This window comes from Brevibacillus formosus (genome assembly GCF_003013405.1).
Lineage (GTDB): Bacteria > Bacillota > Bacilli > Brevibacillales > Brevibacillaceae > Brevibacillus > Brevibacillus formosus.
This window is the reverse complement of record NZ_PXZL01000018.1, coordinates 1-115,343: the sequence shown is the minus strand read 5'-3', so window position 1 is coordinate 115,343 and position 115,343 is coordinate 1. Positions and strand designations below refer to the sequence as shown.

Below are 115,343 nucleotides of genomic sequence, written 5' to 3'. Positions count from 1 at the left end.
TTGATTTTCTTATCCAATGCTTCCTGTAGACGCCCACGAACGAGCTGTGTCGCTTCCTGAATCAAGGATTCTGAACCGCGTACGTATACGAAGCCGCGGCTCACGATATCTGGGCCTGTCAAAATTTTGAAGTTCTTCATATCCAGGCTGACAACCACGACCATCAAGCCATCCTCAGCCAAATGCTTGCGGTCGCGCAGGACGATATTGCCCACATCGCCGATACCACTGCCATCAATGAGGACAATCCCTGCTTGCACTTTGCTGAGCCACGCTTTTTCGCGGTTGCAATTCAGCACTTCGCCGTTGTCCATAATAAAGATGTTGCTCTCCTCGATCCCAACCTGTTGGGCCAGCTTGGAGTGAGTCTTGAGCATCCGGTATTCCCCGTGGATCGGGATGAAATATTTCGGACGAATGAAGTTGAGCATGAGCTTCAGCTCTTCGCTGCTGCCATGACCCGATGCGTGAATATCAAATTCGTGACTCAATACTACGTTGGCACCAGCACGGTACAGCTTGTCTATCGTGCGGCTTACGTTGATCGTATTTCCTGGAATCGGGGATGCAGAAATGATCACCGTATCTTCTGGATAAATGGAAACGGTACGATGGGAACCGGATGCAATCCGGGTCAACGCTGCCATCGGCTCACCTTGACTGCCTGTGCAAATAATCAGCACTTGGTTGTCTGCGTAGTTATCGATGTGCTTAATATCAATCAGCATGCCCTCTGGCATCTGGATATAGCCCAGCTCTTGTCCAATCAAGAAAACCTTTTCCATACTGCGGCCAATAACCGCCACTTTGCGATTGCATTGCTCCGCAGCATCTACCACCTGTTGCAGGCGATGCACGTTGGAAGCGAAGGTAGCCAGAATGATGCGTCCACGAGCTTTGCGTACTACATCGAGAATCCCTTCCCCTACCGATCTCTCTGACATCGTAAACCCAGGACGCTCACTGTTCGTACTATCGGACAAAAGCGCCAAAACGTCCCCGCTCGCACCAATGCGTGCAATTTTTCCGTACTCCGTTGTTTGTCCGACTGGTGTCATGTCAAACTTGAAGTCACCCGTGTGAATGACCATTCCCTCTGGTGTATGAAGCACAATTCCCAGAGAATCAGGAATACTGTGGTTCGTCCGGAAGAATGTCGCCTTCAGCTTCGCAAAAGGAATTTCCGTATCTTCCGAAATCGGAATCAGCTTCACTTCATTTTGCAAACGGTGCTCTTCCAGCTTCGCCTTGACCAAGCCCAGGGTCAGACGACCACCGTAAATAGGCACCTTGATTTGCCGTAAAATATAAGGAATCGCACCAATGTGATCCTCATGTCCGTGCGTTAACAAAAGTGCTTTGATCTTGTGCTGGTTGTCCACTAAATAGGAAACATCCGGGATAACCAGATCAATACCGAACATTTCATTCTCGGGGAATTTCACCCCGCAGTCAATGATGATGATTTCGTCCTCATACTCGACGCAGTACATATTTTTTCCGATCTCGCCGAGGCCGCCCATCGCGAAAATCTTAACGTCGCTCAAACTCTTTCCTCCTAACATCGTCGTGCATGATTATGGGAATCCGAACCAAGCATGCCATTCTTATTATATCACAACGTAAGACGTTCGTTTCATCCAGTCTTGTCTATTCCACACATTCATCTTCGGTCAATAATCGAATACTGATACTCTAAATCAGCAACTCGTTCATCGGTAACGACACTAGCCCTCGTCCAGAAGTCGTGCTTCGCGTAAGAATCGCCCGTCCATACCTCCGTAATTTCTCCTGAAGAGAGTTTTAGTGGTACGGCCTCTACTTCTTTTAATACGGTCCCGCTTTTGTTTTTCAATCGCAGCTTCAAATCGATCTCCAACGGCTGGTCCGACTGATTTCGCACCAGGATGAGACTTGAATACGGATACCCGGCACAATTTTTTGTACACTCTTGTCTGCTGTATACGAGAGCGAGATCAATGGGCTTCTCGTTGTCCATCTTCGCCTCTTTCCACTGGTCTTTTGCTTTTTGTACGACGATGACGTATTCCGCTTTCTTCAAAAAAGGCCCCATCCCTAAAAAAGCAGCAGCAAAAAAGCTAAACAAACCAAAGGCTGTGCACAGAAAAACGAGGTTCATTTTCCAAAACTGTTTTCTCATCGTGATCAAAAAGCCAATATACAGGAGGATACAAACAAACACCAACAGGATACAAAAGTATAAAAAGACCTCCAAATCAGACTCCGTGGGTAACACCGGAATGCCGTACTTCACTTGCCAATATACATTCGCGGCGAAGCAGCCTCCGTAAATCAATACGGCTGAAGCAATCGTGAGCCCCCATTTTTTCCAGAAAGGAGGCTTTTGAAAAATCGCCGCAAGAACCCCCACCAAAACAGGAACGCCAAATAAGGGAATGAGCAAGTAATGCATCGAATACCTCCTGTACTTCATTGTCATTATTTTCTACGAATGATATTCCGAAAAGTCTTCAAAATACATGGCAAGCCATTTCGAAAAGGAGGCGGATAAGCAAGTGCAAACCGCTCGTCGCCTATTTCGCTATCGGAACATGATGCCCCTTCTCTCTATCGTGCTTTTCATGCTCATCTTTCAGCCGTTTCCTACCTATGCCCAGCCTCCCTATGCAAAATGGGGCAGACTCGCGATGCAGGAAACGATGAAGCGATATCCAAACGCTCAAATTGTGGACTACCTGCATGTCGGACGAAAACAAAAAACGCCCACCACGTCGGAAGAGACGTTTAAGCTCTTGCTTCAAGAAAGCAATCGCAGGTGGGCGTTACTCGTTCATATTGAATTCGTGAATCAGACAGAAGAAGTCGTAAACATCTCCTATGAGGAGACCCGCTAGTCAGCGAGCTGTACCATCTCTTTCATCATGACTTCCAGTTCCATGTTGGCTGCCATCCCGTACGCGCGGCGCATGTTTCCATCTCCATCCACCAGGAACATGCGAGCCGTATGGGAATAAGAACCATCTGGCTCCTTAATGACCATCAAACCAAAATCCTTCGTCACTTTCTCTACAGCCTGAGCGTCCCCACGCAGGAACTTCCAGCCACTCTGATCTGCCTTGAACTTGGCTGCATACTCCTGCAAGACTTGCGGCGTATCGTTATCAGGGTCAAAGGAAATGGAAATAAACTCCACCTTGTCTCCGAACAGTCCCTTTTCCTTCAACTGATCTTGCAGCTTGGCCATGTTGAACGTAGTCGCCGGACAAATATCCGGGCACTTGGTAAACATAAACTCTACCAGTCGTACCTTGCCAGCACTTTCATTAAATGTATAGGTTGTTCCGTCACTGTTGTCTAAGGTGAAGTCCGCGATCGGCTTCAACACCTCGATCTTCTCTTCTGTCATGTAATGATAACCGAATACTCCAACGATAGCCAAAATGATAATACCAGCTAGCACAGGAAACCAATGCTTCTTCATTGCAGATTCCTGCTGCAATTGTGTTCCTTCACTCACGGGTTGCTACCTCCCTGCTTGTCCCATGCGTGATGCCTCCTGTTTAAACACGGGAGGCATTCACACTGTTTCCATAACAACAACGTCTTACTGTTCCACTTCACCTGGCCATGCGAGCATGCCGCCAACCATATTCGCCACGTCATACCCTTGTGCACTCAAATACTCTGTAGCTGTATTGCTTCTGGCACCACTGCGGCAAACCATCACAATCGGAATGTTCTTATCCAGCTCATCGATACGATGCGGCAAAAAGCCGAGTGGGATCAGCTTTGCCTCTTTAATGTGACCCGCATTCCACTCATCGACTTCGCGTACATCAATGACTTGCAGTTCCTCTTTGGCTTCCAGCTTTTCCAACAGCTCTTGTGGTGTAATTTCCTTTACTCCATGGCTCATCGTTATTTATCCTCCTATATGTACGATCAGATCAGTTGTAACCACCTCCATGATATCACACGCTATTTTACTTTTCTAACGCGAAGAGCACTTGGCTTCACCATGCATCTATGCTCCCCATTTTCTACCATTATCTCCTATTTCGATGCGGCAATAGCCACACGGGATGTGAACAGGTTGAGACAAAACCGTTACAAATTAATGGCATGAGTGAACACCTTTCATCCATATATACATAAAAACCTCCCCGATAACTGTATATTCCTCATTGACAGCATGGTTTTATTTTCATACAATTACGACAACAATTATTTTCATCAAGAGCGGTGGAGGGACAGGCCCTACGAAACCCGGCAACCAGCAGACTAGCTGCATGGTGCCAATTCCTGCAGAATCCAGTGATTCTGAGAGATGAACAAAAGCTCGTGCATGTTCGGAGCCTTCTTCTTCTCAGGAGAATGCTCCGTTTTTTATTAGCCGATTCCCCATAGCAAAAGGAGAGATGGACATGTCCGATCAACAACAATGGAAGCCAGAAACACTTGCGGTACACGGTGGGCAGGAGGTTGACCCTGTAACAGGCTCACGTGCTGTTCCGATCTATCAGACGACCTCCTATGTTTTCCGCGATACGGAGCATGCAGCCAACCTGTTTGGCTTAAAAGAGTTTGGGAACATCTATACCCGCATCATGAATCCCACGCAGGATGTGTTTGAGAAGCGTGTAGCCCTGCTCGAAGGTGGTGTTGGTGCACTCGCGACCGCATCCGGGCAAGCTGCCATTACATTCGCCATCTTAAATATTGCGCATGCAGGAGACGAGATCGTCGCTTCCAGCAGCCTCTACGGCGGTACCTACAACCTGTTCGCCCACACTCTTCCCCGCCTCGGAATCAAGGTTCATTTTGCAGATCAATCCAATCCGGAAAATCTCCGCGCCTATATCAACGAAAGGACAAAAGCCGTGTTTTGCGAGACAATCGGCAACCCGCGTATTGATGTCGCTGATATCGAGGCGATCGCCCATATTGCCCACGAAAATGGCGTGCCTTTGATCGTGGATAACACCTTCGCAACTCCGATTTTGTGCCGTCCTTTTGAGCACGGGGCCGATATCGTCGTGCACTCCACCACCAAATTCATCGGCGGCCACGGAACAGCAATTGGCGGTATCATCGTAGACTCTGGAAAATTCGACTGGAACAACGGAAAATTTCCAGGTCTGACTACACCAGACCCAAGCTACCATGGCGTCGTCTATACAGAGGCAGTCGGTCCGCTGGCCTATATTATCAAGGCACGTGTTCAGCTCCAGCGCGATATCGGAGCAGCAGTCGCTCCAATCAATTCCTTCTTGTTCCTGCAAGGATTAGAAACTCTGCATCTGCGGATCGAGCGGCATAGCCAGAACGCCTTGGCAGTAGCCCAGTTCCTCGCCAATCACTCTGCGGTAGAGTGGGTGAGTTATCCGGGATTGGAGTCAGACTCCCAGCGTGAATTGGCCCAAAAATATTTGCCAAAAGGTGCTGGCGCGATCCTGACCTTTGGAATTCGCGGTGGCGTTGAGGCAGGAAAAACATTGATCGAGTCAGTGAAGCTGTTCTCCCATCTCGCAAATGTCGGGGACTCCAAGTCACTCATCATTCATCCAGCGAGCACAACACATCAGCAGATGACAGAAGAAGAGCAGGCAGCCGCCGGAGTGACCCCGGGACTTATTCGCCTCTCCGTCGGCACAGAATCAATCGACGATATCATCTCTGATTTGGAGCAAGCACTACAGCGTGCGTTGCAATTATCCACGGTCGGTTAACCATTCTTTTTCAGGAAGAAGAATCACGTCATCTCTTTGGATGTGATTCTTCTTTTCCTTTTCTATTTTCGTTCGAGAAATATTGAATTTTACATTCGTAATTTATAAAATACATAATCATGCACAAAATTTGGAAGGATGATCACATGAAGATTTTGAACATTGGCAGTGAACGAACGACCTATCGGGTTGAGCTCTCGTATTCTCCTTTATTCGAAGCTGCCTTGGGAATCGCTGCCGCTACCTACGATCAATTGCATCACACGATGGAACACCCTCCTGCCTACTGGCGTCAACTGTTGGACGAGCTATCACCTTCTGTACGCCAAGAGGTCGAATATGCGAAGGAGCACAACACGTGGAAGACGCTTTTGCAACTGCTCGATCTTTGCCCTTTCGCTGATCTGGATTCCTTTCTCTCATATGTCAGAGAGCTCTCAACCGAACAGCTCCGATACGAGGCCCTCCCTTATCTCGGTGAAAATATGCAGGAAGCACGGCGGAAGGCTGCACTAGGAAGCAAGGATGATTGCGCCGCTTTGCGGGAAGCGTGCCGCACGCACCTCTTTTTTGAAACGTACATCGGACATATTACTTCCGTTGATGCAGAAGAGCTGCGGGGCCATATTCTCCGATTGATGGAAGGCTGGTATACCACTCATATCAAGCCGCGGGAGCAAGAAATCGTTCGCATGCTAGAACGGGATTGGTCGCAAAAGCAAAACAAGCTAGGAAAGCTCCCCCCAGAAGCCTTGGTAGAGTATGCGACGGGATCGAGCTACCTCCCAGAGCCTGCCGTGACACGTGTACTGCTGATCCCGCAAGCGATCTATCGCCCGTGGACGGTACAGGCCGATGCTGTTGGGACGAAAATTTTTTATTACCCTGTGGCTGACGAAAATTTGCACGATGCTGTAGTTCCTAATCAGCCACCGCCTTCACTGGTACAGGCCTTGAAAGCACTCGGAGATGAGCACAGGCTGCGCATGGTCAAAATGCTGGCGGAAAAGGATCTGAGCCTGCAAGAGATAACAGATCAACTCTCCATGGCGAAATCGACAGTACATCATCATCTGTCCATGCTGCGGTCTGCCCATCTCGTTGAAACAGCAGGCTCCCGTTACAGACTCCGCCGTCATACGCTGGACAAGCTCCCCCTGTTATGGGATGAATTCCTGGACAGGAGCACCCCATGAACCAAACCGCTGTACAAGCCTCTGTCTGGCAGCAGCGTTCTTATCGTTGGATTCTTTTCGGTCAGCTCATTTCAGAACTCGGCGCCTCACTCGGTACCCTCGCCAATAGCTGGTTAATCTATCAGGCAACAGGCTCACAAGGTGCGGTCGGACAGATGTGGCTCTTGTATTTCTTGCCGTCGCTCGCTATTCAGCTGGTAGCCGGACCGTACATCGACCGATTCGATAAGAAGCGTGTCATGATTTTTTCTCAATGGATGCGAGCTGCTGCGTTTTGTTTGTCCTTTGCGGTCATTACTTCCGGGACTGAATCACTCTGGCCGCTGTATTTCACTGCCTTGATCAACGGTCTCGTTCAACCGCTGTATGTGCCAGCCAGTCAGTCGCTCCTCCCTGCTCTGGTCAAAAGAGAGCAGCTCCTCCAAGCCAATGCCTATTTGGATAGCGTCCTGCGAATTGCCTTGATTACAGGTCCGCCTTTGGCTGGGATTCTCGTGGCGAGTATCGGAGGAGAGTCCGTACTCGCATTGGTCGCGATCAGCTATGCGCTCAGCGGTTTCTTTCTGGTTCTTTGCCCAATCGCCTCAGCGGATACCGCCAACAAGAAGCAATCGTGGCTCGTCATGTTTAAGGCTGGTCTTGCGATTTTTTGGCAGAAACCCCTTCTGCTCTGGCTTGGCCTGTATTCAGCTCTCGTCCAATTTGCTGTCGGAGTCACACTCGTACTAAACCTGCCTTTTGTAGCAGGCGAGCTGCAAGGCACCTCGTTTCATGTAGGCTTGTTTTTGGCTGGCTACCCGTTGGGATATTTCTTCGGTTCCTTGCTCGTGCCTCGCTTCCGTAGCAGCTTCGGACAGCCCCTGATCATGTTGGGATCACTGGTACTAGGTGGCTTGAGCTTTGTTGCGATAGGCTTTACTCATGACATCTGGCTCGCCATCACCATCGAACTACTGGCTGGTCTGTTTGCTCCCTTTTTCCAGGTACACAGCACAAGCCTGTATCAGCTTCACGTTCCTTCCGAGCTAATGGGGCGTGTACTGTCTGTCCGCTTGCTCATCGTGCGCGCGACGATGCCCGTCGGTATTTGGCTTGGCGGACAGCTGAGCGATCAGGTAGGGATTCGCCCTCTTTACATCTCTGTAGGTGTCGTCATCGTTTTCGCCGCGCTGGCAGGAATATTATTTCGAAAATTTGTAACTAACAGGATATTCCATATATAATAAAAATCGTATGACTCCTAAATATTGAATGGGAAAAGGAGAATTTTCATGACTCATCCGACATTGGATAACCTTCAGCATGCTATCAGCAGCGTCATCGTGGGCAAGGAAAGTCAGATCCGCCTATTAGTAACAGCCTTGCTAGCCCGTGGTCACGTATTGCTGGAGGACTTGCCCGGAATGGGAAAAACTGTGCTTGCCAAAACATTGGCGCAAGCGATTGGCGGCTCTTACAACCGTCTGCAATTCACCGCGGATCTACTGCCATCTGATGTCGTCGGTCTACACGTGTTCAATCAACGAACAAGTGAATTCGAACTGCGAAAAGGACCTGTTTTTGCGGATGTCTTGCTCGCAGATGAAATAAACCGGGCCACTCCCAGGACTCAATCCGGCTTGCTGGAATGCATGGAGGAACGCCAGGTTACGATTGAAGGCGTCACGCTGCCACTCCCATCGACCATGCTGGTCATTGCTACCCAAAATCCGATTGAATCGGAAGGGACCTATCCGCTGCCGGAAGCGCAGTTGGACCGCTTCCTTTTCAAGCTGTCTCTTGGCTACGGTACGCGAGAGGATGCCAAAGAAATTTTGCGGAGGTTCCGCAACGGCTCCCCATTAGAGGCGGTCGAGCCGGTCATCACTGTCGAACAAATTGCGGCTCTGCAACGCGAGGTCACGACCGTTCACGTCAGCCAACCGGTGGAAGACTATATCATCGACCTGACGGAAGCGACTCGCCAGCATCGCTCGGTTGAGGTAGGCATCAGTCCGCGTGCCATGCTCGCCCTGTTGAGATCCGCCCAGGCTTACGCGTTCATTTCTGGACGTAGTTTTGTTTTGCCGGATGATGTAAAAGTGGTGTTTCCAAGCCTGGCAGCTCACCGCATTCGCCTATCCATGGAAGCAGAGCTGCATGTGACGGAGCAGGAAGTCGTGGAGCAAATATTGACCAGTGTCCCCGCTCCCGTCGAAGAAAGCGTGTAGCCCTATGATCACCAAGCAAACCTTTCACGTAATCGGTTTTGTCTTGCTGCTCTTCGCCGTTTTTTCTGGGCACTGGTTTTTCTTTCTGTTTGGGGGCTTTTTCTTTTTTCTCCCCGCTGCACAAGACTGGTGGGCCAAGTCCATGTCCAAATGGGTATCGCTCGAATGGTCCAGTGATCAAACGCGCGTCCTGTCAGGGACACCCGTGCACATTACAGTTCGCTTGCACAATCGTTCATGGCTGCCTTTGCCTGCTACCTGGCTTCGCTTCACACTGCCGGAGCATGTCGCGGTGGAAGGCGCAGACGAGGTGCGAATCCTCAATCATCGGACGAGCGTTCGCCTGCGATTTGATCTGCCGATGCGGCAAAGTGCCTCACGCACCTTGATTCTTATCCCAAACAAGCGAGGCACGGTCTGGCTGACGGATGTTCAATCCGAGACATTGCCATTATTGGGCGAGGAGCCTACTGCCATGACATTGTCGATTTCCTTTTCCTTGCTGGTCTATCCGTTGCCTCTTGCTCTTTCTCCCGTCGTGCTCGCTGAATCGGAACCGGACGGGAATCGGCTTTCTCGTCAACGCCAACAGGACGATCCCACTTTTCAGCGTGGCGTTCGGTCGTACATGCCGGGCGACCGTTTCAAGCATATCCATTGGAAGGCAACCGCCAAAACAGGCTCACTGGAGACTCGTCTTTTCGAGTATACAGCCCATCCGAACTGGCGAATCGTCGGACATATCCTGCCCTCCTATGAACCGTTGATGCAAAAGTATAACGATACCACCAATGAACGGACGATCTCCTGTCTTGCGGCTTTGGCTGGCCTGTGCAGGAGAAAATCGGTCGGATACGAGCTGTACCTTACCGTGAAGCAACGAGGACGTGAGCATTTTCATTTGCCTGCGGGAAGTGGCAAGGCACACCACCTGCACGTCATGACCCAGCTGGCCCAAATTCACCATTTTGTGACAACGCCACTGGCACCTGTTCTTCGCCGGTTAGAGGGAGCTCATGGGAAGGAAGCCATTCTCATTGTGACACCACGAATGGACCCATCCGTACAAGCCTCAGCGGAGCGCCTTATTCAATGCGGTCATCAGGTTGCGGTGCTGGATGTTTCTTCTGACCCTGTCACCATCCAGCGCTTTGATCATGCTCGCTTGAAAAAAAGGAGCGTGATGATGGGATGACACTCTCGTTGATGGGCCGCTGGACGCTCGCGTTTTGGCTGGAGGCCATGCTGACAGGCATTGCCCTGATCCTGTTTGGGTATATGACAGCAGGCTTTGGTCAACTGCTCGCGTTTTGCCTGGTCGCTGCGCCCCTGCTCATGGCTGGGAGCTGGTTGTACTATGGTGGTGGCGGTCGATTTACGCTCCATCTGTTGCTGTATCCCCTTGTGTTTTTCATAGGAATGGGCTGCTTCTATCTCTACGATTCGTGGCTCATCGCGCTTATACTGGCTGCTATTTATTTTTGGAGAGTGCAAAGCGCTGCATCGGAAGGTTATCGACATGACAGTCTGCAGCGCAGATTTGTTCTGGCGCTGATGGTGGGCCTGATACAGCTCGTGATAGCTGTACTTTACACCTCCATTGTTGACCCGGGTTCCTATTCGCTCGCAGCCTCTTTTTCCATGCTTGTCCTCATTACTCTCAGCTATATTTTGGTGGCGATTGTGGCGTTCGTACTGCGGGAAGGATCACTTTCTACGAGGCTGCCTGCACGCATTAGCTTGCTACTCGGCAGTCAAGTGCTTGGCACTCGTTTTCTTTTGATCGCGGGTTATTTGGCTGTCAGCTCTATCGTACTTGGTCTCATCTATTGGATCTGGAGCTGGATAAAAGGACCTGTCAGCGCTGGACTGTATACCCTCTTTGAGCCTGTGCTTATTTTCATTGTGGAATGGTTTGAACATTTGTATGAGAGGGCGAACCAAAAACAGGCAAACATGCAGATACTCATGGAAAGTACAGGGCAAAAAGCAGATCGTCCTGTGGAACAGATACAGCTCGGAGAATCACTCTTTTCTGTTCTGCAGCCATACTTAATCATTGCCTTCATCCTCGCCTGTGTGATTCTGCTCAGCCGATACATATGGAAAAAGCGCTTCAAGGGGACGATTTTGCTGGAAAAAGAAGTGGCGGCTGCACAAAACACCGTATTGACCACTGTTCCTCCCTCTTCCGGTGAAGAAAGCGCAGAAGATGGCTCTGCTAAATGGTTCAAACAGCCCGTTGGTTCAGAGGATGATCCCACCAGGTACGCCTACTATCAATTCCTCGTCCTCATGGAGAAGCAAGGAGTGCCAATCGAGCTGCATGAGACACCCCAAGAGTTTTTCAATCGTCTGCGCGAACTGCCCTTGCTAGATGCAGGTCAGCTGGATGCAGTCTCTCGCATCACACGTTACTATCAGCAATATCGCTATCAGGAAAAGCCTCTTCCCGAAGCGGATTTGACAGCAATGCAGCAGGCCGTGCAGACGCTCGGCTCTCGTTTCTCTGAGACGTAATACCGTTCACAACCACGTGCTATGCGTTAGCCGTGGTTGTTTTCTTTTTCTCTTGACATCGAGATGCCCCTCCGGCATAATTTCTTCAATTTTGCCCGCTCCCAAAATGAATTCACCAAATGGTTAATTGAATAAGAAAGGAGGATGCTCCGTGCAAGATTTGCCTGACTGGCTGCGTAAGCATCTTCATGTCGCGTACATACCCGGCTATGAGTTTTTCTTAAGTCTTCATGTGCTTGCAAAGCCGGAGCACCACACCTCCCGCTTGCATTGGGCGGAGGAGTTGCTCACTGCTTTACCTGCCCCGCTCTTGAAACAGCTTCACTATTTTAGTTCCATGTCTAATCAGTTTCTCGATGCCATGGATTTCCTGGCGCCTTGGGAGGAGTGCTTTGAGCATTCTGTTGAGGCCGCATTGGAGCGTGTACAGGCGATGGATGCTGGCGAGTTTGCCCAACTCATGATCGGTCCCGTCTATCATCCCAGACAACTTCAAGCTTGGATGCAAGGACGCACGGATGAGATTTTTGATGAGCTGAAACCGGAGCATCGGGAGCTTTTGCGCCATCCGCTCTCAACCAAGAGAAGCTTTCTGGAGTTTTGCTACGACTACCTGCCTTTTTTCCAGACAGAAGAACGGCGGATTGAACCGTGGCTCGTCCGCGCAGTACATGAAGCACAAGAGCAGATCAAGCTTGATCCGCTTCCGTTTTTGTCGCAGGTGCACCCTCGCTTGAAGGTGCACGAGGACTTCTTGCAATTTCATAAAGCAAAAACGTACACATTTGGCTATTCGGAGCTGGCGCGTATCCATTTGCGTGTCTCTACTTTTGTCTCGCCGCATTTGTTGCTCGGCATTTACAACGACCATATCTCCGTGTGCTTATCCGTTGAAGTTCCCGGCACCAGAGCCACCTCGGTGATTCCCACCGACTTCATCACCAAGATGAAGGTATTCAGTGATCCGACGCGGACAGCGATTCTCAAATCGTTATTGAATCATCCTTACTGCACGCAGCAGTTGGCTGACCTGCACAACATCAGTGAACCTGCCGTCAACAAGCACTTGAATCTGTTGGTAGACACAGGCTTTATCTGGAGTGAACGGCGGGGACGGTATGTGTTTTACCGCGCGATTGCATCACGGCTGGAACAGCTCGCCGTCGATCTGCATGAGTTCATCGATATGCCTGTTCCCGGACTTGTCTCCCCACCTGCTTCATCACATCCCCCAGAACGGAGGAAATAACGTGTTTCATGTCGCTAAAGCTACCTTTATCCGCAATACCCGCGTAATGATTCGTGCCTATCCGTGGTCGTTTGTCATCGGCCACATTTTTTCCGGGGTGTATACGGTGCTGTTCGCCTTTTTCGCCTATCACTATGTATTTGCCGGGCAGTTGGACGAGAATTTTGCACATCTCACCGGCTCGTCCGATTACTTGTCGTACGCCATCCTCGGCGGAGCTTTTTATGCGTTTGCCGTCTCGACCTTGATGAATGTCAGCCGCTCACTGATTACGGAACTACGGGAAGGAACCTTGGAGGCGGTTTTGCTTACCCCATCCTTGCGCAGGGGGTACTTTTTGGGGAATGTCGCTCAACAGCTCATGCGTACTTTGTTCGAATTTTCGGTGATTGTGCTTGTTGGGGCGGTTTTTGGACTCACGCTCTCTCATACAAACGTATGGAGCGCCGTCCTTGTCTGGATATTGTCTACAGGGGCTTTCTTTTGCCAGGCACTCGTTTTGGGTAGTCTCATGCTTTGGTTCCGCGATACGTACATCACACAAAACACGCTGTTTGCCGTGATGGCCTTTGTCAGTGGGGTGACGTTCCCGATTCCGTATTTGCCTGAATGGGTGCAACCACTTGGTCTCATCATGCCGCTCGCGCCTGCGTTGGATGCTTTTCGGCAATGCGTGATTCAAGGAGCGCCGCTGCACGCCGTTTCACCACAGCTGTTTCATATGGCAGCTCTGTCCCTCGTCTATCTCGTCATTGGCGTGTGGGGCATTCGTCGGATGGAAAAACGCGTCATGGAATCGATTTTTGGATAACGAACGAGGAGGTCAACTATTATGCTAATTGCAGAAAATGTACGGAAGGTATACCAGGTGAAGGAGAAAAAAGGATGGCTTCGCCAGCAATGGACAGAGGTCGAGGCAGTCGCTGATCTGTCCTTTCGCATGGTACCCGGCAAAATTATTGGATTGTTAGGCATTAATGGTGCAGGCAAAACAACAACGATCAAAATGTGCTCCACACTGCTTACCCCGACCAGCGGCACGATCACGGTAGACGGATATGACGCGGTAAAAGACGATCGGTTCGTCAAAGCTAAGGTCAACATGATCGCAGGGGGCGAGCGCATGCTGTACTGGCGGCTGACAGGGCGGGAAAACCTGCAATATTTCGGCAGTCTGTACGGTTTGCAAGGGCAGGCCTTGCGCAATCGAATCGATTCGTTGCTCTTGCAGGTTGGCCTGTATGAGGCTGCCAACACGCCTGTCGAGCGTTATTCCAAAGGCATGAAGCAACGACTGCAAATCGCCCGCGGCCTGATCAATGACCCGCGTTACCTGTTCCTTGACGAACCGACTCTCGGTTTGGACGCCCCTATCGCCCGGCAGCTTCGCAAGCATGTGAGTGAGCTCGCTTCTCAGCATGGAAAAGCCATTCTGTTGACCAGCCACTACATTCATGAGGTAGAAGAGCTTTGCGACGAGGTATACATCATCGATAAAGGAAGGCTCGTGGCGCATGATACACCGGAGCACCTGACCAAATCGCTCCACCTGGATACAGCCTTGCAGGTAGTGATCCCCTCTCTTTCCGACTCGCTCGATTACGATCTGCGCCAGCTGGCTCAAGATTACGGCGGCTCGCGTGAAATCGCAGAAACAGATGAGCAGACCTGGGAAGTGACATTACGGGGAAAAACGGATATGACGACTCCGCTGCTTTCCCTCTTGGCTGCTCACCAGTCCCCTGTCTTGCGTCTCTCTACCCAACAGCCATCACTGGAGGACGTCATCCTGCACATGGCAGATCGGAGGGGCGCATGAAGCAGCTAGGCAGCCTGCTTTGGGCGGAAATCATCAAGGAACATCGCCATTCGTTTCACAGCAAAATGATCTACTTCTCGCTCTTGGTCTGGCCCGTCATCAATTTCGTCACCGCGTATTATTCGTTTGCCCCGTTCCGGATGGGAGGTGATTCCCCTCTTGCCCGGTTCATCAGCTACGAGCAGCTGCCGCTGTACCTGTTGACTGGTTATTTAGGCTATATCTTTTATTGGTGCCTAGTGCAGTCATCCTGGCAAATGAGCTTTGAACGGCAAGCAGGAACCATGGAAATGATCTTCATCAGCCCGGTCAACCGGCTCGCTTTTCTGTATGGGCGTTCGCTTTCCTCGTTGATCGAGGGGGTCTGGCTGTTCTTTTGCTTTGTCCTGTTAGCCTTGTTTTTTGTGGATGGCATTCGGCTGAGCGGCTGGTGGGCGCCTCCACTTGCCTTCCTCATTTTGCTGGTATCGGCCATCGTCTGGGGCGGCTTTCTCTGTGTGCTCTTTCTGTTTTCACGCGACGCAAGCTTTCTGTACACCGTTTTGGATGAGCCGATGCTGATCTTTTCCGGTGTCCGTCTGCCCCCGATGGCCTTTCCGGTTTGGGCCAAGGTCATTTCCTTTTGCTTTCCCCTGACCTACGCGCTTCAGTTGATTCGCGAGCTGCTGATGGAGAGAGCGTCGTTGCAAACCATGCTGCCGAGTATGGGACTTCTCGCCGCTGTTCTGCTGGTGCTCGTGACAGCGACTGTCGTGTTGTTGAGGCAAGCGGAGAAGCATATGAAAAAGACCGGGAACATGGTGATGTATTAAGTACGGTTGAAATAGGAGAGAGTTCCTCGGGATGCGAAATCGGCAAAACATTTGACAAAGTCAGGGCCCCATTTCATTGGAGACCCAATGTGATATCAGAAAACCCACGTCCAGTCACATATGGGCCCTCGCCTCTTTGATGACTTCATAAAGCGTTTGCTGATGCAGCCGGTCACCGTGGACATCGACTAGAAACAGCTTTTGGAGTACCCAGCTCTCCACGGAGGCAAACAAATCATATAGCGCAGCTTTTACAGTCTCAAGTCGGCAGTAAACGAGTCTGGATATGCGTACCCACGTCATTTCGGCCATCGAATGAGAAAAAATCGTCGTACTCATCGCTTTCCCTCTCTTCTTATTCATCCTAGGAAGCATATTATATTGGGTTTAAGCGAAAAGAGTAGACTGTCATTTTTTACCTATCAGCGGTATAATAAAGGTAATCAAGCGACGAAATCCAAAAGCGCCCTTTCCTGACTGGAAAAGGCGTTTTCTCATACTTTTCGCGTAAGGAGTTGATCCCCATGACATCTAAGCGAAACCTTTTCCATATATTCCCGTCTTAAAAGTAAAATGATATATCGAATTGGTACGGGAATTTTAAATCCCCACTATAATACTGTTCAGTTGGAGGTCTTTATGAGACGACTATTTATTAGTGTTGTTTGTATTGGACTATTATCCGGATGCGGAGTTGCCACTCAAGGTCAAGAAATACACCAGCAAAACACCCCGATTGTTGATTCCGAGGCTCCAAAAAAACATCCAGAAGTAAGCAAAATCATCATCCAGAGAGGAAAGGAAATATTTGTATCGGACAGTTCCCTTATTTGCGATGGGCTTCTTGAAAACTCGATGGATTTGTACACCGTTGCTTATCGGAGGGATGGCAAGCTGATAGGCACGAAAGATGAGAAGGAGCTACCTTTTTTACAAGAGAGCCAACCTTATCTCCAAGGAAGTCAAGATGAGGGAGAAAGCACGCAAGACCATACGTATATTCGATTGGTCAGAGAGCCTTTTATTCCAGAAGTTGGGGTCAACGAATTCCCGAGAAAGGACATCGTGCTTTTCTTAGAACCTACCGTTCCTAATGATGCCTTTGTTGGCGTTCAAAACCCACAAAAACTAAAAGAATGGAAAATTTATCAAGTGGAGGATTATGGGATATGGTTAAAAAAGCAAATTGATTTAAAACTCAATTTAAGTAAAGGCCTTTGAACGCTCCCTCCACTTAGACTATCACCTTGAAGTGGGGGATTCTTGGGTAATCTCTCGCAACCGAGAGAGGTTTACCAAGCTATCCCCGTAGCCCCTACGGTTATGACAAAACGAGTACATTGGACTCTAGTCTCTGAACTACTGCTTGATTTTCACTTTTCAGTCAGAGAGGGCGAATATGCTTAAACATTTTACGTGACAGGGCTTTCCCCGCCACAATCCCATATGTTCAGTTTTCAATGAAAATCTGTACGTAAGTCAAGCTATGCGAGACTTAGAAATGGGAGTCTTCTCGGCTAAATACGGTAAAAACAAGAAGCACCCGTTTTGAGGTGCTTCTTGCTTTTGGATAACAGGTTAGAGGCGCTTACGAACGGATTCCAGATAATCAATAACTTCATCGTAGTATTTGTCATGATTGGTACCGCCGTAACCTGCATCAGCAATATAACGTGCACATTTTTCTGACTTAGGATTATTTGTGCCCTTCAAGTAATCGATTAATTTGGAGTAACGCTTTCCTTGTAAGAAGTCTGCAAACGCTTCTCCGTGAGTTGAGCGGCCAGGAAAAACTGCCCACCCGTTTATCCCTTCACCGATATTCCCTTCAGGGTAGGTCGAGTCTACATACATCATATTCGACCAGTTCTGGTTCTCAACTTGTATATCCTTTTTTGACCATCCCGATTCTCCCCCCCACATAGCAAGGATTAATTCAACGGGCAAACCGTAGCAAGCGTCACGGGTCCTTCTTGCTACCCCTTCAAACGCATCAATAAAAGCACGGATTTTATCATCCCCTCTACTATTGGGATTGTATCCAACATGGGTGTCTACAATGCCATCGATCTTCACTCTTTTTGTAGGAATTGGTTCATACTTTGCCATTCTTCATTTCTCCTTTTTGATAGTTGATCAACGACTTTTTGACCGGTCAATGTCGCTTCATCTATCTAGGAAAAAAACAGAGGCAAATAGAAACCGTTTTTTCAAAAAAAGTTAAAAAAGTTTTCTCTACAACAAAAAAGAGGCCACCTTAGAATAGGTGACCTCCGTTTTTCCGTTATACCTGAAACCCACCAGCGCTACCATCTGATTCGTTGAAATCAACCAGAATGGTGTTTCCGTTATCTAACTTCAAATCTTTGTCGATGGCATATTGATATAAGTCGCGGTATTTGTAATCCTTGCCTTTACTCCATGCCTTACATTGCCAAAAATAGCTTATTCCCGGTACTTCGTCGTCGATATGCTTCACTACATAGTAGCTGCCATAACACCCGACTTTAAAAGCATCGCCATTCATCCGTTCGTACTTTTCCATCGCGGATTTAACCCCTCTGAAGTAGTCCTTAACTGCTTCAAGCTCTGATTTGGAATCAGCTTCAAAATCAACAGCAAAATAAATAGGGGTGTTGTACGGTTGACCCACTGACTCTGCTTGCTCAATAGCACTCTCGCAAGCATGCTTACCGTTTGCATAGGTAAATTCACCTTTGTCTCTACCACCATTTTGATACACCGCGACGATGTACAATCCGGCTTTTGAAATCAATTTTGCTTCTTCCCGGGTGAGCTTCTTCCAATTCGATTCTCCGTAGTAGCGGCCAATGTACGAATACCCTGCCCGTTTGATCGCTTCTAGGTTGCTCTTCGTTGAATTATTTTTTCCTGCGTAATCAATTCCTTTTGCCATGCCTGTTCTTCCTCCTTAGATTTTCGAATGAGCGACTAGTTGTCGCCTTCACCTATCTAGGAAAAAAAACAGGAAAAATAGAAACCACTTTTTCACACTATTTTTTTAGAAGCTGGAGAGCAGAAGCAATCTGTTCGACTTCCTTTTCAAATTGGTTAGAGTCATTACTTACAGCTACATAGGTGCTATTCAATTGAAAATATAGTTCTGCGACGGCAGCCTCAACATTGTCCTTATGATTCGAGAAGGAAATCCACTTTGCAGGAGTATCGTTATCGAGTTTGGTTTCTTGCTGTTGTATAACGGCACCCCCAAGTAAAACCTCTTGAGGGGATAAACTAATTTCTAATGTTTGATCACCTTGCTCATTTTCGAATCGGAGAGAAATCTGTTTTGTTTGCTCGCTACCGGAAATCTCCTGTAATGTTAAACCCTCTCTAACAAATAGCGGGACATAAATATTCTGTATACCAAATTTCTCTGCATCAGCCATTATTTTTGTTTTATTTTCTTCCGTCAATGTCAACGGTACAAAGCCTTGAGGCACTTCTTGCTTAACCATTTGTTGCTGTTGGGAAGCAGGCTCCTGTGATAGTTGACTTGGCTGTGAACATCCTGCAACTAAACCCACGAAACAAACAATCGAAAACATCAAGTTGTTTTTCACATTTAATCCCTCCCTCTAACTTCATGACAGTCTCGAGTATAAAGAAAAATAGTAATTTTTTCAATTTATGGTTGCTTTTTGCGCCCATTATTTACCTATGTATATGAGGGTTGAGAAATTTCAGGGAGAATTTTAAGGCTGTTTCAATTGGAAGTACAAATACATTATGGCAGGTGATTTTAGTGGAAGATGAAATGCTGAAAGAACGTTGTAGAAGAGTCCTTAAACGGATTGCTTGGAGGATGCAATACGCTGCTAAAACTCGATTTAATCAGGAAACCGCTATCATTGAGGAGGTATTTGGCGAAAACTTAATAGATGCCCTAGACTCGAGCATATACGTGCAGGAGCTACTCATGCAAATTCCCGAAAAACCCCGATTCATCATTAAGAGTATTGTGATCGACGGACTTACGGAAGAAGAGGTGGCCAAGCAGCTAAATATGACTCGACAAGGGGTACACAAATGCAAAAAGAAATACTTGAATGTATTGGCGCAAAAAATCAGTCATTCTCCATCATTTTGAGACGTGCGCAGTCGTGATAAGCAAGCCTTACTCAGCATCCTCGATTTTCTCCTTCCAGTTATGGAGTATCTCGCTTCTTTTATCAAACTGCCACGTGAAGAAAGCATAGATAAATGAAAATAGCCATGCTGGAGGTCTATCCGTCATGGCAAGATGCAAGCATGATATCAACAGAACTTTTTTATCGAATCGAATGAAACCAATCTTAAAGTAAGTGTCTCAGCACAATGAGCGCTTTCCTTACTCCACCGTTAACAGCTTCTCCACAAATCCCCCAATTTCCCGTTCCCGATCAATAAAATGAACCTCCAAAATCCAATCACGCGGCTGACCGTGCTGATCCGGTTCCCTCATCGGCTTGTGGTTGTCTGGGTGAATGTAGTTATCGATGTCATCCCCTTGAATTTTTTCATGTGGGAATTCGCCGATGAGATGTCCTGCGTGTGGACCACCGTACTCCCAGCCGTATGCTTTGGCGAGCTCGCACATGTAGGCAAACAGCTCGCTGCTTGTAATATCCGGCTTGGACAAAAAGTAAGCCTTGCCCTCGTCCCATGCTTTTTCAATATCGTCGCGCAGCTTTTGTTTTACCGGATCATTTCCCAGCACATACGTCCGCCCGAGATCAGCTTCCCAGTCCTCAAAAATGGGCCCGAAATCGAGAAAGACAATATCTTCGGGAGCGACAGTCAAATTCGGTGGATTTTCTCGGTATGGATACAGCGTGTTTCTGCCCGCTCGCACAATTCGCTTATGCCAATATTTTTTGATCCCGAACAATTGAAAGGCCAGCTCGTAAATCTCCTTGTTGATCTCTTTTTCCGTCACACCGCTGCGAATGATGCCCTTCTCTTCGATGGTGGCAAATAAAAACTCGGCTTTGGTCTCTGCTTCACGCAGTGCCTGATGTCTCTTCTCCACTAATGGATTCATCATTTAATGGCCTCCTTTTCCGTTTACGGAAGAGCTAACTCATACTTCTCGCCCAACTCTCGCAATTTTACGATAATAGACTGCTCTACATGATCATCCACGGTGATTTTTTCCTTCGCTAATGCAAGCAGCGGTTCATACTCGCCAATCAATACAGAATGATGCGCTTTTTCAAACAGCGGCAAGTCATTCATGTCGTTGCCAAAGCAGATGAACGGCTCCCCTGCCACATCGAACCGATTCAGGGCAGTCCATTTATTCACCCCCCGATACGTGAGGTCGAGAATGCCTTCTGCGGAATGATAATGCAGCGTAACGTCGAGTTCCTTGATTCTCGCCATCAATTCTTCATAACGGTCACACGATAAAATCAGGATTTTCAGCACGGCATTCAGTTGATCCACGTCCACGCGGCTGGCTGTCCGATTGGGATCGATATAGCTCAAAAAAGGATGTGTCGATACACAATTATGGGCGTAATTCCACGAGTCATCAATGAAATACTGCGCGCGATAATCCTCGAGAATGCTAATGATCTCATGCGCCAAACGATCCGGGATCGGCACGCAGCCCTGCAAGCTCCCTTGGTGATGTGTCATCGCTCCATTCGCGCCAATGAGGAGATGGTTGGCAAACCGCTCATCGAGTACAGGCAGCATGTCCCGACATGGTCTTGCGGAGGCAAAACCTACGGTATGTCCCGCCTGTTCGAGTGCAAGCAGGCTATCCAAAATATTCGTTGAGATCGGTTGACCCTTGAAGCAGATCGTCCCATCCAGATCAAAAATGAATTTCATTTTCCCACCCTTTCCATTCGCTGTTCTGTCCATCGTAATGGATAGCCATTCGAGGCTAAAGGGACAGATCGTTCAAGATGAGTGGGACAGAAAGCTGATCTGTTACTCGAACCAGGCGCTAGCCAACAAGCGAATGCCCTCCTGAATATCGTCTGGAGTCAATGCTCCGTACCCTAGCAATACCATCGGATACTCTCTTGTATCATGGAGCCAGTATCGGGCAGTTCCATAGACTTTTACACCCTTTTGATAGGCACGCTCCATCAGTTCGGCTTCCGTATACTTACTTTTTACGGTCAAAAACACATGCAGTCCCGTATCCTTCCCTTCCATTTCCACACGTCCGTCCATGTAACGAGCGATTGCCTGAAGAAACACCTCTCGTTTTTCCACGTAGTTTTTTCGCATGTGCTGCAAGTGCCTATGCCAATAACCATCGGACAAATACGCCGCTAGTGTCAACTGATCCAAGCAGGAAACAGGTTGGTCGTATTCAGGCACGCGCTGGTGAAAACGCGATAACAGCTCGTAAGGAAGGACGACGTAGCTGACGTTTACGAGCGGCAGCAATGCTTTGGAGAGCCGCCCAATGTAGACAACCTTTTGGGGAGACAGACTCTGGATCGAAGGGATGTAGCTCTCTTGATATTTGAACTCCCATTCGTAGTCATCCTCTACCAGATAAGAATGCGATAAGGACTCCGACCACACGATCAATTGGTTTCGTTTCCCCAGAGGCATCGTCATTTTGTTGATGAATTGCTGGGAAGGACTCACGTACATGATACTTGCCCCGCTTTGTCTCAGCTCTTCGATGGATACACCGTCTGCCTCCAAGGAAATGCCGTGTACGCGGTAGCCACCGTTGAGAAACGTATTTCTCGCACCATCATAGCCCGGATTTTCTACGCCAATCACATGCTTCTCTCTGTCCAGAAGCTGGACGACAATCGACACTAACTGTTGCGGGGTGGCTCCAATAATAATCTGCTCCGGAGTGGCGAGGACTCCTCTCGTTTCATGCAGCAATTTCGAGAGTTCCTTTCGCAAGATGTATTCGCCTTGAGCCAGCCCCTCCACCATATACGTGCGCTGATGTTTGGAAATGAGCTTGTTGCGCAGCTTATTCCACGGATGAAAAGGGAATGCCCCCAGCTCGATGTTGCCGTAGCGAAAATCATAGCGAATCGGCGGTATACGAGAGTCTTCTCGTACCGCTGTGTGCTGCCCGGAAGGAGTCCCTGCCTTGTACGTCACCTGATACCCTTTTTTCGGAATGCTAGTGACGTACCCTTCGGATACTAGTAGTTGATAAGCGACTTCCACGGTGTTTTTGCTGACAGCAAGCGATTGAGCACAGCTTCTTATCGAGGGGAGAAATTCTTCATACGCAATTTGGTTACGCAATATTTCCGCTTTGATAAAATGATAGATTTGGATGAACAATGGCTCTCCCTCTGTAAAACGAATGGCAGATAGCTCTCGCAACGAACAGGAACCCCCTTCCTTTTTTGTTTTAGTCTACCACATATTGTATTAAGCCTGAGTGAACAACAAAAGATCAGCTATCCGCCAGAAGGCTTTGTCTCTTTGCCCTACCGAACTGAAAGTAGAAGAAGACCAAAAGACACACATGCATCAGGGCCATCATCAGATAAATATTGCTGTAAATGAAGCCGCTCGTATAAGGATTCACCGGGTTCCAATTGGTAGTCGCGCCAAGATCGATCACCTTGCTATATACCGCAGACGCGATCCCCATGGAAATGAAGCTCAGCATCGAAAAGATTCCCATGCCTACTCCCGCCTGCTCCTTCGTCAACGTCCTCGAGATCGAGTTCGCCATCGAGATTTGCATAAAAGACTGCCCCACGTTGCCCAGGATCAGGAAGAGTGCAATGCCTAAAACCGCAGCGCTTGTAAAAGTAGACAGCAACCCAAAGCAGCCAATCAGTAAGCTAGACGCAACGAAATACAGAAAAGCATTCCCCCGCCTGTCCGCTAGCCTTCCTCCCACACGACCAAGCAATGCCGAAGCGATCGCCGCTGGAACCATCACAAAGCCGATCCAGCTCGTCGATAGCTGCTGCACCTGAGCCAAGAGCAGCGGACTGAGATAATAAAGCGATATCCCCATTCCATTTATGAGAAATGCCATCAGAATCCCGATTGTATACTGCTTGTTGGCAAATACCTTCGGCTGGACAAACGGATCAGCTACCGAACGAATTCGTACGACGAAGAGGAGCAACGTAACCAAACTCGCCAATGCAAACCACCACGATCCATTCGTTACTCCCAAAAGCAGTGACGTCACGCTGATCGCAAGTAAGGAGCCACCCACCCAATCAAACTTCCCACCAGACCCGATCTCCTCATCCTCCAAATATTTGCGGTAGAACGGCAGCGTTAGCAAGATCAGGAGCGGTATGGAAAACAGCCAGCGCCAATGGGCAAAGCTGACGATTAACGCCGCGACCACAGGACCGAGTGCACCGCCAAGAGCCAACCCTACTGCCGTTCTTCCTAAAACTGAACCCCTGCGCTCAGGCGGGAAGTATCGCAAAGGAATGAGCATCGCAGTAGCCGGAATGACAGCCGCCCCTACTGCCTGCAAGCACCTTCCGAAAAGGGCCATCGAAAAGGAATCGGAGACCAACCCGAAAAACGAGCCAGCCGTAAACACCAAGAGTCCAAACGTCAGCAAATTCTTGAGCTTGTATCGATCCGCCAGCTTGCCATACGTCACGGTTCCGATCGCGTATAACAATCCATATGCGGTCGATAGCCAGCTCACCTGCGCTATGCTCAAACCAAACTCCTTGCTAATTTCGGGGAGTGCAATGTTAAACACCAAAGCACTCATGGAGGATATGACCAAGGTAAACATCAAGATTCGGATTAGTATTTCACTGTTTTGCTGCGTTTTTGTCGCTTCCATGCCGTATCTTCCCCTTCACTTTGTTATTCGTGTTTTGACTGTCAGTACTGACTGACATAGAAGTGATAAAAAAACTAGGGAGTCAAACCCCTAGCGAAAACCTCTACACTCTCTTTGATAAATGCATCTAGGGATATCCCTGAAAAATTGCTAGTGCCATCCAGATCGTTCAAAAACGCCCCGAAATTCATAACCATAAAGGCAGTCGCCTGTGCCTCCGGGTTTGTTTGGATCATCTTGCCCTTTTTGCCCATCTCTTTGAAGTAATCTGTAAAAAGTACCATCAACTGTCGCGGGTGCTTTTGTGTCCGCTCGCGGAATCCGGGTAAATGGGCCTCATCCTTAATGCTAATCAAAATCATTTTCCGATTGCGGTTCATCATTTCGTGATACGTTCGGCTGATTAAAAGCAAATCCTCGCGCAAATCCCACGTAAGCTTCTCCGCGAAAAGCTTTGTCAGTTCTTCCGTGTAATGAAAACGGTCAAAGGCGCTCTCCAGCAAATTCCGCTTGCTGCCGAAGTGACGAAACAACGTCTTCTCGCTCAATCCTGCCGCAGTGGCAATTTCTTGCGTGGTTACGCCGTTGTAGCCTCTTTCCGCGATGAGATCGATTGCGGCTATCATCAATTTTTCGCTGCTTGTAAGACTTTTGCTGCTGCTCATTGCTATCCTCATTCCCGGAAGTGATTGTCAGTACTGACTGACATTCATCTTAAACCGACTGTAAATAAGTGTCAAGGGCTCACCATAGAAAAGGGCTTTCCCCGACCCATTCAGTCGAAAGGAAAGCCCATCGCTCTTTTACCAGATTAAAACGCTCTTGAATATTGCTTCGGTGGCTGCAGCTCATCCGCCGACAGCTCATGAATTGCATGCAGTGCCCAATAAGGATCACGCAGCATACCACGCCCGACTGCTACCAAATCCGTATCACCATTGCCAATGGATGCTTCCGCCACTTTTGGATCATCGAGGTTGCCGACTGCAATAACCGGGACATCCAGTGCCTGCTTGATCGCTCGTGCCAATGGTACTTGATAGCCAGGATGAACACCTGGACGTCCTGCTGAACCAATCGGTCCTTCCCCGCCGCTGGAAATATGGAAAATATCCACACCTGCTTCCTTGTAACGGCGGCACAGCTCCGTGCTGTAATCCAGCCCATATCCACCATCCACGTACTCTACAGCTGAGACGCGCATGATCAGCGGCATGTCAGCTGGCATGACTTCTTTGATCGCCTGAATAATTTCCACGCCAAACAGCGCTTTATCCCGCCCGTACTCATCGTCTCGCTGATTCGTCAAAGGGGAGTGGAACTGGTGAATCAAGTATCCGTGTGCACCATGGATTTCAATGGTATCAAACCCTGCTTCCACCGCACGTCTCGCTGAGTCCTGGAACTTGACGACCATTTGCTTGACCTCTTCTGTCGTCAACGCCCGTGGCGTTTTGTATCGCGCCCCTGGGAAAGCAATCGCGGATGCGGATACAGGCACTTCTGCGTCTTCCGCTTTGCGGCCCGCATGAGCAATCTGTATGCCGATTTTGGCCCCATACTTATGAACCTCGGAGACGATCCGCGCATACGCCGGAATCTGTTCGTCAGACCACAAGCCCAAATCACCGTTGGAAATTCTGCCATCTGGCTCGACATCGGTCATTTCCACGATGATCAGACCGGTTCCGCCTACTGCACGAGAAACATAATGAACAAAATGCCAATCCGTTGGTGTTCCATCGTGTGCATCCACAGAGTACTGGCACATCGGCGGCATGACAATCCGATTTTTCAAGCTAAGTCCTTTAAACTGAAACGGGGTAGACAACAACGCCATTTGATCCACTCCTTACTTTTTTTTATTATCATGCCAAAAGTAAGCATCTTCTGCAATCCCAAGTTGCACTTTTGTCCAGCTGCTGTGGTGGGGAGGAAACAGGAGAAAACGCTCAGCTTCTTGTCCCACCCGCTGAGGGATTCACTGCCCGCCTCCATGCAAAAAGCGAAACCGCGTCCAAAGTAGTTCTTTCAGGATGTTTTTCAGAGGTGGACGCTTAAGTGCGTGTTTCGCTTTTTGCATTCCGTCTTGGTCGGTGTACCAAAGATCTTCGCTTTTTTCTCCTGTTTCCTCTACGAGCTTTCCGTGCTTAAACGGGTTTTTAAAGACTTAAAGATTGAAGAACATCATCAGTTACGCCAGAGAAGAATATTTCCAGACGTAGCGACTTGTGGAGTCCNNGGACAGTCTCAGCCCTCAGCGGGACGAAGCCTGGAGCCTAGACTGGAAATATTCTTCTCTTCACCACAGCGATATTCTATGTAAAAAAGCCATCCGCATAACGGATAGCTTTTATAATTTACGTCTTTATTATTCTGGCATCGTGCCAATGTAATTGGATTGCGGGCGAATAATGCGGTTTTTGCCTGCCTGCTCCAGAATGTGCGCACTCCAACCGACCACACGGCTCACGGCAAATGTCGGCGTAAACAAATTGTCGTCCAAACCAACTGCGCGCATGACAGCTGCTGCAAAAAACTCCACGTTTGTATTCAGCTTGCGGCCTGGTTTGTACTCTTCCAGCAGCTGCAAGCCTACTTTTTCTACATGTGTCGCCAGATCGAACCACGGATCGTTGGACGACAGCTCGGATGCAACGACGCGCAGAGCAGTTGCACGCGGATCAATCGTTTTATAGACACGGTGTCCGAAGCCCATCAAACGTCCGCCGCTCTCCAGCTTGTTGCGCAACCACGGCTCTGCATTTTCCTTCGTGCCGATCGCCTCGATCATCTCCGTCACTTCAGATGGTGCTCCACCATGCAATGGCCCTTTGAGGGTTCCGATTGCTGCCGTAATGGAAGAAATCAGATCGGATTCAGTTGAGCTGACGACACGACCGGAGAATGTGGATGCATTCATGCCATGCTCCTGCGTCAAAATCAGGTACGCATCCAGTGCACGTACGTGTGCCGCTTTCGGCTTTTCGCCCTTGAGCATATACAGATAGTTCGCTGTATGATCCAGCTCCGGATTTGGTGCCAGAGGCTCGCGGCCCTCCAGACAAGCGAAGCGATACGCAACGATTGTGGGCATCTTGGCAGCCAGCGCAATCACCTCATCGATGGTTGGCGGGAAGCCGTGCGAGGAACTGCCCAGCGCCGAAACACCTGTACGCAGGACACTCATCATATCTACATCTGCCGGGATCAGCTTCAGGATTCCTTTTACGTGCTCCGGCAGCTCACGGTTTGCTTTGAGCTTATCTTTTAAATCCGTCAACTCCTGCTCGCTTGGCAAATGTCCGAACCAGAGCAGGTGTGCCACTTCCTCAAATGTGTGGTGAATAGCCAAATCACGCGCCCAATGACCGCGGTACACCAGCAGTCCATTAATCCCATCCACCAAACTAAGGTCTGTTTCTGCTACGGCGATACCATCCAAGCCGATAGCCAAAGGATGTTGTTTTGTCATGAACACCACTCCATTTTCATCTCTTTTCTCTTCAGTATATCGATTCATAATCGTGAAGGGAAATAGAAGAAAAACGGGGTTTTGATCACATTTTACAATCAGTTAGCAGGAGCTGGAACTGCCTTCTTTTTACGTCCGTACGTCAGGAAGCGCCACAGCTTTTCCATCGGCCCTCGATTAAATCGCTTCAGCCACAGCCAGCTTGCGAGTAATTGAAACGCATAGATCGGCAGCGCGAGCAAAAACCAAGAAGAGAGCGGCATGGCTGTAATACTGAACAAAGGAATCAAAATGGTCATGATGACTGTCTGACCCAAATAAGTCGATAACCCCATTTGTCCCGTGTAGGCAAATGGCTGGAGAACTTTCCGTACAGGCTCACGATCCAGCAACAGAAACAAGCTGGCTATAAAGCACAGCGCCATAGGCAGCGTACTCAGATCAACCAGTATTTTATTCACCTGTTCAAGCTTTGAACCAAAGACGACACCGCTAGCCCACACAATCCCTGCTGCGATCGGAAGACTGATTGCCAAAGTAGTTACAGCGATTCGTTTCAACAATGATTTATGCTCGCGAATTTGAGCAATCAAACCGCGTTTTCCCGCATACAAACCAAACAGGAACATCACAAAGATCGGTATCAATGTCGTCTGGAGTGATGCTACAAATGGATAGACTTCTTGACCATTGAGCGTCTGTACAAGTGCCACGCCTTGAGTGAGCATGTACACTCCTCCCAGACTGGCTGCCCATGCTAGAATCGTAGAAGACTTTCTTCGATAAAATGGCATCAGTAAAAAGCCGAGAAGCGCGTACACTGTCAAAATATCGCCAAACCAAATAACAACGTGAATGACACCAATAGCAAACATCGCGAACAACCGTCTGCTGAAGAGGCGAAATACTTTTTGTCCACGCTGTTCAGCCCGTGACATAAAAATGTAAAAACCCAAGCCAAACAGAAACGAAAAGATCCCGAAAAATTTCGTCTGAATGAATAAATCATAGCTCAAGCGAATCCACGCATCGATCCCCGCCTCTATTGGCATAGGAACGTCTTCTGAATACATGATAAAGCCTGGCAAGTTCACCAGCAAAATCCCGAACAATGCCAATCCCCTTACAATATCAATAGAATAAATCCGATCCTTCTGTGTGATTGGTTCAGCCTGCATATTCGTCATTCCCTCCTGCTGTCTTTAAGCAGGGTTCAGTTTAGCATACATATACTCATCAAAACTATCGATTCACCTTACCTCTACCTTACAGGCTTGTTATTTTCTATGTCCGTCCCCCGGCAGAACAAGCGGCATCGGTGGATACAAGGAATGCAAGATTTCCATAAAATGCTGCGCTGGCTCGCTTATCCCTGCTTTGGGTACCAGCAAATAAGAAGCGACCTTCGGTAACACGAGGCCAGGTGTGGGCAGTTCAATAAAGCGGTTTTCAAACAAATCCCGATCGACAGCCGTCCGAGGCAAAAAAGAAACGCCCAACCCATCCTCGATGAATCGCTTTGTAATGTCTACCTGCGAAACAGCCATCGTACGCAAGGAAAGCCCCCTCTGACGCAAAAGCAACAGCAACTCATCCCAGTAGCCCGGGTGATTATGGGTCAGCAGACGATTCGATTGCACCTCTTGCTCCCAATCAGGCAAGGGCGCCTCCATATCTCCGCCGCTGTGAGGAACTGCAAAAACAATAGGATCTTCGTACAAAAGATAAGTAGACAACTGGAATTCTCCCGGCACCATCCGGGTTAAGCCCAGATCAGCCTGTCCATTTTGAACCAGCGGGCCAATTTCCACGGAGTCAACAATTTTAATCGAGATATCTACATCGGGATAGAGCTTGGTGTAACGGTGCAGCAAATGGGAAAAACGGGCACGGGCGATAATCGGGGAAACAGCCAGTTGAAGCTTTTCCCGATATCCTTGTCTCCAAGCCTGCAAGTCCTCCATACTGTTATGCCACTGTTGGAGGAGTCCTTTTGCATGTGGCAAGTAGCGTTTGCCCGCAGCCGTTAACCGAACGCGCTTGCCGACCCGTTCAAACAGCTTGATCCCCAATTCCTTTTCCAATTGTCGTATATGCTGGCTGACAGTAGGCTGCGCAATGAACAACGCTTCTGCTGTCTGGTGAAAATTTTCTGTCGTGGCCGCCACCATAAACGTTTGCAGCACGCGAAAATCCACATGATCTCCCCCCTGCTGTCGCTTTTTCTTTGTTCTATATGCATACAAAAGGAGGAAGAATGCAACTTTTTGGGTCTTTCTTCCTCATTTTTGAAGAAATTTACTGGAAACCGTTCCCCTTCTTACTCCTTATGGTACAATACAAAATCGAGTGCGCAAAATCATTGCGCACATTGGATTCAGCGAAGAGAGAGAGCAAAAGGGGAGAGAAAAGATGGAAACTGCAACAAACGTGAACCCACCGCGCAAGAGCAAGAAAAAAGCATGGCTGATCGCGGGGGCAGCGGCTGTCGTTGTGCTGGGTGGTTTAGGAACCGCTTATGCCAAGTACGATTTGTTTAAGAGTGCAAAAACGATTTACCTGCAAGCGGAAGCGGAGAGCATGATGAAGTTTTCCAGCGACGCATCCAAAGCTTACGGGGAATACCAAGACTACATGAAGCCGTACCTGGAAAAACCAGTTCACTCCACCACTGAGTTGAGTGAAATTGCCCTAGACGCAACTATCCCAGACCCGCAAGCACAAAAAATTCTCGACATGCTGGGCAAAGCGAAGTTCGTGATGCAAAGCAACATCGATGAACAGAAAAATCAACAATCGGGGAACCTGGAAGTTCACCTGCAAGATAAAAAGCTGGCAACTCTTGAGTACTTCATGAATGATTCTGTTATGGGCTTCAAGCTGCCAGAGTTTTACTCTAAATACGCTTATATGGACCTGAAAGATCGCGATGCACTTAAGGAAAAGCTGGGCGGCGAGGAACTGCCGAAGCGCTTCGTGAGCTATAGCGATTTAAATGAAGCGATCAATTTTAACCAAGATGAACTCAAAGCGGTCATGACTCCGTATGCCTTGCTGTATGCTGACAGCATCAAAGACAGCCAGGTAAGCATCAAAAAAGACGTTTCTTTCTCTGAAGAAGGACTCAAGGCTGATGCACGAGAGATCACCGTTACTTTCAGCGATCAAGAAGGCGCGGCTCTGGCGAAGCAAATTGCAGAAAAAGCAAAAGCAGACCAGAAGCTGTTTGACCTGATTTACAGCCGCTACCACAATGTAGCTACCCTGATGCTCGACAGCGGCTACAAAGTAGAAGAAATCAGCAAAGAAGAATTCAAGAAAAATTACGAGCAAGCCTTCGATGATATCATCAAGGATACAGAAGATACTGACGCCAAATCAACTGATCAATTGAGAATGGTCGTGCTCGTGGATGGCGATCATCAAATCTTGTCCCGCAAGCTCTTGCTCGATGAGAAAGAGCAAAAAGATCAACTGGTCTACAGCAGTGTTTCTTACGATAAAGGCGCTGAAACGTACTACCGTTACTCCCTGCACAACCTGTCTGATCAGCAAAGTGGCGAAATGTCCTTCACCTACAGAGCGACAGAAGAAAAAGACAAGACAAAGGGCAAGTTCAGCATCCTGATGAAAGAGACCGACCAGCCAATTCTGGACCTCTCGACTACTTTCGAGACAACCAAGCAAGACAAGAAAACAACCGGAAACTATGACTTTGCACTCGTAGTGGCAGACGAATTCTCCTCCGACCCTGTTGCTCTAACCGGTAATGTTACCGTAAACGAGACGAAGACGGACAATGGTGTAGATTCTGATGGCACGGTAAAAGTGAACTTCTCGAACCCTACTCCAGATATGCCAAAAGGCTTTAGCTTCAAGCTGAAGTCCAAAGCAGAATTCGGCAAAGCACTGGAAATTCCAGCTATGACTGCTGACAACTCCATCAATTTTGCTAAGGCAACTGACCAACAAATGATGGAAGCGCAACAAGAAGTCATGCAAAACGCAGACAAATTCATGAATGAAAACGCTGAGCTCGTGCAACAGTTCATGATGCCTTAATTGTTTCGCGATAAGAAAAATCTGCTTATAATAGCTACTAGCAAGCTGGCATCGCTCTAAACCGATGTCAGCTTTTTTATTAAATCACGATTTGCTCTAAATATTCCGATTATATTCAATAGAGAGACCTCCTGAGGGAGGTCCTTTCTCAATGTCCATTATTCTTACTGATAACCTTTGATCACAATATACACAATCGCTACATAAAATACGATTCGATCCACAGTCCGATACATCGACTTGGACACCGGAATGCCGAGCCAGCCCACTCGCAACGGCCACAATAACTGAATACGTCCCACCAGCATATCGCTGATCAGATGGGACAAAATTCCCCAAAGCCCTGCCATGGCAGCCAAAGAATCGCCGAACAGCAGGAACGGAAGGAATAAAATCACCCAGGAGTGTGTGACCGTACGATGGCCGAATCCTTTTTGCAGCATTTTGGACAAAGGTCCCATCAAGTTTCCGAGCTTGCTATTTGCTTGATCGATATCGGGTACAAGTGCCATCGTTGCACCAATGACACTGCCCTTCCACGAAGGATAGGCGCAGTAGCCTGCAATGGCACCGAGTACCATATGTGTTTTCCATGTCATTTGCCTTTCACACCGTCTTTCTTGTTAGTCTTGAGAGCTTATGAACGGTTGGTGGAATGGCAACCCAATGTCATCATACATACAGGCGTTACGTCTCCAACAAGGACATAAAGCTCTCCGGATCGAGTCCATCTCCTTCGATCACAATGGCTGTCATTCCAGTTTCACTGCCTGATTCGTGCCCTTCTCCTGTGATCCAGAATGCTGCCTGTCCACTCTGGATTGGGATGCGCTCTGTACCTTCACCGCGTACCCAGCCCTCACCGTTTACGACGAGAAAAAGCTGAGGGCAAGGCGCCGGATGATAACCGACAATCCCGCCAGCTTCCAAATGGATACATCCTATCGAAACGGAATCAGGTGTGCGGATAACACGAGAAATCGCCGCATGGACGGAATTATAGCGATCAATCGTTTTCCCTACTGGCTGATCAAATCGGAATCGTTTCATATTTTCCCCTCCGCCTTTTGACGTGCAAGCCTTATCATAGCGCAAGTAATAGCGCTGTGACAGACTCATCTTCTACGATTACTCCCGAGACCAAATATTTTGGTAGTCGACAACACCAAGCGCATTCACCGAAACACCGGTCAGAACCGAATGGTGCATCGGCGAGGTTTTGGAGGGAGGATTGAATGACGATGCTATCTACAGCATGCCGATTCCCCTCCCACAGGAAGAGTTTACCACAATCAGAACGTACGTTCTATAAAATATTGAGAAATTTAACAGCGGCAGTGGGGAATCTCGTAAAAACACCCCTCAGAATCATTTTGTCGATTCTAAGGGGTGTATCCTGTGGCGAAGCTTTATACCTTGAAATGGCCTATCAGTTTTTCCAAATCATCCGCGAGGCTCGCCAGCGAGGCAGCGGAGGAGTAAATTTCCTCCATCGAGGCAAGCTGTTCTTCTGTAGCAGACGAGACTCCCACCGACAGAGAAACAGCCGATTGCGCGACAGTGGCGATCATCTGCATCGATTGTCCGACCTTGCCTGTACTTTCCGTAAGGGTATGTGCAGCAGTCGATACTTCTTGAATCTCATTCGTCACGCCCACTACAGCATCGCGAATCTGAGAGAACGCTTCTCCTGCTCTTGCGACACCCCCCATCCCATCTGTTACTTCTTGAGAGCCTTTTTCCATCGTGAGGACCGCTTCGTTCGTCTCCATCTGGATTGATGCTACCAATTGGGAAATTTCTTGTGCCGATGCAGAAGCCTGCTCTGCCAGCTTTCGCACTTCATCCGCCACGACAGCAAAGCCTCTGCCATGCTCGCCCGCCCTCGCCGCTTCGATGGCGGCATTCAATGCCAAGAGATTCGTCTGACCTGAAATTTGCGTAATGACTTCGACGATTTGACCGATTTGCTCGGAGCGTTTTCCTAAACCACCTACCAGCGCAGTCAAATGCTCCATCGTTTCTCCGATCCCGTTCATCTGGGATACCGACTGCTGGATGGTTCGATCCCCCTCTGTCGCCAGCTCAGAGGTACTGGCAGCCGCAGCAGACACGCTTTGCGCACGTGCCGCAATTTTTTCAATGCCTGCGGATATTTCTTCGACCTCCTGCTGACTCTCCTCTACGTTTTGGGATTGCCTGTCCGTTCCTTCCGTCATTTCCTGGATCGTGATGGCGATCTGTTCCGTAGCTTGGCTCGTTTGCTTCGAGCTCGCTGTCAACTGTTCAGCCGCGGCTGCAACCTGCTGGGCATGCCCGCGAACCTGAGAAATCAGCTCTCGTAAATTGGCTAGCATCCGGTTGAATGAGCCTGCCAACTGTCCAATCTCGTCTTTGGAAAAGACGGTCAACTCTTGCGTCAAATCTCCTTTTCCGTCAGCGATATCATGAAGCTGTTTGTTCACTCGATGCAGGGGTACCACAATGGAGCGAATCAGAAGACCGCCAACCACAATCGCGACGAGAATCCCCACTACATTAAAAAGCAACTGGATCATGGCCGAAATTTCTTCGTTCTTCGCCATCTCCTGTTGATCTGCTTCGATTTCATTGCGCACCTCTTCGACCAATCGACTCACAACCGAATCCAGTTCTTTTCTCGATTGCCGTTCCTGGCCGAAATGCTGAGCGATGGCTTCTTCACGCAGTCCATTATCCTGTGCCTCTACCACTTTATGACTCGACTCCAGAAAGGACTTGTATAGTCTCTTTGCCTCCTCCATTTCTTCACGATGGTGAGAAGACTCAAGAGAACTGTTCATTTTGGCAAACAGGCTGTCCACCTTCGCTGCCTTTTCCTTCAATTCCATCCGAAATTCTTCATCGCCTGTTAACAAGTAGGCTCGTTCGTCATTATTTCGACCTGTCATGATAAATTGCATTTCGCGCAGGTCCGTCAATAATTTTTCCTCTTCGATAATTTCTTTGTAGGATGCCTTCATTGCTAGCATTTGCAGGTGCATATACGTACCTGAACCGAACATGACTGCCAATATGACACCAAAAGCCAGGATGATTTTTGTTCTGATTTTCACAAGATGTGCCTCCCGTCATCTGATACTCTTGTTCATACCCGGCTCCTCCTTCCTTCAAACAATTTGATGTGCAAACAAAAAACCGCCAGGAAAAATCCTGACGGTTCAAACATTCGGTACGCTAAACTCCGAGCTTTGCAGCCACTTTATCCTCTATGCTGTAGTCAATTCCTTGCAAAACGTTCTCAGGAGGATGATCAATCTCCCATGCAATCGTACGTAGCATAGACTCCTCTGTGGTTGTTTGTTCTGTATACCCCAGCTCTCGCCTGATTTTTGCAGTATCCAGTTGAACATGCTGCCTCGTTTCGATTTGTGGGACCCACTCATTTGGCAGCTCTGTTGAAGACGCTGTAATCACTTTGCCATTCCAACCATAAACGCTGCCGATTCGTTCAATCCACTCTCGCATCGACAAGCATTGCTCTTCCGCTACGTGGTAAATCTGATTTTTTGCTCGATCGTTGGTCGCCACCAAGCAAATGGCATGCGCGATGTCTTCTACGTAGCCGCGTGCCCAACGCCAAGAAGCAAAGCCTTCTTCGAGCAAAATAAACGGACGTCCGTCACGCATCTGCTGAAGGTACGGATAGACGCGATGCTGGTAATCATGTGGGCCATACACCATCGGCAGGCGCAATATCGTGCCTGGCAGACTCTGCTGCCCCATCACGACTCGCTCCACGAGTACCTTGTCATAAAATTCGCGGTCTGGTCTGGCCCCGCGGAACGGATAGCGCTTCTCGCAAAGTGGAGACTGCTCCGTAAGCGGCTCGGTCGTAATTGGACCGGATTCGATCTTGTTCACCCGGCCAAACGCCTGATACACGTCACAGCTGCTGATCGCTACGACACGGCCTGCTATATCCTGAAACGTTTCTATCAGCTGACGGGCATCTGCTTCTGAGTACGGAAACAGATCAATGACCGCATCGGGAGCAAAAGAACGAAAGGCCTCCCGGTATTCACCGAGCCGGGAACGATCTCCCGTGATAGAAACGACACTCTGTGGAAGAGAGGCTGCGCCGAGGGTAAGCCCCCTATTAAATACAGCAACCTCATGACCTGCTTCTGCCAAGCGCTTCACTGCATGTGGACCGATAAAACGCGTTCCCCCCAAAAATAGGATCTTCACCCCGGCACCCCCATCTTTACAATTTTTCGATCACTTTATCAATCAAGCCGTATTCAAGCGCCTCTGTGGCGGTAAGGAAATAGTCTCGGTCTGCATCTTTTTCAATTTGCTCGACTGTCTTTCCCGTACGCTCAGCGATGATCGTATACAGCATGTTGCGATGTCGCATTATACGGTCTGCTGCGATCTTGATATCGCTCGCCTGTCCTTGACTGCCTCCCCACGGCTGGTGGAGCATGACTTCTGCATTGGGCAGCGCGTACCTTTTGCCTGGCGCTCCTGCTACGAGAAGCATCGCGCCCATGGACGCTGCCATCCCTGTGCAGATCGTGGACACATCAGGCGCAATGAAACTCATTGTATCAATAATCGCCATCCCTGCTGTGACAGAGCCTCCGGGCGAATTGATATAAAGGTGAATGTCTTTTTTCGGGTCCTCTGCTGCCAAAAACAGCAACTGAGCTACAACTGCATTGGCTACCTGATCATCGATGGCACTCCCGAGAAAAATGATGCGATCCTTCAACAACCGGGAGTAAATGTCATAGGACCTCTCTCCATAACTCGTTTGCTCGACTACTACCGGAATGAGATTCATGAAAAACCCTCCTTCGCTTGTTTGCGCTCGATTTTTTATGCGGCCATCCGCATGCTGGTTGCTTGTGGCACTGCCACTGATTTTTTGTTAAATCCAGATGAAACCTGCGTCACGACTGCCGGATTACTCGCCGGGCCCACTAACCATGTCTGAACAGCTGCTTCTGTTTCAACAGCAACCCCATTTCCGTTTCTGGCAGGCATGGCAATGACCTGATCGGTTTGAGGCTGGACTCGACTTTCCCAAACAATTACGGGTTTGGACTTGGTTGACTCCATAGCTTGTGCCTTCATGCCTCGTCTCCTCCTTGTTTTGGATATACCGCGAGAACCACCTGATACGTCTCTTGTCCCTTTTCTTTTGGCTGATACTTCGCTACAAGCTGATTCACCAGTTGGACGTATTCCTCTACAAAAGCACTGCGCTGTTCCGCACTGGCTAGCTGAATACTCGCATTCAGTGAGGCGCTCGGAACCTCCACCTCTTGATCGGAGCGCTCCAGCAAGAGCATGGCATCCCGCTTGATTCGTTCTGCTGTCTGGACCAGATGAGACAGCGACCCTTGATCCTTCATTTGCTGAACGGTATCGTTGCCCCAGTTCAGTCCTTCCGAGAGCACATATGTCCGCGCAATCGCCAAATAAAGCACCTCGACGAGATTGCGCACCTGTCGACTCCCTACCCGCCTGACCAACCCGACTTTTTCCAAGGCCTTCAGGTGATAATTAACACGCTGCGGGATTTCATTGATACCACGTGCGACTTCTGCTGCCGAAGCAGGCTCTGCCAAACGGCTTAAAATTTCGGCACGGAGCGGGTTCAATAGCGCCATCGCCTGTTCCGGCTTCTCGACTACATATGTTTCCAGTTGTTCGTGCGCCACAACAACACCTCATGACATTAATCATTTACGTAAAAATAGTTTATTACGTTGATTTTTGTTTGTCAAATGATGGTTAAGCCTTTTTTTCGACAATGTCAAAAGCCCCGCTATGACCTGCGGAGCTTTGTTTTTTATTACTATTCGGTTTGCTCAATGAAAAGAGATGATTTCGCCATCCTGCGGAACATGTACGCGGCCTGACAGCTGTTTTTCCTGCAAGCATTCATTCAATTCCCGGCGGCTGAGCAAGCAATGGTTCCACGTCTCCATATGGGCAACGAGAACACGGCTGTCGGGCGCGGCATTTGCGACATGGACGATATCCTCCTTCGTCATCGTGATCGGGTCTCCCGTCAAGAACCGGGCTGCGCCTGCGAAAACAACGATCGCATCCGGACGATACTCAACAATGGCCTGCTCTACTTCCTCACACCAAATCGTATCCCCCGCCACATACAGCGCCGGCTCACCATCCCGCTCCAAGACAAAGCCAGATACTGGCCCCATCTGCTGTCCAATTTCCCCTGTTCCGTGTTGACCACCTGTTCGATGCAAGTGAACCCCTTGCCATGTATACTCCTCTTCGATGGCAATGACTTGTTCGAAGCCATGCTGCACCAACTTATCCAGATCTGGTGGCTGGCAAAATACAGGAAAATGCTTCGGGAGAAGGCGGATGGCCGCCTCATCGAGATGATCGAAATGGGTATGCGTCACCAAGAGGGCGTCCACGCCAGCGATTACCTCCTCCACGGATATGGGCAATTCTACTCCTGGATTCGGGCGCTGATTGGGCGTATTTGGTACTGCTGGCATTTCGCCCTTGGAGCTAAACATCGGATCGACCAAAAATGTCAGCCCTGCATATTCCACGCGCAAGGTAGCATGTCGTACAAGCTGAATCTGCATGTCATTTCTTCCTTTCCTCGTTATCGTTATAATGGATGTACGTTTATTGTATAGGACCGTAAACAGTTGCCGCGAAACGATTGCTGGCTACCGACTTTCGCCGTGAAAGGAGATACGCATGCTAGACCAAATTGATCTCTCCATCCTTGCCTTGCTACGAAAAAACAGCCGCTTGCAGTGGAAGGACATCGGCGAACAGGTCCATCTAAGCGGTCAAGCCGTCGGCAACCGCATTAGACGAATGGAGGAGCAAGGGATTATTCAAGGCTACACAACGCTCATTGATGAAGCCAAAATCGCCCCTTTCCTCACTGCTCTGGTCACTATGTTCATGACCACTACCGATCATTCTCTTTTTACTCGTTTTATCAAAAGTCGCAGCGAGATCGTCGAAGCACATCGCATTAGCGGAGAAGGCTGCTATACCTTGGTGGTGCATGTCCCAGATCAAGAGGCCCTCAATCATTTTTTAGATGCCCTGCTTCCTTTTGGGAACTACCGTGTCAATCTATCGATTAACAAATTGAAATAGTTGGCAGTTTGGCAAATGTATTCGCTCTCATGATTTTTCAAGATTGCACGATTTTGTGAACAAGAGTAGAATGATGAATACGAAAGGAGGAGAATCGCCATGGAAGATATGCTGTTGCTGCTGCTTTCGCTGGAAGAATTCTTCGCCTTGGTCGCGCTTTTTGTAGGATGCTTCACTTCTGCTTTTTGTCTCAGACAGTGTTGCCTGCAAAACCGGGCTCTACCTCAGAACGTCACGGATATGTACCGACCTTCCATTAACACGTTGTTGGTTGAGACTTATCCAATGGCGGCAAGGCAACCGCAGCGCCTTCGCTTATTCAGGCGCATACAGCATACAGACAGCGAGATGGATACATATGATTCCTTCGTTTTGGATCGCGTAGCGTAACGAACATCCAAAAGGAGGTTGATCATATGATCGCCAAATATATCGGAGAAGCTTTGTTGTTTGTAGTAGGTCTGCCTATTTTCGCTTATCAGACATTCGAAGGAATACACGCATTGGCAGATTTCTTCGCGCAAGTTTCCGATTTTACCAATTTCAAATAAGCATGACGCATAGAAAAGCCTGACCGCTTCCTTTGACGGTCAGGCTTTCTTTAATCTGCCTGGATGCGGTCTCCTCTTGTTGTCGGCTGCGAGATCACAAGAAATTCCACATCCTCTGCTCCCTCGTTTTTCATCTGGTGTTTGACTCCCGGAGGCACTTCTACCCCTTCCTGCCTGCCCAGCACATGTCGAACGCCATCCACTTCCAGCATAGCCTGTCCTGACAGCACGAAGAAAAACTGTCGCGACCGCTCGTGATAATGACGCACTTCTGCTGTATTTCCGGGCATTCGCTCATGTATGACGCTGAGCTCTTGGCCTTTGACCAGATGCCATCCATCGCATTGATCTCCCCAATGATAGTGCTCTGCATTCTCCTTGCTGATTTTCGCCATGCCTGCTCCTCCTCCAGTTTTTGCTCTATCTTCACACGCTGAGGAGCATTTGTCACCAAGTGTTTACTTTTTCTACTGGCTATGTTAAAATCTTTGTGTATTGCAAGTGAATATTTGATTCGTTACTGGAGGAGCCTGTCATCATAGGGTTCTTTTTGTCTTTTTTAGCGACAAAAAGAAAGCTGTGATTGCAGGCTCTTTTTTATTTCGTAAAAAGGGGGAAACCAAATGCTTATTTTTCAGCTGGCTGTCATTTTGATCGCCTCCAAAATCGCCGGTGACATCAGTGTGAGGCTGGGACAGCCATCCGTTTTGGGGAAACTGCTCATCGGTATTGTCTTAGGTCCTACCGTTCTCGGGCTGGTCACAGACACAGAAATCCTCAAGGAAATTAGCCAAATCGGGGTTATCCTGCTCATGTTTATCGCGGGCTTGGAGACCGATATTGATGAGTTCAAACGAACCGCCAAGTCTTCAACCAGCGTAGGTGTCGCAGGGATTGTCGTGCCTCTTGCACTCGGTTATGGTGCCGGGATTGCGATTGGTCTCTCCAACATTGAAGCGATCTTCCTGGGCCTGTTGCTCTCTGCTACCAGTGTGAGTATTTCCGTACAAACATTGAAGGAATTGGGCAAGCTAAAATCAAGAGAAGGCGCAACGATCATGGGAGCTGCTGTGATTGATGACGTTTTGGTCATTCTGGCACTCGCTTTCTTGATGAGCTTTGCTGGCGGGGACGTAAATCTCGGCATGGTGATTTTGAAAAAGGTCGCGTTTTTTGCCATCGTCATCGTTCTTTCCTGGAAGGTTGTCCCTTGGGTTTTGAAAAAATTTGCTCCGTTGCAGGTTACAGAATCGGTCATTTCCGCAGCTCTCATCATCTGTTTCCTGTTCGCTTATTTTGCTGAATATACAGGGGTTGCCGCCATCATCGGTTCCTACATCGCCGGTGTTGCCATCAGCTTGACCAATTACAAGCAAGAAGTAACGCACAAGGTCGAAACCATCAGCTACGCGGTTTTCGTACCAGTGTTCTTCACCTCGATCGGGGTAACGGCACAGTTCTCTGGCATCTTGGAAAATCTCGGACTGATTGTGCTCCTGAGTGTCATCGCGATTGTTTCCAAGCTCATCGGTGGTGCTTTTGGCGCAAAAATCACAGGCTTCCCGTGGAAAAACTCGATGGCCATTGGTGCTGCCATGGTATCGCGTGGAGAAGTGGCACTCATTATCGCCGCCATTGGTTTGGAGAACAATTTGCTCACTCAAGACATGTTTGCCGTCCTGATTGTCGTCGTACTCTTGACGACCATCGTCACTCCGCCAATGATGAAAATGTTCTTCTCGAAAACATCGCAGCCAGAAGGAATGGCGTTGAAAAAGAACGCCTAAAACAACGAAGACTGTTTCTCGCCATAGACGCGGGAGACAGTCTTTTTTACTATGGAAAAAATACCCTCTCTTCTGATAGGAGGAACACCGTCATGAAAATTGTAATCGCCCCAGATTCCTTTAAAGGCAGCCTGACTGCCAAACAAGTGGGCGAAGCCATTCGCTCAGGGATTCAACGCGCACTCCCGCAAAGTGAACTCATCGTGAAACCGATGGCTGACGGCGGTGAAGGTACTATGCAATGCCTTGTCGATGCCACAGCTGGCAGAATACTGACCGCAACCGTAAAAAACCCGCTCGGACAGGACATTTCTGCTGAATTCGGCATTTTGGGTGACGATGTAACCTGTGTGATTGAAATGGCTGCTGCATCTGGCCTTTACTTGATTTCTACCGAGGAACGCAACCCGTTCGTCACGACGACCTATGGCTTTGGTCAGTTGATTACGGCCGGGCTGGATCAAGGCTGCCGCAAGTTCATCCTGGGATTGGGTGGCAGTGCTACCAATGACGGAGGCGCTGGCATGCTTCAAGCCCTCGGGTATGTGCTTCTCGATCAAGACGATCAGCCACTCTCTTTTGGAGGTGGTGAGTTATCACGACTGAGCCTGATTGATACGAGGCAGGTTGATAAGCGGCTGGCTGACTGTCACTTCGTCATCGCGTGTGATGTCACCAATCCTTTTGTTGGATCTAATGGCGCTTCTCACGTTTTCGGCCCGCAAAAGGGAGCCACACCGGAAATGGTGCTGCAATTGGATGATCATTTGCGCCATTTCGCTGACTTGATCGAAAAGACCTGCGGCATCGCCATTCACGATTTGCCTGGGACTGGTGCTGCGGGTGGTGTCGCTGGTGCCCTTCTCGCTTTTCTGAATGGCCAGCTGCGCTCCGGGATTGAGATTGTGATCGAGACGACCGGACTCGCGGAAGCCATGGACAAAGCCAATCTAGTGATCACAGGCGAGGGACAAGTCGATTTCCAGACTGCCCAAGGAAAGACGCCATGCGGAGTTGCCCAACTCGCGCAACGATACGGCATTCCCGTCATCGTCCTCGCTGGTTCCATTGGAAATGGCATCGACACCCTTTATGAAAAAGGCGTTTCTGCCGTTGTCAGCATCACCAACAAACCGATGACCCTAGATCAATCAATGCGCGAAGCCGCCTCACTCTTGGAGCAGACAGCCGAGCAGGTTATGCGGATTTATAGCTTGAAATCCTGATCGGCCCCTTGTTAACCGTATATGAGTGCATCGACAAGCCTCTGATAGCCGATATCGGAAAAGAAATCGAATGTGGCTTCGGCGGAGTCAATACTCCCATCGGACTCGTCATCATTTTCAGTACATAGGTCAGTAAAATTTTGGAAAACCCCGGTACTGGTGATGCTTTGGGTGTCATCATCAAAGGGACTCCAATCGCGGACGATGTCAAATGGTTGCGGGATGGCAGGCTCCTTTTTCATTCGCTCCGGCTGGGCGCCTTGCTCGGTACCATGGCAATCGGCAGCGGTGCAATGGTATTCATTTTGGGGCTCATCCTGTTGCATAGCTTTTTCAGATTCATATATGTGTTTAAGTCTATCGGCTGTTGCACGCCAACTGAATTTCTCCAAGGCAATTTGACGAGCTTCTTGCTTCATTTTCAAATACAGTGGCTTATTCATGATCAGCGAACAGATCGCATCGGCGAAGGCTTGCGGATCTTTATATTGCTTGATCAGCAAGCCAGATCGGCCATGCTGAATCACTTCTTTTATTCCCCCGTTTTTCGAGGCAACGACTGGCAATCCGGAAGACATCGCTTCGACGTTAACAAGTCCGAACGATTCATGCTTTTGCGAAGGACAAATGAACAAATCGGCTTTTCTGAAAATGCGATGGATATGACAATGGGGGATCGTGCCTAGGAATTCGGCATGTACGCCAAATTTACGAGAGAGCGACTGCAATTGCTTTGCATATTTGCTTGTTGGTGATCCTCCTGCAATCATTACTTTGACTGGTTGGGCTACCTGTTTATTCACGAGCTTGACTGCTTGAAGCAATACGGGAACGCCTTTGCGTGGGATAAGCCTGCCTGCGAACAATAAGGTGAAGGCACGCGGATGAGAGGTTTTTTGAATAGGGGAAAAGCGAGATGTATCAACACCAAGCCATGCAACCCGGATTTTTTTCGACACACTGGGAAACCGAGCAGAAAGCCGACTTTCAAGCGAGGAGCTGTTAGTGATAATCAAGTCTGCTTTTCGCAACCCGGCCAAAGTCTCTGCCCGGCTGGTTTGGGGAAAGTTTACAAAAGTCAGCGAGTGAAGATATAAGGACACAGTAGCTTTCGGAAACATCGCTTTAATCGAACTGACGAACTCCGGACGGTTATCAAGTTGCAAAACGTCAAATCGGCGTTTTTTCAGGATTTTTTTCACATGGGTCAAATATTTCGCAGGACTGCCGGTAGGAACGCGATAGATGCGCACCCCGTCGATAACAGAAAACTTCGGATAACGAGGATGCGCTCTGCTGATGATCGAGACCGAGTGCCACTTACTCAATTCTTTGGCGATCGCCAGAATCGTTATTTCGACGGACCCCCCAAGAATGGGGGGAACGGGAATTTGCTCGGGGGCGATGATCACGATTTTCATACCGATCCCTCTCCTGTTTAAGAGCTAGGACTTGCAGAAAATTCTTCATTCGATAGACACAAGTACATTTTATGTTTTGGTGATAAGAAGGTGTTGGGCACGGTGCCTATGGCGTTCAGACATTTTTGGGAATCACTTTGTTTCCCTATGAAGGGTATAGCGCTTTAAACGCGGGGAGTATTTTTTCAGTTCCAATCGCTCGGGATGATTCCGCTTGTTTTTGGTTGTGATATAGTTGCGGTCTCCTGTTTCAGTGCATTGCAGGGTTACATTCACTCGCATAGATGTCAGCCTCCTCTTTTTTGGTTACAATGTCGTCTCAATAACAGCATCTACTGTCGGGAGGGGGTCGGGCAGCTTACTCCAGTCCGCCTCGTATTCCTCATCGTTCAGGAGACATGCATCGAGATGCTTCACGATTTGCTCCTGATTCAGATCGATCCCGATAAAGACGAGCTCTGTGGTTCGATCTCCATGTACGGGATGCCATGTTTGCTGCCAGTCCGGCTCCTCTACCAGAATGGCTTGTTGCTCTTCTGCCGATAATGCTGCTGTCCAATAGCCTGCCGTTCCGATTTCGATAGACGGTCCCGCCTGACTGAGCGTCATCGCCACGTCATTTCGTGTCGCCAACCAGAAAAATCCTTTGGCACGCACGACCTCCTCTGGCCAATCCTCCAGCCACTTCTCAAAACGGGCTGGATGAAACGGCCTGCGACTGCGATAAACGAAGGAGGAAATTCCATACTCGTCCGTCTCAGGTGTATGCTCTTCCTTTTGCAGCTCAGCAATCCATCCCGCTGATTGACTGGCAGTCTCGAAGTCGAACAGATGGGTATTCAAAATTTCTTGCGGGTCCACCTGCCCACGAACAGCGCGGATAAAGCGAGCATTTGGCTGTAGTCTGCGCAGAACGGCTTCCAGCTGGATTAAATCGTCTGGAGCGACGCGATCGCATTTGTTCAGAATCAACACATCACAGAATTCAATTTGGTCGATCAAAAGATCCGCGACCTCACGGGAATCCTCTTCGCCAACTGCCTGCCCTCTGTCCAAAAGGTTTTCGCCAGACGAAAAGTCATGCCAGAAACGGTACGCATCCACTACGGTCACCATCGTGTCCAAGCGGCACAGGGATGATAAATTGATGCCATTTTCTTCGTCTACATATGTGAATGTCTGGGCGACAGGAACCGGCTCGCCTACTCCGGTTGATTCAATCAGTATGTAGTCATACCTTCCCTCCAAAGCCAGACGCTCTACCTCCGTCAGCAAATCCTCCCGCAAGGTGCAGCAAATGCAGCCATTCGACAGCTCCACGACCTTTTCGTCCACGCGTGAGAGACCACTTCCCGAGAGAATAAGAGAGGCGTCTACGTTTACTTCGCTCAAATCGTTAACGATTACGGCGACTCGTAGCCCGTCCCGATTATTCAGGACATGGTTCAGTAGCGTCGTTTTGCCCGCTCCCAAGTACCCGCTCAGGACTGTGACGGGGATTTTATTTTCAATCATGTTCATGCTAGGTTCTCCTTTTCAGCTTTCTTAAAACGTAATAATTACGATTTGTTCGTTATCATAACGCATCAAAATATTCAAAGTCAATACAAAACGTAATTATTACGATTTAACGAACCGACGACTAATGCCTGCAAATTACTCATAAAAAAATCAGCCAGATTTCACTCTGACTGATTTCCTCTACGCCTACTCCACTATTGTTTTTTCGCCTTATTCATCCCAACTGCTTCACCATAAACCCCAATGATTGGCTGGTACGCCTGCCGATCATTCAATTTCTCCTGCTCGACGACTGGCTGCAGGCGATTTTCTTTCCACGTAAGCTGACTGTACACATGACCTGTCGCAGTCGGCATCGTGACGAGGATGTCTTTTACCTGATCAGCATTGCCATCTGTGATGGTGAGCTTCGGAAGAATACCACTGTCACGTTTTCCTACAGGGATAAACATCTGCTGATTGTTCTTCCCTTCACGAACCACGAGACGCAGGTTATGGGCCGTCTGATTCATCGATACGCCCATCTTATCCCCTATAAGAAAAATGTGATCCTTGATGTTGTCTCCGGTCACGTCTGCATACTTCGTATCAAGGACAAAGGTACTATCGCTGCCCATATTGAAGCCGCTATTAATCCTTACATCTGGCGACTGCACATTGTCCCAGTCTGCTTTTTGAACCGTTACCTGTAAAAGCTGCGGCTTTTTGTCGACGATGTTCCACACACTGGTCGCCACTGCCAAGCGATCCTCCGTGTTCAGCCCATACAAGGTTTGCTTGCCCATGTAACGCAGGTTGCCTTGGGCATCCCGGAATGGCACCAGCTCCGCAAGTTTTTGCGTATATCCATCGGTTGCCTTTTGCAGCTTTCCATTGGCATGATAAATCCCTTGCTTCACGTACGTAGCCTTATTTTCCGATATATCTACTGTACTCGTCGCTTTTGTTTTTGTGTTCGTTACTTTTGCTACAAATCCATCGACAAATTGTATAGTGAACGGGATATTTTGCTCTGGTTGCAATAAGACTACTGGCGCGAACGCTTGCGATTGGGTGCCGCTCGCTTGAACCGGTTCAGCCCCAACGCCCGAAGCCATGAGAACTGCGCCGCTGCAAAGAACTGCCGCCATCGTTTTGTGCCATGGTTTCATCCTATTCTCCTCCTTCGTATAGATAACATCCAACTCCTATCCTACATTTTTAAACGAATTTGCTAGGTAAATTGTTGCTAGTAAAATGTTCCCTGTTCTCTCGCACTTTTTTCCTGTATAAGGTAGCTTAGAGCATGTTCGCTCGTTCTTGAAAAGCTCGATAACGGGTTTTTTTACCGTTTTGCAACAATTTTGCTGGATGGGCAAGCTACAATATAGTCAAATGGATGCAGCAACAGAAAGGAACATTTGAAATGAAAAAGGCTTGGCTCGTAACGACAGCACTCTGCGCTTCGCTTGTTAGCGGTTGCGGACTCACAGATACACCCAATGAATTGATGCGCGCCCCGTCAGCAGACGGCGATCAGAAGTCGATCAATCAGGCCGTCATGCAATTTTTGCCGGCTGGGTCACAATTATCTGTTCCTCTTCATCCCGCAGAAGCCAGTGCCGTCTCCCTACAGGATCTAAACGGGGATGGGGTTGCAGAGGTCGTCGCTTTTTACAAAACCGAAAAAACCGATTATGAAATCGGTGTGCTTGTGCTTACCCAAAAGCAGGGAAACTGGGAAAAGCTCTCCTCCTTTACTGGCGTCGGCAGCGAATTGGATTACGTCTCTTTTCAAGATCTCACAGGGGACAAAATTCCGGAAATGCTGATTGGAATGGGAGGCGGCGAAGATTTGAACAAAGAGCTCTCCGTTTATTCGCTAGCGAATAATATGACTCAGGAATTGATGAAGCAGCCCTATTCCATTATGGCAGTAGGCGATTTGACAGGAGATGATCATGCGGATCTCGCTCTCGTTGTTCTCGATAAAAATAACTTCACATCCAAAGCCGAGCTGTATGGGGCGGCGAATGGCACAATCGCAAAAAAGACGGAGCTAGCCCTTGACGGATATGTGAATGGTTACTATCAGGCTATCATCGGAAAAGCATCGCCAACCCGAAACGGACTATTTATTGATGCTGGTTTAGGTGCTCACTCTGCTTCCACTGAACTACTCCTCTGGGACAATGGACAACTGTCCAACCCTTTGGCAAAAATAGAAGGAGAGATGGACCTGACCTTCAAGCCTTATTCTCTGGAAAGTGAAGATATCAACGGTGATGGCATCATCGAGATCGGCACGAAAATACAACCTGCTGGGACAGAGGATTTGGCTATGGCAGAAATCCCTTGGGTCTCCTCCTACTTCCAATGGGACGGGAAAACGGGCTTGAAACACATCGAGGATCATTATCAAAATTATGCACAGGGCTTTGACCTCAAGATTCCGGCAAAATGGGGCGAAAAGTACACCATCTCCATCAACCATGATACGAATCCACTTCTTGTCCGATTCCAATATTACGGTGCAAATGGGAAAAATAAGGCAGAATTACTAACGCTGCAAAGCATTCCACAAAACGAATGGATCAAATTTGAAAGCGGATTGAAGCAAAAGCAAGTTCCCTACATTTTGCTAAAGGAAGAGGGAAAACAAGTCTTGATCGCCATTTTACCGCAAACGACACCTACCCTTGGAAAGGCTGCTCTCGCAGAATATCGATCGATGCAGCTTACCGCAGAGGAGGTTCGTCATCTCTACAAGCCGGTGACGAACCGGGAATAAAGTGAAATAGTAAATCCTTATCAAGGAGATTTGCCCTATGAAGGTTCTATTACTGGAAGACGAGAAATCCATCCGCGATTTTGTGCGCATCAATCTCAAGCGCGAGGGCTATGAGGTAATCGAGGCTGGGACCGGAGAAGAGGCACTTGATCTCGCCGATCAACAATCGGACATCGTCATTGCAATTCTTGACGTCATGCTCCCCGGTATTGATGGCTTCGAAGTATGCGGGCAGCTGCGAAAAAAATATCCGCGCCTTGGGATCATTATGCTCACGGCCAAAAGCCAGGAGCTGGACAAAGTCATGGGTCTCGAATTCGGGGCGGATGATTACGTCTCCAAGCCATTTAGCCCTGCGGAACTGCTGGCCCGTGTCAAAGCGTTGCACCGCAGATTGACACCGATTCCTGAGGCTGAGGACAAAAATGAAATTAACATTGCCCCCTTCACGCTGCTGCTCGATGAACGCAAGCTGACTCGGGCGGAACAAGAAATTGACCTCACGCCGAAAGAATTTGCCATCATCAAATTACTCGCAGAAAATGCGAACAAAGCCATCAGTCGGGACGAGATTTTGACAGCAGTTTGGGGTCAATTTTTTGTCGGGGACTTAAAAATCGTTGATGTGAATATCCGCCGAATCCGGCAAAAAATCGAGGACGATCCGGCTCATCCAGCTTTCCTGGAGACAGTCTGGGGGTATGGCTACCTGTGGCGAAAGGACGTCCCAGATGAAAGGCATTAAGAGTAGGCTGGTTCTTCATTTCGGCCTGATCCTCCTTCTGATCGTACTGCTCTTGGAAGGACTGTTTTACTGGGCCGTTCATACGTATTACATCGGGACTGCGACCGAAGCATTAGTGACCCGCAGCACGACCTTCACCAATTTTATTAACAAGTACGCCACTGGCTATCGGTTAAAAGACAAAGCACGATACATTTTGGAGAATGTTTCGAATCAGGAATACGCCAAAATTGAGGTCTTGGACCCGGGAGGAAAAGTCATTCTCAATTCATACGGCTTTCAGACCAGCGAGATCATCAATACTCCTGACGTCATGGATGCCCTCAAGGGGCAAAGTGGTCTGTACATTGGGAAAAGTCCACAGTCACGAGAGCGTGTCATCGCGGTGTCCAATCCGCTTACGTACAGCGGAGAATTTGTAGGCGTTCTGCGTTACACAATCTCCGCTGAACCGCTCTATCAAGCAGTAAATCGCATTGCCTTATACGGCGCTGGCGTTGGTGCAAGCGTAGTCGTCCTCGCTTTTGCACTCAGCCTGCTCATGGCAAAACGAATCGTCGACCCTATCGAAGAATTAACGAATGCTGCCAAACAAATGGCGGAAGGAAATTTCGCTGTCCGCGCGCCAAAACGATTCGATGATGAGGTAGGTACCCTTGCCGATACTTTCAATTACATGGCAATGGAGATTGGGAAAAACGAAAAGCTGAAAAATGACTTCATCTCCTCTGTCTCCCATGAGCTGCGAACCCCACTTACGTCAATTAAAGGGTGGGGTGAAACACTCATCTCAGGGGGTTTGGAAGAGCCTGAAGAGACGATGCTCGGTTTGGAAGTCATCTCCAAGGAGACAGATCGTTTGATCGGGCTCGTCGAGGAATTGCTCGATTTCTCGAAGTTTCAATCCGGTGAGATGAAATTGTCTCGTGAACGCATGGATGTCCGGGATCTTCTTCAAGATTTGCATCTTCAATTTTCGGTCCGTGCCAACGCGAAACAAATCGAGTTGAAACTGGAGACTCCCCCTACCCCACTCATGGTTATGGGAGACCCGAATCGGCTGAAGCAAGTATTTGTGAATCTATTGGACAACGCGTTGAAATTCACGCCACAAAAAGGGTCGATCGTCATCGCAGCTTCCTTGTCAGGCGATAGGCTCCTTGTCACCGTCACGGATACTGGTGAAGGCATTAACCCGGAAGACCTGCCGCATGTTACAGAAAAGTTTTTCAAGGGACGCTCCAAGCTCTCCGGCAGTGGTCTGGGATTGGCGATCTGCAAAGAGATCATTCAACTCCATGCCGGACGGTTTTCGGTCAGCAGCGCACTTGGTCAAGGAACATCGATTATGGTGGATTTACCGTTGCTGGCGAATCAATAAGGCAGGAAGAGCGAATCGCTCTCCTGGGGAAGATATGAAAAAAACTCACCCTGCCCTCATTAGCATGAGGAGTGGATGAGTTTTTTTCTGTTTGTACACGCTATTAGAAGCTGTTTTGAATGACCAATTCTTCCAGGCCAAAACGGGAAGTCGAATAGGCTTGCACGCTTGCTTTCCCCAAAGTCAGCATGAGTGTTGGCAAATAGCGGGATGGGATATTCAGCTCTTTAATGAGCGCATCACGGTTGTAGCCACCCATTGGGCACGTGTCGTATCCTTTTGCTTTTGCCGCCAGCATGAGCTGCATCGCTGCATAGGACGAATTACGGATTGCTTCATCACGCGCGATTTCCGGGTTGTTATTGTACGCCCCTTCGATTTGTGCGATCATGCTCTCCCGTACTTGCTCTGTAACGTAACCTTTTGCCAATGCTTCATCATAAACAGGGCGAGCAGACTTATAAGCCTCCAGATCGCCAAGAATGATGATCGTAGCGTAAGCATCCACTACCTGCTGCTGATTGTGTGCGATTGGGAGCAATTTTTCTTTGATAGCAGGATCGGTCACGACGAGAAAACGCCAATGCTGCAAATTCCAGGCCGAAGGTGCACTTGCTGCAAGACGCAGGATTTCGTTCAGCTCGCCTTGTGGAATTTTTTCATTCGGATCGTATTTACGCACGCTGTGACGGGCTTCCATTACCTGTTCAGCGGAAATTTTCACTTCTGTACTCATGGTTAAATCTCCTCCATACTGTATAGTACGCTGTTAAAAATATACTACTTACTTTATTATCGTTACAAACATTTTGCAATTACTTTTTACAGTTCGCTTTATACCCTATTGTTTGGAGGCACTCTCGATGAAATACACGGATAACATTGTCATCGTCACAGGCGGTGGCCAAGGCATCGGACGGGCTGTCGCCACCATGTATGCTGCCGAAGGGGCACATGTCGTCATCGCCGAATACAATCGCGCAGCGGGAGAGGAAACGGCCTCGCTAATCAACACGACTGAAACAGTGAAAGGCACAGCCCATTTCGAGCACATCGACGTCAGCGTGCCGGCGCAGATCGAACAGTTGATGAGAACCGTCGATGAACGCTGGGGGCGGCTCGATGTTTTGATCAACAACGCGGGCTTGTCTGTATGGGAATCCCCTTATGAACTGACAGTCGAAGCGTGGGACCATATCTTGAACACGAATTTGCGCAGTGTTTTTCTCGCATCAAGGGAAGCAGCCAAAATCATGCGTCGCCATGGTGGAGGCGCGATCCTTAATCTTTGTTCGACGCGGGCTCACATGTCCGAGCCTCACTCGGAGGCATACGCGGCTTCCAAAGGAGGCATTTTATCCTTAACACATGCGCTTGGTGTCTCACTCGGCCCCGATGGGATTCGTGTCAATGCGATCTCTCCCGGTTGGATTGAACACCGCGATTATGCCGCTCTTCGTCCCGGTGATCATGCCCAGCATCCGGCGGGTCGCGTAGGTACACCCGACGATATTGCCCGTGCGTGCCTATTTTTGACACAAAAGGACAACGACTTCATTACGGGTACTGAGCTGATTATAGATGGCGGAATGACACGCAAAATGATATACGAGCCATAAGCTAAACCAATGTCCTCCCTCTTGAATATGTTGTGCTAACAAGAGAAAAAGGAGGAGTTGTATGCCATTTGAAGAGGAAGACCTCAGAATTCTCGCCCTATGGCTTTTGGCAATCGGGTATCTGATTCTTGCCTTTACCGAATTGGCAGCGCTAGAGTTTTTTTAAAAAAGGAGAGCCGCTCGCTTCCAAACGGAATGAGCGGCTTTTTTCGTACGTATTGTCTTACCAAGTGACAAAAGGCGGCGAGCCTGGTGCCTGGTGCTGAATTTGTTGCAAAATCGGATAACCGTAGGCGAGAATAATCAGGAAGGCGACCAATCCAATCCAAACTGGCCAGCGTTCCAAAATTTTTGGAACTTCTTGGGTCGTTTCTGTCTCGGCAATCGGATATTCTGTATTCCCTTTTGGTGCGTAGAACGTCAGGTACAGCAAGATCAGGATCAAGAGAATCGCAGATACGAACAACAGTCCTCCACCGAAAGCCATCACGCGCTGGTAATCCATCCAGCCCAGAGCTAACGGATGATCCATATAGGTTGTGTAGTCTGTGCGGCGTGGCGCTCCTTGCAGGCCCATCGTGTGCATGGCGAGCGACATCAAGAACATTCCTACTGCCCAGAATACCGTTTGCACCATTCCCATCCGATTCGCAGTCTTGGTCAACTGCCGTCCGGTCAATGCTGGAATCAGCCAAAAGGTGACACCGAAGAAGGTGAGCGCAACAGCTGCTCCTACCGTGATGTGGAAGTGACCCGTAACCCAAATCGTATTGTGCACGACCGCGTTAATCTGGTTACTTGCATTAATAATTCCCCCAGCTCCGCCAGGAATGAAGAACAGCATCCCTACAAATGGAGCAAAGAAACGTACGTCTGTCCAAGGCAGTTTTTTGAACCAACCGAAAAGTCCAACTCCGCCTTTTTTACGTCCAGTCGTTTCAAAGATGGCAAACATCGAAAATGCTGTCATCAAAGATGGGATTACAACAATCAGCGTCAGTGTAACGTGGATCATTTTCCATGCTGGTGAGATTCCCGGCTCCATTAATTGGTGGTGGAACCCGACAGGAATCGAGAACAACAGCAGGCAGATAAAAGCGAGTCGGCTGAGCGAATCACTGAAGATGTGACCGCCGATGATTCTTGGTAAGCATACATACCACGCCATATAAGCAGGCAATAGCCAGAAATAAACGAGCGGATGACCAAAAAACCAGAACAGCGTACGACTGAGCATGACATTAATCGTTGGGACCAGCCCGAGTGACCACGGGATGAGTTGGAACAGAACCTCCACCGCTACAGGAATCGTCGCAGTAATCCACAGGATGTAAGTAGTGACCCCCATGTAGAGAAAAAGCGGAGACGTTTTCCCTTTATTTTCGCGTTTCCATTTGCGATAGCTGGCAAAAACCCCGAATCCCGCTAGCCAGCTTCCTACTACGAGCAAGGCAGAACCAATGTAAAAGTACGGAGATGCTTTGAGTGGTGCGTAGAATGTATAAAGGACAGAGGCTTCATTCATCAGAATAGTGACAACAGCCATCAACGTCCCTAGCGTCATGAGAATCCAGCCTGCCCATCCAAATTTCAGAGCGGCTCCGTGCAGGGAACCACCTGTGGTGCGGGCGACTCCTGAGAAAATAAATCCGACGATGAAGTACGTAGTAAAAATAAGTGCCATCAACACGCCATGGGCGGTCAAAATTTGATAATAATTTGTCCAGCTCGGCAGTTCCATGATTCCACCGCGAACCATGCCCTGTACCATCCCTGCCACTGCTGCCAATCCGAATGCAATATAAGCTACCCACACATAGGCCAAACTAAGTGTTGCCGCAGAACGCTGAACCGGAACATGGGGGAGTGTATCGTCGATCTTCCGTGCGATTACCATAGAATTCACCTACCTTTATTTCACAATAATTGTGGTCGCCATTACCTGATGACCTGCGCCACAGTATTCGTTACAAAGGATCAAATACTCGCCTGGCTTGTCAAACGTATGTGTCGCCGAGCTGATGTGCCCAGGCAGAACCATGAAGTTAATATTGGTCTCTGGAATCTGGAAACCGTGAATAACGTCTGGACTCGTGACGTGGAAATTCACCGTTGCGCCAACCGGTATTTCCATCTTGGTCGGAGCGAAGCCGAACGCAAATGCTGTCATGTAGGCGTCATATTCGTTGTCTCCTACCTGCTTCAAGCCTGGTTTATCAAAAGGAGGCGTCTCCGTAACCTTCTCCGGATCAATCATTTCCATATTACTTGGCGGAGCCATCCCCATGGCAAACGCATTGACGCACAACAATACAATAAATAAGGCCAAACCGCCTGCGCCAAGCATCAACCAGATTTTTTCATATCGATGCAAATGCATAAGTACCCTCCTTTACTTCCTTATTACGCCCTATCCAGAAAAAGCCCGAATACACCCAACCAACCGACTAAAATGATACCTCCGACGATCAGAACCGCGACAAACGTTCCCTTCAAGTCTTCCTGGTCCGTTTGCAGCTTGCTGGATCTAGATTTCTTGCCTTTCTCCGCCTTGTCAACTTGCGTCTCCATCGCGCTCATCTCCTTTCCTACGTGCCTCATGGGCGCGGTGTAGTTTTCACGCCTTCATTCTACCGCTGGAACCCCTTGGAAGTAATTCGGGGAAATCCCCTAAAATGTTCCGGGAAACCCCTGATTTCGACCGTTTTATGACCGTTTTTGGTCACAGGTTCGACACAAAAAAAGACGACCCCGTATTGGGATCGTCCTTACTCAAAATCCAGCCAGCCCTTCTTAATCGCATACCGCACCAAATCAGGCCTCGTACGCAGGTGGAGCTTTTCCATAATGTGCGCTTTATGCGATTCCACCGTCTTAACGGAAACAGTGAGCTGCTCAGCAATCTCCTTGTTGCTGAAGCCCTTTGCAATCAAGACCAGCACTTCTTTTTCCCGATCAGTCAGGATGTCGTACTTGGCCTGCTCCTCACCGTTCTTGACCATTTGCAAAAATTCCTCGATCAGAGATTTCGTCGCAGATGGATACAAATACGCCATGCCTTGATTGACCGAACGGATTGCCGTGATCAAATCGAGGTCAGGGGCACTTTTTAATATATAGCCGGCAGCACCAGCTTGCAGTACCCGAAACAAGTATTCCTCGTCATCATGCATCGTAAGCACGAGCACCTGAATATCTGGTGCCGTTTCCTTCAGTCTGGCCGTTGCCGTCAAGCCGTTTTCCCCAGGCGGCATGCTCAAATCCATCAGGACGACGTTGGGCCGGACTTCCAATGCTTTTTCACATGCCTCTTTTCCGTCAGCTGCATAACCGACGACTTCCATGTCCTCCTGGGCGTTGATCAGCATCCCCAGCCCAGAGCGTACAATCGCATGATCATCAGCGATCAAGACGCGAATGCTCATCCTCTACCCCCTCCTTCGGCACCGGAATTCGGACGATCACCGTCGTTCCTTCCTCGGGTGCGGAGCGAATATCAACGGTACCACCAAGCAGCTGGGCACGCTCCTTCATGCCAAACACACCGAGACCTTTGCCGATGTTCAATGTTTTCTCTACTTCAAACCCTACGCCGTCATCTACAATCGTGACGACAATTTCCTTCTCCCGATTCTCGAACATGATTCCCAGATGGCTCGCCTTTGCGTATTTTGCCGTATTGGTCATAGCTTCCTGTACAATCCGGTACAACGCTGTTTCCATCGCAGCAGAGTATCTGCGTTTCTCCCCCTGAACATGCAGCTCCACCTGGATATGAAACGTCTTTTCTACCCGTTTCATCAACGAACGTAAGGCAGGCAACAAACCGAGATCATCCAGTGCAGACGGACGCAGCTCCAGCGCCATGCGCTTCACTTCCTCCATCGCCTTGGAAGTCATATTCACCAATTCCGAGACATGCTGCATAACTGGCTCGCTCAATTCTCGTTGTCTGACTACGTTTAGACCCACTAAAATACTATAAAGCGCCTGCCCTACGCCATCATGCAGCTCTCGGGCGATGCGCTTTCGTTCTTCTTCTTGTGCTTGGATCGCAAAATTCGTCAGCTTGTACTGGTAGCGCTCTTTTTCCACTCGCTGTTGCGCAGACATATCACGCAAAATCATGACCAGCTTCCCCTGCGCTTCATCCTCTAGTCTCGCAGAGCTGGCAGCGACAGGGTAATCCACACCTGATTTCGTTCGAAGCCTCATCTCGAATGAAGGCATTTGCACACGCTTAAAAAAGCAATCCGTGCAGCTCGTTTCTTCCATACATGTTGCCATTCCGAGACACAGCTCGCAAATATGTTTATCTCGAATCAGCTCTTCTTCTGTCCAGCCCGTCATCTGCTCCAACGCAGCATTGGCCTTTATGATTCGTCCCTCCTGATCAATCACCAGGATCGCATCGCTGACGTTGGCAAAGATGGACTGCATCAGGGAAAGCACTTCACTCGACGTAGCCATGGCTCCTCCTTTTGAGACAATCATCCTAACGTTATTGTAAAGTTTCCATAAAAGAAAGTGTATCAGGGAATTCCCTGAACATCATGAAAGGAACAAAAGAAAACGGGACAGCAAATGCCATCCCGTTCTTTCTCTTACTCTACTACGATTTTCTCAGCTGTGCCGATAGGCGGCAGGCTCTTCGTCATCATTGGACCGTAGAAGGCCACTACTTGCATATCCTCTTTCAGCTCAGCTGGAGAGAGTACTTTGTTATTTCGCGCATTGATGATCACCGTTTTCTCGGTAATGTTCAGGTTGATTTTTTCTTGGGAGGTGGCGGTAATACCGCGACCCTCTACGAGCATTTTGTAGTTGCCATCTTTATCAGCAGAGATGCTCGCTACTTTTCCCGCTGTTCCCAGGACGTCCTGAGTCTCCAGACCGCCTTTTACCGTGATGCTGAGCACACTCGTTTGTGGCGGCAAGCTCATCGCCATGAATTTTTCGGTTGTAGCATCTACCGCCATACCCAGCTTCAAGTCTTCTGGCTTCAGCACTTTCCCAGCTTCATCCGTAATTTTAGTGTCTTCTGTCAGGTGCAGGATGATGCCAGACTCATAGATGTTCAGTGTAACCGAGTACCCTTTATCGGATTTATTGATGTTCGTAATGGTACCTGTGCGCATAGGAGCGATTTCGTCCTCCACTACAGTCACTGTATTATCGGTTACATTCACGTCGGCTTGCAGAATTTCGTCAACGAATGCGACTGGCACATAGGTGCTGCCATTCAGTACGCGCGGCTCTGCTCCCAGCGTTTTGTACATTTTTGCGAAAGGATAGCGATCCTCTCCTTCTTTTGCGTAACTGGTGATCGCGCCTCTTTGCACTTCTGCTGCTTTTTCCTTGTCGTTCCAGCTTACTTTGAAACCGAGGGCTTCAGCTACGGGACGAAGTGGAACCAGTACGGTTTGTTGGCCTTTATCGAAGATCGCATCTTGTGCGATTGCTTGACCGTTAATGTTAACGGAAAGTTCTTTTACTGGTTCGGAGGTTGCAGATACTACGCTAGTTCCCAAAACGGCCAGTGCCGCGATTGTCATCATACCTGTACGGATTGCTTTCATGTTGATTACGCCTCCAATGTTCTTGCTTGTTTTTGTGTGTCTCTATTCATTGGACGGCACCCTTTCAGAAACGTTTCAAAAAAATTTTCATAGATGTGTAAATCGTTCGCGTATATGCGAGAAACATCACGGCTGGCTTGGGATTTCGTTGTTTTGCAGCATCGGCACATCAGGCTTGCCTGACGGGTTATCGTACAAATAAGTCGGTACCTTGCCGACGATCAGGGCTTCGGAGACCGGGATTTGTGTGGTGACCGTCTGTTGCTTGGTCGCAAACGGGATAATGACCCGCAAATCGACCTCGACGTGAATGTAGACAGTCACCAGCACCATGTTGATCCCGGCTTGCTTCAGGCCTGTTTCCAGCTTGGTCTTGACGGCTCCAATCGGAACGAACGACACCGGAATCTCAGGCCCAAAGTGCTCCAGAAAGACGTTTTTGGTAGCCAAGCCGAGTGGTATGGTTGTCTGGACGTGCTCCTGCTCGAATTCCTTCAGGCGATTTTGAATACGAGCTGTCGTTTCCCCTACAATCCGGGAGTACTCTTTGAAATTAAAATTCACTGCTTTGATGCTGCCATTCTCGTCCTTCTCCATGATGACAACTTCGTTAACGTCGACACCCTGCTGGGTCATCCGTTTGGTGACTGCATCGGTAATGGCGAGCTTGGCGACCTGCTCTGCCTTGGCCTGGGCAATCAACATCAACGTCGGCTCTACCCTGCGTTCCACAACGATAAACAAAACGATCAACACGACAATCATCATCAGTGTCCATGCAAAAATTCGCCTACCGCGTCTTTTCCATCCACCCCTTCTCAAGCGCACGATGGCTCCCTCTCCCCTTTGGCGACTCGGTTAGTCAGGACGAACCGTACGCATAGCTGGGCGTTTCTCTTTGCCTGTGCGCTGTCTGCCGCTGGTAAGCACCCCACCGATGCCTGCGACAAACGTAGGAACTCCCGCTGCGACCAAAATTAATGCCCAATCGCGCAGATTTAGATCCGTTGTTTTGAAGATTGGCTGAAGCGCCTCCATGTATACGACACCGATCACGAGCACGATCGACGAAAGCACGGCCCAGACGAGGTATTTGTTTTCAAATACATTCCGGTGAAAAACGCTGTATTGACTCCGGCAATCGAAAACGTGAATCAGCTGTGCCATAACCAACGTGACGAAAGCGACAGTCTGGGCGTGCACCAAGTCATTCGGATTATCTTTGAGAGTCAGCCAGAAAGCCAAGAGCGTCATGGCCCCGATGAGAAAGCCGCGGCTAATAATCTTCCAGCCCAACCCTCGGCTGAATATGTTCTCTGCCTTGTTGCGCGGCTTCTGATACATCGTATCTTTCTCCGCCGGATCGATGCCCAGCGCCATGGCCGGCAAACCATCCGTCACGAGATTGACCCACAAGATCTGGATCGGAACCAAAGGCAAAGGAAGCCCGAGGAGCATTGCAAAAAACATGACGAGAATCTCGCCTACGTTGGACGCCAGCAAATAACGGATGAATTTTCGAATGTTGTCATAGATGTTGCGCCCTTCCTCGACGGCAGCGACAATCGTAGCGAAGTTATCGTCACGCAGCACGAGATCGGCCGCTTCCTTCGTCACATCCGTACCGGTAATCCCCATCGCAATCCCAATGTCTGAGGTCTTGATCGCAGGAGCATCATTGACACCGTCTCCGGTCATGGCGACCACATGTCCTTGGCTTTGCAGGGCACGGACGATCCGCAGCTTGTGCTCAGGGGACACACGGGCATAGACAGTGACGCGCTCCGCATACTCTGCGAGCTGCTCATCTGACATGCTATCCAGCTCCCGCCCCTCCAATACTTCACCGTATCCACGCATCAAACCAATCTGCCGGGCGATTGCTTCTGCTGTTACCTTGTGGTCGCCTGTAATCATGACCGTCTTGATTCCTGCTTGATGGCACAGATCGATCGCTGGACGCACCTCTTCACGCGGCGGATCGATCATTCCGGCCAATCCGACAAAGACGAGATTGTTTTCGAGGGAGCCGATTGGCTGTCCCGGGCGATAGCCTTGCAGCGTCTTATACGCGAAGCCCAGTACGCGCAGCGCTTTGCCTGCCATCCGCTCCGTTTGCTCCAATACTTGGTGACGAAGCGTCGCGGAGAGTGGTATGAGCTCTCCTTTCCACAAAATGTGCGTCGATCTAGCCAGCAATGCCTCTGCCGCGCCTTTGGTCAGCAGGGAATACACACCGTCTGTCCCCTTTTCGACGACCGACATCATTTTGCGGTCAGAATCAAAGGGGAGCTCCTCCACACGCTGTCCCTGACTCTTTTGGTTGCTACGCTCTGTATTGCCGCCCAATGCCTTCGCGGCAAGCACCTTGAGAGCACCTTCTGTCGGGTCGCCTATGACTTGCCAAAAGCGTGACGTCTTGCCCATCCCGAGCAGATTGCGCGTGCTTTGCTCCTCGCAAGTCAAACGGGCGTTGTTGCATCTGTCTGCGATTCGGATGATTTGCGTGAGCGCTCCGTCACGGGCAGGAGATACCATTTTCCCCAGGTAGTGAAAGGATCCCTCCGGTGCGTAGCCGCTACCGCTCACCTCATACGTGGAATCGCTGTGCCACACTTGGGTAACGGTCATTTTATTTTGAGTCAGGGTCCCTGTCTTATCGGAGCAAATAACAGAGGCGCAGCCCAATGTCTCGACTGATGGGAGCTTGCGTACGATCGCATTGCGGCGGATCATCCGCTGGACGCCGAGCGCTAGCGCGACAGTCACAATCGCCGGCAAGCCTTCCGGAATTGCCGCCACTGCGAGACTCACCCCGGCGAGGAACATCGTAAACAGCTCATGACCATGCCAGACACCAGCAGCAATGACTACAATCGTCAACAGCAGTGCAACGACCACGAGAATTTTGCCCATTTGCTCCAATCGCAGCTGCAAAGGGGTTTCTGCTTCTTCCGCTGTATTCATCAGGTGCGCGATTTTCCCAATTTCCGTGCTCATCCCTGTCGCTACGACGATACCGCTCCCTGTTCCTCCGGTCACCATCGTGCCCATGAACGCGAGATTCTTTTGGTCGCCAAGCGGTACAGTGGAGGCCTGGGCTGTCTCCAGTTTTTTCACGTTTTTTCCGACGGGGACAGACTCCCCTGTCAACGCAGACTCCTCTACCTCTAGCCGATTGGCCGAAAGCAAACGTAAATCTGCGGGAACACGGTCCCCGGCCTCCAATTGCACCAGATCACCAGGTACCAGCCGCGAAGCCGGTATCATGGAAATGTGCCCACCCCGGATGACGCGCGCCATCGGGGATGCCAGCTCCTTTAGCGCCTGCAAGGATCGCTCAGCCTTGGCCTCCTGAATAAATCCGAGGATCCCGTTAATAAGGATGATCGCGATAATCGCAATCGCATCCAGGTACTCTCCGAGGAAGTACGAAATCAGTGTTGCAATGAACAGGATGAGTACCATAAAATCCTTGAACTGATCAACAAAGACCGAGTAGAGAGGCTTTCGCTTCTGTTCAGCCAACTGGTTGGCACCTTGTTTAGCCAGTCGCCGCTCCGCCTCCTGCTGAGTCAACCCTTGCGCAGCATCACTATGAAGGGCTTCGGTCACGTCGGCCGCCGCCAGCGTGTACCATTTTCGAATTGGCTGTGTATCCACCTACATCTCCTCCATCCACATCTCACTCATTTTCATGTGTATGCAGACGAGCTAGAAAATAAAACAACCCGTCCATTTATCCGGACGGGTTCCATATTTTTGGTATAAATCACTACTTCAAGCTTTTGGCTACGCCAATGCAAATCAACAAAATCGGCGGCAGCCAGGTGAGTCGCGTCAGCCATCTGGCCTTTCCGGCGCGCCTGCCGAGGGCAATTCCTATCACAAGAAGCAAGGCGCTCATCACCGCAATACAGAGAGCGACGAGCAGTGGCGAGTATCCCAAAAACGTAAGGCTAATGCCTGCCCCGAAAGCATCCAATGACAGGGCAAGCCCCAACATGACGGCCTCCCAGCCCATAATATGCCCAGAACGGTCAGCATCGGCTTTGGACGGATCTTTTAAAATCTGAATCATGACACCAAAAATACGGAACTGCGACAATAATACGATGGGTTCCTGCTCTTCCTGTTTTTCTGCGGCTACAACGGCGTTGCTGCTGTCAGCAGTAGACTCCTGAGCCTCTGTTCCCGACCTTGCCGCAATGAGCCGCCACAAAGTAAACAACCCCATGAGAATCAAGACCGCAGCACCAATATACTTGCCGATCTCGGGTGTTAACCATTCAGTGAGGGATGAGCCTACGAGCATGACACCATAGACAACAGCAAACGAACAACCAGAAACGACGACGAGCGACAAAAAGGGCATCTTCATGTTCCGTAAACCATACGTCAATCCTACACTGACACTGTCCATGCTGATGGCCAGGGAAACGAGCAGGAGTGCGAGCCATCCGCTCATATGTGGTCACCTCTTTCCCATTGCCTATTAGGTATACGCGAAAAGCTCCGCTGATGTGCAAAAACGAATCATTGCCATCTCGATTGGAAAGTGCTACCATTAAATTAAACAACGTTTAAAACGATGTTTAACAAAACGTTTTTGCTTCCAAGAAAAAGGAGGTTGGTCATGTCACAGATAGATAAAAACAGCGAAACGAAAGCGAAAATTTTGCAATCGACACTGGATTTGATCAAGATGGAAGGCTTCGAGAGTGTGACGGTGCGGAAAATCGCAGCGGATTCCGGTACCAACGTAGCTTTGGTTAACTACTATTTCGGTTCCAAGGATAAGCTCATTAATGAAGCCCTCAGTGCTTTTCTAGGCAGCTTTACAGCTACATTTGATCTCTTGGATAACACATCTCTGCTTCCCCAAGAACGACTCAAGCAGTTTTTAATGAGTTACGTGCAGATCATCCAGCAATATCCCGAGCTGGTTTCACGAATCTTTTCGCTGGGTGGCGCTGTATTTACCTCGCAATATGAGTACGGCCAATTTCTCAAGAGCATTGGGTTTGTGAAAATTGAGGGAGTTTTGAAGGAAATTACCCACGAAGAAGACCATGAGGTTCTTATGACGATGATCATGCAGCTGTTTGGAGCGATTTTTCTGCCAGCCTTGCTCAAGTCGATATTGTCTACAGGCGCTGGCATCGAGGTCGCTTCCGTCGAGCAACAGATTGATTTGTTATTCGCACGCTATTTTCATGAAAAATAGGAAATAGGGGGAGACACAAATGGGCTTTTTGCGAAAATATTGGTCAGACCTTGGTGTGTTGGTGGCAGTCGGCGTAGGGCTGTATCTCATGCTGCAATGGAGTACCATTCCTGCTATTGAGCGGCTATTGTGGCTAAGCTTCATCGCCATCCTTGTTCATCAATATGAAGAGTACCGTTGGCCGGGATATTTTGCCGGACTGTTTAATGGTTTGATTTTCAAAAGCAGCCATCCAGAACGATACCCGCTGAATCCACAGTCTGCGATGATCATCAACCTCGTCATTGCCTATGTCTTTTATCTGGTTCCCCTCTTGTTCCCGACGGTCGTCTGGCTCGGCTTGGCACCGATTCTCATGGGCTTCTTCCAGTTTATCTGGCATGGAATTTTTGCGAATCTGAAAGCAAAAACCTTCTACAATCCGGGTTTGTTCGCCGTTATCCTTTTCCACATCCCAATCGGGGTATGGTATATCCGGCATATCATCTCCACTGGCATGGTAACCACATCAGACTGGATCATTGGGACGGGCTACTTCATCGTTGCGGTGTACATTCTCATTGTGAAGGGGAATATGTGGCTAAAGGACGAAAATTCGCGTTATACCTTTACTCGTCAGCAGTTGGGGCCTTACGCTCACAAATCATAAAAAAACTAGCTCTTGTAACAAAAAAGAAGAGGCCCCTGTCGGCCTCTTCCTTTTCTTTGTACTATTTGATTTCAAAAGGTACTTCCCACTTCACGTCGTGTTCCACCATATAGGTAGCGTAGGATACCGTGAGCTTTTTCGGTTGTTGCTTCAAGCGCGGAATCGTGATCTCACCTTTGATCTGTACCCGCCCGTCCTTGTCTCTGGTGCTTTCCGTACTCACTGACGCAGGGTAAGTCTTCCCATTTTCATCCTTTACAGACCAATCGCGGTTCTCGACTATGCCTTTTCCTAATGTCCCCTCTATGGTCATTACGGCCTCACCTAGATCTTCGCCGTTACCTGGCTCCCATGCAAAAGAAGAGAATGTAAAGGTACTGCCTGTCTCATCCTTGAAAGTCGCAGCTTTCTTGTCTAGTTCTGTTGGAACCAGATCAAATTTAGGCGAAGCCAGCTTTTTCTCATAAATTTTCTTTAGCTCAAGCTTTAATTTTTGTTCTCCCTGTATCGGGCCAAATGTATGCCACCAATTCAAGACATCGCCTTCTGGTCTTTCTTCCGCTTCTTCTTCTGTTCTTGGTGTGAAAAGAACATTCTCCTTGTTATCAAGCCCATCATCCAATGATTTCATATCCCAAGCTGCTACCACTTCCCCTTTTTCATTGGTGATTTCGTACATCATATTCTCTCCCGAAAAAGCAGGATCACGCTCTTTTTCTGTGATAATGGCCCCTTGCGGATTTTTCCGATCGTACAGGATCGACGTTCGTTCAACCTCCAAATAAGCTGATTTTGGGAAAGTGGTATCCAGCATGACCCGTGTCGCACTCGGGGAAAATTCGATATTTTTCAGCTCAATCCCGAGCCCTTGCGGCGATTGAAAAGCCGTATCCTTGAAGGCAACCGTTTTCGTCGCTTCCTTGGCTTTCTTCATATCAATCGGAACTTCAAATGACCATTTTCCTGTCTTATCAGCGATTTCTGTCTGTTCTAAATGTAAGGTCAGTTGGTCAGGAGTCGCCTCAGTTGATTCGAAGATTTCGTTCAAAAATCGCTCTGTGATAAAAAACTCTCCATGACTTCCCGAATTATCTCCTCCATCATCCTCGAACCAATCTTTTCCGTTCTGATCAATCAGCTTCGCATTCAAAACATGATCTTCAATCTTCTTGCCGCTCTCGTCGTACACATTATAGATGACGGCGATCCTCATCGAGTCAGCCAACAGCTCTTTTAACTCGACAGTAATTCCTTGATCGGTCGCCTTTTGCTCCAGCTTTTGAACAAGGCCTTTATGGACGGCGTTTTTCATACCGCTATCCGCATCCTTTTCAATCTGGAACATGCTATTCACATAATTCGCAAACGTAGGTGATACAACCGTTCCTGTCACCACCAACGCCGTAAGTCCTGCTACTACCAATCCTGTCTTCTTCACAATATCCCAACCCCTTTGTCTTCTAGTTAGGGAGGAGCGCTTTCGCTTAGAACGTGGAGGAATTGCATCAGACAGCTTATCCATGACCTCATCTGTAAACACATCGGATACAGGAGCCTCCAGAATGGTGGAAAAATCCTCTTCCTGAATGCCTTCTACCCACTCTTGCAGTTGCTTCTGGCATTGTGGGCAATTTTCCACATGTTGCTCCAATCCTTTGCTCTCGGCAGGGGCCAGCTCATCGTTTACGTATAGCTTCAATTGATTAAACATGAAGCATTTCATAAATAGCTCCCCCTCCCATCGTTTTCGCCAGGCTGTCTCTCATCTTTTTGCGGGCGCGGAATAAACGCATCTGAATGGAACTCTCCGAGAGAGACAGTTGCTCGCTGATTTCCCGATACGACAGACGATGGATGTAAAACAGGACGAATACTTCGCGATACTCCTCATCCAGCAGCATGATGCTGCGTTCCAGCTCGGTGTCCCGTTCCTTTTTCAACAAAGTCGTCTCAGGCGTGTCTAGATCAATCAGCTGCTCCTCATCGATTTCTACTTGCTCTGTCCGTTTGCGTTTTCGCATTTCATCGAAACAATGATTGCTCGCAATTCGATACAGCCACGACGAAAACCTGTACTCAGGCCGATAGTCATGTAAACGATAAAAGGTTTTGATAAACACGTCTTGAGCCAAATCCTGTGCGTCTGGCATGTTGCCGATCATCCTGTACAAATAGCCAACGATCTTGCCCTTGTACCTGTCAACAATTTGTCTGTACTGCTCATGATCGCCAGCCAGGATTTGCTCGATTAGTTCCTGATCGTCCGGCATTTTGCTACTCCTCCATCTATCACAGATCAAGCCAGCGGGGAATGCTGCGCAGCTTCCGTTTTGGTTGATTCATAAGCTATTACGGATTTTCTGGAAAAACCTTTCTCTACTTTTAAAAAATTCTATAATCACTTTTCGAAATAAAAAAGGAAGAGGCCTCTGTCAGCCTCTTCCTTTTTCTGTGTTTCATCTATTTGATTTCAAATGGCACTTCCCAATTTACGTGGTGCTCTACCGTATATTCAGGATAGCAAATAGTAAGCCTTTTCGGTGCTTGCTCCAATTTCGGAATGACCAGCTCACCTTTGAAATGTACACGTCCATCTTTGTCTCTGGTGCTTTCTGGATTCAATGTCGCGTAGTAAGTCTTCCCATTTTCATCCTTTACATACCAATATCTGATGGAGACCACGTCTTTTCCTAGTGTACCTTCTACAATTATCACAGCCTTACCTTTTTCCTCCCCGCTAGCAGGTGTCCACGAAAAAGAGGAGAATGTAAACGAACTGCCTGTCTCATCCTTGAAAGTCGCTGCCTTCTTGTTTAAGTCTTCTGGAATGAGGTCGAATTTGGGAGAAGCCAGTTTGTTCTCATAAACTTTTTGGAGCTGAAACTTTAACTTTTGTTCACCCTGTAGCGGGCCAAATGTATGCCACCACTTCGTGATATCGCCTTCTTGTTTACTGGACAGTCCAGAGACGTAAAGAACATTCTTCTTTTTCGCGATTCCTTTATCTAATCCAAACATATCCCGAGCTGCCACGACCTCACCTTTCTCGTTGGTAATTTCGTACGCGATATCACCTCCTGATAGAGTAGGTTCGACTTTTTTGTTTGTGATGTGGACTCCTTCCGGATGATCCTTATCATACATGAGCACTGCCCGTTCAAACTCTACGTAAGCTGATTTTGGAACCGTTGAATCCAGCATAACCCGTGTCGCACTTGGGGAAAATTCGATTTGTTTCAGTTTAAGCTCAAGCCCTTGTGGTGATTGATACACGGCGTCTTTGAACGCAACCGTTTTGGTCGCTTCTTTCGCTTTCTTCATATCGACCGGAATTTCCAATTCCCACTTCCCTGTCTTGCCTTCGATGTCTGTTGGTACGATTTTCAAGGTCAGTTGGTCAGGAGTAGCCTCCGCCGATTCGAAAATATCGTTCAAGCTCAGCTCAGTGATGAAAAACTGCCCATGACTACTCCCAGACTCCTCTCTTCCATCCTCCGCCAACCAATCTTTTCCGTTGGAATCAATTAACTGAAGCTTCATAGAGTGGTCTTCTATTTGCTTGCCATTCTGGTCGTACATATCAAAGATAATTGCAATCCTCATCGAGTCAGCCATCAACTCTTTTGCTTCGAAAGTAATCCCTTGATCGGTTATCTTCTGCTCCAGCTTTTGAACAAGGCCTTTATTCACGGCATTTTTCATGCCGCTATCCGCATCCTTTTCTATCTGGAACAAGCTATTCACATAATTCGCAAACGTCGGCGATACAGCGGTTCCTGTCACTACCAACGCAGTAAGTCCTGCTACTACCAGTCCTGTCTTCTTCACAATATCCCAACCCCTTTGTCTTCTGGTTCGGGAGGAGCGCTTCCGTGCCGTACGTACGGGAACCTCTTCGAACAGTTTACTCATGACCTCGTCCGTAAAGGTATCGGGTACAGGAACTTCCGGATAGGCGGAGAATTCCTCTTCCAGCATGTAATCTACCCACTCTTGCAGCTTGATTTGACATTGTGGGCATTCTACTGCATGCTGCTCCAGTCCTTTGCTTTCGGCAGGGGGGAGCTCGCCATTTGCATAGAGCTTCCATTGATTAAACATGAAGCATGTCATAAATATCTCCCCCTCCCATTGTTTTCATCAGGCTTTTCTTCATCTCTTTACGAGCACGGAACAAACGCATTTGAACAGCGCTCTCCGTAAGAGACAGTCGCTCGCTGATTTCCCGATACGACAGACGCTTCAAGTAATGCAGAACGAACACCTCGCGATACTCCTCATCCAGCAGCATGATACTGCGCTCCAGCTGGGCGTCTCGCTCCTTTTTTAACAGAGTGGTTTCTGGTGTCTCTGGATCAACGATCTGTTCCTCCACAATTGCTGTCTGCTCCGTCCTTTTGCGTCTTCGTATTTCATCGAGACAATGATTGCTCGCGATTCGATACAGCCATGAAGAAAACTTGTGCTCTGGCCGATAGTCTTTCAATAGGTAAAAGGTTTTGGTAAACACGTCTTGAGCCAAATCCTGTGCGTCAGGCATGTTACCGATCATTTTGTACAAGTAGGTCACGATCTTGCCCTTGTACCTGTCAATAATCTGACTGTACAGCTGGTGATTGCCAGCCAGGATTTGCTCGATCAATTCCCGATCGTCCGGCATTTTTGCTACTCCTCCGTCTATCAGCGATCAGCCTTTGGGGAATGCTGCGCAGCTTCCGTTTTGGGTGATTCAACACTAATACGAATTTGCTGGAGAATCCTTTCTCCTTATTTTTGAAAAATTTATTTTTCTGTCAAAAGAGGGGCTTCAAAGCTATTTGTTTGAGTCAACATTGTGGAGGAGAAGAAAAAGCACAGTTCTCTTCGACTCTGACACGCCAGCAGGGGGGATTGACTGTCCGTCTCCACTTTAAAAAGAGGAGCGTCGAGCCAAAGCCACCCTACGGGCGGATGTTTCTCAGGGAAGAAGTGTTCGACAAGCGTGGTCCTCTTTTTAAAGTTCCGACTGGGTAGGCGTTGTCAAGGTCTGCGAGCCCTGTGCTTTTTCTTCTCACCGGCTTTCTTGGCTAATCGGTACCTTTTAAAACTTAGGAAGATCCCCAAAAAAGAGCCCGACAGCCTGAACGAATCAGAACTGTCGAGCTCACTCGCTATCGAAACTATTTCATAGATGGGAGGGCTTTAGCACGTGCAGCTAGTGCCCGGGCCAGCAACTCTACCAGCTTCTGCGCATACTCGCCAGTAGTATCCCTTGCTCCTGAGAATTCCGTCACTTCCATACTTGTCACGCGCGAATCTCGCAAGACAGTTGCTAGTAATGTCTCCGCTTCGGACAGCGACAATCCTGTCTCACTTGGGGAATAGGCCGCTGGCATCGCGTCTTTGTGCATGATATCTACATCGAAATGAACGAGGATTTTGGCATCAGGCGGGATCGATTGGAGCATATGAGAAACTCGTTCCACTAGGCTTCCCTCTGTGAGCTGAGCCAAGGTCATGACGTCAACGCCGAAAGTCTCTGCTGGCATCTGCTGGCAGCCGACAAGGCGGATTCGCTCTGCATTCCAGCCGCTTGGCTCGATCCATTGTCCACGATCCTGAAGCAAAAACCACAATCCCATCCCTGCCGCCCCAATACAGCGAGAAGCCGATGGAACTACTGCATCGAGATGACCGTCAAGCACGAGCAGATACGCTTTTTCCTGATACCGAGACTGATGAGCCTGTGCCGTTGCAACGACCAAGCTGCAATCGCCGCCGAGCATCAAGACAAAGTCGTCTGTATCGAGCCACTCTTGTGCGTCCTTTTGCAGCAAATCCCAAAACATGCGCGGAGCCGGCCAATTACGAACTGGTGGAATATTATGGCGAGGCAAATCATCGGGAAGATGCAGATTTCCTACATCCTGCACATCCAAGCCATGCTGCTGCAACTGCTCGATCAATCCTGCTGTACGAAGCGCGTCAGGAGCCAATTCTGTACCAGAGACATATGCCCCTGTGAAATGCGGGATACCAGCTACTTTTACTTTGATAAAAAGTCCCTCCCAAGGAAATTCATCGTATGACCATCCCTAAAAGTATATCACAGCTTGGCTTGCAATAATTGGATGAGCTCACTGACGGACGGCCGCAGCCAACGATCTGGCAAGAAAGCTTTTTCCCCGCGCAGCAATTGGCAAGCAAGCGCATTCGGATGGGCATCTGCACTCAAGAAATACACTTGGTTCACTGGCTGCGGGAGCGCGTCCATGACTTCCACATATTTGTTGACATACACCTGCAACGCATCCCGATAAGCTGGAGTTGTTAGCGCCGCACCACACCACACATCAATTCCGGTCAACTCCTTGGCATGAGCTGCATCCAAACTTTTCGCGAGCGAGCAGACAACGAACAGCAGCTTCTCTGGCGCCAGCTGGAACCGCTTCTGATACTGCTTGGCAAAACGGGCAAGTGTTGCATTCCAGGACGGAGTATCGTAGCTGCCGAGATCAGGGATGCATTTGAGTGCCCCGACTAGCTGCTCTCCCCTCTTTATAAACAAGAGACCATCGATCACTTGAAACGAAAGCCCGGTCAACTGCCCGGACAAAAACTCACCCACCCGCTCATGCATGACGCGAGAGATTCGCTGTGAGGATTTGCGCTTTAGCTTTTGCCGTATGCGTACCTCTTCTTCCTCCAGGTAGACCCGGATCAGCCTGGAAAACAAATCTGCCTCCGCAGTTGGCTCTAGTATCAGGCACTCCAAACGGCTATAGGCGTCTGCCACGCTTTGATCCCATTGCCCTTCTTTTTCTGTGCCCATCATTACCCTCCCTTACATCAAATCGGGTGCGTGATCAGCCACGACCAGCACATCCATGTGTCGGACCTCCCGCAATAATCGCTGGATGACCGAACCCTCGAGAATTTCCTTCCAGCGGGTCCGCGCCGACTGCCCGATGACGACCTGCGTCGTTCCTTTTTCGTTCATATGCCAAACCAGCCGGGTAAAAACCTTGCGTCGGGAAGGGGCTTCGTACCGTTCGAAGCGACCCCCGAGTCGCTCTGTTAGTGCCTTCAGCTTCGCTAGCTGTGTCTCTTCCTCTTCCGTCAGCGACAGATGATCCTGCACGTAAGCTACATGCCACGACGCCTTCAGCCGATAGGCAATTCGAAACCCTCGGCGAATCAATCGTTCACTGTCTGCGCGCAAATTCACACAGACAAAAATAACTTCCTGCTGCCGCCAAGGCCCGCGCAGCGTTCGTCGTTCCCACGCCTCCAAGCGTTCGTCGACGTCGTCCGCCACTTCACGCAAGGCCAACTCACGCAATGCGATCAAATTCCCCGTTTTGAAAAAGTTGGTCAGCGACTGCTCCACCTTTTCCAGCGCGTAAATATTGCCCTCCCGCATCCTCTGACGCAACGCTTTGGGGGAAATATCAATCAGCTCTACCTCATCTGCCTGATGCAGAATATGGTCCGGCACCGTCTCTCGCACGCGGATTCCCGTGATCTGCTCGACGCTGTCGTTTAGGCTCTCGAGGTGCTGAATGTTCATCGTGGATATGACGGAAATACCCGCAGCCAATATCTTCTCGACATCGTGGTATCGCTTCTCATAGGCACTCCCCGGCACGTTCGTATGTGCCAGCTCATCCACCAGTACAACCTCCGGATTTCGCCGGATAATTTCGTCCGTATCCATTTCTTCTAGGGTCACATTTTTATACGGAATGCGCTTGCGCGGAATAAGAGGAAGTCCGCCTACCTGCTCAATGGTTTCTTTTCGTCCATGCGTTTCCAAAAGCCCAATCACCACGTCGATGCCATTTTCAGCGAGCTCGTTGCCTTCGCGGAGCATCGTGTACGTCTTGCCGACACCAGGTGCGGCTCCTACATATACTTTTAGCGTCCCGCGCTTGATTTTACCGATTTCTTGCTGCATCTCCTCATCGGAGAGCCGTCGGTACGGATTGGGCGTTTTCGCTTTTTCGCGTTTGGTCGGCATGACGCGCTCACCGTCCCGCTCGGAACGATCTGCCACGATCAATATATCAATATTTTTCGTTTGCCGAAGAATCTTATGAACGATGGAGCCATACCATATCTCTTCCCAGCGCGTACGCTTGGACTGCCCCATGACGATTCGGGTCACATTATTCTCCATCGCATAGGCGACGAGCTCGTTTGCTACGTCCTTTTCACGTGCAAGCATCTGCTCTTCAAAGGTACCTCCGACTTTGTCCACGAGCTTTCCGATGGCTCTCTTAAAAGTCACTTCTTCCTTCGTCAGTTTCTTGGACAAAGGGAGAAAACAGACGACCAAGAGCTCTCCACCGAGCCGCTTGGCAACCTGTTGCCCGCGCCGTACCAATATCGAGCCGTTCCAATGATACTGAGCAGAAACCAGCACCTTTTCTGTGGCTCCTGAAGCCCCTACCATGCCGTGCTTCTCCCGATAATCCTCCAAATCCTCGTTTACACCCGTAGCTACGAACCGAAGAGCGAGTTCCCGCAGCACATGAAGATTGTCTCTGCGAAACAACGGATGCTTGGTTCGAATCGGGTTGCGATCGTCTTCTTGCAGCCTCTTCAGAATGGCTTCTGGCGTGACGTCGAGCAATTTCACCTCGTCAGCCATGGCAAGCGTATCCTCAGGGACACACTGGTCAATCCGCACTTCTGCTTTCGTCAGTCGCTCCGCCATTTCTTTCATCCCGGCCAATTCGTAAATGTTGACCGTCGCAATCACACTAATATTGTGGTTCAACAAATACTGAACATCGTCCAGGCTGGTTGGACGCGGAGCATCTGGACGATTGCGATGAGCCAAACCGTCTACGAGCACGACTTCTGGATCTCGCTCGATAATAGCTGCAACGTCCAGATCATGCCTCACTTCCCCGAGGCAATACCAGATGATTGGCTGGATTTGCTCCAAGCCCTCCCTCTTTTGCGCCAGCTTGGGATGAGTGGCCTCACCTGAGCCAGCTACGACCACATCAATCTCTTTTTTCTTGAGTGACTGCCCTTCCATGAGCAGGTGATAGGTTTTACCTGAGCCACTGACAGCTCCCAGAATGATTTTCAGCCTGCCCCGGTGCATTCTGGAGATGGACTGCAAGATTTCCTCCGGGGACTTTCGCCGATACTGCTCTACCATCTCGCAGCCCTCCCTTCACTCTTTACTTCTTCAATGCGTCCAAAGCTATATTCAGCTTCACTACATTGACACGCGGCTCTCCGAATACCCCCAAGCTTCTTCCCTCTGTATTCGCTTCAATCAGAGCCTGTAGTTGTACCGGTTCGAGATTACGGGCCTTCGCTACACGCTCTACTTGTATCTGGGCAGCCTTTGGCGAGATATGCGGGTCCAGACCGGAAGCGGAGTTGGTCAGCAAATCAGCCGGGATGTCTTCCTGCTTCACGCCAGGATTCGCTGCCAGAAATGCGGCAATATCCTTTTGCGTACGTTCGATCAGGGCCGGATTGGATGGCGCGTAGTTGTTCGAGCCGGAGCCTGACGCATTGTTATCAATAGAAGAAATGCGTCCCCAGAAGTACTTCGGATCAGTGAAGGTTTGCCCAATCAGCTCGGAGCCAACCACCTTGCCGCTTGCATCCGTGATGAGACTACCGCTTGCTTGTGCAGGCATGACAACCTGTGAAATTCCTGTCATCGCCAGCGGATAGGCGACACCACAAATCAGCAGCAAAACGAGGCTGAGACGCAAATTTTTCCATATCATATCGGTTCACCTTGGCTTTCTTTTTTCAATATGAGTTACACCAGATTCAATCCGATCAAAATCAAGTCAATCAGCTTGATACCCACGAACGGAACGATAATTCCTCCCAGACCATAGATCACCAGATTGCGGCTGAGCAGCTTCGTCGCGCTCATCGGGGTGTATTTCACACCTTTCATCGCCAACGGAATCAGGATCGGGATGATGATCGCATTGAAGATCAACGCGGACAAAATCGCACTTTCCGGTGTAGCCAGACCCATGATGTTGAGCGCACTCATTTGTGGGATCGCCAGCATGAACATCGCTGGAATGATCGCGAAGTATTTCGCTACGTCATTGGCGATACTGAACGTCGTCAATGCACCGCGTGTCATCAAAAGCTGCTTGCCAATCGCCACGACCTCGATGATTTTGGTCGGGTCAGAATCCAGATCGACCATGTTCGCTGCTTCCTTCGCCGCTACCGTACCCGTGTTCATTGCCAAACCAACATCGGCTTGTGCGAGAGCTGGCGCGTCATTCGTACCGTCACCTGTCATGGCGACCAGCTTGCCTGCCGCTTGTTCTTTGCGGATCAGCGCAATCTTATCCTCCGGCTTGGCTTCCGCTACGAAATCATCTACACCAGCTTCACGGGCAATCGTCGCTGCTGTCAGCGGGTTATCTCCCGTGCACATGACCGTACGAATTCCCATGCGGCGCAGCTCTTCAAAGCGTTCGCGCATCCCTGGCTTTACGGTATCCTTCAAGTAAATCAAACCGAGAATCGTATTGCCTTCTGCTACAGCCAATGGCGTGCCGCCCGCCGTTGCAATCCGGTTTGCTTTTTCATCCAAGTCAGCAGGGATGTTGCCCCCTTGCTCTGCCACGTATTTTTTGATGGCGTCGACGGCCCCTTTGCGGATGAGGACACCGCCTGCCAGATTCGTCCCGCTCATTCTTGTTTCAGCGCGGAACTCCACGCCTTCGGAACCGGGCAATTCCAGTTCAGCAGGTGCCAGCCCTTGTTTTTTCGCCAGCTCTACAACAGAGCGTCCTTCCGGTGTTTCGTCATGGACCGAGCTTTGTGCAGCTACTCGGTTCAATTCCACGCTTTTGCTGTTGCCTACGGTGACAAACTCGGCAGCCATCCGGTTACCATGCGTGATCGTTCCTGTTTTATCCAAAATAATAGTGTTGATGTCACCGGATGCCTCAACCGCTTTACCAGACATGGCGATGACGTTAAACTGTGTGACTCGGTCCATACCCGCAATCCCAATCGCTGACAAGAGTCCGCCAATCGTAGTCGGAATCAAGCAAACGAGCAAAGCAATCAGTGTCGCAACCGGAATGGCTGCATTTACATAGTTGGCAATAGGCAGCAAGGTCGTGCAGACGATAAGGAAAATCAGCGTCAAGCTGACCAACAGCGTATTCAACGCGATTTCATTCGGGGTCTTCTGTCTTTTCGCGCCCTCTACCAACGAAATCATGCGATCCAAAAACGATTCGCCGGGATCAGTCGTCACCCGGACGCGGATGCGGTCACTGACTACACGTGTGCCTCCCGTGACAGAGCTGAAATCGCCACCTGCTTCTTTAATGACCGGAGCGGATTCACCCGTAATCGCTGATTCGTCCACAGAGGCGACACCCTCGACGATTTCCCCGTCGGATGGAATCAGCTCGCCTGCTTCCACGATAACCAGATCGCCTTTTCGCAGTTCTGTGGAACTGACGACCTGAATGCGGCCATCTTTCCCCACTTTTTTTGCTTGCGTGTCCTGCTTCGTTTTTTTCAAGCTTTCTGCCTGTGCTTTGCCGCGCCCTTCTGCCAATGCTTCTGCGAAGTTGGCGAACAAAATCGTCACGAACAGGATAAAGCTGACGATACCGTTGTAAAACGAGTCCGAAGCTCCCCCAAACAAATTTGGCACAAGCGTCAGGAGAAGCGTAATGAAGAACCCGATCTCTACCACGAACATGACAGGATTTTTCATCATCACACGCGGGTCCAGTTTTTTGAAAGACTCGACAAAGGCCCGCTGGTACAAATCTTTAGGAAGCGCAACCGTGCGCGTTCTACTCATGGAAAATTACTCCTTTGCCTCTAGTATTCATTTTCAAATCGATGTTCAAAAAGTCGGCTTTTGAACTTCCTCTTATCATCGGATTGTGAGCCACTCGGCGATTGGGCCGAGAGCAAGCACAGGCAGGAATGTCAGTGCACCTACGATCACCACAGTCGCAATCAAAATCACCGTGAATACACTATTGTCTGTGCGCAGTGTACCCATCGTTTCCGGTACTGGCGTTTTTGCGAGCAAGGAGCCTGCTACCGCCAGCATCGTAATGATCGAAACGTATCGACCGAACAGCATGACGAGTCCCGTAGAAATGTTCCAGAATGGCGTGTTGTCACCCAATCCTTCAAAACCGGAACCGTTGTTGGCTGCCGAAGAGGTGTACTCGTACAGCACTTGTGAAATGCCGTGGAAGCCTGGGTTCGATACTGCGGACGATCCCATATCTGTTGCCAATGCAATGGCGGTTGGCGCTAAAATAATCAGGGGATGAGCGAGGATCGCGATGGCGATCAGCTTCATCTCTTTTCCTTCGATCTTGCGGCCGAGGAATTCAGGCGTACGCCCTACCATCAGGCCCGCCAAGAATACAGCCAAAATCGCATACATCAAAATGTTAATCGTTCCGACGCCATCTCCGCCGAATACGCAGTTGAGCATCATTTCACCGAGCGGAACCAAGCCGCCAAGCGGTGTCAATGTATCGTGCATGTTGTTCACGGTTCCTGTCGTTGCCGCTGTTGTCACGGCGGTGAACAAGGCGCTTTGTGCGATGCCAAATCGGACTTCTTTCCCTTCCATGCTGCCCATTTCTTGTGACAGGCCAGCTCGGCCCAGCGCCGGGTTGCCGTTTGCTTCATTGGCATATGCCGTGATCAGGAACGCCAGAAACATCACGAACATCGCTCCAAAAATAACCCAGCCTTGCCTGCGGCTCTTCGCCATGAATCCGAATGCGAATGGCAGTGCCGCCGGGATCAAGAACATCGACAAAATTTCGATCACATTCGTTAGCGGTGTCGGGTTTTCAAACGGATGCGAAGAGTTTACCCCGAAGAATCCTCCCCCGTTTGTTCCCAGATGCTTGATTGATACGAGTGAAGCGACCGGACCGCGAGCAATTTGTTGCTCCGTTCCGCTAATCGTTGTTGCTGTCGCCGTCGGCTCCATCGTCTGCGGCACGCCTTGGGACACCAAGAGCAGTGTCACAACAATTGCCAGTGGAATCAACACCCGTATATGAGCACGCACCAGATCAACGTAGTAGTTACCGATGCTGCGCTGCCCTGTCAGCCCGCGCATGAAGGCCATTACGACCGCGATCCCTGTCGCTGGCGTCGTAAACATCAGGTAAATAATGACCAGCATCTGCGATAGATACGACAATCCGCTCTCCCCGCTGTAATGCTGAAGATTGGTATTCGTCAAAAAGCTGACGGCTGTGTTAAAGGAAAGCAACGGCTCCATCGCCGCGATTCCACTCGGGTTTCCAGGCAGCATCCCTTGCAAACGAAGCAAGAGATACGCAATCGCTACCATCGAAATGTTGCTGACCAGAACAGCCATTGCGTACTGCTTCCAGGTCATATCTGCTACACGGATGCCAGACAGCTTGTATATCGCTTTTTCCACCCCGCCAAAAACACGGTCCAGACGGGTCGCCTCCAGCGAAAAGGAGCGTGCCAAATATTTTCCCATCGGTATGGCGAGCACGAAAAGCACCACCAAAACCAACGCTATTTGTATAAAGTCCACGATAGTTCCTCCTACTCCCTCTAAAAAATGGCTCCAAATAATCGAATGATTCGGGTAACCCCTAGTATTTCTCCGGGTAAATCAATGCGTGGCACAGGTACATCGCAAGCCCTGCCATAATCAAAAGCAACCATATCATTTCTCTTTCCCTCCCTGTTCTCTTACCACGGCGTCACAAAACTTGATGAGTGCAAAAAATACACCGAATGAAAGCGCCAAGAGCAGTATGGAAACCACATCCATGCCATGTCCCTCCTTTTTTGCCGTACGAATTATTCCGTGAAGTCTGGCCGAGTCGTCTCTCTCGCTATCCCCTGTACGAGCTTTCTTTTAAAGGTAGTTCAAAAAGTCGTCTTTTGATCACGTAGTAATCCTGAGGGCTTATGCGGCATCGAAAGAGCCGTTCACCTTCAAAGTCCGGTGCTCATGTAGGTCCCCTACACTCCGCTCCTCCTTCTTCAGGTTCACGCCACTTTCTCGGTGCTGAAAAGCCAACTTTTTGAACACGCATTTTTTGAAGAAAACCTGCCATTTGGGATAAAAAAATAGACCAATGCTTACGATTTCCCCGAAAGATTGCCACATTTGACCGAACGAAAGATAAACAGACGAAACAAGTCGCCCGCCTTTTCGCGGCAAATAAAAACGATCCTTTGTATCGGAGAAAAAGTACTCATTGGTCTACCTAACGCCCAGCCGACTTTAAGTTGCCTTCTTTGCGTTTTGTCTCCCGTTTCCTTTTTCAAAAAAACAGCTATTTACTTGTAAGTAAAAACGGTCATTGGCCGTTTTTGAGCAAAACGAAAAGACCTGCATTACGTTTTGAGTCAACCTTTGTCGTCCCATACGGAAAACAAAAAGGCCTCCTCAAATAGGCGGTCTTTAGACCTCCCTCGCTTTAGCCGACGAAGTTAGCTGACGGGTAGGATGGCGAAAGAGTGTCTCATCCCTCCCACGATTCATGCGTGGGATTAACCCCTACTGATTGGGTCCTCCGTTCCCGAGTGCCTCGGGATTTGGCCATATTTGCAATTGTTGGTTACGAATCTCATTATACGTCCGGCATAATCGGATGTTAATGTCCTATTTCAGTCTTTTTCACACGATTTTTGCATTCTTTATCCGTGTAAGCGATTTAAACCTATCAGCCCTCATCCGATCATGATATTTCATCGTTTCTCTTCCGTTTTCACATTATCAGCCTATTTGTTTGACAGCCTCTAGACAGCTGAGTAATATTAGGCACAATGATAAATTATGGGAGGTATGGCGTTTGGCCATCTCTAACAAAAAAAAGCTGGAAGCTGAAATCAGCGAAGCATTCATAAAATTTCAACGCGAGCTAATTGGACGAGGTCCGCAGGAAGCCAAGACCTACATCGTCGGTGACATGGTCATCGCTAGATTCAAGGGCGTTCTCACCGTCGAAGAAAAGCATCTGTCCAGTCATGATAAAGGCCGCCGCATCGTCAAAGAAATGCGCGAGGTTCTCCGTGAAATGTACAGCGAAGAATCGGAAGAAATCGTAGAAAAGCTGACCAACTGCAAGGTACTATCGAGTCATAGCGACATCAGCACGAAGATGGGGGAACGGATCGAGGTGTATGTATTGGACAAGGACCTCGAAAAAATGTTGGGCTAATTTCATGCAAACAAGGCTCCGCCTCATTTTCAGGCGGAGCCTTTTCTATCCCTCTCTTTAGCCACTCATTTGTTCAGCCAACCAGCCGTAGCCTTTATACCCGGGCTGGCTCACGATGACGTGATTCGCCCCGAGCGCCTTGTATAACATCGCGTTCCGATGCTCCTGCGTCATCACAAAAATCCGGCAGGTGCCCAGCTGCTTGAACAGTGTCAGCAAGTCGCGTCCCTCCGCCCACTCATCGGGAAAGATGTAGACGGAATGGTAGAGCAGCAAGGATTCCTGATCACGGTAGCACTCTTCAAATGAAATGGGCAAAAACCGCTGAATCGTCTTGTCTCCAGGCCCGACCGTGAATGAGAAGGCACCGGGATTCTCCCCCCAAATAGCAGGCAAACTGTCGCTACATAGTGTCTGGACAAAAGAAGTGAATGCTTCTCCCTTGCCCATTACAAAATAATGCTTCATAGCAGCGCCTCCCCTTCCCTTATTTGAGGTCCTCAATGGACGAGATGTTCATGTACGAAGGAACCACGAGTCCGATTTTGGTTCCGTCGAGATTTGGACCCAAATCCTTGATTTGCCCACCGAATTTTTCCAAATAGCTCGTATCTGTAGACGGCAACCACGCCGTAACCATTCCATCTACATCCCCAATGGCCACTCCTGCCCACATCGGTCCAGTCTGCACCTGACTCAATTCGACCTCATACCCCAGCTTCTGCTCCAGCACATGCTCTACGACGTGCGTGCTGGCAATCTCGGAATCCCATGCTACATAGGCGAGAGTCAGCTTCTCTTTTTGGACAGGCTGTATGCCCTCCACCCATTTTGCTACTTTGGCTTCGTTGTTTTTTACCCATTCCGCAGCGGCCACTTCCGGATCTTTTCCGTCAATCATTTGAACCATGACCGATTCCATATCAGCTGGCTCCCACCAGAACTTATCCAGAAATTGATAGGCAGCAGGCTGATCCTGTTTCAGCCCTTTGCGCACGATGGTATGGATTTGTTCCGGTCCGCCAAAGCCGTTCTTCGGGTCCGCCAAGTATTTCAAATCCATCTTTTTAAACATCCAATGCGGTGTCCAGCCCGTAATGATAATCGGTTCCTTCGCCTCGTACGCCTTGATCAAGGCTGCTGTCATTGCTGCATCTGAGCCTTCGACAAGCTGCCATTTATCCAAGCCATACAGGTTCATGACTTCCTCTGTTTTCACCATCGAGCCTGCTCCTGCGTCGATTCCGATGATTTTGTAGTCGAGCTTTTCTCCTAGCGCGTTGTCCGACGTCTCAGAAGCAATAGGACCGACCACCGTTGCTGTCGGTATTTGTGTGTTTGTGTTTTGACTGGAGCAGCCTGCAAGCCATGCAGTCGCCCCCATCATCACTGCCAGTAAAGCTGGAACCATTTTGTTCATCATGTGTTTCGCTCCTTTTTTCCTGCATATTGGGTAAGCCGATCCAAGACGATTGCGATAATCACGATCGATAGCCCCGCCTCGAATCCTCTTCCTATATCCACTTGCGATACGGCTCGATATACGTCTGCCCCCAAGCCTTTCGCCCCGATCATAGCCGCTATGACCACCATCGACAGGGCGAGCATGATGCACTGATTGACCCCCGCCAAGATCGTCGATTTCGCATACGGCAGTTGCACCTTCACGAGCTTTTGCCACCCAGTTGCGCCAAAGGCGTCCGCCGCTTCCTCCATTTCCGCTGGGACCTGACGTATGCCTAAGTTCGTGAGACGCACGATTGGCGGCAAAGCAAAAATAACGGAGGCAATAACTCCCGGCACCTCGCCCAAGCCGAAGAAAAAGATCGCGGGAATCAAGTAAACGAACGCTGGCATCGTCTGCATCAAATCAAGTACTGGTGTGACCAGATTGCGAAACGTATCGTGTCTCGCGCAAAGAATGCCCACTGGAATCCCGATGACGATCGAAATCATGGTGGCAGTGAGGACGAGTCCAAATGTCTCGATCGTTTCATCCCAGTACCCCAAGTTGTGGATGAGAGAAAGTCCGATAACCGTAAAGACCATGGACGCTCTCCCTGCAAAAACCCACGCAGCGGCCCCTAGCAGCAAGATGAGAATCAACGAAGGTATCTCCGCCAAAACCGTGGAACAGTATGTCACCATTGCGGAAATGACGATAGATAACGGATCAAACAAAACCCCTTTGTACTGTCCCAGCACCTCCACGAACCCTTCCACCCATTGGCCAATCGGCAGCTTAGGCACGGCTTCCATCACTCATCACCTCTGCTCTCTGGTGCTCTTGGACATTGACTTTGCCTACCAGCCCGCCTAGCACCGCTCCTTTTACGATGACACCCAACAAACGCTGCTGCTCGCCCACTACAGCAATCGGGACGTGCAGGTCTGCCATCATCGGGAACAAACTGTGCAGACGTGCGTCAGGTGGAATGGTAGGGAGGTCGGTTTTCATGATCTTCTCCAGCGAATCTCCCGTACCGATCGCGAGTGATACGTCATACGCCGTAATCAAGCCGAGCAGTGTGCGCTTTTTGTCCACGACGTACAAGCTGGACACACCGTTATCCATCATGAGTTGCAGCGCCACTCGCGCTCCTTTGTCAGGCGTGATTGCTTCTGCCCGTTTCATCACATTTTCAGCAATGAGAACCCTGGACAGGTCAGCATCCTCTACGAACTTCCGCACGAATTCATCCGCTGGGTCTGCCATGATTTCTTCCGGGCGGCCGATCTGAATGATCTGTCCGTCTTTCATAAAGGCAATCCGATCTCCCAGCCGCAACGCCTCGTGCAAGTCATGTGTAATGAACAGGATCGTCTTTTTCATTGTCATCTGAAGCTCCAGCAGCTCATCCTGCATATCTTTTCGAATGAGCGGGTCCAGTGCACTGAACGCTTCGTCCATTAAGAGAATATCTGGATTATTAGCCAACGCCCGCGCCAATCCGACCCGCTGGCGCATACCTCCACTCAATTGATCCGGGTACGCATTTTCCCACTCGGCTAATCCAACGAGCGCGAGCGCTTCCCGTGCTTTTTCTTGCCGGAGCCCTGGTGGAACCTGTTGAATCTCCAATCCAAACTCGACGTTTTCTCGTACCGTCCGCTGCGGAAACAAGGCAAAATTTTGGAAAACCATCCCGAGCTTCTTCCTCCGCACCTCGCGTAAAGCTGCCGCCTTCATATCCACGATCTCTTCCCCATCGATCTCGATGCTTCCGCTCGTTGGGTCAATCAGTCGATTACACATTCGAATTAAGGTTGATTTGCCACTGCCGGACAGGCCCATGATGACGAAGATTTCACCTTCTTTGACTTCAAAGCTGACCTGATTGACCCCGATGGACTGACCGGTTTGCTTGTAAATTTGTTCTTTTGTTCGTCCTTCTGTCAGCAGCTTCAAGGCCAGCTCGGGATGCTTTCCGAACACTTTTGTCAGTTGATGGACTTTCATTTTGGACATGGTATCCCTCATCTTTCTTTTTTCGTAAATGTAAAAAGCCCGCGAAGTTTCCACACTCCAGCAAAACCAAGCAGGCACGCTTGATTTTTACTCGTGTTGAAAATCCGCAGGCTTACGTAATACCTGGCGTCCATTTTCAGGACTCCCTGTACTCTGTCTTCCTGATTTCGATTGTCAGCGGTTTATGTCGTACCGACTGCCTCCCAGCGATCCACACTATTTCCTTCACGTCTGTATCGCATAAGCTGCTCATCGGTATTTCCATAAAAAATAGGCCGATCCATTCTTTTTCTCCAGAACAAAGGTCCCAAAGAAAAAGCCTGCATCGGCCTATCACACGCCCGCAAGGAAACACCTTGTTGCGCATTATATGCCTAGACTTTATCCATCCATGACCTTCCCTGCTTTGGCCGACGAGGTTAGCTGACGGGTAGGATGGCAGAGAAGACATTTCCTCATCCCTCCTGATCACTCAGGATTAACCCCAAAAGATTGGTTCCCCCGCTTCCGAGAATCTCGGAACTAGGCCGTATGTGTTTTGCTGCATCGTGATTGTGATTTTGATTATACGCTCGCTTCCAGTTATTGTGAACGTTCATTTTCATTGAATCAAACAGAATAGCGCCTTTCTTAATGAGTCGCATTGATTTAGATGGTTCATGCTTATCCAATTGAAGAATCCCTTGGCTATCTTTCCTTTTTACACACAAACCTCTACGCATACACGCTCCCCATAGGAAAAGCGCTGGCTGATGTCCGTGACAACCTCCCAGTCATCCTCCCCGACCCGGATGGAATAAAGCAGCTCTCGCCCCTGAAATTCCACATGAGATACCTTTCCGACAACGCCCTCCATTCCTTGCTGCCACGCTGTGAGCTTCAACTGATCGGGACGAACCGGCAATATTTGCTGAGCGCGAAAGGAAGAAAAGTCGCGGGAAACGGCAATCGGTACCGTTGGCTCTCCTTGCCTCTCCAACAGAAAGGTACTGGGGCAAGACCAGTTTCCTTTTAAGAAGTTGGCCCGTCCTACAAACTTGGCGACAAAAGGCGATTGGGGCGAATAGTATATATCCTGTGGGCTACCTGCTTGTTCCACTCTGCCGCCTTTCATTACGACGATCTGATCCGCCATAGCCAGTGCCTCTGACTGATCGTGTGTGACGTAGACGATGGAAGTCCCCAGCTCGCGGTGAATAAATTGGATTTCCTTGCGCATTTGCATACGCAGCTCTGCATCGAGACTGCTCAATGGCTCGTCCATCAGAAGCAGCGTAGGGTTAAACACGATGGCCCGCGCCAGAGCAACGCGCTGCTTTTGTCCACCAGAGAGCTGATTGGGAAATCTCTCTTCCATTCCTCCGAGACCGACCATCTCCAGCATTTGTGCCACCCGTGCTTTTGGATTATCTTTGTAAGCGGCAGGCACGTGCTTTTGATGTTGCAACGGAAACACAACATTCTCATAGACAGTCAAATGCGGCCAAAGTGCGAATGACTGAAACACCATACCAATCCGCCGCTCCTCTGGCGGCTTTCTTCTTGCCTGATCTGCTACGCACTCTTGATTGACCCAAATTTCTCCGCTGGTAGGCGATTCAAAACCCGCCAATAGCCTAAGCAGTGTCGTTTTTCCGCAACCGCTCGGCCCGAGCAAGGCAATGAATTCTCCTTGTCCAATTTGTAGATCCAGATGGTGGAGCGCCGTCACATCTCCGAATTTTTTGGAAACGCCCTTCACTCTTGCACTGTTCATCCTTGTATCCTCCGTTGCCAATATCGTTTCCACAAACCGCCCATTGCCAAAACCAGCAGGATGGCCGCTACAATCAACGAAGAAAGGGCCGTGCTATGAGTCGTTGATCCCGCCTGCTCAAAGCTGAAAATAACGACACCGATCGTTTCCGAACCGGATGACCACAGAAGCGATGATATCGTCAATTCAGTAAATGCTGTCAGGAACACCAGGAACAAGCCTGTTGCCATTCCCGGTGCATAGAGCGGAAGCAAAATCCGGGACCACCTCGTCCAAAATCGACCGCCGTTGATCCGTGCTGCTTCTTCCACTTCCTTGCCCACCTGCATAATGGAGACCGTACTGCTTTTTACTTGCAAGATCAAAAAGCGAGTCACATACGCAATCAAAATAAGCCAAACCGTTCCATATATTCCTGGCTGCCAGCCGGGAATCGGCTCGATCCACGTTAAAATCATCGCCAGCCCAAGCACCATACCGGGCAAAGCATACGGCAAAGCGACAGCTCCTTCCATTACTTTTCCCATAAAGGAAGGCCGATGGATGCGCCAGTAAGCGAACCATGTTCCAGCCACCACACACAAGACGCCAGTCAAGCAGGCCAGCATCAGGCTATTGCCGATTGCCGCTCTCGTTCCAACATGGTCGAACAGAACAAACGCAAAATGCTTCCACGTCAGATTTTGCGGAACAAAAGGTAACCCATACGCCTTGATGAAAGCATTCGCTGCCATGGACAAGAGAGGAAGCACACTCGTCACCAACAAAAAGAGTCCCACAAGAACCTCCACACCCCGTCGATATCCTTCCAAGTGACGGCGAATCGATTTGTCCTCGGCACTGGTCTGGTCCACCCGGCTTTTACGCAAAAAGAGCCACTGTACTCCTGTTCCCGCCAATGCTATCACGCCAAGCAAAATAGACAAGACAGATGCCCTCGCAAAAGCGCTAGGTCCAAATCCGATGACCTCCTCATAAATCAACGTACTCAATAAAGGGATATTTTCCGGGATCCCGAGAAACGCAGGGACACCAAAATTATCGAGTCCGGAAATAAAAGCAAGCAGTCCGCCTCCTGCAATTCCCGGTAAGGCGAGTGGGAGTGTCACCTTGCGAAATACAGTCGTAGCCGTAGCCCCTGAAGAATGAGCCGCCCATTCCAGTTCTTTGGGAATCCGATACAGAACGGACAGCGTGAGCATGTAGACCAACGGATAATGCGTTAGACCCATTACAACAATGATCCCGTCCAAGCCATAGACGTTCCACAGCTCCAAAGGCCCACCATAAAGCCAGCTCGCTACCCGATTCAATACACCTTGCGGACCTGCCAGTTGTGTCCAGGCCAAGGTCATTACGTACGAGGGAATCAGCAATGGCAACAGGGCAAGTACGTGAATGGCAGACTTCCAGCGTATATCTGTATAGGCGCATAACCAAGCCAGCGAAACGCCAATGACTAACGCGATGAGCGTAGAAGCTCCTGCCGCCATAACGCTGTGACCGATAGCGTTCCATGTGCGTTCATGTGTGATCACATCCGCAAAGTATCTAAGACCGATCCCTGCTTCTGTTTGCACACTAAGAGCGATCAACTTCCACAGCGGATAAATAAAAAAGAAGGCGACCGGCACCAGCACGATCCATGTGGCCGCCTTTTCCAACGACAGGGGCACGGCCATTTTTCGCCGTTCCCCCATCTTGCGCTCGGACACTGCTGCCTGCCAGTTACTTTGCACCCATCATCTCTCCAAATTTCTTTTTGTCCGCCTCTCTGTTCGCTTCAAGATCATCTGTATTCGCAGAAAGCACTTTGATCTGGTCTTGAGCGCGTAGCCCTTCCGGAGCAGCGATTCCTTTTCTGATTGGAGTGTACCCAAGACTGCTTGCAAGCTGCTGTCCTTCTTCCGAGAGCACATAATCGACAAACGCTTTTGCTGCCTCTGCATTTTTCGTTGCTTTCATGATCCCGATTGGTTCGGTTATGACAGGAACACCCTCGTTTGGATAGATGAGCTCGACTGGAGAGCCGTCTTTTTTCGCCCGAGCTACGAGGTAATCCACAACCATCCCATATTCCTTTTCGCCGCCTGCGACGCTTTTCAATACAGCACCATTGCCTTTAGTGACTGTCATCTGGTTTGCTTTGAGTCCGGCTATGTAGTCCCAGCCAAAATCAGCCTGCCGAGTAAGTACGCCTATGTTATAGGCTGCTGCCCCAGAGTAGAGTGGACTTGGCATGATCGCTTTGTTCGAGGCTGCCGGACCGGTCAGAACCTTCCAACTGTCCGGCAGAGCGACAACCTTGCTGCTGTTGACGGCAAGAACAGTTGCCATTACTTTGGTTCCCGTATAGGCGCCCTCTGCATCCTTCCACTCCGCCGGAATGTCCTTAGCCTCGGGCGAAGCATACGGCATGAGCAAATCCTGTTTTTTCAGGCTAGCAAAGGTCGGTGCATCCGCAACCAAAAGCACATCTGCTTTTACCTGCCCAGCATGTGCCTCCGCCTGCAAGCGACTCATCACTTCCTCTGTACCGGAGCGGAACAGCTCTACTTTTACCTCCGGATAATTTTTCGAAAAACCCTCGATCAATGCTTGCGCGTCTGCATCTGGCTGGGAGGTATAAAAGCTCAGCGACCCTGCGATTTTGGCTGGGGCTGGGGCAGACGTCGCTGAAGTGTTCGCCGCCGGAGTTGGTGATGTCGAAGAAGGCTGGGAACCGCAGGCTGCCAGTCCGAAGACAGAAACGGCTGCGAATAAAGAAAGGGTCCATTTTGGGCTAAGAACACGTTTCACTTGTTCATTCCTCCTAAAAATCATGAGTGGTTAACAGCTAAGAGCTTTGCTTCGCGCCTTGAAACCATTTGCCGATTTTTGCCTTCATGGCAGTATTCGTCATGTTTAATTGCAAAGGAGTAATAGTGATATAACCGTCGCGAAGCTTGTAATAATCGGACTCCTCGTCCTCAAAGTGGAGCTCACTCAAGTGGTCGGAGAGCCAGTAGCACATATACCCTTGGGGATCGTTCAAGCCCACATATTGATAGCGCAGAACATCCATTGCCAGCGGCGTGACTGCTACTCCTTTTACCATTTCCCTGGACAAATACGGGAGATTGATGTTCAGAACAGTTTCGGGACTGAGCTTGTGTCTGAACAGGGTTTCAAATACTTCGTAGGCAAGCGGCTCGACGATTGAAAAATTCGGGTTTGGCTTCAGCGTAGCGAGAGATATGGCGATGGAAGGAATCTGGTACATCGCCCCCTCAATCGCTGCTGAGATCGTGCCTGAATAAAAGACATCCCGTCCCAGATTCGGTCCACGGTTGATTCCAGATACAATTACATCTGGCTTTTCCTTGAGAATGACCTCAATCGCCATCTTGACGCAGTCAGCCGGTGTGCCATTGACGGCCCATGCTTCCAGTGAGGTTTCAAAAAAGTTTACTTTGTTTGCTTTGACTGGCGATTTCAACGTAATGGCATGGCTGATCGCACTACGTTCTTGATCCGGGCAGACAATGGATACATTACCAAAGGGCTGAAGGGCCTGCGCCAGACAAAGCACTCCACTTGAAAAAATTCCATCGTCATTGGTTACGAGAATATTCAAAATAATACGGACCTCCTATCCAAATGAAACACAATCCTCTTGCCGTAAATAAACCATGTTTTGCTTGAGCTGAGACAAGCTCCTCGCATCATCGAAGCCTTCCACAACAACGGGTCTCTTTTCTTCAAACAACAACGGCCAAATCCCTGGCAAATCAATCTCTCCTGTTCCTAATGGCACATGCAGTTTGGTTGCCGTAGCGTCACTCACATGAATTTTATCGATCCCCTCCAGCTCGCGGTAAAATTGAGTCAAGGAACAGGAAAGAGGAACATGAGCAATATCAAACGTCGTTGTCGTCGGGTATTCCAATGCCGCTCTCAGTTGATTCACATCTTGCGGTGTCACGATCATTTCCTTCGGCAGAGGCTCAATGTGCTCAATAGACAACATACAGTCTTTTTTCCTCGCTTCGTACGCCAGCTCATTTACGCTCTCAATCAGAATCGGCTCATGCCAGCTTCGGTTTCTGGGCGACAGCGTCACTCGTCCCGGATGGATGGTCACACTTTTGACCCCGATTTCACTTGCTAGCGTCAAGGAACGCTTCACTTCTTCAATAGATTGCTTGCGGATGCCTTGATTCAGCGAACACAAATTTAAATCCCAGCTAGCTGCATGCAAGGTCAGCTTCATTCCCGCTCGTTTTGCCGCCTGTTGGATTTCTTTCGGGTCACTTTGGTAAAACCAGACGTGCTCCGCCCATACCTCCATACCCGCAAATCCGTATTGACGCGCAATTAAGACAGCCGCCTCAACCGGGTAAGCCCACATCAGTGTTGATGAAACATACAGCATTTCCACCACTCCTTTACCTCCGCCGGGATTGGCACGCTACCGACCGGATATGGGTTGCGTGAGCGATGACCGTGAAAGTCGCTTCCTCCCGAACGAATGAGATGATGGGCTTTGGCTTGTCTCTCCCAAAAAGCCATCTGTGCTGCCGAATGTCTCGGATAATATACCTCAATGCCGTCGATTCCGTATTCAAGCAACGCATCAAGCTGAACCTCAAACGGGTAGATGCCAGGATGAGCCAGTACAGCAATTCCGCCCGCTTCATGGGTAATTTCAATCGCTTCCCGTGCAGAAAAGATAGGACGAGGCACGTAAGCGGCACACCCTTTGCGCAAATACATCTCAAAGGCAGACTGGGGAGATGAGCAGTAGCCCCGGTCGGCAATGACCTCTGCAACATGCGTGCGAACCATCACGCCGCCGTTCGCCCTTGCCATGCACTCTTCCATAGAAATGGACAGCCCCAGTCGATTGCAGCCCACAACTATCTCGTTGATCCACTCGATACGCTCCCGTTGCCGTCTTTCCATGACATGAAGCAAACGAGCATCGGATATATCCAAGCCGTACCCCAAAATATGTAGCTCGTCCTCCGATCCGTCTGTATTCCACTCAATTCCCGGTATAAGCTGTATGCCGAGCTGTTGGGCATCCTCACGGGCAAGCAGATAACCATCCACGGTATCATGGTCGGTAATGGCTAAATAATTCACACCACGCTCTTTGGCCTCCATGAGCAATTCCCGAGGTGACAGCTTTCCGTCAGAAGCAGTCGTGTGCATATGCAAATCCAGCATGACCATTCCTCCTGTTTCACTATCCAACGTTGCTGTGTTTTCTGTTTGATTTCATTTTAAATCCCGTTTTTTAAGGCCATATAAAGCACCTAACAAGGTTTGATAAAAGTAAAATCAGGTGTTCATGCGATTTTGTTTCGTTCATCCGTCGAAATATGTACGTTTGATTAACGATTTACGAATTCTTTACAAAAAAGAAAAAAAGCTCTTGCCTCAATCAGGCAGGAGCTTTTAGATAGACACGATGATTAAACGACGTCGTAGCCTTGGTCTTCGATTGCTTCTTTCACTGCATCGAGAGTCAGGTTGCTCTCGTTGTAGGAAACTTCAACCTTTTTTTCAGCCAGGTTTACTTTGCCTTCTGCACCCAGCTCTTTCAATGTGTTCTCGATGCGCGCTACGCATTTGTTGCAAGACATGCCTTCTACGTTCAATGTGATATTTGTCATGATCAATCTCTCCTTACATTTTATGTTGTATAGATAAGGCGGACAAAGCCGCTTGTTACTGTTGTTACAGCTTCACCCGTTGCAGTCTCAGTGCGTTGAGTACAACGGATACGGAGCTGAAGGCCATTGCGGCACCGGCAAGCCATGGAGCGAGGAAGCCGATTGCGGTAATCGGGATGCCCAAGGTGTTGTAGGCTAATGCCCAGAACAGGTTTTGCTTGATGTTACGGATGGTGAGTTTGCTCATCTCGATGGCGTCTGCGACACTGGTCAGTTCGCCGCGCATCAGGGTAATATCGGCCGCTTCCATGGCCACATCTGTACCTGTACCGATTGCCATACCGACGTCAGCGGTAGCAAGTGCAGGAGCATCGTTGATACCATCGCCGACCATCGCTACTTTTTTGCCTTGTTCTTGCAGTTTTTTCACTTCTGCGGCTTTGCCTTCAGGCAGGACTTCTGCGATGACGTGATCGATTCCTGCTTCACGGGCAATAGCCTCGGCGGTTTGACGGTTGTCACCGGTCATCATGATCACAGTCAATCCCATTGCTTTCATGCGCTGAACAGCTTGCTTAGAGGTTGGCTTGATCGTATCCGCTACGGCAATCAGGCCAGCGAGCTTGCCTTCGACGACTGCGAGCATCGCCGTTTTACCGGAGCGCTCCAGTGCCAGCATGGTATCAGACACTGCTTGGTACGAGATTTGATGTTTTTCCAGCAAGCGGCGGGTACCGACGAGTACTTCTTTGCCAGCGACGGTTGCCCGGATACCGAACCCAGGAATCGCTTCAAATGAACCTGTATCCGACAGAGTGATTCCTTTATCTGCAATACCGCGAACGATGGCTTGAGCCAATGGGTGCTCGGAGTTTTTCTCAGCGGCGCCGACCAAAGAGAGCAGCTCTTGTTCTTCAATATCAATGGCGATGACGTCTGTCAGTTCTGGCTCACCTTTGGTTACAGTCCCTGTTTTATCGAGGACGATTGTATCCAGGTGGTGAGCAGTCTCAAGATGCTCCCCGCCTTTGAACAGGATACCCAGCTCAGCTGCGCGTCCAGAGCCCGCCATGATCGAGGTCGGTGTTGCCAAACCGAGGGCGCACGGGCAAGCGATTACGAGTACGGCAATTGCTTTTTCCAAAGCCTCACCGAAGTTGCCAGGTATAACGAAGAAGTACCAAATTAAGAAGGTAAGGATGGCAATCCCTACTACGATTGGGACAAAAATCCCGGAGATGCTGTCAGCTACTCGCTGAATCGGTGCTTTTGTTCCTTGTGCTTCTTCCACTACTTTAATGATTTGCGCCAGAGCTGTTTCTTTTCCGACCTTGGTCGCCTGGACCTTCAAAAAGCCGTTTTTGTTCAAAGTGGCGCCGATGACGGTATCGCCTGCGGCTTTATCCACCGGAATACTTTCACCAGTCAGCATGGATTCATCAACTGCGGACTGTCCTTCCATAACGATGCCATCGACAGGTACTTTGTCTCCCGGCTTCACGTGCACGACATCGCCTAGTCTCACTTCTTCTACAGGAATGGTCATTTCGACGCCATCTCTTACGACTACTGCTGTTTTTGCTTGCAAGCCCATCAGCTTGCGAATCGCTTCCGAAGAGCGTCCCTTTGCTTTCATCTCAAACAGTTTACCCAAAACGATCAACGTGATCAGTACCGCACTGGTCTCAAAGTACAGCTCGAGCATGTGGTCGCCATGAGCACCGATGGAGTTGATCGCGACCCATAAACTGTAGAAATAAGCAGCCGAGGTACCGAGAGCAACCAGCACATCCATGTTGGCACTCTTGTTGCGAAGGGCTTTGAAAGCTCCGACGTAAAATTGTGCTCCGATGATGAATTGTACCGGTGTGGCCAATGCGAGCTGTACCCACGGATTCATCAAGCTTTCAGGCAGCCAGATAAACGAGGTGAAGGAAAAGTGGCTCACCATCGACCAGAGCAGCGGGAGTGACAGAATCGCGGAAATCCAGAACTTGCGGGTCTGCCGTTTGATTTCTTCCTGGCGACGATCTACTTTTTCTTCTTCTTTTCCTTCTTCCTTGCGAGTGGCCTGATACCCTAGCTTCTCTACCTTTTGAATAATGTCCGTCACACTTACCTGTGAGGAATCGTACTCGACAGTGGCTGTTTCCATCGCCAGGTTCACGTTTGCCTTCAGAACCCCAGCTGTTTTGTTCAAGCCTTTTTCGATCCGTGTGGAGCAAGCCGCACATGTCATTCCCGAGATGTTTAGCTCCACCTTGTCAGTGACGACGCCATAGCCGAGCGATTCAATTTTGGAGCGGATGTCGTCTATGTTCGTTTTCGTTGGATCGAACACGACTGTGGATTTTTCCAAAGCCAGATTGACGTTGGCGGTCTCTACACCCTCCATTTTTCCCAAGCCCTTTTCGATGCGCAGTGCACAAGCTGCGCAAGTCATCCCTGAGATTGCGACTGTTGCCTCTGCTGTTTTAGCACTCATTTTAATCCCTCCGAATACCCTGTAGGGGTATATTATATCGTATCGTTTCCCTTACGTTGTTTCCTGATCACACCTTTACTATACAATACCCCCTCAGGGTATATCAAGTGCTTTTTTCAATTTTTTTCTAAATGGGCTTCAAATGCTAAAAACACAGGGAAAATCTTAGTTGTTATCAAGGATGTGACTAACAGCTAATCACTTACGTATTCATTCAGAGTAAAATCATTCAGACACAAAAGGCTTTAAGGAGATTGAAATGATGGAAACGAAATCACGGAAAGTCATCTTGGTTGGCACCATATTCTATACGATTTTAATTTTATTTTTTATGTTCTTCGCGTTTAACAGGCTCGACGGTGCAGCCAGTGTAGAAGGGTACACCTTTATCCTTGTCCCAGAAGGAGTACCACTTAAATTTCCAGAACTAAATTATTCATGGATTGTTGATTTTGGAAACATCGCTGCTTTTATCCCTTTTGGAATACTATTTCCCCTGTTGTATCGTGTAAGATTTGGGAAGTTCATATCCTTGTTTGTCTTAGGTATTCTTGTTCTAGAAACTTTTCAAGCTTTAACACATCTTGGTAGCTTTGATGTAAATGATGTGATATCCAATACAATAGGGGCAGCGATTGGCTATGTTGCCTATCGAGTTGGATTTTCTTCAAATATTTCTTATAAAAAGCTCATGGCTTCGGCTCTATCTATTGTTGTACTTATATTTGGGGTCAAGGTGGTCTCTGAAATCATCAAAAAAAGAGAAGGCCCTATTCAATCATTAACGGTTATGAAAGAAACGACAGGAACTACCCCTATGACTGAGAACCTCCCAAGTTTCACCGTAGCAGGTGAGCGAATAGAGCCGAAAATGAACGTGTATAGCAGTGAAGGGGAATCAACCAAAACATACAACTATATTCTGGGGAACCAAGAAAATGTCTGGCTTTCTTTCTATTTCGGCATTCCCGACAATGGAGACGCTAAGGGTGAAGCCAAAATCATCGTAGATGGACAAGAAATATCTCAGTTAAACGAACAATCCTATCAAGGGGCAGAAGCTTTAAAGGAGATGCCTTTTAACGAGGTAAACGAGATTACCATTATCGTTTCCGGAAACGCTAAGCTGTGGGATGTTGGAATCCGTGGAATGCAACATTGGTGGGAGTGAGTAAAATAAACGAAACGAGCCCTAGAAGCAATTCTAGAGGCTCGTTTTTCTTTGACTGTTTTGTTGTACAATCTCTCTTATTTACCTTGATTCGCTTCTTTCTGATAAGCTACCGCGATTTTCGCAGCTACTTCAGCATTGTGTTTCACCAGCGCGATGTTCGTTGCCAAACTCTTGCCTTCTGTCAGCTTTTTCACTTTATCGAGCATGAATGGCGTTACCTGTTTCCCTGCAATGTTGTTTTCTTTTGCTTCCGCGAGTGCTTTTAGGATCACAGCTTCGATTTCCTCGTGATTGAGTGCATCTGATTCTGGTACTGGGTTCGCGATAATCATACCGCCTTTGAGTCCCAGATCCCATTTGGTGTTCATCATCTTACCGACTTCTTCTGGTGTATCGATACGCATGTCTACACTAAAACCGCTTTCGCGAGCAAAGAAGGATGGGAATTCATCTGTGCGGTAGCCCACAACTGGTACACCTTGCGTTTCCAAATATTCGAGTGTGCGGCCGATATCGAGAATCGATTTCGCACCTGCGCATACTACAGCTACATCTGTTTGCGCCAGCTCAGTCAGGTCAGCAGATACGTCCCAAGTGATTTCGCCTTCACGGTGTACCCCGCCGATACCGCCTGTTGCAAACATGTGGATGCCAGCCATCTCAGCTGCGATCATGGTAGCGGCTACTGTAGTCGCACCGATTTTACCGCTAGCCAAAATGTAAGCGAAGTCGCGACGGCTTACTTTTGCTACATTTTTGTTCGTCGCAAACTCTTCCAGCTCGCTGTCAGTCAAACCGATTTTGATTTTGCCGTCCATGATCCCGATCGTAGCTGGTACAGCACCGTTGTCTCGAATGATTTGCTCTACTTCTTTTGCCATCTCAATGTTTTGCGGGTATGGCATACCGTGCGAAATAATCGTCGTCTCCAGCGCAACTACCGGCAGGTTGTTCTCCAGTGCGTGGCGTACTTCCTCAGTAAAGGTCAAATATTGTTTCATCTCTTATCGCTCCTTTTCGAATTGTTCTACGGCCAGTTCCAATTGTTCTGCTTTTAATAGAGGAGATACGGACTGCTCTGTTTGCAATGTCAGAGCGGATGCTGCCAATCCAAGGCGGCACGCTCTCTGGAAAGACTCTCCGTTTACAATGCCATACAAGAGTCCCGACGCGAACGCATCTCCCGCACCTGTTACATCTACCACTTCCGTTGGATAGGGAGACATATGCTCCTCAACATCCTCGGATTGATAGTAAATGCCCTCTTCGCCCAAAGTCACAATGACGTGCTTGACGCCCCGTTCCCTGATCTTGCGGCAAGCCTCGGCGCATTCTTCGATCGTCGTGATCTTCATGCCAGCCATCAGCTCGGCTTCTTCGCGATTCGGCAAAATCGCTTCTACTCCGTCCAATTGCTGTGGGAGCTTCTTTGCTTTAATGGAAGAGACTGGGTCAACGAAGAGCAGGATGTTTTCCTCCCGGCAACGTTCGATGATGTAGGCCAAGCAGTCCGCCGGAATGTTTGTATCGATGAAAACCACGTGGGCTGCTGCTATGTGCGACCATTTCTCCGCGAACATCTCCGGTGTGAGAGCATCGTAAATATCCATGTTCGCCAAGGAAACAACCATCTCGCCATCAATATCGAGAAGAGCGGTATACGTTCCCGTCCGTTGTGTAGGCAATCTCCACACTTGGCTGATGTGCACCCCGTGCTTTTTCGTCTCCTGCAAGAGCCATTCGCCTTCTTTATCCTCACCAACACTCGTAATGAGTGACGTATTGCAGCCAAGACGACCGAGGTTCTCCGCGATATTCCGTGCCACTCCTCCACACGATTCCATAATCGTTACGGGATTGGATGAGTGTAGACGCACCTGCTGCTTGCCGCGTGCTTTGCGGTCGAGGTTGGCCCCACCGATACAAGCAATCATTCCTTCATCACGAAGTACATAAGCCCGTCCTTTGATTTCCCCGCGCTTGGTCAACTGTGCGATGTAGCCAGCTACCGCTGAACGTGAGATGCCAATTAGATCAGCCAGCTCCTGTTGCGTGATAAAAGGATTTTGCCGGATATGATGAAGGATCTGCATGTCTTTTTCCACGGTCATCCTCCTTTCTTCTGTTACGCTTTCACAGCTCGTTTACAAACAAAAGTTTATCACGAGGACAATTGTTTGTACAGATGTGTTTTGCATTTTATTTTTTATCTTAATTTGACAAACAGGAATACGATCATGTAGGATTATCTTAAATTAAAGATATCTAAATTTCGATATAAAGGAGGGTCCGTATGTCTGACAAACCACTGCGAAATGATCCCCTCGATCTTTTTGTCGTTTTATCAAGGTCATACAACTGGGTTACCGCTCACTCCAATCGTCACATTCGCGAGCATGGACTTAATCCAACTGAATTCGGGGTACTAGAGGTATTATTTCATAAAGGTCCTCAACCATTGCAGCAAATTGGCGAAAAAATCTTGATCTCCAGCGGAAACATCACATACGTCGTGGACAAACTCGAAAAGAAGCAACTGCTCATTCGCAAGCCCTGTTCGGAGGACCGCCGCGTCATTTTTGCGGAACTCACTGAAAAAGGGCATCAATTTTTGTCTGAAATCTTCCCTCCTCATCAACGTGCCATTGAGAAAGCGATGGAAGGTCTCACACCAGAAGAACAGCGTCAAGCAATCGAGCTGCTAAAAAAGCTGGGACGAACTGCTCAGGCTACTTATTAGATGAGCAGCCCCCCTCTCTTCACCACAATTGTTTTAAAAAAGTGTTGACAAAAGATCCGATACGTAATAATCTTAAAATCAAGATTTATACATTAAAAGTTAGCGACTTACTAAACGGAAGGGGATTAAGATTTTCATGAGTAAAGTACTTTTTATTAAAGCAAACGATCGCCCAGTTGAGCAGGCTACAAGTGTAAAGCTGTACGAAGCTTTCACGAAAGCATACAGAGAAACACATCCAAATGACGAAATCGTTGAGCTGGATCTGTTTGCTGAAAACCTCCCTTATTACGGTAACGACATGCTGACTGCTATGTGGAAAGCAGGAAACGGCATCGAGCTGTCTGCTGATGAGCAAAAACGTGCTGACTTGGTTAACAAATACCTGAACCAGTTTACAGCAGCAGACAAAATCGTATTTGCTTTCCCAATGTGGAACTTCACTGTTCCTGCAGTTCTGCACTCGTACATGGATTACCTCTCCCAAGCAGGCAAAACATTCAAGTACACAGCTGAAGGTCCAGTTGGTCTGATGGGCGACAAAAAAGTAGCTCTGTTGAGCGCACGCGGTGGCGTTTATTCCGAAGGACCTATGGCTGAGCTTGAAATGGCAAACAAATACGTTCGCACGCTCCTCGGCTTCTGGGGCATCAGCAATGTATCGGAAGTGATCGTAGAAGGTCACAACCAATTCCAAGACAAAGCAGCTGAGCTCGTTGCAGCTGGTGTAGAAAAAGCAGTAAAACTGGCGGAATCCTTCTAAGGCCCGCCAGCCTTTTTGGACAATTATCTCAAAATAAAGATATACTAATTAAAAGTAATTAAGGAGAGATGAAAAGTGTTGGATACTGGATTGTTGTTAATTCGTTTGGTCATTGGTTTGACGTTTGCAGGTCATGGTACACAGAAGTTGTTTGGCTGGTTTGGTGGTTATGGTTTGAAAGGAACAGGCGGCTGGCTGGAGTCCATTGGAGTGAAACCTGGCGTAATGATGGCCTTTGTCGCTGGATTGTCTGAGCTCGTTGGCGGTCTGATGTTTGCGGCAGGCGTAGGAATCTGGCCAAGTGCTATTCTGCTTGCTTTCACAATGCTGGTTGCCATTCTGAAGGTACACGGGCAAAATGGATATTGGGTCACACAAAACGGATACGAATACAACCTGACATTAATCGCAGTTGTTATTGGTGTGGCGTTGATCGGTCCGGGCGCATACATTTTGTTTTAATAGTAACTCCTTACAACCCGTAAGCCAGCAATCGTACTAAGGGAGGAACATCAGATGGAAATCCGCGTCTATACACAGAACGAGCAAGCAAAAGGACATTTTGGCGACGGTGAAATCGTAGAGAATAAACCAATTGGCTTCCCTCATGAAGGCTCCGTTGTCAAACGGGTAGGACCACTTTTTTACTGGGCATGGGCAAAATCATTGAAGACATTTGAGATTCCGCTGCACCCTCACTCCGGCTTTGAAATTTTGTCATACGTCCTCACAGGGACAGTCGGACATCGGGACACGCTTGGAAATCTTCAAGAGGTGTCAACAGGCGGCGCGCAGATTATGCAAACCGGTTCAGGCGCGTACCATGCAGAAGAACTTGGCAAGGATACGGAAATGTTTCAAATCTGGTTTGAACCGCATCTCGCGCAAACAACAAAGCAACCGCCGACTTACAATCAGTATGATCATGAGGAGTTTCCGTCTGAGGATGTTGATGGAGTGCAAGTGAAACACATCATCGGATCGTCTGCGCCCATTCAGTTGGTTACGGATTCCTCGATGAGCGACATCACGATTCCCGCTGGAAAATCGTATGAAAAAGAACTCCCGGCTGGTTATGCTCATGCAGTCGTTATAGTGGAAGGGAACGGAAGCGTTGCAGAGAAAGCAACTGTCAGCGAGAATCACACCCCGGCAACCAAAGGTGACTTTGTCGTTCTCTCCTCCGAGGAAAGCAGCACAGCCATCTACACAGCATCAACGGATGCTCCGCTCCGCCTGGTGTTGATTCAAGTACCAACTGAGGTTGATTATCCACTTTATCGTAAATAATCTACTCTTCCAAACGCCCTTATCCTATCATCAAGCCCGGCCGTCACATTTTTGTGACGGTCTTTTTCGTATAAACTCCGCCTCCTCATGGGACATTAACGAGGAAATCGTTAACAATTTTTGGTGCCGATCAGAAAGGAAGTTGAACGTGGAAGATATCGTGATGACCAGAGCCATATTCGGGACGACTATGGCCTTTCACATTATTTTTGCGACCATGGGCGTTGGTCTCCCACTCATGATCTTGCTGGTGGAGCTCCTCTTTTGGCGGACGCGTGACCGCGATTACGAGATCATGGCCAAACGCTGGACAAAAGCCCAGGCGATCTTGCTAGGTGTAGCGATCCCGTCTGGAACGATTGCTGGGGTCCAGCTTTCCCTGTTATGGCCTGGGTTCATGGAGATTGTCGGAAAGGTGATCTCGCTGCCTTTTCAGATCGAAATATTCGCTTTCTTCGTGGAAGCTTTATTTATGTCCATCTACGTCTACGCGGCTCACCGCCTATCCCGCAACATGCGTTTGCTGAGCTTGTTCATGGTTTTGCTTGGTGCGACGGCCTCCGCCATCCTGATTACGAATGTCCACGCCTTTGAAGGCACGCCAACTGGCTTTCGGATGGTTGATGGGCAGATCGTCGACGTGGACCCGTGGAAAGCTTTTTTCAATCCCAGCTTTTTCGTGACGGCAGGTCATGTAACTGTCTCTGCTTATATGACGGGGGCATTCATCGTCGCAGGAGTAGCAGCGTGGAAAATGCTGCGCGCCGAAAAAGGCAGTCGGGTTTATTTGTATCATCAAAAGGCACTCTTGACCGGTTTAATCGTGGGCGGCACCTTTTCCCTTTTAACCGCCTTGAACGGTCATGAATCCGCGCAGCTTTTGCATAAATACCAGCCGGAAAAGCTGGCCGCTGCCGAAGGACTGTTTGAAACACAAGCCTATGCCCCACTCGCAATTGGCGGCTTTACCGATCCCGAGACGAAAGAAGTCAAATACGCTATCGAGATTCCATGGGCGCTCAGCTTTCTTGCAGCCAATCGCTTTGACGAGGTCGTGGTCGGTCTGGACGACTTTCCAAAGGAGCTGTGGCCTCCACTCTACGTCCATACGCTTTTTAACGGGATGGTCATTATCGGCAGCTTGTTGATCTTTGTAGGCTTCATCGGCTTCGCTTGGAAGAAGTTGCTGAAGCGCTCTCAATTTCCACGCTGGGTTCTCTGGGTATTTGTCGCAAGTGGGCCGCTCGCCTTGTTAGGCATCGAATTCGGCTGGATTTTTGCCTGCACTGGGCGCCAGCCATGGGTGGTTTATCGTGTGATGAAAACAGTAGATGCCGCTACCCAAGCAGCAGGCATCTCTACCCTGTTCTGGATTTTCCTCTCGGTGTACGTATTTTTCGCTATCGTCACGCTGCTCGTATTCCGCAGCTATTTTGGCCGCCATCCCTTGGAGCTCGATCCGCCAGAACAGCCGAAAGTGGACGGAGGAACGGCATGACCGACACGATTATTGCCATTACGCTGCTCTGGATTTTCGTCGTCATCTATTCCGTCGCGGCCTCCTTCGACTTCGGTGCAGGTTTTTGGTCGATGATTTATTTGAATCGAGAAAAAACCAAAGCCACCCAAATCGCCAATCGCTACCTCTCGCCCTCCTGGGAGGTCGTGAATGTCTTTATCGTGTTAATTGTTGTCGCCCTCGTTACCTTTTTCCCTGGCGCGACCTACACGCTGGCGAGCCTGCTGCTGGTTCCCGGATGTCTCGTGGTGTTATTGATCCTGATCCGCAGTACATTCATGGTGTTTTCGCATCTGATTTACAAGTATGACAAGATGCTCAGCATCGTCTCCGGCGTTACCGGGATATTGGTGCCGGCTCTGTTAATCAGCGTGCTTCCTGTGACGCAGGGCGGGTTGTCTCGGACGATCAATGGTGTAGAGTATCTCGACTGGGGACTGTTTTTGACCAGCCCGCACGTCTATTCTTTCATTGGTCTTGCCATCAGCAGCACACTCTACCTCTCGTCGCTGCTTCTCGCGGACTACTCCTTCGTCGCTGGTGAAAAACAAGCCTTCGCTGTTTACCGCAGGGATGCAGTGCTACTGGGGCCGATTACGCTGCTTGCGGCATTGGTTACCGTGCTCACGATGCAGATAGAGGCAAAATGGCTATATGACCGCATTCTCGACTATTTGCCTTGGCTTATTGCATCGGCCGTCTGCTTTTTCATTAGTTATATATCTCTCATGCTGCCCCAAGACCGTCGATACTTCGGCATCCATCTTCCGCGGATTGCGGTCATTGTCGCCACAACACAATACCTGCTCGCTAGCTATGCGTACGGTGCAGCGCGCCTCCCCTATATCGTCTATCCCCAAGTGACGATTGAATCCAGCTTTACACATCCGGATACGTTCCACGCTCTGTTCATTTGTTATATGGTCGGCTTTGCGATTCTCGTACCCGGTTTTATTTATTTCTGGCGTCTGTTCATGAGGGACGAGCAGTATGTACGGCAAAAATAGCAATTTCGCGATACACAAAAGTAAGAGGCTTCGCCCTGATTCAGCGGAGCCTCTTTTTTGTTTGGTCAAAAGCAAGATCAGAAGATTTTCTCTTCCTCCAGCATCATTTTTTGCTCATCATTCCATCGCCTAAACCAACGCTGGCTTTTTCGCAAGCATCGTGCCTTCCTGCGCGTAACGTACGTGCCAGGAGAATGCCTTTTCCAATACATGCGGGGTATGCCCACCGCGTGTGAGTGCTTCCTCGTAGTACGCCATCAATTGATCGCGGTACATCGGATGCGCACAATTCTCGATAATTTTGATGGCCCTTTGACGCGGAGCCAAGCCTCTCAGGTCTGCCAAGCCTTGCTCGGTGACGATAACATCTACATCGTGCTCGGTATGATCCACATGGGAGGCAAACGGAACGATGCTCGAGATGTTTCCACCTTTGGCAATCGACTTGGTTACGAAGATGCCCAGACGTGCATTGCGCGCAAAATCACCAGAGCCGCCGATGCCGTTCATCATTCGCGTACCCGATACATTGGTCGAGTTGACGTTGCCGTAGATGTCCGCTTCAATCGCAGTATTGATCGCAATCAGACCGAGGCGGCGAATCAGCTCCGGATGGTTCGTGATTTCTTGCGGACGCAACAGCAGCTTGTCACGGTATTGGGCAAAATTTTCGGTGACATGCTTCATCTTGTCAGCCGTCAGCGTGATCGAACAGCCTGAGGCAAACGAAATTTTACCTGCATCAAGCAAATCAAACACCGCGTCCTGCAACACTTCCGAAAAGACAGTCAGATCCGTGAATTCCGAATCCAAAAATCCGTTGAAAACCGCATTCGCTACCGATCCAATTCCCGATTGCAATGGCGCGAGATTGTTCGGCAAGCGTCCCTCTTTTACCTCCTGACGCAAAAACTCGATCAGATGTGCGGCAATCTGCGCCGTTTCTTCGTCCGGCTCCACAATCGTCGACGGAGAATCCAACTGATTCGTCAGGACAATCCCTTTTACTTTATCTGGATCGACGGGAATCCCTGCTGTGCCCATTCGCTGATCCACGGACGTGAGCGGAATCGGTTCACGCTCTCCTTGTTTTGCAGGTGTATAAATATCATGGATGCCTTCCAACTCCACCGATTGAGCCATATTCAACTCAATGATGACATGCTTGGCATTTTCCACGAAAATATTAGAGTTCCCCACGGACGTAGCCGGAATGATCATGCCCTCTTCTGTAATTGCAACCGCTTCCACAATCGCATAATCAATAGCGTCTATCGCTCCCTGGCGAATCGCTTCCGCTGTATGCGACAAATGCTGGTCAACGAACATCATGCTGCCATCGTTGATTTTTTTGCGCATGACCGGATCTGCTTGAAACGGCAATCGCTTGTTGATGATCCCTGCTTCCGCCATCACGGCATCTACATCGGAGCCGAGTGAAGCTCCTGTATATACGTTTACGCCAAAAGGCTTGTTCTCTTTTTTCGCCAGCTCAGCCAATGCGAGCGGCACGACCTTGGCATCACCAGCACGCGTGAAACCACTTAACCCGATCGTCATGCCATCCTCAATCCATCCTGCTGCTACCTCAGCCGTCACGATTTTATCTGCCAGTCGTTTATCGCGTAAGCGCTCCCACATCATTGTGACCTCCCATGCCATCTTTATTGCTTTTACACTAGCACATGGATTCTGAGCGGGCACTCGATTTTCAACAAAACAGAATTTTTACGCGGCTATCAAGAAAAAACGGCAGCGAACCATTCTCATTTATCAGATATTTCAGAAGCCGAGCAATTGCCGAAACGAGCTGGCGTACGACTGACTCACAGGAACTCTTGTCTTTTGCTTGTCCTTCATCTCCAATAAAAACGTCGAATGAAAATGCGGGTGAATAAAGCCGATTGATTCCATATTGACGAAATACGAACGATGACAACGAACAAATCGCTCTTGCGGAAGCATGTACTCCAGTTCAGCCATGTTGTATTTGTTCGCATATGATCCACTAGCCGTATGCAGAAGCGTTTTTCCTTCATGAGAGCTGATATAGATGATCTCCGTTAACGGAATAGGCAACCAGCCGTCCTCCCCTTTTCCGACCAAAAACGATAGACGCGGCTCCGGATTTGTGAGCGGAACGTTTTGAGGCGGATAGATGGCGGTAATACAGCCCACGACCTGACCATTTCGCACCAATGGAAGCGAGAGTCCATAGTACGGCACACCAAAAATACGACTCTCCACCTGATGCCCCACTTTTCCCATTTCCATGAGCGCTTGATGTGTAGCGGAGCCAATGGGAACGAGATCCCCTGGCGTAATTTTCAAGTCAATATTGGAACTCGGTTGATAGTACAAGTATTGTGAGCCGTCCGAGATTGCGATCGATACCCCGTCTGGCACGACTTCCCCAATCATTTGCAGCACCTCTGGAACCAATCTGTCCTCCATGCTGATTCCTCCTGCTCCTTTTCGATCTTCCCTACCTTCTATTAAAACACATTTCCCCACCCGCAAATCAATCCTTGTCTTTCCTCTCTATACAAGCGAATCCATCCGATTACAGCCAGGCATTGTGCTATCATGAGATTACAAAACATTCACGATTGTTTGAGCAAAGGCGGTGCAGCATGGACCACACCATTGTCTTGATTGCAAAAGGAACGGACACTCTCGAATTTTTGCTAAAAGAACTGCGGGCTTATTTCGAACCGTATTGCAAAGTCATCGGTTACGCTAGCCATGAGCACATTCCCGATTTGAGCGGAGTCGATCATGTCTTTATCACAACCAAATCCCCGGAGCTGTACACAGTTGCCCGTCAAGCTGTCGCTGACTCCGTACCCATCACGGTTTTAAACCGTTTTTTCGAGCTGCGCAAAATGAAAGCGCTGATGCAGATTCCTCCTGGGACGACCGTCCCTGTCATGAACAATTCGCCCGTAACGGCACAAGAGGTCATCCAAAATTTAATAGAAGCGAACGTCGATCATATCAATTACGTTCCTTTTCACCCTGGCTGTACATTTGATGATCTCGAATTTCAGTACGCAATCATTATGAGCATCGCGGATGTACCGCTGCCTCCTCACGTGGAGGTTATTGATCTCGGATTTCGCAAAATCAACATTCATGACTTGATTGATATCGGTCGCAAGGTAGGCGTGCCCAGTGAATGGGAGCGTGAATACTTGTCTTCCTTCATTTTAGAAATGTCTGAGCTCGCAAAAATGCTCGGCACCTCCTACGCAGAAGTACAGAAGCTCAACAGCCAGCTGCAATCTACCTTTCAGGCAGTCAAAGACCCCGTGATCGCTTGCAACGAACAAGGGCTCATTACGTTTATAAACGACGTCGCCGTTGAGCTGTTTTGTCCACACGCATCCTCTATTGTTGGACAACCGTACACGGTGATGAAGGAGCATAGCTTGCTTCAGCCCTTTTTTGAGCAGGAAGATCAGGAGGACGCCCTCGTAACCATTGATCACAAGCAATTTATCGTCAGCAGTCAAAGCATCCGCCGCAGGCATGAGCATTTAGGCTTCGTTTGTACGCTAAAAGACGTGACTGAAATCCAGCGCTTGCGAACCACGCTTACGTTGCGCGGCCATACAGCCACCTACTCCTTTTCCGATATCAAAGGACAAAGCCAACCGCTGCTCCAAGCCATCGAGCTCGGCAAAAAAATGGCAAGAAACAATCAAACGATTCTGCTGACAGGCGAAAACGGGACGGGAAAAGAGCTGTTCGCCCATGCCATTCATCAGCACTCGCTACGCAAAAACGGCCCCTTTGTCGCAATCAACTGTGCCTCCTTGCCGGAAAACCTGCTGGAGAGCGAGCTGTTCGGCTACGAAGACGGTGCCTTTACAGGAGCACGAAAAGGCGGAAAGCCCGGTCTGTTTGAGCAAGCGGACGGTGGGACGATTTTTCTCGATGAGGTGGGGGACATCTCTGGAGCCATTCAGGTCAAGCTGCTTCGCGTGCTGCAAGAAAAGCAGGTCATCCGTGTGGGCGGTACAGGCATTCTCTCTGTGGATTGCCGCATCATCGCCGCTACCAATCGCGATTTGGAAGACGCTGTTTCCCAAGGAAGCTTTCGTGAGGACCTGTTCTATCGCTTGGCTGTCCTGCCGATCCAAATTCCCGCTTTGCGTGAGCGGATCAGCGATATTCCCCTTCTTATCGATGAGCATCTGGAGCAGCAAGGCATTCGCAAAACATGGTCGCCAGAAGTCATGGAGCTTTTCTATCGCCATGACTGGCGGGGGAACATTCGCGAACTGAAAAATGTCGTCGACTATGCCATTACGGTAAGCGAGCATCCTGTCATCGGTATCCAGGATCTCCCCAAACGTTTGACGGATAGCCTGTTTCAAAAGCAGCAGACGGCTTCTATCCCCCAATTGGACGACAACCGCGACCTGGATATTTTGTATTGCTTGCATCATTATTACGTGTCCAACAAACCAGTCGGACGTTATCAATTGGCGCACTCTCCTGAACTGCAATCCGTAGGCTGGACAGAGAGCGCACTGCGACACAAGCTGAAACTGCTAGAGCAGCAAGGTTTGGTTCGTTCAGGAACGACCCGACAAGGAACCTCCATCACCCCCGCGGGTATCGAATTGTTGCGAAAACACGGGCGGATTTAGCTTCCGCCCAATGAATAATAGGATGTATTAGGCTGCATAAAACCTAATAAACATTCCTAAAGCTCGTTTTCTTCCCTTACCTAGCCTATGAAAATCTACTGAAAACGCTTATATTCGGGAAATTTCGACACTTGGCACGACCCTTGCTTGTCATAAACAAAAAAAAGCGAGGTGACCTCATGTCTACACATCCATTGAAACCTGCAAAGAAACGTTTTTCTGTGCCGCATACCTATGCCATCCTCTTTATCATCATCATTTTGGCCGCCCTGGCTTCCTACGTGCTCCCCGCTGGTGAGTTCGATCGCGTCAAGGACGCTGCCTCAGGCAAAACCATCGTCGTCAACGGCAGCTACCATTCTGTAGAAAGTGATCCGGTCTCGTTCTTTGACATGTTCAAAGCGATTCCAGAAGGGATGCAAAAAGGCGCGCAAATCATTTTCTACATCTTTATTGTAAGCGGTGTATTCGGAATCATCCGCCAGACCGGAGCGATTGAAGCCGGGATCAATAAAGGTGTCCGACACTTGGAGGGTCGGGAAAAGCTGCTCATTCCTGCTTCCATGTTCCTCTTCTCCATCGGTGGCTTTACGATGGGAATGGCAGAAGAAAGCATCATCTTCGTTCCGATCGGTATCGCGCTGGCTCGTGCAATGGGCTTTGATGCCGTAACAGGTACAGCCATGATCACCATGGGGGCGGCAGCCGGCTTCATGGGTGGGATGATCAATCCATTTACAGTTGGGGTGGCGCAGTCGCTCGCGCAATTGCCGCTCTTCTCTGGTCTTACCTTTCGTGCTGTTGTGTATGTCTTCGTCCTCGCTTTTGCCATCTGGTACGTCATGCGGTATGCGTATCGTGTCAAAGCAGACCCAACCAAGAGTGTGCTTTATGGCGTAGAGAATCACGCTAGTCAAGAACAGGCAACAGTAGACATCCCAGATTTGAATGCGCGTCACAAGCTCGTGTTCCTGGTAATGGTCTGTGGCCTCGCCTTCAACGTATACGGTGTATTCAAGTTCGAATGGTTCCTGACCGAGCTTACCGCTTCCTTCCTGATCATGGGCCTTGTTGCTGGTCTCGTCGGAGGTTTGTCAGTCAATACGCTGTTTGATTCCTTCGTCGCTGGTGCGAGAGCCGTTACGTTTGGCGCGTTGATCGTAGGTTTTGCCCGCGCGATCACGGTCGTCCTGGAAGACGGAAAAATTATCGATACGATGATTAACAGTCTGACTTCGGCGATTGGTCATTTGCCAGATGCCGTAAACGTCTTGGCTATGTTTGTGATTCAAGCCTTTCTCAATCTCTTCATTTCTTCCGGCAGTGGACAGGCAGCAACTACGATGCCGATCATGGTGCCGATTGCGGATCTGCTCGGCATCCAACGTCAGATAGCGGTCCTTGCCTTCCAATACGGCGATGCGGTAACCAACTCCATTATCCCGACTTCGTCCGCGTTAATGGGCTATCTGGCTGTTGCAGGCATTCCGTATGAGAAATGGGTCAAATTCATTTGGAAGCTGCTAGCTGGTTGGGCCATAATCGCTTCGATCGCGCTCATTGTAGCAGTGACAATCGGCGTTTCGTAACAAAAGAGCTTTTCTTAAAATTGGCTGCGTCAAGTGGATTGGCGTAGCCTTCGCTTCACTTTTCGACTACTCACGAACAAACCGATGGAGGAACCATGCGCACAACGATCAAACAATTGCAGCCCGCCATTTTTTCTCTATACGAGCATTTACACCAGCATCCAGAGATAAGCTGGGAGGAAGTACAGACTACCTCGTTTATCGCTGACTTCTTGAAAAAACACCATTGCCGCGTCACTACCTTTGACGACGTGACGGGAGTTGTTGGCGAATGGGGCGATCTGACGCCTGGAAAATTGACTGTAGGCGTACGGGCAGACATGGACGCACTCTGGCAAGAAGTAAACGGCGTCTTTACCGCAAACCATTCCTGCGGACACGATGCGCATATGACCATGGCATTAGGCGTCCTCATGGTATTGCAAGCAATGGATGTCCAGCTCCCTGGTCGCCTAAAGCTCATTTTCCAACCAGCAGAAGAAAGCGGAAATGGTGCACTTGCGATGGTGAACAAGCAAGTAGTGGACGATATTGATTTTCTGTACGGTGTCCATCTTCGTCCCATTCAGGAAATCCCGCGCGGCACAGCTGCTTCTGCTATCCTGCATGGGGCGGCAGGCACAGTATTCGGGCAAATCAAGGGTGCCGATGCTCATGGCGCCCGGCCTCACCTCGGAGTTAACGCTATCGAGGTAGCCGCAGCAATAGTCGAGCAGTTAAAAGGCATTCATCTCGATCCTCTCGTCCCTTATTCCGTCAAAATGACGCAGCTTGCAGCCGGCAGCAAAAGCAGCAATATCATTCCGGGCTCAGCACAGTTCCACTTGGACCTGCGGGCACAGACGAATGAAGTCATTCACGCCCTATTTGCCCGTGTCGAGCACATTTTGCAGCACGTTTCCCGTCTGTATGAAGTAGAGCTGTCTTACGAGATCACCGAACGCGTCTATGCGGCGGAAGTGAACGAAGAAGCGAGACTGATCATGGCGGATGCCATTACCCAAGCCTTGGGGGCAGAGAAGCTCGAACCGCCGATTCAGACACCGGGCGCGGAAGACTTCCACTACTATACCAAGGAACGTCCACAGCTTCGGGCGACCATGCTTGGCTTAGGCTGTGGTCTAACACCAGGACTTCATCATCCGCAGATGACTTTTGAAAAAGAAGCACTGCTAGACGGCATTGAGATTTTGGCAAGAACGGTATTGAAAACGTTTGAGCAACAATCCAAATGAACGGTTAAGGAGAGATGAACATGAAAATCGAACGCGTGGACCTGCAACGAATCAAAATTCCGTTGAACTCCCCCTTTGAAACGAGCATGGGAGTCGAGACCCACAAGGAATGCATTCTGGTGCGTGCGTATAGCGGTGCCCATGTCGGCTTCGGCGAAAGCGTCGCAATGGACGTCCCTGTTTACAACGAGGAGGATGTCGATACGGTCTGGTACATGCTCGAAAAGTATTTGATCCCGCAGCTGTTTTCACGGGAGATCGAGCATCCTGATGATGTATCCCGCCTCTTCTCCTGGATGCGCCGCAACCACATGGCTAAAGCCGCTTTAGAAGGTGCCGTCTGGGATTTGTACGCCAAAATGAACGGCATCTCCCTCTCTCAAGCATTGGGCGGAGCTCGTACGACGATTGACGTCGGTGTAAGTATCGGAATCGAGCCGACCATCGAAAAACTGCTGCAACGCGTAGAAGGCTTCATCCGTGACGGCTACAAAAAGATCAAAGTGAAAATCAAACCGGGCTTTGATGTCGAGCCAATGCGTGCGATCCGCAACACATTTGGACCAGACGTTCCGCTGATGGCGGACGCAAACTCTGCGTATACGCTGGCAGACATGGAGATGCTGAAGGCTTTGGATAGCTTCGGTTTGATCATGATTGAACAGCCCTTGGCCCATGACGACATCATCGACCATGCGACCTTGCAAAGAGAGCTGAAAACGCCGATCTGCCTCGACGAAAGTATTCATACGGTGGAAGATGCCCGCAAAGCACTCGAGCTCGGCAGTTGCCGGATAATCAACATCAAGATCGGTCGCGTAGGCGGTCTGACCGACGCCAAGAAGATTCATGACCTGTGTGCGACACGCGGCGTACCTGTATGGTGCGGAGGAATGCTGGAGGCAGGAATTGGACGAGCGCACAACATCGCGATGGCCTCGCTTAGCAACTTCACGATTGCTGGCGACACATCCCCTTCACATCGTTACTTTGCGGAGGATATCGTGACACCTGTCATCGATTTTGCAGCACCTGGTATGCTGGCTGTACCGACAACACCAGGGATCGGTTTTGACATCAATGAGTCTGCCATTCGCAATGCCCTGATCGAGCATAAAAGCTATTTGGCAAACCGTGAGTCGACGACTACCCTGATCCCTTCCTGGTAGTCGAGTTCCTGAAAGGAAACAGGGAGCGCCCCTTTGGCCTCCCTGTTTTTTATGTTCTTATACCATGATAGTCAACAGCTTGCATACGCTGCGCTCTGCTGCCGGTCGCTCTTCTGCTGGAAGCCGCTTGAGCAAATCAAGTGCAGCATAAGGAACCTTCAATGCATGTGGGTCGGTGTATGTTTTCTCCCAGTATGCAGGTGAGAAGATTTCGGTAAACGCGGGCTCCCTTACTTCATCCTCCAACACAAACTCGGGCATTTGTCGATCGAGGTACATTTGGATGCGATGGTTTGCCATCCCTGCCTGCACCAAATCGTGGTAGCCGAACCGTTCTAAATCGGTCAACGCATGACCATGCGTCACATTATGCTCGACTTCACCTGCAAAGAAATAGTGTACCCCTTCAATTGTACGTCCTGGCACGATGGTATCCAGCTCATCAAAAATTCTTTTTGTCATTTCGAGCGTCGTATCGTATGGGGCTACTTCCGCTTTTACATCCTCTACGGTGATTTCAAAATAATTGGGAATGCCCCAGTAACGATTCGGTCGATCCTCTGTCGTCTTCTGCAGCAGTGTCACGAGTCCGTCCACCACACTCGGTCTGATCAAATCAGGTCGTTGCCGCAATGCTTTTAATGCCATCACACCTAATGCGAGGCCATGTCCCGATGTCCGGAGCTGTTTCACATTATTCCGTAGCCCGTCGATGACAAGCTGTAATAAGGAGGGGTCTGCTTGCTCTTCTTGATCCAAAGGAACAAACCATTCCGGCTTTAATTCGCGGTATGCTTCGCAGGTCCGCTCTATACCTTCTTTTACATGCTCTGGCAGATCGTGCTCCTGATTCATGTAGTATCCGGCCAGAAGAGCTGCCCCGTAGTGCCCTCCGAACCATCCCGATGCACCTGCACGTGCCATACCCACAACTCCAAGCTCCAAATACGAATCGAGTAACCGCATATCCCTTCCTCCTTTTTCGATTTGGTATGTATTCATAATATAACAAACATTTTTATTTGTTAAGTATAAAATGAAAAATATCCCAGATCCTCTTTTTCCCGAATGCGGCCGATCCAAATGGCTGTTCCAGATGCAAAAGGGGCGTCTCTAAGCCGAAAAATCGACTTATGAGACAGCCCCTCTTCGTAATTCGAGTGGTTTGTGCCTTATACAGCTGGATCCCGTTTCAAGGCATGGTTAGCTGCAATCATTTGTTTAGAATCCCCACCAGTAACGGTGCATCCCGGTAGCGTATTGGGTGGCAAGCGTTTGACGGAAGGAACTTTGCGCAAGCTGGGATGCGTCACTCGCATTCGTAATAAATCCGGTCTCTCCTAAAGATGCCGGCATGTTGGTGTATTTTAATACGTAAAACTCTGCTTCTTTGACTCCCCTGTCATTTGAAAACGAATTTCTTAATTGGTTGTACGTTTCCGTTGCCAATCGCCTTCCGGTTGTCGATCCGGGGTAATTGTAAGTTTCTACTCCATTGGCCGAGGAAAGGGATGCGGCATTGATATGCATGGAGACAAAAAAATTGGCGTTTTTGGAATTGGCATAAGAGGCTCGGGTAGACAGAGCAACCGTTGTATCAGAGCTTCGCGTCATGTAAACCGTAGCCGGATAGTTGGCAACGATGTAATTTTTGGATCGAAGGCCTATGTCCAAAGTCAGGTCTTTTTCTTTCAAACCGTTGCCCAATGCTCCTGGATCATCTCCACCGTGTCCAGGGTCGATCACGATGATTGGATTCGCTGCAAGAGTGAAAGATTTTTGGTTAATAACCATCTCTTCGGCTGCTTTCTTCTTTTCCGGGCTGTAATTTTTTGGTGCGGGTGCGCTGTCCCACATAGGCTCGTCGGCAATTTCCTTCTCCGCAAATGCGGGAGCGGCCATCCCCGTCAAGCTACAGCAAATGAGTGCAGTCAACAACAGTTTTCCTACTTTCATGGTAATTTCTCCTTTATCATTTTTATTTATTCGAAAGACTTACGAATTGAAAAGAAGGCGTAAGTCACTCCAAAACGCCAAAAATTTATTCCTTTGCAAATTCTCAGGCAAAAACAGGTAATTGTTAGATTTCTTCTGTGACTCGAGCCACTTACGGTACACCACGGATTCTTTCTCTAGATAAATGATTTGCTGTATCTTTTGGCTTACTTCCGGGAGGGTCTGTGTTCTTGGCGGCATGACTTCAGCAGGGAAAAACCAATAGGTCCACTGTTGGCTCTCAAAAGGGCCAACAATCCGCATTACGGGAGAGTGAAACACGGCCTTCGCGATCATCTCGTTATAATGCTCGGACATTTGAGACTGAGCGACCAGTTCATGCAATCCGGCACGCCCCTCGGGATCTTCGCTATATTGCTTCAGCAGGGATTGAAAACGTTCCGCTGATGCTGCTTTCAGCTTGTCCAACAAGAGCTTGTCGCCATTTTTAGCCCGTACATAATAAATGGTTCGCAGTTCGGGAATGCGAAAAGACTCGATTTGTTCCCGGTAAAATCTTTCTACTTCTTCTTGTGTCACCACAACATCCCGAGTCACGATCTTTTTCACTTCAAAACCAATCATCGCCCGTCTTATGTTTTGAATGCTGTCCTCTTCCGTCATGTTCATCTGGCGCAACGTTTCTTCACGCTCCGCTTTCGTGCTGCCCAGTTGTTTTAATTGTTCTTCAATCAGACGCTCATCCGTCTTTACCCCCATCTGTTTTCCAATATCAAGGATCAATTCTTCCAAGCTCAGTTGTTCCAGCAGCCTTACCTCCTCGTCCGCTGAGTACGCTACCCCTTGGAAATACTTAGGCTTAATTCTTTCCCAATCGTCTCTGCGGAAAAATTGATCGCCGAAAACAAAAAGAAGGGGCTGGTACATCAAAGCCGCATACAGAGAAATGACTCCCAGAAAACCAATCGGTACAAATAAATAAAGCCATTTTCTTCGTTTTTTCATGTGTTCAAGCCATCCTCTCGTAAAACAGATGAGGCCAAGTAGATATCCAGCTAGAATTCACTAGATAGTTTGGAAGATAATATTACTACCTTGAATATATTTCCAATAGATAAATATATCTACATGCCTTAGTGCCGTTTTCCCTGGTTTTTTCATAGGTCTTAGGAAGTGATTATCGTCGATTGTTGTCAACAACGATGGTTCTTTCACACCACAAGCCGCAGTCATCCAAGAGGACAGCGATACCTTTCGAGGAGTGAAAGATGGTTGGCCAGCCAAATAAGAGGGGGCTGTCCCAAAAGGGCAAATCCGCTGAAATTTAAACATCAGGAACATGGATATATCAACGTTTGTGAAATGCAAAAGGGGCGTCTCTAAGCCGAAAAACCGACTTATGAGACAGCCCCTTTTTGTGAGCCATTCTAAATTCTCGAAGCAGCACCCTGATCCTATTAGCGTTTTTTGTAAAGCCTTGAAACTACAGACTGTTGAGCTTCTCCAGGCGCCAGTTATCTACTCCATAGAGGCTTTTAATACGGAGTATGTTCTACCATTTTCTTTGCTCAATCCAGCTTAAAATCTACTTCGTCTGTCTCTGGTCGATAATCGACAATCAACCCTTTTCCATTCATATACCACAGCTCATCTTTTTCCATATAAAATGTGATGCCATCCTCTACTGTCGAAATGCCGATTTCATTCGGCAACTCTTTGGCAATCCCCATCGAAAATGAATCCTGAACCGTACTAACGCCTCCGTACCGGACAAAAAAACGAATGCTGTCTCCTTCTTTGCATCCCCATTCTTCCCGAAACCATGCTACCGCTGCTTTAGTGATCGTCATGTTCATTCGTACAACCACTCCTCTCTGCTTATAGTTTACCTCAATTTAGAGATATTCGAAACATAAAAGTATGTTAAATGGAATTGCTCCACTATTTGAAAAAAGAACCGATTCCCTACGTTGGGAAAACGGTTCTTTCCTTCTATTTAAGACTTTATTGGAAGTGTAACCAAAAAACTCGTTCCAATACCTACCTCACTGCTGACCTGAATTTTTCCGTGGTGAGCATCCACGATCCATTTGGCAATGGAAAGCCCCAAGCCTGTGCCTTCTGTCGCACGAGAGCGCATTTTATCCACCCGATAGAAGCGATCAAACAAATACGGAATATCCTCCTTGGAAATCCCGATCCCACTGTCTTTTACGAGAATCGAAACACGGCCGCCTTCCTTTTTGCAAGAGACATATATCCGGCCATCTTGGTTCGTGTACTTCAAGGCATTGTCCAGCAAGATGACCATGAGCTGATGCAGACGTTCTTGGTCCCCCACCATCTCAATGGGTTGCTGGATGTCTGTTTCGAGACGAATTTCCCGTGCGATGGCAAGTTGTGCAAAAACCCGGGTGCATTTGATCGCTACCTCGTCTAAGCGCAGCGTCTGATTCATGATCTGCAGCTCGTTAGAATCACTGCGAGCCAGTGTGAGCAAATCCGAGACGAGCTTGCTCAAGCGCTTAGCCTCCTGCATCCCAATCATGATTTTTTCACTTTCCTGCTCAATCGTATGGTCCGGGTGTCTAAAAAGCCTCTCCAGATTGACCATGATCGCCGTGAGCGGCGTCCTCAGCTCATGAGAAGCATCGGCAATAAACTGCTGTTGTTTTTCCCACGAGACTTGGATCGGGATTAGTGCCCTTCTCGCCAAAAACCACCCAACCACGATCGCAATGACAATACTGATAATGTCACCGATCATGACGACGTACAGCAAGCTGTCCAGCATGTTTTGCTCAGGTGCCAGATTGTAAATCAGTTGAAACTGGTACGCGGTCTGTATCCGATTGCCTACAATAACCTTTTTCGGAACAGTAACTGTCTGTACGCGGTAAACTTGTCCATTCACTGTTTCCGTTTCGATTCCGTCTGCTTTTCCGTTATGCTGGAATTTTGCATAATCCTCTTGCTCCAGTCTATCACCAAATGCGGTCCCGATGACACGACCAAAGCTATCCCAAACGAGCAAAACATATCGGCGATCCAGATCGTTAAATTTTTTCCTCTCCTGACGGTTGTAGGGAAAAGGGTCGTCTTCAATTCGATGGAGTCGAGGCAAAGAATCAACTGCCAGTCTTTGACTGACTTTGGTCATTTCTCGGTCCACCTGCGAATAGAGTCGGTACTTCATCGTGTAGTAGACTGCGCTCCCCAGCCCGTTCAGCAAGAGAAGCACCACTACTACGTTCAACGTTACGAGGCGAATCCTCGTTTTTCGAAACATCATTTGTCTTCCTTTTTCAAAATATAGCCCACATTGCGGATCGTTCGGATGAAGCCTTCGTAAGCACCCAGCTTCTTACGCAGGTAGTGGACATACAAGTCGACCACTCCGTAATTCGCTTCTGAATCAATTCCCCACACGCGGTCAAAAATTTGTTGGCGCGTCAATATTTGCTCCCGATTTTGCAAGAAGTACTTAAGTAGCTCGTACTCCTTCGTGGTTAACTTCATCGGCTCATCATCAACAAAACCGTCATATTCATTTATCTTCAGCGATAGAGGACCGTATGCCAGCTCGCCTTCTGGGTTTTGTTTCCCTTGTCGGCGTAAGAGGGCTCTCACTCTCGCCGTCAATTCTTCTGCCGCAAAAGGCTTGACCAAATAATCGTCTGCTCCGGCATCCAATCCCTCGACTCTTGACTCCACGCTATCTTTTGCCGTTAAAAATAAAACCGGCGTCATTATACCTTTTGTACGCAACGTTCTCACCAGTGAAAGGCCATCCATTCCTGGCATCATAATGTCCAGGACCAACAAATCATAGATGCCGCGTTCCGCCAATAACAAGCCGTCATCTCCGCGCTCTGCCGTATCCACCTGATATCCTTCATCGGTCAGGACTCCTGCAATTGTCTGAAGCAGCGCTTTTTCATCCTCCACTGCAAGAATAAGCATATTGATCCCTCTTTCATTTGAACAAGCTGTATGTCATTCAGCATAGCATAATCGACTGGAATCACAATCATGACCATACTCGCCGATCTCGGCTGTGCACACGCTCCTTTTATTAGAGCACGTATTTTTTTGAATCAGATTTGTATGTGCTGGCGGAAATACAAAAAAGCTGCATTCTCCATTACTTTTACAAGTAATCGGGAATACAGCTTTTCGCCTCATTCCTTCAAAACTGAATAC

The 115,343-nt window shown here is 49.1% G+C and carries 109 protein-coding genes and 3 riboswitches (1 of these 112 running past the window's edge); of the genes, 37 read left to right on the top strand and 72 right to left on the bottom strand.

The window, feature by feature from the left end:
- Both rnjA and C7R91_RS17525 read right to left on the bottom strand, forming a co-directional pair.
- A protein-coding gene (gene rnjA / locus C7R91_RS17530) for a ribonuclease J1 (RefSeq protein ID WP_047073943.1) crosses the window boundary here: on the bottom strand, positions 1-1,565 show its 5' portion. 106 nt of this gene lie to the left of the window's left edge; 1,565 of the gene's 1,671 nt are visible here — the first part of the coding sequence; its start codon is at positions 1,563-1,565; the stop codon falls past the left edge of the window.
- A gap of 98 nt (positions 1,566-1,663) precedes the next feature.
- Entirely contained in the window at positions 1,664-2,434 is a 771-nt protein-coding gene (locus tag C7R91_RS17525) for a hypothetical protein (RefSeq protein WP_047073941.1), read from the bottom strand.
- Positions 2,435-2,537: 103 nt separating this feature from the next.
- Here C7R91_RS17525 and C7R91_RS17520 point away from each other — a divergent pair, with 103 nt between their 5' ends.
- Positions 2,538-2,876: a YqzG/YhdC family protein gene (locus tag C7R91_RS17520; RefSeq protein ID WP_047073939.1), complete on the top strand. Its 339-nt coding sequence runs from the start codon at positions 2,538-2,540 to the stop codon at positions 2,874-2,876.
- Here C7R91_RS17520 and C7R91_RS17515 read toward each other — a convergent pair.
- Together C7R91_RS17515 and C7R91_RS17510 are read right to left on the bottom strand one after the other, a co-directional pair.
- Positions 2,873-3,499 carry an SCO family protein gene (locus C7R91_RS17515; protein ID WP_052773444.1) on the bottom strand — a complete coding sequence of 209 codons (627 nt, stop codon included), beginning with the start codon at positions 3,497-3,499 and terminating at the stop codon, positions 2,873-2,875. The two genes, C7R91_RS17520 and C7R91_RS17515, sit on opposite strands and share 4 nt — an antisense overlap.
- 87 nt (positions 3,500-3,586) lie before the next feature.
- Entirely contained in the window at positions 3,587-3,898 is a 312-nt protein-coding gene (locus tag C7R91_RS17510; RefSeq protein ID WP_047073938.1) for a rhodanese-like domain-containing protein, read from the bottom strand.
- A gap of 311 nt (positions 3,899-4,209) precedes the next feature.
- A riboswitch (SAM riboswitch) is annotated at positions 4,210-4,316 on the top strand.
- 90 nt (positions 4,317-4,406) lie between these two features.
- On the opposite strand from C7R91_RS17510, the gene C7R91_RS17505 reads away from it, so the two are divergent.
- From C7R91_RS17505 to C7R91_RS17460, 10 genes are all read left to right on the top strand, one after another.
- Positions 4,407-5,711, top strand: a complete 1,305-nt coding sequence (locus tag C7R91_RS17505; RefSeq protein WP_047073936.1) for a homocysteine synthase — start codon at positions 4,407-4,409, stop codon at positions 5,709-5,711.
- A gap of 146 nt (positions 5,712-5,857) precedes the next feature.
- Positions 5,858-6,907, top strand: a complete 1,050-nt coding sequence (locus tag C7R91_RS17500) for an ArsR/SmtB family transcription factor (protein ID WP_047073935.1) — start codon at positions 5,858-5,860, stop codon at positions 6,905-6,907.
- Positions 6,904-8,130, top strand: a complete 1,227-nt coding sequence (locus C7R91_RS17495) for an MFS transporter (protein WP_047073934.1) — start codon at positions 6,904-6,906, stop codon at positions 8,128-8,130. The genes C7R91_RS17500 and C7R91_RS17495 overlap by 4 nt, the downstream gene beginning before the upstream one ends.
- 48 nt (positions 8,131-8,178) lie before the next feature.
- Complete coding sequence (locus C7R91_RS17490) at positions 8,179-9,117, top strand: AAA family ATPase (RefSeq protein ID WP_047073932.1); 939 nt, start codon at positions 8,179-8,181, stop codon at positions 9,115-9,117.
- 4 nt (positions 9,118-9,121) lie between these two features.
- A complete protein-coding gene (locus tag C7R91_RS17485) occupies positions 9,122-10,312 on the top strand; it encodes a DUF58 domain-containing protein (protein ID WP_047073930.1) in 1,191 nt (396 codons plus the stop codon).
- Positions 10,309-11,637 (top strand): DUF4129 domain-containing protein, encoded by a 1,329-nt coding sequence (locus C7R91_RS17480; RefSeq protein WP_047073928.1) that lies wholly within the window; start codon positions 10,309-10,311, stop codon positions 11,635-11,637. The genes C7R91_RS17485 and C7R91_RS17480 overlap by 4 nt, the downstream gene beginning before the upstream one ends.
- A gap of 151 nt (positions 11,638-11,788) precedes the next feature.
- Positions 11,789-12,886: an ArsR/SmtB family transcription factor gene (locus C7R91_RS17475; RefSeq protein WP_047073926.1), complete on the top strand. Its 1,098-nt coding sequence runs from the start codon at positions 11,789-11,791 to the stop codon at positions 12,884-12,886.
- Between the two features lies 1 nt (position 12,887).
- On the top strand, positions 12,888-13,697 hold the full coding sequence (locus C7R91_RS17470) for an ABC transporter permease (RefSeq protein WP_047073925.1): 810 nt from the start codon (positions 12,888-12,890) through the stop codon (positions 13,695-13,697).
- Positions 13,698-13,718: 21 nt separating this feature from the next.
- A complete protein-coding gene (locus C7R91_RS17465) occupies positions 13,719-14,705 on the top strand; it encodes an ABC transporter ATP-binding protein (protein WP_047073923.1) in 987 nt (328 codons plus the stop codon).
- Positions 14,702-15,517, top strand: coding sequence for an ABC transporter permease (locus C7R91_RS17460; RefSeq protein ID WP_047073921.1), 816 nt, complete (start codon positions 14,702-14,704; stop codon positions 15,515-15,517). Before C7R91_RS17465 ends, C7R91_RS17460 begins: the two co-directional genes overlap by 4 nt.
- Before the next feature lie 114 nt (positions 15,518-15,631).
- Here the strand turns inward: C7R91_RS17460 and C7R91_RS17455 are convergent, their stop codons facing one another.
- On the bottom strand, positions 15,632-15,856 hold the full coding sequence (locus C7R91_RS17455) for a hypothetical protein (protein WP_047073919.1): 225 nt from the start codon (positions 15,854-15,856) through the stop codon (positions 15,632-15,634).
- A 300-nt stretch (positions 15,857-16,156) separates the two neighbouring features.
- Between C7R91_RS17455 and C7R91_RS17450 the strand changes: the two genes are divergently transcribed.
- Entirely contained in the window at positions 16,157-16,738 is a 582-nt protein-coding gene (locus C7R91_RS17450; RefSeq protein ID WP_047073917.1) for a hypothetical protein, read from the top strand.
- Between the two features lie 357 nt (positions 16,739-17,095).
- Here the strand turns inward: C7R91_RS17450 and C7R91_RS17445 are convergent, their stop codons facing one another.
- The 3 genes from C7R91_RS17445 to C7R91_RS17435 form a co-directional block, all read right to left on the bottom strand.
- Positions 17,096-17,626, bottom strand: a complete 531-nt coding sequence (locus C7R91_RS17445; RefSeq protein WP_047073916.1) for a glucosaminidase domain-containing protein — start codon at positions 17,624-17,626, stop codon at positions 17,096-17,098.
- A 175-nt stretch (positions 17,627-17,801) separates the two neighbouring features.
- On the bottom strand, positions 17,802-18,434 hold the full coding sequence (locus tag C7R91_RS17440; protein ID WP_047073914.1) for a DUF1906 domain-containing protein: 633 nt from the start codon (positions 18,432-18,434) through the stop codon (positions 17,802-17,804).
- A gap of 97 nt (positions 18,435-18,531) precedes the next feature.
- Positions 18,532-19,101: a hypothetical protein gene (locus C7R91_RS17435; RefSeq protein WP_047073912.1), complete on the bottom strand. Its 570-nt coding sequence runs from the start codon at positions 19,099-19,101 to the stop codon at positions 18,532-18,534.
- Positions 19,102-19,283: 182 nt separating this feature from the next.
- On the opposite strand from C7R91_RS17435, the gene C7R91_RS17430 reads away from it, so the two are divergent.
- Positions 19,284-19,628, top strand: coding sequence for an RNA polymerase subunit sigma-24 (locus C7R91_RS17430; RefSeq protein WP_052773443.1), 345 nt, complete (start codon positions 19,284-19,286; stop codon positions 19,626-19,628).
- Between the two features lie 240 nt (positions 19,629-19,868).
- Here C7R91_RS17430 and C7R91_RS17425 read toward each other — a convergent pair whose 3' ends face one another.
- The 9 genes from C7R91_RS17425 to C7R91_RS17380 form a co-directional block, all read right to left on the bottom strand.
- Positions 19,869-20,564, bottom strand: coding sequence for a M24 family metallopeptidase (locus C7R91_RS17425; protein ID WP_083995220.1), 696 nt, complete (start codon positions 20,562-20,564; stop codon positions 19,869-19,871).
- Between the two features lie 20 nt (positions 20,565-20,584).
- A complete protein-coding gene (locus C7R91_RS17420; protein ID WP_047073910.1) occupies positions 20,585-21,358 on the bottom strand; it encodes an HAD-IIB family hydrolase in 774 nt (257 codons plus the stop codon).
- 102 nt (positions 21,359-21,460) lie between these two features.
- A complete protein-coding gene (gene pdxR / locus C7R91_RS17415; protein ID WP_047073908.1) occupies positions 21,461-22,846 on the bottom strand; it encodes a MocR-like pyridoxine biosynthesis transcription factor PdxR in 1,386 nt (461 codons plus the stop codon).
- A 73-nt stretch (positions 22,847-22,919) separates the two neighbouring features.
- Positions 22,920-24,299, bottom strand: a complete 1,380-nt coding sequence (locus C7R91_RS17410; RefSeq protein WP_047073907.1) for an MFS transporter — start codon at positions 24,297-24,299, stop codon at positions 22,920-22,922.
- 74 nt (positions 24,300-24,373) lie between these two features.
- Entirely contained in the window at positions 24,374-24,964 is a 591-nt protein-coding gene (locus tag C7R91_RS17405) for a TetR/AcrR family transcriptional regulator (protein ID WP_236697971.1), read from the bottom strand.
- Positions 24,965-25,110: 146 nt separating this feature from the next.
- The gene (locus C7R91_RS17400; RefSeq protein WP_047073902.1) at positions 25,111-26,139 is read right to left on the bottom strand and encodes an NADH:flavin oxidoreductase/NADH oxidase; all 1,029 of its coding nucleotides are present in this window, start codon (positions 26,137-26,139) and stop codon (positions 25,111-25,113) included.
- A 531-nt stretch (positions 26,140-26,670) separates the two neighbouring features.
- On the bottom strand, positions 26,671-27,774 hold the full coding sequence (locus C7R91_RS17390; RefSeq protein ID WP_047073898.1) for a citrate synthase/methylcitrate synthase: 1,104 nt from the start codon (positions 27,772-27,774) through the stop codon (positions 26,671-26,673).
- Positions 27,775-27,872: 98 nt separating this feature from the next.
- Positions 27,873-28,961 carry a DUF418 domain-containing protein gene (locus C7R91_RS17385; RefSeq protein ID WP_236697970.1) on the bottom strand — a complete coding sequence of 363 codons (1,089 nt, stop codon included), beginning with the start codon at positions 28,959-28,961 and terminating at the stop codon, positions 27,873-27,875.
- Positions 28,962-29,051: 90 nt separating this feature from the next.
- Positions 29,052-29,972, bottom strand: coding sequence for a LysR family transcriptional regulator (locus C7R91_RS17380; protein ID WP_047073895.1), 921 nt, complete (start codon positions 29,970-29,972; stop codon positions 29,052-29,054).
- A gap of 214 nt (positions 29,973-30,186) precedes the next feature.
- On the opposite strand from C7R91_RS17380, the gene C7R91_RS17375 reads away from it, so the two are divergent.
- Positions 30,187-31,836: a DUF6583 family protein gene (locus C7R91_RS17375; RefSeq protein ID WP_047073893.1), complete on the top strand. Its 1,650-nt coding sequence runs from the start codon at positions 30,187-30,189 to the stop codon at positions 31,834-31,836.
- Positions 31,837-32,000: 164 nt separating this feature from the next.
- Here the strand turns inward: C7R91_RS17375 and C7R91_RS17370 are convergent, their stop codons facing one another.
- From C7R91_RS17370 to C7R91_RS17335, 8 genes are all read right to left on the bottom strand, one after another.
- Positions 32,001-32,435, bottom strand: coding sequence for a metal-dependent hydrolase (locus tag C7R91_RS17370; RefSeq protein ID WP_047073891.1), 435 nt, complete (start codon positions 32,433-32,435; stop codon positions 32,001-32,003).
- Between the two features lie 88 nt (positions 32,436-32,523).
- Entirely contained in the window at positions 32,524-32,886 is a 363-nt protein-coding gene (locus C7R91_RS17365) for a hypothetical protein (protein ID WP_047074064.1), read from the bottom strand.
- Between the two features lie 359 nt (positions 32,887-33,245).
- Complete coding sequence (locus C7R91_RS17360) at positions 33,246-34,931, bottom strand: methyl-accepting chemotaxis protein (protein WP_047073889.1); 1,686 nt, start codon at positions 34,929-34,931, stop codon at positions 33,246-33,248.
- A gap of 121 nt (positions 34,932-35,052) precedes the next feature.
- Positions 35,053-36,066 (bottom strand): NAD-dependent epimerase/dehydratase family protein, encoded by a 1,014-nt coding sequence (locus C7R91_RS17355; RefSeq protein ID WP_047073887.1) that lies wholly within the window; start codon positions 36,064-36,066, stop codon positions 35,053-35,055.
- Positions 36,067-36,082: 16 nt separating this feature from the next.
- The gene (gene clpP, locus C7R91_RS17350) at positions 36,083-36,664 is read right to left on the bottom strand and encodes an ATP-dependent Clp endopeptidase proteolytic subunit ClpP (RefSeq protein WP_047073885.1); all 582 of its coding nucleotides are present in this window, start codon (positions 36,662-36,664) and stop codon (positions 36,083-36,085) included.
- Between the two features lie 35 nt (positions 36,665-36,699).
- Positions 36,700-36,957, bottom strand: a complete 258-nt coding sequence (locus C7R91_RS17345; RefSeq protein WP_047073884.1) for a hypothetical protein — start codon at positions 36,955-36,957, stop codon at positions 36,700-36,702.
- Complete coding sequence (locus tag C7R91_RS17340) at positions 36,954-37,547, bottom strand: winged helix-turn-helix domain-containing protein (RefSeq protein ID WP_007726169.1); 594 nt, start codon at positions 37,545-37,547, stop codon at positions 36,954-36,956. The genes C7R91_RS17345 and C7R91_RS17340 overlap by 4 nt, the downstream gene beginning before the upstream one ends.
- A 150-nt stretch (positions 37,548-37,697) precedes the next feature.
- On the bottom strand, positions 37,698-38,456 hold the full coding sequence (locus C7R91_RS17335) for an MBL fold metallo-hydrolase (RefSeq protein ID WP_047073882.1): 759 nt from the start codon (positions 38,454-38,456) through the stop codon (positions 37,698-37,700).
- A 118-nt stretch (positions 38,457-38,574) separates the two neighbouring features.
- On the opposite strand from C7R91_RS17335, the gene C7R91_RS17330 reads away from it, so the two are divergent.
- From C7R91_RS17330 to C7R91_RS29735, 3 genes are all read left to right on the top strand, one after another.
- Entirely contained in the window at positions 38,575-38,988 is a 414-nt protein-coding gene (locus C7R91_RS17330; protein WP_047073880.1) for an Lrp/AsnC family transcriptional regulator, read from the top strand.
- Between the two features lie 99 nt (positions 38,989-39,087).
- Positions 39,088-39,378 (top strand): hypothetical protein, encoded by a 291-nt coding sequence (locus C7R91_RS17325; protein WP_047073878.1) that lies wholly within the window; start codon positions 39,088-39,090, stop codon positions 39,376-39,378.
- Between the two features lie 26 nt (positions 39,379-39,404).
- On the top strand, positions 39,405-39,539 hold the full coding sequence (locus C7R91_RS29735) for a hypothetical protein (protein ID WP_255322514.1): 135 nt from the start codon (positions 39,405-39,407) through the stop codon (positions 39,537-39,539).
- Positions 39,540-39,589: 50 nt separating this feature from the next.
- Here C7R91_RS29735 and C7R91_RS17320 read toward each other — a convergent pair whose 3' ends face one another.
- On the bottom strand, positions 39,590-39,934 hold the full coding sequence (locus tag C7R91_RS17320; protein ID WP_007726152.1) for a cupin domain-containing protein: 345 nt from the start codon (positions 39,932-39,934) through the stop codon (positions 39,590-39,592).
- Between the two features lie 228 nt (positions 39,935-40,162).
- Between C7R91_RS17320 and C7R91_RS17315 the strand changes: the two genes are divergently transcribed.
- Together C7R91_RS17315 and C7R91_RS17310 are read left to right on the top strand one after the other, a co-directional pair.
- A complete protein-coding gene (locus C7R91_RS17315) occupies positions 40,163-41,326 on the top strand; it encodes a cation:proton antiporter (RefSeq protein WP_047073876.1) in 1,164 nt (387 codons plus the stop codon).
- Positions 41,327-41,418: 92 nt separating this feature from the next.
- A complete protein-coding gene (locus tag C7R91_RS17310) occupies positions 41,419-42,552 on the top strand; it encodes a glycerate kinase (RefSeq protein ID WP_047073874.1) in 1,134 nt (377 codons plus the stop codon).
- Positions 42,553-42,563: 11 nt separating this feature from the next.
- Here C7R91_RS17310 and C7R91_RS17305 read toward each other — a convergent pair whose 3' ends face one another.
- The 4 genes from C7R91_RS17305 to C7R91_RS17290 all read right to left on the bottom strand — a co-directional run bounded on the left by C7R91_RS17305 (position 42,564) and on the right by C7R91_RS17290 (position 46,645).
- Positions 42,564-43,973 carry a glycosyltransferase family 4 protein gene (locus C7R91_RS17305; RefSeq protein WP_047073872.1) on the bottom strand — a complete coding sequence of 470 codons (1,410 nt, stop codon included), beginning with the start codon at positions 43,971-43,973 and terminating at the stop codon, positions 42,564-42,566.
- Positions 43,974-44,105: 132 nt separating this feature from the next.
- A complete protein-coding gene (gene rpmG, locus C7R91_RS17300; protein ID WP_047073870.1) occupies positions 44,106-44,255 on the bottom strand; it encodes a 50S ribosomal protein L33 in 150 nt (49 codons plus the stop codon).
- Between the two features lie 24 nt (positions 44,256-44,279).
- Positions 44,280-45,494, bottom strand: coding sequence for a GTP-binding protein (locus C7R91_RS17295; protein ID WP_083995218.1), 1,215 nt, complete (start codon positions 45,492-45,494; stop codon positions 44,280-44,282).
- Between the two features lie 194 nt (positions 45,495-45,688).
- Positions 45,689-46,645, bottom strand: coding sequence for a YybI family spore inner coat protein (locus tag C7R91_RS17290; RefSeq protein WP_047073868.1), 957 nt, complete (start codon positions 46,643-46,645; stop codon positions 45,689-45,691).
- Positions 46,646-46,899: 254 nt separating this feature from the next.
- Between C7R91_RS17290 and C7R91_RS17285 the strand changes: the two genes are divergently transcribed.
- From C7R91_RS17285 to C7R91_RS17275, 3 genes are read left to right on the top strand one after another with little or no spacing between them, the layout of a single operon-like run.
- The gene (locus C7R91_RS17285; RefSeq protein ID WP_047074059.1) at positions 46,900-48,264 is read left to right on the top strand and encodes a hypothetical protein; all 1,365 of its coding nucleotides are present in this window, start codon (positions 46,900-46,902) and stop codon (positions 48,262-48,264) included.
- A 37-nt stretch (positions 48,265-48,301) separates the two neighbouring features.
- Positions 48,302-49,009 carry a response regulator transcription factor gene (locus C7R91_RS17280; RefSeq protein WP_047073866.1) on the top strand — a complete coding sequence of 236 codons (708 nt, stop codon included), beginning with the start codon at positions 48,302-48,304 and terminating at the stop codon, positions 49,007-49,009.
- Positions 48,996-50,390 (top strand): sensor histidine kinase, encoded by a 1,395-nt coding sequence (locus tag C7R91_RS17275; protein WP_047073864.1) that lies wholly within the window; start codon positions 48,996-48,998, stop codon positions 50,388-50,390. The genes C7R91_RS17280 and C7R91_RS17275 overlap by 14 nt, the downstream gene beginning before the upstream one ends.
- Before the next feature lie 103 nt (positions 50,391-50,493).
- Here C7R91_RS17275 and C7R91_RS17270 read toward each other — a convergent pair whose 3' ends face one another.
- Positions 50,494-51,126: a nitroreductase family protein gene (locus C7R91_RS17270; RefSeq protein WP_047073862.1), complete on the bottom strand. Its 633-nt coding sequence runs from the start codon at positions 51,124-51,126 to the stop codon at positions 50,494-50,496.
- A 127-nt stretch (positions 51,127-51,253) separates the two neighbouring features.
- Here C7R91_RS17270 and C7R91_RS17265 point away from each other — a divergent pair, with 127 nt between their 5' ends.
- Positions 51,254-52,009 carry an SDR family NAD(P)-dependent oxidoreductase gene (locus C7R91_RS17265; protein WP_047073861.1) on the top strand — a complete coding sequence of 252 codons (756 nt, stop codon included), beginning with the start codon at positions 51,254-51,256 and terminating at the stop codon, positions 52,007-52,009.
- 223 nt (positions 52,010-52,232) lie between these two features.
- Here the strand turns inward: C7R91_RS17265 and C7R91_RS17260 are convergent, their stop codons facing one another.
- The 9 genes from C7R91_RS17260 to ytaF form a co-directional block, all read right to left on the bottom strand.
- Positions 52,233-53,906 carry a b(o/a)3-type cytochrome-c oxidase subunit 1 gene (locus C7R91_RS17260; protein WP_047073859.1) on the bottom strand — a complete coding sequence of 558 codons (1,674 nt, stop codon included), beginning with the start codon at positions 53,904-53,906 and terminating at the stop codon, positions 52,233-52,235.
- Positions 53,907-53,921: 15 nt separating this feature from the next.
- Positions 53,922-54,389, bottom strand: coding sequence for a cytochrome c oxidase subunit II (locus C7R91_RS17255; protein WP_047073857.1), 468 nt, complete (start codon positions 54,387-54,389; stop codon positions 53,922-53,924).
- 23 nt (positions 54,390-54,412) lie between these two features.
- Positions 54,413-54,580, bottom strand: coding sequence for a hypothetical protein (locus tag C7R91_RS17250; protein WP_047073856.1), 168 nt, complete (start codon positions 54,578-54,580; stop codon positions 54,413-54,415).
- A gap of 197 nt (positions 54,581-54,777) precedes the next feature.
- Positions 54,778-55,434 (bottom strand): response regulator transcription factor, encoded by a 657-nt coding sequence (locus C7R91_RS17245; protein ID WP_047073854.1) that lies wholly within the window; start codon positions 55,432-55,434, stop codon positions 54,778-54,780.
- Entirely contained in the window at positions 55,409-56,479 is a 1,071-nt protein-coding gene (locus C7R91_RS17240) for a PAS domain-containing sensor histidine kinase (protein ID WP_236697969.1), read from the bottom strand. Before C7R91_RS17240 ends, C7R91_RS17245 begins: the two co-directional genes overlap by 26 nt.
- 134 nt (positions 56,480-56,613) lie before the next feature.
- Entirely contained in the window at positions 56,614-57,588 is a 975-nt protein-coding gene (locus C7R91_RS17235; protein ID WP_047073851.1) for a copper amine oxidase N-terminal domain-containing protein, read from the bottom strand.
- Positions 57,589-57,714: 126 nt separating this feature from the next.
- Positions 57,715-58,416: a sporulation protein YunB gene (gene yunB / locus C7R91_RS17230; protein WP_047073850.1), complete on the bottom strand. Its 702-nt coding sequence runs from the start codon at positions 58,414-58,416 to the stop codon at positions 57,715-57,717.
- Positions 58,417-58,446: 30 nt separating this feature from the next.
- Entirely contained in the window at positions 58,447-61,251 is a 2,805-nt protein-coding gene (locus tag C7R91_RS17225; RefSeq protein ID WP_047073848.1) for a calcium-translocating P-type ATPase, SERCA-type, read from the bottom strand.
- 112 nt (positions 61,252-61,363) lie between these two features.
- Positions 61,364-62,056, bottom strand: coding sequence for a sporulation membrane protein YtaF (gene ytaF, locus C7R91_RS17220; RefSeq protein WP_047073847.1), 693 nt, complete (start codon positions 62,054-62,056; stop codon positions 61,364-61,366).
- A gap of 168 nt (positions 62,057-62,224) precedes the next feature.
- Here ytaF and C7R91_RS17215 point away from each other — a divergent pair, with 168 nt between their 5' ends.
- Positions 62,225-62,815 (top strand): TetR/AcrR family transcriptional regulator, encoded by a 591-nt coding sequence (locus tag C7R91_RS17215; RefSeq protein WP_047073845.1) that lies wholly within the window; start codon positions 62,225-62,227, stop codon positions 62,813-62,815.
- Between the two features lie 19 nt (positions 62,816-62,834).
- A complete protein-coding gene (locus C7R91_RS17210) occupies positions 62,835-63,464 on the top strand; it encodes an HXXEE domain-containing protein (protein ID WP_047073843.1) in 630 nt (209 codons plus the stop codon).
- A 61-nt stretch (positions 63,465-63,525) separates the two neighbouring features.
- Here C7R91_RS17210 and C7R91_RS17205 read toward each other — a convergent pair whose 3' ends face one another.
- The 10 genes from C7R91_RS17205 to kdpA form a co-directional block, all read right to left on the bottom strand.
- On the bottom strand, positions 63,526-65,187 hold the full coding sequence (locus C7R91_RS17205; RefSeq protein WP_047073842.1) for a DUF4179 domain-containing protein: 1,662 nt from the start codon (positions 65,185-65,187) through the stop codon (positions 63,526-63,528).
- Positions 65,168-65,734 (bottom strand): RNA polymerase sigma factor, encoded by a 567-nt coding sequence (locus C7R91_RS17200; protein ID WP_047073840.1) that lies wholly within the window; start codon positions 65,732-65,734, stop codon positions 65,168-65,170. Before C7R91_RS17200 ends, C7R91_RS17205 begins: the two co-directional genes overlap by 20 nt.
- A gap of 190 nt (positions 65,735-65,924) precedes the next feature.
- Positions 65,925-67,577: a DUF4179 domain-containing protein gene (locus tag C7R91_RS17195; RefSeq protein WP_047073839.1), complete on the bottom strand. Its 1,653-nt coding sequence runs from the start codon at positions 67,575-67,577 to the stop codon at positions 65,925-65,927.
- Positions 67,558-68,124, bottom strand: coding sequence for an RNA polymerase sigma factor (locus C7R91_RS17190; RefSeq protein WP_047073838.1), 567 nt, complete (start codon positions 68,122-68,124; stop codon positions 67,558-67,560). Before C7R91_RS17190 ends, C7R91_RS17195 begins: the two co-directional genes overlap by 20 nt.
- 499 nt (positions 68,125-68,623) lie before the next feature.
- Positions 68,624-69,499, bottom strand: a complete 876-nt coding sequence (locus C7R91_RS17180; protein ID WP_047073837.1) for an arginase family protein — start codon at positions 69,497-69,499, stop codon at positions 68,624-68,626.
- Between the two features lie 50 nt (positions 69,500-69,549).
- Positions 69,550-70,275 (bottom strand): hypothetical protein, encoded by a 726-nt coding sequence (locus tag C7R91_RS17175; protein ID WP_047073835.1) that lies wholly within the window; start codon positions 70,273-70,275, stop codon positions 69,550-69,552.
- A gap of 12 nt (positions 70,276-70,287) precedes the next feature.
- Complete coding sequence (locus tag C7R91_RS17170) at positions 70,288-72,618, bottom strand: universal stress protein (RefSeq protein ID WP_047073834.1); 2,331 nt, start codon at positions 72,616-72,618, stop codon at positions 70,288-70,290.
- A 22-nt stretch (positions 72,619-72,640) separates the two neighbouring features.
- Positions 72,641-73,204, bottom strand: coding sequence for a potassium-transporting ATPase subunit KdpC (kdpC, locus tag C7R91_RS17165; RefSeq protein WP_047073831.1), 564 nt, complete (start codon positions 73,202-73,204; stop codon positions 72,641-72,643).
- Between the two features lie 35 nt (positions 73,205-73,239).
- Complete coding sequence (gene kdpB / locus C7R91_RS17160) at positions 73,240-75,279, bottom strand: potassium-transporting ATPase subunit KdpB (protein WP_047073830.1); 2,040 nt, start codon at positions 75,277-75,279, stop codon at positions 73,240-73,242.
- 75 nt (positions 75,280-75,354) lie between these two features.
- Entirely contained in the window at positions 75,355-77,028 is a 1,674-nt protein-coding gene (gene kdpA, locus C7R91_RS17155) for a potassium-transporting ATPase subunit KdpA (RefSeq protein ID WP_047073828.1), read from the bottom strand.
- A gap of 885 nt (positions 77,029-77,913) precedes the next feature.
- Positions 77,914-78,060: riboswitch (cyclic di-AMP (ydaO/yuaA leader) on the bottom strand.
- A gap of 241 nt (positions 78,061-78,301) precedes the next feature.
- Between kdpA and C7R91_RS17145 the strand changes: the two genes are divergently transcribed.
- On the top strand, positions 78,302-78,670 hold the full coding sequence (locus C7R91_RS17145; RefSeq protein WP_047073825.1) for a Na-translocating system protein MpsC family protein: 369 nt from the start codon (positions 78,302-78,304) through the stop codon (positions 78,668-78,670).
- A 57-nt stretch (positions 78,671-78,727) separates the two neighbouring features.
- Here C7R91_RS17145 and C7R91_RS17140 read toward each other — a convergent pair whose 3' ends face one another.
- From C7R91_RS17140 to C7R91_RS17075, 12 genes are all read right to left on the bottom strand, one after another.
- The gene (locus C7R91_RS17140) at positions 78,728-79,138 is read right to left on the bottom strand and encodes a hypothetical protein (protein WP_047073824.1); all 411 of its coding nucleotides are present in this window, start codon (positions 79,136-79,138) and stop codon (positions 78,728-78,730) included.
- Positions 79,139-79,157: 19 nt separating this feature from the next.
- Positions 79,158-80,093: a glycine betaine ABC transporter substrate-binding protein gene (locus tag C7R91_RS17135; RefSeq protein WP_083995214.1), complete on the bottom strand. Its 936-nt coding sequence runs from the start codon at positions 80,091-80,093 to the stop codon at positions 79,158-79,160.
- A complete protein-coding gene (locus C7R91_RS17130) occupies positions 80,090-80,929 on the bottom strand; it encodes an ABC transporter permease (RefSeq protein WP_047073822.1) in 840 nt (279 codons plus the stop codon). Before C7R91_RS17130 ends, C7R91_RS17135 begins: the two co-directional genes overlap by 4 nt.
- Positions 80,913-82,139: a quaternary amine ABC transporter ATP-binding protein gene (locus tag C7R91_RS17125; RefSeq protein WP_047073821.1), complete on the bottom strand. Its 1,227-nt coding sequence runs from the start codon at positions 82,137-82,139 to the stop codon at positions 80,913-80,915. Before C7R91_RS17125 ends, C7R91_RS17130 begins: the two co-directional genes overlap by 17 nt.
- Positions 82,140-82,531: 392 nt before the next feature.
- Positions 82,532-82,678, bottom strand: a riboswitch (cyclic di-AMP (ydaO/yuaA leader).
- A gap of 161 nt (positions 82,679-82,839) precedes the next feature.
- On the bottom strand, positions 82,840-83,895 hold the full coding sequence (locus tag C7R91_RS17110; protein ID WP_047073818.1) for an ABC transporter ATP-binding protein: 1,056 nt from the start codon (positions 83,893-83,895) through the stop codon (positions 82,840-82,842).
- Entirely contained in the window at positions 83,892-85,634 is a 1,743-nt protein-coding gene (locus tag C7R91_RS17105; RefSeq protein ID WP_236697967.1) for an ABC transporter permease, read from the bottom strand. Before C7R91_RS17105 ends, C7R91_RS17110 begins: the two co-directional genes overlap by 4 nt.
- Positions 85,624-86,694 (bottom strand): ABC transporter substrate-binding protein, encoded by a 1,071-nt coding sequence (locus C7R91_RS17100; RefSeq protein ID WP_047073817.1) that lies wholly within the window; start codon positions 86,692-86,694, stop codon positions 85,624-85,626. The genes C7R91_RS17105 and C7R91_RS17100 overlap by 11 nt, the downstream gene beginning before the upstream one ends.
- A gap of 37 nt (positions 86,695-86,731) precedes the next feature.
- On the bottom strand, positions 86,732-87,511 hold the full coding sequence (surE, locus tag C7R91_RS17095; RefSeq protein ID WP_047073815.1) for a 5'/3'-nucleotidase SurE: 780 nt from the start codon (positions 87,509-87,511) through the stop codon (positions 86,732-86,734).
- A 15-nt stretch (positions 87,512-87,526) separates the two neighbouring features.
- Positions 87,527-88,309, bottom strand: coding sequence for a sugar phosphate isomerase/epimerase family protein (locus C7R91_RS17090; protein ID WP_047073814.1), 783 nt, complete (start codon positions 88,307-88,309; stop codon positions 87,527-87,529).
- Positions 88,285-89,106: a PHP domain-containing protein gene (locus C7R91_RS17085; protein ID WP_047073813.1), complete on the bottom strand. Its 822-nt coding sequence runs from the start codon at positions 89,104-89,106 to the stop codon at positions 88,285-88,287. Before C7R91_RS17085 ends, C7R91_RS17090 begins: the two co-directional genes overlap by 25 nt.
- 248 nt (positions 89,107-89,354) lie before the next feature.
- Positions 89,355-89,555 carry a copper ion binding protein gene (locus tag C7R91_RS17080; RefSeq protein WP_047073809.1) on the bottom strand — a complete coding sequence of 67 codons (201 nt, stop codon included), beginning with the start codon at positions 89,553-89,555 and terminating at the stop codon, positions 89,355-89,357.
- A 64-nt stretch (positions 89,556-89,619) separates the two neighbouring features.
- Entirely contained in the window at positions 89,620-92,040 is a 2,421-nt protein-coding gene (locus tag C7R91_RS17075; protein ID WP_047073808.1) for a heavy metal translocating P-type ATPase, read from the bottom strand.
- 259 nt (positions 92,041-92,299) lie between these two features.
- On the opposite strand from C7R91_RS17075, the gene C7R91_RS17070 reads away from it, so the two are divergent.
- Positions 92,300-93,211: a VanZ family protein gene (locus tag C7R91_RS17070; RefSeq protein WP_236697966.1), complete on the top strand. Its 912-nt coding sequence runs from the start codon at positions 92,300-92,302 to the stop codon at positions 93,209-93,211.
- Positions 93,212-93,288: 77 nt separating this feature from the next.
- Here C7R91_RS17070 and C7R91_RS17065 read toward each other — a convergent pair whose 3' ends face one another.
- Together C7R91_RS17065 and C7R91_RS17060 are read right to left on the bottom strand one after the other, a co-directional pair.
- A complete protein-coding gene (locus C7R91_RS17065; RefSeq protein ID WP_047073805.1) occupies positions 93,289-94,215 on the bottom strand; it encodes a pseudouridine-5'-phosphate glycosidase in 927 nt (308 codons plus the stop codon).
- 3 nt (positions 94,216-94,218) lie between these two features.
- Entirely contained in the window at positions 94,219-95,319 is a 1,101-nt protein-coding gene (locus C7R91_RS17060; protein ID WP_047073804.1) for a carbohydrate kinase, read from the bottom strand.
- Positions 95,320-95,507: 188 nt separating this feature from the next.
- On the opposite strand from C7R91_RS17060, the gene C7R91_RS17055 reads away from it, so the two are divergent.
- From C7R91_RS17055 to C7R91_RS17030, 6 genes are all read left to right on the top strand, one after another.
- Entirely contained in the window at positions 95,508-95,954 is a 447-nt protein-coding gene (locus C7R91_RS17055; protein ID WP_047073802.1) for a MarR family winged helix-turn-helix transcriptional regulator, read from the top strand.
- 136 nt (positions 95,955-96,090) lie between these two features.
- On the top strand, positions 96,091-96,717 hold the full coding sequence (locus C7R91_RS17050; protein WP_047073800.1) for an FMN-dependent NADH-azoreductase: 627 nt from the start codon (positions 96,091-96,093) through the stop codon (positions 96,715-96,717).
- A 75-nt stretch (positions 96,718-96,792) separates the two neighbouring features.
- Positions 96,793-97,179: a DoxX family protein gene (locus C7R91_RS17045; RefSeq protein ID WP_047073798.1), complete on the top strand. Its 387-nt coding sequence runs from the start codon at positions 96,793-96,795 to the stop codon at positions 97,177-97,179.
- 54 nt (positions 97,180-97,233) lie between these two features.
- On the top strand, positions 97,234-98,007 hold the full coding sequence (locus C7R91_RS17040) for a pirin family protein (RefSeq protein ID WP_047073796.1): 774 nt from the start codon (positions 97,234-97,236) through the stop codon (positions 98,005-98,007).
- Positions 98,008-98,170: 163 nt separating this feature from the next.
- Positions 98,171-99,505 carry a cytochrome ubiquinol oxidase subunit I gene (locus tag C7R91_RS17035; protein WP_047074055.1) on the top strand — a complete coding sequence of 445 codons (1,335 nt, stop codon included), beginning with the start codon at positions 98,171-98,173 and terminating at the stop codon, positions 99,503-99,505.
- Entirely contained in the window at positions 99,502-100,533 is a 1,032-nt protein-coding gene (locus tag C7R91_RS17030) for a cytochrome d ubiquinol oxidase subunit II (RefSeq protein ID WP_047073794.1), read from the top strand. Before C7R91_RS17035 ends, C7R91_RS17030 begins: the two co-directional genes overlap by 4 nt.
- Positions 100,534-100,662: 129 nt before the next feature.
- Here C7R91_RS17030 and scpC read toward each other — a convergent pair whose 3' ends face one another.
- Complete coding sequence (gene scpC / locus C7R91_RS17025) at positions 100,663-102,174, bottom strand: succinyl-CoA:acetate CoA-transferase ScpC (RefSeq protein ID WP_047073793.1); 1,512 nt, start codon at positions 102,172-102,174, stop codon at positions 100,663-100,665.
- Between the two features lie 141 nt (positions 102,175-102,315).
- A complete protein-coding gene (locus C7R91_RS17020) occupies positions 102,316-102,987 on the bottom strand; it encodes a LytTR family DNA-binding domain-containing protein (protein WP_047073791.1) in 672 nt (223 codons plus the stop codon).
- 179 nt (positions 102,988-103,166) lie between these two features.
- On the opposite strand from C7R91_RS17020, the gene C7R91_RS17015 reads away from it, so the two are divergent.
- The 4 genes from C7R91_RS17015 (at position 103,167) to menC (ending at position 109,184) form a co-directional block, all read left to right on the top strand.
- The gene (locus tag C7R91_RS17015; RefSeq protein WP_047073789.1) at positions 103,167-105,191 is read left to right on the top strand and encodes a sigma-54 interaction domain-containing protein; all 2,025 of its coding nucleotides are present in this window, start codon (positions 103,167-103,169) and stop codon (positions 105,189-105,191) included.
- Between the two features lie 179 nt (positions 105,192-105,370).
- Positions 105,371-106,780, top strand: a complete 1,410-nt coding sequence (locus tag C7R91_RS17010; protein WP_047073787.1) for a YfcC family protein — start codon at positions 105,371-105,373, stop codon at positions 106,778-106,780.
- Positions 106,781-106,875: 95 nt separating this feature from the next.
- Positions 106,876-108,015, top strand: coding sequence for a M20 peptidase aminoacylase family protein (locus tag C7R91_RS17005; RefSeq protein ID WP_047073786.1), 1,140 nt, complete (start codon positions 106,876-106,878; stop codon positions 108,013-108,015).
- Between the two features lie 20 nt (positions 108,016-108,035).
- Complete coding sequence (gene menC, locus C7R91_RS17000) at positions 108,036-109,184, top strand: o-succinylbenzoate synthase (protein ID WP_047073785.1); 1,149 nt, start codon at positions 108,036-108,038, stop codon at positions 109,182-109,184.
- Between the two features lie 57 nt (positions 109,185-109,241).
- Here the strand turns inward: menC and C7R91_RS16995 are convergent, their stop codons facing one another.
- From C7R91_RS16995 to C7R91_RS16970, 6 genes are all read right to left on the bottom strand, one after another.
- The gene (locus tag C7R91_RS16995) at positions 109,242-110,150 is read right to left on the bottom strand and encodes a hypothetical protein (RefSeq protein ID WP_047073783.1); all 909 of its coding nucleotides are present in this window, start codon (positions 110,148-110,150) and stop codon (positions 109,242-109,244) included.
- Positions 110,151-110,405: 255 nt separating this feature from the next.
- Positions 110,406-111,140, bottom strand: coding sequence for an N-acetylmuramoyl-L-alanine amidase family protein (locus C7R91_RS16990; protein WP_047073781.1), 735 nt, complete (start codon positions 111,138-111,140; stop codon positions 110,406-110,408).
- A gap of 39 nt (positions 111,141-111,179) precedes the next feature.
- On the bottom strand, positions 111,180-112,145 hold the full coding sequence (locus C7R91_RS16985; RefSeq protein ID WP_047073779.1) for a peptidylprolyl isomerase: 966 nt from the start codon (positions 112,143-112,145) through the stop codon (positions 111,180-111,182).
- 563 nt (positions 112,146-112,708) lie between these two features.
- Complete coding sequence (locus C7R91_RS16980; RefSeq protein WP_047073777.1) at positions 112,709-112,996, bottom strand: HesB/YadR/YfhF family protein; 288 nt, start codon at positions 112,994-112,996, stop codon at positions 112,709-112,711.
- A gap of 140 nt (positions 112,997-113,136) precedes the next feature.
- A complete protein-coding gene (locus tag C7R91_RS16975; protein WP_052773442.1) occupies positions 113,137-114,432 on the bottom strand; it encodes a sensor histidine kinase in 1,296 nt (431 codons plus the stop codon).
- Positions 114,429-115,103 carry a response regulator transcription factor gene (locus C7R91_RS16970; RefSeq protein ID WP_047073774.1) on the bottom strand — a complete coding sequence of 225 codons (675 nt, stop codon included), beginning with the start codon at positions 115,101-115,103 and terminating at the stop codon, positions 114,429-114,431. The genes C7R91_RS16975 and C7R91_RS16970 overlap by 4 nt, the downstream gene beginning before the upstream one ends.
- Positions 115,104-115,343: the final 240 nt, after the last annotated feature.

Bases quoted from the DNA above. Each gene is read 5' to 3' on its own strand.
- C7R91_RS17405 (WP_236697971.1), bottom strand. From the start codon at position 24,964: ATGAGCAGCAGCAAAAGTCTTACAAGCAGCGAAAAATTGATGATAGCC.
- menC (WP_047073785.1), top strand. From the start codon at position 108,036: ATGAAAATCGAACGCGTGGACCTGCAACGAATCAAAATTCCGTTGAAC.
- C7R91_RS17190 (WP_047073838.1), bottom strand. From the start codon at position 68,124: ATGCCGGACGATCGGGAATTGATCGAGCAAATCCTGGCTGGCAATCAC.
- C7R91_RS17075 (WP_047073808.1), bottom strand. From the start codon at position 92,040: ATGAGTGCTAAAACAGCAGAGGCAACAGTCGCAATCTCAGGGATGACT.
- C7R91_RS17125 (WP_047073821.1), bottom strand. From the start codon at position 82,139: ATGTCCAAAATGAAAGTCCATCAACTGACAAAAGTGTTCGGAAAGCAT.
- C7R91_RS17015 (WP_047073789.1), top strand. From the start codon at position 103,167: ATGGACCACACCATTGTCTTGATTGCAAAAGGAACGGACACTCTCGAA.
- C7R91_RS17495 (WP_047073934.1), top strand. From the start codon at position 6,904: ATGAACCAAACCGCTGTACAAGCCTCTGTCTGGCAGCAGCGTTCTTAT.
- C7R91_RS17500 (WP_047073935.1), top strand. From the start codon at position 5,858: ATGAAGATTTTGAACATTGGCAGTGAACGAACGACCTATCGGGTTGAG.
- C7R91_RS17005 (WP_047073786.1), top strand. From the start codon at position 106,876: ATGCGCACAACGATCAAACAATTGCAGCCCGCCATTTTTTCTCTATAC.
- C7R91_RS17450 (WP_047073917.1), top strand. From the start codon at position 16,157: ATGAGACGACTATTTATTAGTGTTGTTTGTATTGGACTATTATCCGGA.
- C7R91_RS17305 (WP_047073872.1), bottom strand. From the start codon at position 43,973: ATGAAAATCGTGATCATCGCCCCCGAGCAAATTCCCGTTCCCCCCATT.
- C7R91_RS17510 (WP_047073938.1), bottom strand. From the start codon at position 3,898: ATGAGCCATGGAGTAAAGGAAATTACACCACAAGAGCTGTTGGAAAAG.
- C7R91_RS17195 (WP_047073839.1), bottom strand. From the start codon at position 67,577: ATGACATGCTTCATGTTTAATCAATGGAAGCTCTATGCAAATGGCGAG.
- C7R91_RS17310 (WP_047073874.1), top strand. From the start codon at position 41,419: ATGAAAATTGTAATCGCCCCAGATTCCTTTAAAGGCAGCCTGACTGCC.
- C7R91_RS17410 (WP_047073907.1), bottom strand. From the start codon at position 24,299: ATGGAAGCGACAAAAACGCAGCAAAACAGTGAAATACTAATCCGAATC.
- C7R91_RS17460 (WP_047073921.1), top strand. From the start codon at position 14,702: ATGAAGCAGCTAGGCAGCCTGCTTTGGGCGGAAATCATCAAGGAACAT.
- C7R91_RS17400 (WP_047073902.1), bottom strand. From the start codon at position 26,139: ATGGCGTTGTTGTCTACCCCGTTTCAGTTTAAAGGACTTAGCTTGAAA.
- C7R91_RS17050 (WP_047073800.1), top strand. From the start codon at position 96,091: ATGAGTAAAGTACTTTTTATTAAAGCAAACGATCGCCCAGTTGAGCAG.
- C7R91_RS17200 (WP_047073840.1), bottom strand. From the start codon at position 65,734: ATGCCGGACGATCAGGAACTAATCGAGCAAATCCTGGCTGGCGATCAT.
- C7R91_RS17465 (WP_047073923.1), top strand. From the start codon at position 13,719: ATGCTAATTGCAGAAAATGTACGGAAGGTATACCAGGTGAAGGAGAAA.
- C7R91_RS17265 (WP_047073861.1), top strand. From the start codon at position 51,254: ATGAAATACACGGATAACATTGTCATCGTCACAGGCGGTGGCCAAGGC.
- C7R91_RS17425 (WP_083995220.1), bottom strand. From the start codon at position 20,564: ATGATGAATCCATTAGTGGAGAAGAGACATCAGGCACTGCGTGAAGCA.
- C7R91_RS17130 (WP_047073822.1), bottom strand. From the start codon at position 80,929: ATGGAAGCCGTGCCTAAGCTGCCGATTGGCCAATGGGTGGAAGGGTTC.
- kdpC (WP_047073831.1), bottom strand. From the start codon at position 73,204: ATGATATGGAAAAATTTGCGTCTCAGCCTCGTTTTGCTGCTGATTTGT.
- C7R91_RS17010 (WP_047073787.1), top strand. From the start codon at position 105,371: ATGTCTACACATCCATTGAAACCTGCAAAGAAACGTTTTTCTGTGCCG.
- C7R91_RS17055 (WP_047073802.1), top strand. From the start codon at position 95,508: ATGTCTGACAAACCACTGCGAAATGATCCCCTCGATCTTTTTGTCGTT.
- C7R91_RS17390 (WP_047073898.1), bottom strand. From the start codon at position 27,774: ATGACAAAACAACATCCTTTGGCTATCGGCTTGGATGGTATCGCCGTA.
- C7R91_RS17215 (WP_047073845.1), top strand. From the start codon at position 62,225: ATGTCACAGATAGATAAAAACAGCGAAACGAAAGCGAAAATTTTGCAA.
- C7R91_RS17345 (WP_047073884.1), bottom strand. From the start codon at position 36,957: ATGAAGGCACAAGCTATGGAGTCAACCAAGTCCAAACCCGTAATTGTT.
- rpmG (WP_047073870.1), bottom strand. From the start codon at position 44,255: ATGCGAGTGAATGTAACCCTGCAATGCACTGAAACAGGAGACCGCAAC.
- C7R91_RS17505 (WP_047073936.1), top strand. From the start codon at position 4,407: ATGTCCGATCAACAACAATGGAAGCCAGAAACACTTGCGGTACACGGT.
- C7R91_RS17070 (WP_236697966.1), top strand. From the start codon at position 92,300: ATGATGGAAACGAAATCACGGAAAGTCATCTTGGTTGGCACCATATTC.
- C7R91_RS17255 (WP_047073857.1), bottom strand. From the start codon at position 54,389: ATGCATTTGCATCGATATGAAAAAATCTGGTTGATGCTTGGCGCAGGC.
- C7R91_RS17290 (WP_047073868.1), bottom strand. From the start codon at position 46,645: ATGAAACCATGGCACAAAACGATGGCGGCAGTTCTTTGCAGCGGCGCA.
- C7R91_RS17285 (WP_047074059.1), top strand. From the start codon at position 46,900: ATGAAAAAGGCTTGGCTCGTAACGACAGCACTCTGCGCTTCGCTTGTT.
- C7R91_RS29735 (WP_255322514.1), top strand. From the start codon at position 39,405: ATGATCGCCAAATATATCGGAGAAGCTTTGTTGTTTGTAGTAGGTCTG.
- C7R91_RS17455 (WP_047073919.1), bottom strand. From the start codon at position 15,856: ATGAGTACGACGATTTTTTCTCATTCGATGGCCGAAATGACGTGGGTA.
- C7R91_RS16980 (WP_047073777.1), bottom strand. From the start codon at position 112,996: ATGAACATGACGATCACTAAAGCAGCGGTAGCATGGTTTCGGGAAGAA.
- scpC (WP_047073793.1), bottom strand. From the start codon at position 102,174: ATGTGGGAGCGCTTACGCGATAAACGACTGGCAGATAAAATCGTGACG.
- C7R91_RS17275 (WP_047073864.1), top strand. From the start codon at position 48,996: ATGAAAGGCATTAAGAGTAGGCTGGTTCTTCATTTCGGCCTGATCCTC.
- C7R91_RS17365 (WP_047074064.1), bottom strand. From the start codon at position 32,886: ATGAAACGATTCCGATTTGATCAGCCAGTAGGGAAAACGATTGATCGC.
- C7R91_RS17135 (WP_083995214.1), bottom strand. From the start codon at position 80,093: ATGATGAACAAAATGGTTCCAGCTTTACTGGCAGTGATGATGGGGGCG.
- C7R91_RS17480 (WP_047073928.1), top strand. From the start codon at position 10,309: ATGACACTCTCGTTGATGGGCCGCTGGACGCTCGCGTTTTGGCTGGAG.
- C7R91_RS17030 (WP_047073794.1), top strand. From the start codon at position 99,502: ATGACCGACACGATTATTGCCATTACGCTGCTCTGGATTTTCGTCGTC.
- C7R91_RS16985 (WP_047073779.1), bottom strand. From the start codon at position 112,145: ATGAAAAAACGAAGAAAATGGCTTTATTTATTTGTACCGATTGGTTTT.
- C7R91_RS17295 (WP_083995218.1), bottom strand. From the start codon at position 45,494: ATGAACATGATTGAAAATAAAATCCCCGTCACAGTCCTGAGCGGGTAC.
- C7R91_RS17205 (WP_047073842.1), bottom strand. From the start codon at position 65,187: ATGAAATGCTTCATGTTTAATCAATTGAAGCTATACGTAAACGATGAG.
- C7R91_RS17280 (WP_047073866.1), top strand. From the start codon at position 48,302: ATGAAGGTTCTATTACTGGAAGACGAGAAATCCATCCGCGATTTTGTG.
- C7R91_RS16990 (WP_047073781.1), bottom strand. From the start codon at position 111,140: ATGAAAGTAGGAAAACTGTTGTTGACTGCACTCATTTGCTGTAGCTTG.
- C7R91_RS17250 (WP_047073856.1), bottom strand. From the start codon at position 54,580: ATGGAGACGCAAGTTGACAAGGCGGAGAAAGGCAAGAAATCTAGATCC.
- C7R91_RS17485 (WP_047073930.1), top strand. From the start codon at position 9,122: ATGATCACCAAGCAAACCTTTCACGTAATCGGTTTTGTCTTGCTGCTC.
- C7R91_RS17110 (WP_047073818.1), bottom strand. From the start codon at position 83,895: ATGAACAGTGCAAGAGTGAAGGGCGTTTCCAAAAAATTCGGAGATGTG.
- ytaF (WP_047073847.1), bottom strand. From the start codon at position 62,056: ATGAGCGGATGGCTCGCACTCCTGCTCGTTTCCCTGGCCATCAGCATG.
- C7R91_RS17320 (WP_007726152.1), bottom strand. From the start codon at position 39,934: ATGGCGAAAATCAGCAAGGAGAATGCAGAGCACTATCATTGGGGAGAT.
- C7R91_RS17260 (WP_047073859.1), bottom strand. From the start codon at position 53,906: ATGGTAATCGCACGGAAGATCGACGATACACTCCCCCATGTTCCGGTT.
- C7R91_RS17445 (WP_047073916.1), bottom strand. From the start codon at position 17,626: ATGGCAAAGTATGAACCAATTCCTACAAAAAGAGTGAAGATCGATGGC.
- C7R91_RS17065 (WP_047073805.1), bottom strand. From the start codon at position 94,215: ATGAAACAATATTTGACCTTTACTGAGGAAGTACGCCACGCACTGGAG.
- C7R91_RS17525 (WP_047073941.1), bottom strand. From the start codon at position 2,434: ATGCATTACTTGCTCATTCCCTTATTTGGCGTTCCTGTTTTGGTGGGG.
- C7R91_RS17235 (WP_047073851.1), bottom strand. From the start codon at position 57,588: ATGAAAGCAATCCGTACAGGTATGATGACAATCGCGGCACTGGCCGTT.
- C7R91_RS17020 (WP_047073791.1), bottom strand. From the start codon at position 102,987: ATGGAGGACAGATTGGTTCCAGAGGTGCTGCAAATGATTGGGGAAGTC.
- C7R91_RS16970 (WP_047073774.1), bottom strand. From the start codon at position 115,103: ATGCTTATTCTTGCAGTGGAGGATGAAAAAGCGCTGCTTCAGACAATT.
- C7R91_RS17210 (WP_047073843.1), top strand. From the start codon at position 62,835: ATGGGCTTTTTGCGAAAATATTGGTCAGACCTTGGTGTGTTGGTGGCA.
- C7R91_RS17420 (WP_047073910.1), bottom strand. From the start codon at position 21,358: ATGAAATTCATTTTTGATCTGGATGGGACGATCTGCTTCAAGGGTCAA.
- clpP (WP_047073885.1), bottom strand. From the start codon at position 36,664: ATGAATCTCATTCCGGTAGTAGTCGAGCAAACGAGTTATGGAGAGAGG.
- C7R91_RS17385 (WP_236697970.1), bottom strand. From the start codon at position 28,961: ATGACGAATATGCAGGCTGAACCAATCACACAGAAGGATCGGATTTAT.
- C7R91_RS17140 (WP_047073824.1), bottom strand. From the start codon at position 79,138: ATGAAGCATTATTTTGTAATGGGCAAGGGAGAAGCATTCACTTCTTTT.
- kdpB (WP_047073830.1), bottom strand. From the start codon at position 75,279: ATGAGTAGAACGCGCACGGTTGCGCTTCCTAAAGATTTGTACCAGCGG.
- C7R91_RS17330 (WP_047073880.1), top strand. From the start codon at position 38,575: ATGCTAGACCAAATTGATCTCTCCATCCTTGCCTTGCTACGAAAAAAC.
- C7R91_RS17080 (WP_047073809.1), bottom strand. From the start codon at position 89,555: ATGACAAATATCACATTGAACGTAGAAGGCATGTCTTGCAACAAATGC.
- C7R91_RS16975 (WP_052773442.1), bottom strand. From the start codon at position 114,432: ATGATGTTTCGAAAAACGAGGATTCGCCTCGTAACGTTGAACGTAGTA.
- C7R91_RS17370 (WP_047073891.1), bottom strand. From the start codon at position 32,435: ATGACATGGAAAACACATATGGTACTCGGTGCCATTGCAGGCTACTGC.
- C7R91_RS17245 (WP_047073854.1), bottom strand. From the start codon at position 55,434: ATGAGCATTCGCGTCTTGATCGCTGATGATCATGCGATTGTACGCTCT.
- C7R91_RS17325 (WP_047073878.1), top strand. From the start codon at position 39,088: ATGGAAGATATGCTGTTGCTGCTGCTTTCGCTGGAAGAATTCTTCGCC.
- C7R91_RS17170 (WP_047073834.1), bottom strand. From the start codon at position 72,618: ATGGTAGAGCAGTATCGGCGAAAGTCCCCGGAGGAAATCTTGCAGTCC.
- C7R91_RS17240 (WP_236697969.1), bottom strand. From the start codon at position 56,479: ATGGCTACGTCGAGTGAAGTGCTTTCCCTGATGCAGTCCATCTTTGCC.
- C7R91_RS17490 (WP_047073932.1), top strand. From the start codon at position 8,179: ATGACTCATCCGACATTGGATAACCTTCAGCATGCTATCAGCAGCGTC.
- C7R91_RS17270 (WP_047073862.1), bottom strand. From the start codon at position 51,126: ATGAGTACAGAAGTGAAAATTTCCGCTGAACAGGTAATGGAAGCCCGT.
- C7R91_RS17335 (WP_047073882.1), bottom strand. From the start codon at position 38,456: ATGCAGATTCAGCTTGTACGACATGCTACCTTGCGCGTGGAATATGCA.
- C7R91_RS17040 (WP_047073796.1), top strand. From the start codon at position 97,234: ATGGAAATCCGCGTCTATACACAGAACGAGCAAGCAAAAGGACATTTT.
- C7R91_RS17035 (WP_047074055.1), top strand. From the start codon at position 98,171: ATGACCAGAGCCATATTCGGGACGACTATGGCCTTTCACATTATTTTT.
- C7R91_RS17175 (WP_047073835.1), bottom strand. From the start codon at position 70,275: ATGGGCACAGAAAAAGAAGGGCAATGGGATCAAAGCGTGGCAGACGCC.
- C7R91_RS17375 (WP_047073893.1), top strand. From the start codon at position 30,187: ATGGAAACTGCAACAAACGTGAACCCACCGCGCAAGAGCAAGAAAAAA.
- C7R91_RS17085 (WP_047073813.1), bottom strand. From the start codon at position 89,106: ATGCTGGATTTGCATATGCACACGACTGCTTCTGACGGAAAGCTGTCA.
- C7R91_RS16995 (WP_047073783.1), bottom strand. From the start codon at position 110,150: ATGCGGTTACTCGATTCGTATTTGGAGCTTGGAGTTGTGGGTATGGCA.
- C7R91_RS17090 (WP_047073814.1), bottom strand. From the start codon at position 88,309: ATGCTGTATGTTTCATCAACACTGATGTGGGCTTACCCGGTTGAGGCG.
- C7R91_RS17440 (WP_047073914.1), bottom strand. From the start codon at position 18,434: ATGGCAAAAGGAATTGATTACGCAGGAAAAAATAATTCAACGAAGAGC.
- C7R91_RS17315 (WP_047073876.1), top strand. From the start codon at position 40,163: ATGCTTATTTTTCAGCTGGCTGTCATTTTGATCGCCTCCAAAATCGCC.